This window comes from Moraxella sp. CTOTU48717 (assembly GCF_032057165.1).
GTDB lineage: Bacteria > Pseudomonadota > Gammaproteobacteria > Pseudomonadales > Moraxellaceae > Faucicola > Faucicola tetraodonis.
In genome coordinates this window covers 57,672-173,014 of the sequence record NZ_DAMBBC010000002.1, presented here as the reverse complement: position 1 = coordinate 173,014, position 115,343 = coordinate 57,672, and the positions used below count along the sequence as shown (strand labels likewise).

The following is a 115,343-nucleotide window of genomic DNA, read 5'->3' as shown; positions in this document are numbered from 1 at the left end:
TTATCTAATTCTTCAGAAGCCACGCCCGCGCAATGCGGATTGCTGCTCAAAGCGTCTAGCAACAAATCATTGGCAATGACATCGAGCTTTTTTTGCTCTTCGCCCTGCACATTTTGGTTACCCGCTTCGCCCAAAATATCTGCGAGAGCGCCGCGTTTGAGCAAATCGCTAATTTGAATACCGACTTTGGTAATGGTGGTAATGATGTCGGCAATGGCAGGTTGGGCGTTTTGCGCGGCAAGATAAGTTTCAAGATTTGACATAAGTAGACCTTATTATAAAATTATAAATTAACACCCTAAGCCAATCACATACGATTAAGCAGTGTGAATTTAGACCTGATGAATTAAAAAAAATATAGACAATTTGCCGCAAATTGTAGCACTTTTTGACCCGTCTTATCAGCGATAATCGCAAAATATTGGCGTATTTATTCCAGCCGATTTACGGTAAAATAGGCAAAATTTATACAAATAACAACAAATCTAGGTGGCTGATGAATATTTTAAACACCCAAACCCTATCCAACGAAGCGCTACAGAGCAAGCTTGATCAAGCGATGGCAAAGCCAGAACTGACCGCAGCAGGCGATTTGCGGCATTTTATCGGTGTAGAAGGGTTATCCAAAGCCCAGCTGATGGCCATCATCGAAAAAGCCAATGGTTACTTAACCGACAATGCCGGTCGCCCCAATAGCATCCGTAACAGTGATGAGCTTGAAGGCTGTACGGTGATGAATTTGTTCTTTGAGAATTCTACCCGTACTCGCACCACCTTTGATGTGGCTGCCAAACGTCTTGGCGCCAGTGTCATCAGTATCGATATTGCCAAATCCAGTACCCAAAAAGGCGAAAGCTTACGCGATACGCTGTGGAATCTTGAAGCCATGACAGCGGATATCTTTGTGGTGCGTCATTCATCGAGTGGGGCTGCGCATTTTATGGCAACCGAAGTCACCCCAAATATTGCCATCATCAACGGTGGTGACGGCTGGCACGCGCATCCGACCCAAGCCATGCTCGATATGCTCACGATTTATCGTGAAGCGCCAAGACCGTTTAAGGAATTAACGGTAGCGATTATCGGCGATATCAAGCATAGCCGCGTTGCCCGTTCGGACATTGCAGCGCTCAAAACCTTGGGGGTTAAAGAAATTCGCGTCGTGGCGCCAAAGACATTATTACCAAAAGGCATTGAACGTTATGGTGTCAGTGTCTATAACGATTTGGATGCGGCGGTGGTTGACTGTGATGTCATCATTGGTCTACGTATTCAAAATGAGCGTATTGGCTCGCCGCTGTTGCCATCGACATCCGAGTATTTTAAAGCGTATGGCATTACCACCGAACGCCTTGCCCTTGCCAAACCTGACGCGCTTGTCATGCACCCAGGACCGATGAATCGCGGCGTTGAAATCTCATCAGCTGTTGCCGATGGCGAGCAATCGGTGATTTTAAAACAAGTCAATAACGGCATTGCGGTACGTATGGCGGTGTTGGCACTGGCTATGCAAGGGCAACGTGCCGCGCGCAGCGCATCTTAAATTTAGCGAAAAAAATGACAAAGTAGGCAAAACCAAAGTAGGCAAAACCATGACGCTTCAAAATCTTTTACCTGCCAACTGGCAATTTGATACCACGCAGCTTAACCCTATCGACAGCGATGGCAAATGGCTATTACCGCCGCTAGTGGATTTATGTGCGCGCCTGCGTGAACCTGGACACCAGTCGCATGGTACATTAAAATCAGAAGGCGCCGCGGCTCGAAAAAACGGTTTTTTGCATGTCGTTATACCACCCGATACCAACCCAGTACTTGAGAACGGCTCGTTACTGACAGGCTTGCGAGAGCGGGCTTATCAAGATGGTGGTATTCATCTGCATATATTGGGCGCGATGACCGCAGGCCTTGAAGGTGAAAAACCCGCCAATATGCTTGGGCTGAAGCAAGGTGGTATCATCGGGGTCAGCAATGCTCGCCGCAAATTCGCCAATGATGACGTACTACTGCAAGCCCTTGATTATGCGGCGACTTATGACATCAAAGTATTTTTTTACCCTGATGAACCCAGTTTATCCAAAAACGGTGTCGCCCATGATGGCTATATTGCATCTTATCACGGCTTGGCAGGGATTCCTTGGATTGCTGAAACGGTGGCGTTATCCAAGCAGCTGTTGATTGTCGAAGAAACAGGCGTATCGGCACATTTTGGTCAGCTAACCACCAAATCATCGATTGATTTGATTCGCTGGGCAAAACAAAGGGGCTTGCCGGTGACCTGTGATGTGGCGATGCACCAGTTACATTTAACCGATGATGCCTTGATTGGTTTTAATGCCTTGGCGTATGTGTTGCCGCCGCTGCGTTCCAATACAGACAAAAAAGCGCTGCAAGAAGGCTTGCAAGATGGCACTATCGATGCGATTTGTAGCCACCATGAGCCCTTGGCAAAAACCGCTAAACAAGCGCCATTTGCGGAGTGTAAACCCGGCATTAGCAACTTTGATACTTTTATGGGGCTCGCTTGTCAATTGGTCAAAGAAGGTATTTTAACCCCAGAGCAGCTAGTAGAAAAAATCGCACTCAACCCTGCCAAAATCGCTGGCATTGAAGCAAGCTACCATCAAACGGGCGGGGCGGTGCTGGTTGACCCCAGTCTGACTTGGACGGTGACTAAAGAATCGATGGTGTCGCAAGGCAAAAATACGCCATTTATCAATAGTGAGCTGATAGGGAAAGTCGAGCAAGTCTTTTTTTAGGCTTGTTTAAAGCTTGTTTTAAGTTTGTTTCAAGATTGGATACGGTAATTAATCATGCCAAAGGCGTTTAAGCAGTTACCCCCGACAGTGCCTAATAGCCATCATGCCAAGAACGCCATCATTATGGTCGCTATCTATGAGCTGGTAAAAGGATTGGTAGCGGTGGGGGTGGCGGCTATTATTTTTGTAGGGCATGATAAATTGCAATGGATTGCGCGGGTGGTTTCACAGGCGCTGCATCGTATCATGGGTATGGCACTGCACCACCAAATAGAGGCATTGAATCACTATGCTTGGGTCGCCAACCAAAATTGGCAAAAAGCCTTTTGGATAGTCATGGGCTATGCGCTGCTGCGTTTTGTGGAAAGCTACGGTCTTTATCGAGATAAGATATGGGCGTATTGGTATAGTGTATTGGGCTATGGCGTGTTTTTGCCGCTTGAGGTTTATGAGTTATTTAGCCATCGGTTTAATTGGCTTAACTTTTTGATACTGCTAGTGAATATAATCATTGTTGTGGTGGTTTATCGCAATATGCGCGCCAAAGGGTTATTGGGTAAAAAGATGACACAAGCTTAAGCTATCGATAAAAAAAGCGAGTAAAGAAGGGCAGAATCTGCCCTTCTTTACTCACCAAACTAGCTGTCTGTTCTAGCTATCTGGTTTATCTTTTTCCGTAATAATACGCGGGGATTTTTTACTCGTATTGGCTGCAATTTTTGATTTGATAAAATTGAAAGGATTGTACGGGCTATCGAGTACACTAGCCGGCACAATCTGACGAATTTTTGCCATTACCGCTGTATTATCACCTTTTGGTTTGTCATCATCCGCTAGGATTTTTGATTGGACTGTTTGGGTAGTAGTGATTTCATTGCTAAAACTCGTGTCATCTAAATTACTGATATCCCAACGCATATTGTCAAAATTATTGGCATTCAAATAATTGTCAATCGCAAATTTATGCTCGTCTTGGACATTGCCATTTTGTGTGGATGACGGATTGGCTTTGTTTTCGCTATGACTGTCGTATTCACTGTTACTTTCTTCAAGCGTTTTTAGCGGATGTTTGTCATCTAACCCCTTATCATTTGACAAGCGTGTCTGATTATCATGAGCTTGCTTATCCACTGAGGATTCATGTGATAATTCATCCGATAACTCATCGTTATTTAAGGCATTAAAATCACGCGGTTGACTCGACAAGCTACCCTGACCTTTAAAGTCAAGCGTACCATCAAAACCAGTCGCTTGCTCAGCGTCAGTTTCTTTGATGCGTTTATCTTCATTGACCACGTCACTGACTTGACCGCCTGATAGACCTGAGCCTTCACGTTGACCGGCTAGTTTGTTGCCTTTACCTTTATCTTTTTTTCCCTTATCTGGCTCGATGTCTTCGGCATTTGGAGCCTGACGCGGTGCGATACTGTCAAAAATACTTGCCATCGATATATCAAAATTATATTTGAGCATGGCTTCACCACGGGCTAAGGTATTAATCCATTGCACAGTCCAAGGCGCGTTATTTTTAAGTTTTCGCAAATCCTTTTCATGCGGCAAAGGATAGGGCATATTTTGATAAAAATCCCAAAAACTATAATCATCGAGCGAGCGTTTAAGGACATATTCATCTTTGTCACTGGTTGTGATGAGATTGTTATCTTGTAAAAAGCTAATATAAGTGTACCAATTTGGCATCTCTTGGCGACCTAGCACATCACGCAGACCGGCTTCGGTGACGACATTGCCTTTTTTATGCTCACGGTACAACACGTTTAGCATATCCATCAAACTAAACAAAGCATGACGTGGGAAAATTTCTTTGGTCTCAAAAATGGTCAAACAGTAGCTGATTTGTACGCCAAGCAGGATAATATTCCAAGAAATATAAATCCAAAGTAAGAACAACGGCAAAATTGCAAATGCCCCATACACCGCTTTATAACTGGTAAAGTTATCAACAATTGCACCAAAGGTGAGTTTTAAGATTTCAAAGATAATTCCAACCACAACACCGGCAACCAGCGCATGTTTAAAACGCACTTGGCAGCGCGGGATAAACCAATACATGGTCACCAACCCCATCAGCACAATCGCAATCGAGCCGATTTGTACCCAAATCGCCCAGTCAATCCCATAACCGCCAATTTTTTGATTTAAAAAGCTCAAACTTTGCACGGTACTTGAGATAATCATGACGATGGCAAGCACAATAGGTAACAGGGTAATAATCACCCAGTAACGCACAAGATTGAGCCAGCTAGTCTCTTTTTTTTCAACACGCCAAATTTGGTTAAACGCGGTTTCAATCGTCATTAAAGTGGAAATGGTGGTAAAAAACAGAATACCCACACCGATAATGGTTAGATTCGATGAATTACTGGTAAATTGGTTGAGATACTTGGTGACCTGTAATCCGGTACTGGGCAAAATATTGCTAAATATCAAGTTTTGAATCTGCTCACGCGCTTCTGCTAACTGCGGGATGGTGGAGAGAATCACCACCAACAAGGTTAAAATCGGCACAATAGACAGCAGCGTGGTATAAGTCAATAACGCAGCTTTTTGGCTACAATTATCATCGATAAAATTTTTGATAAGATACATCAAAAACTGCACCCATTTATGTTTAAAAATGGATAATTTTTTTAGTTTGGCAATGAGTTCATTCATAATAGTTCTTATTGATAAAAAATTTCAAAGTTTGACCATCAAATCGGCGAAAAAGGCAGTGATTGTATGGCAGTATGGTATCATATTCAAAAAAATTGTTTATTGAATTACTGTGAACAGTTTTGGTGTTTTGCAATTGGCAATCTGGCTAGTAGATTGCCTTGACCCTGCCATCAAAATTCATCCATCAAAATTTATTCACCCAAACTAGCTTGACGTAACAATTATCAAAATTGATGTGAGAAAAACCATGAGTCAACCTTATATTTTAGTCTTGTACTACAGCCAAAATGGCTCGACCAAAGATTTGGCGTATCTGGTCGCACAAGGTATTGAAGATAGTGGCACAGGCATAGCCGCTCGGATTCGCACGGTACCCAAGGTCAGTAGCGAGACTGAAAAAGTTGCGCCAAGTATTCCTGATGAGGGTGACCTGTATGCCACCATGGATGACTTAAAAAACTGTGTGGGGCTGGCACTCGGCAGCCCAACCCATTTTGGCAATATGGCAGCATCGATGAAGTATTTTTGGGATAATAGCGTCACAATTTGGCTCGCGGGGGATTTGCAAAACAAACCGGCATCTGTATTTACCAGTACGGGCACCATGCACGGTGGGCAGGAGACGACTTTGACTAGCATGATGACGCCGCTACTGCATCATGGCATGGTGATTGTGGGAATTCCCTATAGTGAGCCTGCGCTCAATACCACGAGCCAAGGTGGAAGCCCGTATGGTGCAAGCCATGTCAGCGGCGCAAAGCATGACCACATCATGACCGCGGACGAAAAAACGTTAGCCATCGCCCAAGGTCAACGTCTAGCAAAAATTGCCAAGGCATTACAAGCGTTATGAGAAAACAAGCGTTATGAGAAAAAAAGACCCGCACTCACTATCTGCCCCCAAACCCATTTATCCCATCCACCGACGCTTAACCATAGTATGGTGGGTTTGGCTGGGGTTTCGATTGCTGGCAGTACCGCTATTGACGCATTGGTTGGCAAGTGTAAAGCCTGATATTGTCGGCGGGATTGCTTGGCAAGCTCTGTGGTTGATACCCGCGCTCTTATCAACGCCTTATATCGTCAAAGGCAAAAGCCCATACGCGCTATTGCTGCTAAGTATGCTCACTTTTGTATATTTGGGGGGCAGTGGTATGGTCGCCCTCAAATACGGCTATCAAATGCATTGGGGGTTGATGACTGTGTGGTTGGTGGATTTTGTTTTGCTAGGATGGGTCAATTACTGGCTATTTATTTTGTTAAAACGACTGCCAAAGATGAATGGCTAATTGCTAAAAGAGCGCAGCATGTCACGTACGCTCTTTTTATGCTAAAAATTATGCTAAAACACCGTTAGGCCAACACATCATTTAGCCATTTACCGATAATTTTGAGTTGCGGCATACATACTTGGTGCGCCATCGGATAGCTGTAAAACTGCGGCTGATAACCTTTTGACTCAAGCCATGCTTTGGCTTCTTGCCCAAGCTGTACTGGGACGACAGGGTCTTGTGTGCCATGATGAATAGCGATGTTTAGATTTTTATTGGCATCACTTAAAACTAGGCTATCTTTGGTCGCTAAATAAGTCGATAGGGTTAACAGTCCGGCTAATGGTTTGTCATAGGTTAACGCGGTTTGATAGGCGACCGCACCGCCTTGTGAAAATCCAGCAATCACGATATGCTCAGGCGATACACCGCGCTCGGCTTCACGCGCGATTAATTCTCCAATCGAGCGGGCGGATTGTTCAATCTGTGCGGTGTCGATTTTGCGCTCAAGCGACATTTCCAAAATATCATACCAAGCTGGCATCACATAACCTTGGTTGATGGTTACAGGAATGGCGGGGGCGTGAGGAAATACAAACCGTATGCCATGGTTACCATCGAGTCCCAAGTCAGGGACGACTGGCTCAAAGTCATGACCATTTGCGCCCAGTCCATGTAGCCAAATCACCGCTCTGTCAATCGGCAATTTATTAGGGTTGTGAATGACTTCAACCATTTTTAATAAACTCATAAATTCTCCTTTCATATGAAATACAAATGTCATAAAAATAATTATTGGATAGCTTAAAAATAGAGATAACGCTTGATTTTAGCTTATTCATACCACATTATCTAGGCAATGTTTACCATAAGAATAGCCTAAGTGAATGAAAGAACTTATATCGACTGCTGTACCATTAAATGATCCTCAACTAGACAAGCCTCAAAATGTGAAATTACCTGTCATGGCAAAAGACAGCTATTATCTGTCACGCCTTGCCCAACAGTTAAAACAAATCAAAGACAAAGAAAGCGAAGACTATACGTCAAGATTTGACCGCTACCAAAAACAACTCAAACACTCGCAAGAAAGAGTGCAAAGCCGTATCGCCAGTCTGCCAACGATACATCTTAATGAAGATTTGCCCGTCAGCCAACAAGACGATAGACTCATCAAAGCCATCCAAGACCACCAAGTCATTATCGTGGCAGGGGAGACAGGCTCAGGCAAAACCACCCAATTACCTAAGATTGCCATGCTCGCAGGGCGAGGGGTAACAGGGCAAATCGGACATACCCAACCAAGACGATTAGCGGCGCGTAGTGTGGCAAATCGCATTGCTGAAGAATTAGGGGAAACGCTCGGACAGACAGTGAGCTTTAAAGTGCGTTTTACTGAGCAAGGCTCATCCGATTCCATTGTCAAACTGATGACCGACGGTATTTTGCTTGCCGAAATGGCGCATGACAAGTTTTTGAGCCGCTATGATACCATTATCATTGATGAAGCCCACGAGCGCAGTCTTAACATTGACTTTATCATGGGTTATCTCAAGCGTCTATTGCCAAAACGTCCCGATTTAAAGGTGATTATCACCTCGGCAACGCTCGACACAGCAAGGTTTAGCCAGTATTTTTCTAGCGTTGATGGTAAAACCAAAAAAGCGACGCCCGCGCCTGTGTTTGTGGTTGAAGGTCGCAGTTATCCCGTAGAAGTGCGCTACCGCCCGTTGACGGATGAGATTGTCACAGGTTCGGATGATGACAGCTTTGATGATGTCGAAGATAACTTGCCGCGAGCGATTACCGCAGCGGTGGAAGAGTGCTACCAAGACGCTGCCAGCAAAGGACATGCTGACCAAGCGGATATTTTGATTTTTGCCGCCACCGAAGCGCAAATTCATGATTTGGCAGATATTTTAAACCAATATGCCCCCCGTCATACTCAGATTTTGCCGTTATTTGCCCGTCAAAGTTTTGCCGAGCAGCAGCAGATTTTTCACCCGACAGGCGGACGACGCATTATCATCGCCACCAACGTTGCCGAAACCGCCTTAACCGTGCCCAATATCCGCTACGTCATTGATTTGGGGTTTGCTCGGATGTCACGCTATGACTATCGCTCGCGGGTACAACGACTGCCGATTGAAGCGATTAGCCAAGCTGCCGCCAATCAACGAAAAGGTCGCTGTGGACGTATCGCCGCGGGCGTGTGTATCCGTTTATATTCAGAAGAAGACTTTACCAGCCGTCCCGAATTCACCGAGCCTGAAATTTTGCGTACCAACTTGGCGTCGGTGATTTTGCAAATGGCAAACTTGGGTCTGGGGGAAGTAGAAAATTTTGACTTTATCCAGCCACCCGACAATCGACTGGTCAATGATGGGCGTAAACTATTAGAAGAATTGGGTGCGATTGCCACTAAAAAACCTGAAAATAGCCTAAGCACATCTAATAACAATAGCAAAGGTCAATCCAAACGCCTTCCAAATCAACTTACCAAAGTCGGTCAAATGATGGCAAAAATGCCCATTGATCCTCGTTTGGCACGTATGCTGATTGCAGGTGAGCAATATGGTTGTCTCAAAGAGCTATTGGTGATTGTATCGGGCTTGTCAGTGCAAGACCCTCGAGAACGCCCGAGCGATAAGCAAACCCAAGCCGACCAAAAACACGCATTATTTCGCCAAGCCGACAGCGATTTTTTATTTTATCTTAGTCTTTGGCAGGCAATTCATGGGGCCTTATTTCAAAGCAGTGGATTTAAAAGCGGTGGTATTGACCGTCAAAAAAATGAAACACTAGACGATGAAGCCGCGCCAATCGCGCAAAGCCCGTATGAAAACGACAAACTAACCAACAGCCAACGTAAAAGCTTTGCCAAAAAACATTTTTTAAGCTCACCGCGCTTACGTGAATGGCAACAAACCCATAGCCAGTTGCTGCAAATGGTGGATGGCTTAAAATTAACAATCAACCAAGAGCCCGCCAGTTATGTGCCTATTCACCGAGCATTGCTCACGGGTCTACTGTCGTTTATTGCCCAAAAAGTTAATGATGTCGATAAAAGCGGCAAGCTAATCAAAGCCAAACGCGGCGAGTATGTCACTGCGCGTCAGCACAAAGCCAAGATTTTTCCAGCCAGTACTTTATTCAAACAAAATCCGCTATGGGTGATGGCGTTTGAGGTGGTTGAGACCTCGCAGGTGTTTATGCGTACCGCTGCCAAAATCGAGCCAGAGTGGATATTGGCGATGGCAGGGGATTTGCTCAAATACCATTATTTTGAGCCGCATTGGTCAGCCAAAACGGGGCATGTCAAGGCATACGCCCAAATCAGCCTGTTTGGTCTGATTGTGGTACACAAACAACTGATGAATTATGAGCGAGTCAATCTTACTGAGTCTCGAGAAATCTTTTTGCGAGATGCCTTGGTGTTGGGCAATCTGAATGCCCCGTCCACAGGCGATGGTAAAAAGGGCAAATTGCCGCCATTTTTGCAGCATAATATAGATAAAGTCGCTGATGTCTCCTTGATTGAAGATAAGCTGCGACGTCGAGACTTGCTGGTTGATGAAGAGCAATTATACGACTTTTATGCCAAGCGAGTGCCTGAGCATATCGCTAGCCGTAAAGTATTTGAAGATTGGCGAAAAGAAGTAGAAAAAACGGACCCACAGTTTTTATTTTTTAGTGATAAAGATGTACTCAACGAACAAGCACCCGCTACCCAAGCTTTCCCAGAAACGTGGCAACTGGGTAATCTGAAACTACCCCTGTCGTATATTTTTGACCCGACTAGCGACGATGATGGTGTGACCATTAAAGTCCCACTCGTTGCCTTACCACAGGTTGATGCGGTTGAATTATTATGGGGTATTGCAGGGTGGCGCTATGAGCTGGTTTTGCAGCTATTAAAGACGTTGCCAAAAGATATTCGCCGTCAAATCGTACCCGTGCCTGATACCGCCAAACAAATTTTTGACACGCTTGAAAAAAACCATCATGGCGGACTGCTAAGGCAACTGTGCCAAGCCTTAAACCAGCGCGGCGTGCGTGGCGCAAACAACCAATTTGTAGAGCCAAAAGACTTTAACCCAAGCGAGGTTGAAACCTATTTGCAGCCACAAATTGCGTTGGTCGATGACAAAAACCGCCTGATTGAAAAAGGGCGAGATATTGACGCATTAAAACTGCGTCATCAAGTCACCACAAGTCAAGCTGTCGCCAGTGGTAAAGGCGTACATAGCGAGTTTCCCGAGCATTTTAACTTTATGCAAAACCGCCACAGTGCAGGCGTGATGATCAAGCAGTTTTCGGCGCTGGTTGCTGATGGGCAGCCAAGCTATAGCGATAAAAAGGCTGTGTCTATTCAGCAGTTTACCGATGTCAGTGTGGCACTCAACAAACACCGTCAAGGCTTGCTTGCTTTAATCGGCAATGAGCTCGGAGCAAAAGCCAGACAGCTTACCAGCCAAATTGATAAAAACTTTAAACTTGCCTTTGCGCCGCTTGGTGAGCTTGATAGACTCAAAGATTTGCTGATTCATGCCACGCTTGATGCCACTTTTGAAAAATTTGTTGCAGCGTTTGACCATGAAAAATTCACGGCAGGGATTCATGATAAAGAGTTGGTGATTGCCATCAATCAGTTGCCTTTGACCTTGGATGAATTTAACCAAGCCAAAGCCGTGGTGCTGGCCAATTTCTTGAGCGTTGGGCAAAGCGTACTAGTGCAGCTAAAATCGGTGTATGAGCAGTGGCAGCAAGTTCGCCAAAAACTGCTGTTACTTGATCGTGATATTTTTGAAGAAAGTATCGAGGATATCGAAGACCAGCTCGATGATTTGAGTTTATCGGACTTTGTGTACCGCATGAGTTATCAAGATTGGCAGCAATATCCGCGTTATTTGCAGGCGTTGTTGGTGCGTCTTGATAGGCTTGAGCACAATTTAGATGCCGATCTTGATGCCGTGTATCAGCTTGATAAACACATGGAAAGGCTATCTGTTAAGGGTAATGATGAGACAATTATGCCGTATCGTTGGTTGGTTGAGGAGTTTCGGATTCAGCTGTTTGCCCAGCCGATGAAAACCCGTGTGCCAGTCTCAGATAAACGCCTAGAAAAATTGTGGGATGAGTTGAATATTTAAAACAAAAAATCCGTCAAACTTTGGCGGATTTTTTATAAAGTATTGATTGAGTATAATTTTGCAAGCATTTACTTAAAGTAAAACCATGACGGCGAGCGTTTTTGCAGGGTATGGCTCATATTGAGTAGTCATGATTGGGAGTGCTACAGTTGATAGGGGTTTTACGAACAATAGGTTATGAACAATAGATTAATTTTTTTAGCATTTGAAATTTTTACCTATACAGTTAATTTGAGTCGATGAAAAATTAAAAAGTTGATTTGGTAAAAACAGCAAAACTTAGTAAAATAGTCAGATTAAATTTTTTAAAAGTGAAAATCATGCCAAGCCAACCGCAAGTTTTTAATCCCCAGTCTACCAATAAACCTGCCACCCACCATCAAGCCAATCATAACGAAAACCGTACTGTAGGTCAAAGCGCCAGCCAAACGGCGCACCAACTGGCTCAAGATATAGTAACGACAAAAGCGCCTAAGATTGGTTTTGTATCGCTTGGCTGCCCCAAAGCCTTGGTGGATAGCGAGCGCATTATCACCGAGCTTAGCCGTGATGGCTACCAAGTCGCCAGTGACTATGATGGCGCAGATTTGGTGGTGGTCAATACTTGTGGCTTTATCGAATCTGCGGTGCAAGAATCGCTTGACGCCATTGGTGAGGCGATTACCAAAAACGGCAAGGTGATTGTCACCGGTTGCCTTGGCAAAGATGCCGAAAAAATCAAAACCATGCACCCAGCCGTGCTTGCGGTGACGGGCGCACATGCCTATGAAGAAGTCGTCAATGCCGTGTCGCATTATGTGCCAAAACCTGCACCATCAAAAACTTACGACCCAAAAATCGACCTAATCAATGATGCGGGCATTAAGCTTACGCCAAAACATTATGCTTATGTCAAAATATCCGAAGGCTGTAACCACCGTTGTACATTTTGTATTATCCCAAGCTTTCGTGGTGACCTCGTTAGTCGCCCGATTGACAGTATCATGACTGAAGCGGCTGCGCTCAAAAATGCCGGCGTCAAAGAGCTATTAATCATCTCACAAGATACCTCAGCCTATGGCGTAGATCTTAAATATAAAACCAGTTTTTGGAATGGCATGCCCATCAAATCTAAATTTTACGATATGTGCGAGGCACTGAATCGTCTGGGCATTTGGGTGCGTTTGCATTACATCTATCCTTACCCACATGTTGATGCTGTGGTCAAACTGATGAGTGAGGACAAGCTACTGCCATACCTTGATATCCCGTTCCAACATGCCAGCCCCAATGTGCTCAAAGCCATGAAACGCCCCGCGCATAGCGAAAACGTACTGGAGCGCATCAAAACTTGGCGCTCGATTTGCCCCGATATTGTCATTCGCTCTACCTTCGTGGTGGGTTTCCCTGGGGAGACAGAAGAAGATTTTGAATATTTGCTTGACTGGCTCAAAGAGGCGCGATTAGACAGAGTAGGGGCGTTTACCTATTCAGAAATAGAAGGCGCGGTGGCAAACGATTTGCCGAACCCTGTGCCAGAAGCTATCAAACAACAACGCTATGAACGACTGATGGCGCTACAGCAACAAATCAGTGCCGAAAAACTGGCTGAGAAAGTCGGTAAAACCTTAAAAGTGCTGGTAGATGAGATTGATGAAGAAGAAAATATCGCCATTTGCCGTAGCTATGCCGATGCGCCAGAAATTGACGGTCACGTGTATGTAGATAATATTGATGCATCGGTTAAAGTCGGTGAATTTTTGACCGTCACCATTGATGAAGCCAATGAGTATGACCTTTTTGCCAGTTTTACAGGTGAATTGTTATAAAGATAAGGATTGTCATGTCTCAATCAATGTTAGCGTATGGTCTTTTAGGGATTGCGATTGTCAGTGAGGTTACTGGTTCAACTTTTTTGGCGAAATCAGAGGGATTTAGCAAACCCTTGCCCACTATCACCACCGTGATTTGTTTTGGCATTGCTTTTTATCTTCTTTCACAAGTCATCAAAATCATACCACTGGGGATTGCTTATGCCATTTGGTCAGGGGTAGGTATTGTGTTGACCGCTATCATTGGTTATTTTATTTTGGGTAACAAACTGGATTTACCTGCTATCGTGGGTATGAGCCTAATTGTATTGGGTGTGATTGTGATTAATCTGTTTTCTCATTCAGCCACGCATTAATAATCTACACATTAATATAGCGACTTGATAGTTTGATGACTAAAGCCGATTGAATTTTCAAGGTGAGAGCAGGGTAAAAATTAAAATGACTGTTGAAATTATCTTTACACTATCTAAAAACCGTTAATTTTGTTAAAATTTCGCCATTTGCATTATTTGTTATCCAACAGCCAACAAGAGGTCAACCATGTCTGATAAAGCTCCCCGTTACCAACGTATTTTGCTCAAACTCTCTGGCGAGGCCCTGGCAGGCAAAAATGATATGGGGATTGATTCAGGCGTATTAGACAACATGAGTCTTGCGATTGCCCACTTGGTAGGATTGGGTGTGCAAGTGGGTATCGTGGTCGGTGGTGGCAATTTGTATCGTGGCGCTGCGCTACAAAAACAAGGCTTGGTGGGCCGTGTCACAGGCGACCAAATGGGTATGCTTGCGACCGTGATGAATGGCTTGGCGATGCGTGACGCCCTAGAGCGCCGTAATATCAAATGCCGTTTGATGTCAGCCTTGCCAATTGGTGAAGTGACTGAAAACTACAGCAGCCGCAATGCCATTCGCTATTTAAAAAACAATGAAGTGTGTGTGTTTGTCGCAGGTACCGGCAATCCATTTTTTACCACGGATACCGCAGCATGTTTACGTGGCATCGAGATTGAAGCCAATTTAATCCTAAAAGCCACCAAAGTCGATGGCGTGTATAACAAAGACCCAAATACCCATGACGATGCCGTCAAATACGACGAACTCACCTTTGACCAAGTGCTAGATCAAAAATTGGGGGTGATGGATTTGACTGCGATTGCGTTGCTGCGTGAGCATAACGTACCGCTGCAAGTATTTGATATGGCAAAACCCAACGCGCTGCTTCATGTGGTGATGGGCGAGGCAGAAGGCACCAAAGTTATCAATTACTAATTTCTAAATTTGACATACAGAGTTTTAAAAGGATGCAACATGATTAACGATATTAAAAAACAAGGTGAAGACAAAATGAAAAAGGCGATTGAAGCCTTGGAAAATGCCTTTAGTAAATTACGCACGGGCCGTGCCCATCCTGGTATTTTACAGGGTGTGATGGTGTCTTACTATGGCTCTGAGATGCCACTTAATCAAGTGGCGAGCATCAACGTTGAAGACTCGCGTACCCTGTTAGTGCAGCCTTTTGACCGTAGCATGGTGCAGGCAGTGGACAAAGCAATCCGTGAATCAGATTTGGGTCTCAACCCAATGAGCGCAGAAGTGATTCGGGTACCACTACCCGCATTGACAGAAGAAACCCGTAAAGATATGCAAAAATTGGCACGTCATGAAGCCGAAGAGCGCCGTGTTTCCGTGCGTAATGCCCGCCGTGATGCCAACAATGCCTTAAAAGCCTTGGTAAAAGACAAGCAAATCTCAGAAGACGATGAACGCCGCGCCAATGACGACATCCAAAAAATGACTGATAAATACATTGATAGCATTGATAAAATGCTCTCTAGCAAAGAAGCAGAGTTAATGGCCGTTTAATCGTTATTTATCCAATAAAAGAACCAATTCATAAGAAGTAGGTCATGGTTGAGTCAAAGGTAGCAATGCCACAACATATTGCCATCATTATGGATGGCAATAACCGCTATGCAAAAGCACATGGGCTACCAAGCGGTGGCGGGCATATTGCCGGCAAAGATAATTTAGACCCTTTGGTTGAGCATTGCATGGATATTGGTATTCGTGCGTTGACGGTATTTGCTTTTTCTAGCGAAAATTGGCAGCGCCCAGCCAATGAAGTGGTGTTATTGATGAAGCTGCTTGAGCAAACCGTCCATGACCAATTACCACGGATGTTGCGGCATCAAATTTCTTTGCGCTTTATCGGCGATAGGGATGCCTTGACGCCGCATTTACGCGCGATTATGCAAGATGCAGAAGATCAAACTGCCCATTTTACTAAAATGAGTTTGGTGATTGCTATCAGCTACGGCGGTCAATGGGACATCGTCAATGCCTGCCGCCAAGTTGCCAAGCAAGTGGCACAAGGCGCGCTTACTGCCGATGCCATTACCCAAGACGATTTTGCACGCCACCTGTCGCTATCGGATTTACCAGCGGTTGATATGTTAATCCGTACCGGGGGTGATTACCGCATTTCTAATTTTCTACTTTGGCAATGTGCGTATGCTGAGTTATTTTTTACCGAAACGCTTTGGCCAGATTTCAAGGCGGCTGAATTAGACCAAATGATTGATATTTTTATGGGTCGTGAACGTCGATTTGGTAAGACCAGCGAGCAAGTATTAGGTTTGGGCTTTTAATTAATCAATAGGAATTGTCATGTGGGAACGCATTAGAACCGCCATTATTTTATTAGTGATTGTTGGCGTTGCGATGTTTGCTACCCGCGAGCCTATTTTGATGTTGCCGCTATTGTTAGTGGGTGCAGGTTTTGGGGCTTTTGAGTGGTCAAAGCTCATGCCATCATTTCACCAAAATCCCGACAATTATATTCCGCCTACCACCCAAATCCCGACCAAACCTGCCAAACCAATCGATTATATATATAGCCTTATGGTGTTAGCGATTGTCAGTTTGTTATTGGTGATGGCAAAGCTAACTGGCAGCATAACCGCTTGGGTGTTTTTTTGGCTGGTTGCCGCGCTGATTTGGTTGCTAGCGATTGGCTGGATTCGCCATTATCCCAACAATACGCAAGCTTGGTATGGTAAGCATTTGTACATCATCGGTATGATTATACTGTCATCCGCCATTACTGCGATGTATTATCTGTGGTCACTTTCAGCTTGGTGGCTGCTATATGTGTTTGTATTGGTGTGGTGCGCGGATAGCGGTGCTTATTTTGTCGGACGAAAACTTGGTAGACGCAAAATGTCCCCGCACGTCTCACCCAATAAAAGTGTGGAAGGCTTACTTGGTGGACTTGCCACGGGTACGCTTGTGGTGATTGGCGTATCGTTTGGGTTGTTAAACGATTGGTCGATGACGGCTATTGGATTGTTTTTGCTGTTATCGTTGCTCACTATCATCATGTCCGTGTTCGGTGATTTATTTGAAAGTATGCTAAAGCGCCATGCAGGCGTCAAAGATGCCGGGGCATTATTACCAGGGCATGGGGGCATTCTTGATCGTATTGATTCGCAGCTTTCAGCCGTGCCAATTTTTGCGTTGGGATTTTGGGCGATGAAATTTTACGGCTTAATTTAATGCTACATTGGGTTTAGCTTTCAAAAATTTTCACATCTGCTTAATATTAATCTGTTCAATACCAATCTAGCCAATATCAATTTGTTTAATTCACTAATCAATGCAAGCTTGTGTTTCATTCAATCTTTTTTTGCGCAACTGCTTGTTGATTGATGCTTAAAAATCTTCTCGCGTGTTAATATGCTTATCACAGTGGCAATTTGCCGCTGTAAACGTAAAATGTTAGGTTTAACCGCCGTCTGCCCCAACTTACTAGGTCATTGTAATGCTATCTTCAACTCACACTATACCGCAAAAAAACATTGCTATTATGGGCACAACTGGCTCTATCGGCGATAGTACACTATCGGTCGTCAGTCAGCATCCTGATTTGTATAACGTGGTCGGGGTGACAGGGTTTTCGCGGCTCGATAAACTGTTGAGTATTTGTCAGCAATTTAAGCCAACTTATGTTTGTGTTGCCAAAGAAAAGGAAGCAACATTTGCGCAGATGCTCAGCGACGCTCATCTAAACTGCAAGATTTTGATTGGTGAGCAAGGTTTAGTTGAGCTTGCCACACTAGCAGAAGTGGACATGGTGGTTGCGGCTATCGTCGGTGCTGCAGGCTTGCCATCAACGCTGGCAGCGGCGAACGCGGGTAAAACGATTTTGCTTGCCAATAAAGAAGCATTAGTGATGGCAGGTGAACTGATGATTAAAGCCGTCAAACAGTCAAATGCCAAATTGCTCCCAATTGATAGTGAGCACAATGCCATTTTTCAATGTTTGCCTACCGCGGTGCAACAACAGCGCAATGCCATTCATGATGATAACCATGGTATTAAAAAGCTTTGGTTAACTGCCTCAGGTGGACCATTTTTACACAAAACACTCGATGATATGAAACGCGCCAGCGTTGCAGAGGCTGTCAAGCACCCGAACTGGTCCATGGGGCAAAAAATATCAGTAGATAGTGCTACCATGATGAATAAAGGCTTGGAGCTGATTGAAGCAAGTTTTTTATTTGATATGCCAGTCTCTGAGATTGAAGTGGTCATTCATCCGCAAAGCATCGTGCACTCTATGGTTGAATACAACGATGGTAGTTTTTTAGCCCAGCTTGGCAGTCCTGATATGCGTACCCCCATTGCCCATGCTATGGCATACCCTGATCGTATCAGCAGTGGGGTGGAACGATTAGATATTTTTAAGTTAAGTGGCTTAAATTTTGTCCGACCTGATTTAGAAAAGTTTAAATGCCTTGGGTTGGCTTATCAAGCCATGCAACAAGGAAGCTATGCGTGTATCGCCTTGAATGCCAGTAATGAGATAGCCGTTCAAGCGTTTTTAAATGGTGACATCTGTTTAACCGATATTGCCGATATCAATGAAAAAGTGCTATTGCAAGCTGAAAAACAGCCGATTGGGTCATTGCAAGCGATTTTGGCGGTCGATAAACTAAGCCGCGAACAAGCACACCAATGTATTGCCGATTTAAATGTTTAAACAGTGCTTAAAAAAGCTTAAAAATAGTTGGCAACACTGGTTGATAATCGTTAAAAATGACTTCATAACTTATTAACATAACGATAGTTAAATTATTTTTAGCCTGTGATTTTGTCAAAAGGATAGCCATGAATTTCATCTTGACCGTTTTAGCTGCAATTGTGGTACTAGGACCTTTGGTGGCACTACATGAGTGGGGGCATTACATTGTCGCTCGGCTATGCGGTGTCAAGGTATTGACCTATTCAATTGGCTTTGGTCCAAAGCTGCTAAGCTGGACAAGTAAAAAAACTGGGATTAATTATGCGGTTTCTGCGATTCCGCTTGGCGGCTATGTCAAAATGCTCGATGAGCGAGAAGGCACAGTCAATCCAGCTGAACGTCATTTAGCCTTTAATACCCAACAACCTTGGAAAAAAATCGCCATCGTCGCAGCAGGTCCGGTGATGAACTTACTAATTGCGATTTTTTTGTATTGGCTGCTATTTATCACACCAACCCAAGTATTGGCGACCAAAGTCGGCAGTATTTTGCCCAATTCACCTGTCAGTCAAACCAGTCTCACAGTTGGTGACGAAATTGTTGCGGTCGATAATAAACCCATCCAAAGTTGGCAGGATATTAACTATGCGTTAGCCGATCGCATGGGCGAGTCGGGACAAGTTAATTTAACGGTGAATGGCGCGCAAGGTCAAACCAATGTTGCCGTGCCGATACAGCGCTTTATGAAAGTAGAAGCGGGTAAAGCAACCAACCCCATTGATAGTTTAGGCGCGATTCCGTGGCAACCAAAAATTCCGGCGGTGGTCGGTGAAATTGTCCCAAATAGCGCTGCCGCGCGTCAAGGTCTGCAAGTCGGTGATACCATCACCCGTGTCAATGGTCAACCAGTGAGCGATTGGCTGGCGTTTTCACAAGTTGTCAAATCTAGCCCCGAGCAGTTATTAACGCTTGAAGTACAGCGCCAGGGCAAAATCATCCCCTTAAAAGTCATGCCACAAGCAAAAAAAGATACGATGGGCAATCGATTTGGACAAATTGGCGCAGCGGCCGCAGCATCTAAGGTTGCACCGCCACCTGAGTATATAAAAACCATTCAATATACCCCCATCCAAGCGGTCGAAAAATCCGTGCATCAAACTGTCAATTTAAGTGCCATGACCCTCAAATCCATGGGTAAAATGTTGACCGGCACCATTGGGGTAGAGAACCTATCAGGTCCCATTACCATTGCCAAAGTCGCCAATCAAAGCTTTAGCATCGGTTGGGAAGCGGTATTGTCGTTTATGGCGATTATCAGTTTAAGCCTTGCTGTGCTCAATTTATTACCCGTACCTGTGCTTGATGGCGGTCATATTGTCATGTATGCCTATGAGGCTATTTTTGGTAAATCCATGCCGGAGAAAATACAAATGATGGGAATGAATATTGGTTTAGTTTTGCTTGCAGGTTTCATGCTGTTGGCGATTGGTAACGATATCTCACGCTTGTTTTAACCGACCCAAATTTGGCTAAAATATTGATTTGTAGTTTTGTTTTTTCGCTAGACTTTACGCAAAATTTAGCTTACCTTATGCCAGTAAAATTTATTTACGGATCTCTTGTACTTTGATAATACAAGCTACACATCAAAGACAAACTATTACTAGAAGTTTAATCAAGTCACCCTTTTTGATAGCATTTGTTATTTTTAGCGGACTAAACTTAGATTACCAAATTTAGATTATCAAACCTAGATAATGATCTTTGGATAACTAATTTTAGATAGTTAAAGATGGCAGGTTTCATGCATTATCTTTGGGCAGTCGTCAATTCGGAAACAAGTTATATGCGAAATTCAGCGTTATTTTTGGTTGCACCGTTAGCACTCGTTACCTCGTATGCACAAGCGGCAAATTTTACCGTGAGTGATATTCAATTTAATGGATTGACACGGGTATCCGCTGATAACCTCTATCCAGTGCTTGCTGTCAATACCGGTGAAGTAGCAAACGATGCCAATATCGCAGCTAGTATCAAAGCCCTCTATGAAACTGGCAATTTCTCAGACGTTAAAGCCTCCCAATCAGGCAATAAGTTGGTATTTGACGTGGTAGAGCGCCCAATTATCGCAAATGTCACTTATGACGGTAATAAACTCATTCCAAAAGAAGCATTGACCGAAGGCCTAAAACGTATTGGCATCGTAGAAGGCAATGTGCTAAAACAGGCGACAGTTGAGCAAGTGCAAAATGAGCTAAAACAGCAATATAATCAGCAAGGTTATTATAATAGCGAAGTTAATGTGACCCAAACGCCCTTAGACAATAACCGCGTTGCGCTTAAATTTAATTTTGTTGAAGGTAAAGCGGCGCGTGTTGTCGATATCAAGGTAATTGGTAACAAACATTTTAGCGACAAAGAAATCAGACAGGCGATGAGCATCAAAGAAAGCTCATGGATCAATGTGATTAGCAAATCTGACCGCTATGCCAAAGAAAAGCTTGCGGCAAGTTTAGAAAATGTCACCGCCATGTACCAAAACGCGGGCTTCGTCAAATTCACCATCAATGATGCCACCATTAATTTAAGTCCAGAAAAAGACAAAGTGTTTATTGAGCTCAATCTTACTGAAGGTGAGCAATATAAATTTGGTAATGTCAACTTTATGGGTACGCCCAACTACGATACCGACAAGCTTCGTAAGCAAGTAGCATTTAAGCCAGGTGAGCGTTATTCACAACGTCAAATGACGACAACTTTACAAAATCTTGGCACACTGTATGGTAACGATGGCTACTATTTTGCCCAAATCCGCCCAGTGCCCCGTATCAATGAGGACACTCGCACGGTAGATGTCGATTTCTTTATTGATCCTGTGCGTCCTGTGTATGTGCGCCGTATCAATTTTACCGGCAATAATAAAACCGCAGATGAAGTATTGCGCCGAGAAATGCGCCAAATGGAAGGCGCATTGGCCGCCAATGAAAAAATCGATTTGTCGCGCACGCGTTTGATGCGTACAGGCTTCTTCAAAACTGTCAACATGGATGTCAAACCTGTCCCCAACACCCCCGATCAGGTAGATATCAATGTTGCAGTAGAGGAGCAACCATCAGGTACTAGTACCATTGCGGCTGGTTATTCACAAAGTGGTGGTATCACTTTCCAAGCAGGTTTAAGTCAATCTAACTTTTTGGGTACAGGTAATCAGGTCAATATTTCGTTATCGCGTTCTCAGACGTTAGATAGTTATAATTTGGGCTATACCAACCCGTACTTTACCCCAGATGGGATATCGCAAAGTGCCAGTATCTATACACGCAAAACCAAATATGACAGAAAAAACATTTCAAACTATGTAACAGACTCGTATGGTGGCACCTTAGGTTTTAGCTACCCGATTGATGAAAATAAGAGTTTAAGTGCTGGTCTCACACTTGATAGTACCAAAATCAAAGCAGGCGCTTTGTTAGCGGTATCAAACTATCAGTACTTAAAAGACGAGGGTAATCTGCAAGTAGGTTCAGACTCTGATGGCAATGAATCATTCGAATCAGACCCATTTAATACGGCTAGCCTAAATTTAGGCTGGAATATGAACACGCTTGACCGTGGACGTTTTCCAACCAAAGGTATGTCACATAACGTCAATTTGGAACTGGCTTTTGGTGATGCCACTTACCAAAAACTGGTCTATCAAGGCAACTACTATCGACCATTCCTAAAAAATACCGTACTACGCGGTTATACCAAGTTAGGATATGGTAACGATTTACCTTTCTGGAAAAACTTCTTTGCAGGGGGTTATGGCTCAGTGCGTGGTTATGAGAATGCCACTTTAGGCCCTACCAGTAAGCGTTATTACCCAGTGAAGAATTATAATGGGGTCGATAATTACCCAGAAGAGATTGGCGGTAATGCACTCGCGCAAGTGGGTACTGAATTAATCTTGCCGATGCCGTTTAAAGGCGATTGGGCAGACCAAATCCGTCCCGTGTTATTTGTTGAAGGGGCACAAGTGTTTGACACCACCAATAAATATGACCAAAAAGTCACAGTGAATGGCAATACCGTATCGCTATTAAATGAAAAAGACAATAACATGCGTTTTAGCGCGGGTGCAGGCTTCACTTGGATTACCCCAATTGGTCCAATCTCATTAAGCTATGCCGTTCCGCTCAATGATAAAGATAAAGATAAAGTCGACAATGTACAGTTCGAAATTGGACGTACATTCTAAAAGGTCTATGTATATGAAAATAATCACTCAGTTAGCCACAGCAAGTATTTTAAGTGTATTGGCAATGCCAGTGTTTGCCAATACCGTTGCGGTTTGGAATTCCCAAGTTGCCATTAACAATACTAACATCGCCAAAACCAAAATTGGCGTGGTGCAAGCGGCGGTCAAACCAAAGCAGCAGCAGCTTGATAGCTACAAAGCCACCATTGAGCGTTTGCAAAAACAATACGCCACGCAAAATGCTCAGATGACCCAAGCACAAAAGGATGATTTGCGTAAGCAAATTCAAACCAACCTACAAAACTATGAACAGGTTGCCAGTCAAATCCAGTCCATCATTGATGCCAATGAGTCAGAAGTGATGCAGCGAATTGCCCCCAAAATCCAAGCCATTAAAGAAACTATTGTGCGTCAAAAAAATATTGATGTGCTGATTGATAATCGTGATAGAACGGTTAGTTATGTCAAACCTGAATGGGACGTAACGGCAGATTTTACCAAAGCGATTAACGATCAAGTAAAATAATATTTTTTAAGCTTAGAGGTTTTAGCAAAAACGCAATATTCGACTATTGCGTTTTTTATTTTCTGTGTAAAATTAAGGCAAATTTTAAGCAAACGATTGGAGTAATTAAATGGCGTTCACCCTCACACAAATTTTGGATTTTTTAGGTAGTGACGTCATTGACCAAGGGGATGCGCAAACCGACCAAGATTTGCAGAAACAAATTTCCAAAATCGCCTCTCTTGAGGATGCCACCGACAGCGATATCACGTTTATCGCCAATCCTCTATTTGAATCAAAATTGCAAACCACGGGTGCTGGCGCTGTGCTAGTCCCCGCATCCTTACAGGAAAAAAGCCCAAGCCATAGCGTTGCCATCGTGGTCAAATCACCTTATGCCGCGTATGCCAAACTGACAGCATTGTTTGAACCGACGCAAGCGTATCATCAGACAGTCAACCCTAATTTATCACATTGTTTGATTCATCCGACTGCCATTTTGGGTAACAATCTGCAATTGGGCGACAACGTGCGTATTGGGGCGTATAGCCAAATCGGTGATAACTGCGTCATTGGTGATGACGTCAAGATTGAGGCCCAAGTCAATATTCAGCCCAATGTCGTGATTGGCGAAGGTAGCTTAATTGCGCCGCATGTGTACATCGGGCATGATTGTGTACTGGGTAAACATGTCAGCTTGCATAGTCATGCCAGCATTGGCAATGACGGGTTTGGCTTTGCTCCTAAAGGCAGTACAGATGAAGCAGGGTGGCAAAAAATTCACCAATTGGGGCGAGTGATACTGGGCGATCATGTCAGCGTAGGCAGCCATACCTGTATCGATCGCGGCGCGCTGAATGATACGGTTATCGGTAATCATGTCATTATCGATAATTTGGTGCAAATTGCCCACAATGTGCGCATTGGTGCTGGCACGGCGATTGCAGCATGCGTGGGGATTGCTGGCAGTACAGAAATTGGTAAACGCTGTATGATTGGTGGCGCATCAGGTTTTGCAGGTCATATCAAAATTTGTGATGATGTCACGATTACTGGCATGACGATGGTGACCAAATCGATTCACCAACCGGGTGTATATTCTTCAGGCATGCCAGTGATGCCCAATAGCTTATGGAAAAGAGCCTATATTAATTTTAAGCAACTTGGCAAACCAAAAAGTTAATCGTTACCTTTATCCATCAAATAATTTGAGAAAACAACTGTAAACTCAATCTTAAAACCGTTACAATGGTTGTTTTTCACAAGTCTATTTTTTTGATAAAGATGATTTAAAAGTATAAAGGATATATCCATGGATTTTGATAAGTTGATTGATGAAGACATCGCTAGCCTTGCACAGCTTGGGGTGACATTACCTCTCAATGCCGTTGTGTTACGTGATTATCTGCCTCACCGTTATCCTTTTATGCTATTAGACAGAGTCACTGCGGTAAAACCCAATGAGTGGATTACCGGTGTTAAAAACATCACCATCAACGAGCCTTTCTTTAATGGTCACTTTCCTGAAGAGCCTATCATGCCAGGTGTCTTAATGATTGAAGCGATGGCGCAGGTAGCGGGTGTACTGGGTTTTATCAGCAAAAATGTCAAACCAAGAGATGGCTATATTTATCTCTTCGCTGGGGTCGATAAAGTGCGTTTTAAACGTCAAGTCATCCCCGGTGATCAGCTCATTTTACGTGCCGAAAAAACCATGGAGCGTCACAGTATCTATAAATTTAGTTGTACAGCGTGCGTGGGCGATGAATTGGCAGCCAGTGCAGAAATCACCATTGCAGAGCAGCGTACCCAATATCACCAGTCATGACTTTAACGTCATTTTTACATGGCTTGAATAAGGCGCGTTTGAGTAAGCTATAACGATAAAATCTGTTTAAGTTAAGCAAAATCCTTGATAAAAATGGCATACTTTAGTAAAAATGCTATAATGTCGTTTTTATTTTAACCTGCTGTTCATAGTTAGCTTTGCCTATGGTTTCAGCTAAATCTATATATTTAGTTATTTTTGATGTATTTAGTTCTTCTTGAATAGTAGGCTCGTATAAGGATTTTTCATGACGATTCACCCAACGGCGATTATTGATGCCACTGCAACGATACACCCGTCGGTCAAGATAGGGCCGTATTGCATTATTGGTGAACATGTCACAATTGGGGCACAGACCGTGCTTCACCCCCATGTCGTCATTAGCAAGTTTACCCGTATCGGTGAGCGTAACCAGATTTTTCAATTCGCTAGCATTGGCGAAGACTGCCAAGATCTCAAATACCAAGGCGAGGAGACGTGGCTAGAAATTGGCGATGACAATCGCATTCGCGAAGCCTGTAGTATTCATCGCGGCACGGTACAAGATAAAGGCATCACACGCGTTGGTAGCCGTAATCTGTTTATGGTCAATACCCATATTGCGCATGATTGCGTAATTGGCAACGACAACATTGTGGCTAATAATGTGGGGATTGCAGGGCATGTCCGCATCGGTAACCATGTGATTGTCGGTGGTAATTCAGGTATTCACCAATTTTGTAGTATTGATGATTATAGTTTGATTGGTGGTGCAAGCTTGATTTTAAAAGATGTTGCGGCTTTTAATATGGTATCGGGCAACCCTGCCAAAAGCCATGGTCTTAATATCGAAGGCATGCGCCGCAAAGGTTGGTCAAAGCAGACTATTGATTATCTACGCCAGGCTTATCGGGTGATTTTCCGTTCAGGACTGACCAAGGAAGAAGCCATTGTCGCGGTGAGCGAGCAGCTATTACCCCAAGAACCTTTGGTACAATTGCTATTGGATTCCCTGATTCATAGTGAACGTGGCTTAGTCAGATAACGTGGTAAGATAAGGTAGTAAGGAAGGATAGCGTTGCTATTTAGCGTATCCACAGCAGCTTATAAAAAGTAAAAAAGAGCCAAATCGGCTCTTTTTTTATGTGTTTTTAGGTGGTTTTTATGTCAAATGCAAATCAGGTTTTGGTAAGTTTTGCTGCTGATAAAAAGTATCGACAAACGCATCAAACTTATCATCTTCAATGGACTGACGGATATCTGCCATCAAGCGCTGATAGTAACGCAAATTGTGTATGGTGCCCAACTGTGCCGATAGCATTTCATTGCACTTGAACAAATGATGCAAATAGGCGCGGCTAAAATTCTGACAAGTATAACAATCACATTCGCTATCAAGCGGACTTTGATCAAAACGGTGCACCGCATTTTTAATTTTAACCGCGCCAAAAGTGGTGAAATAATGACCATTTCGTGCATTACGTGTTGGCATCACGCAATCAAACATATCAACACCGCGGCGTACCGCTTCCACGATATCTTCAGGTTTACCCACACCCATCAAGTATCTGGGCTTGTCGGCTGGCATATCATCGGGTAAGTAATCAAGCACCGCCATCATTTCTTCTTTTGGCTCACCGACTGACAGCCCGCCAATGGCATAGCCATCAAACCCAATATTTAATAGACCTTCTAAGGATTTTTCACGAAGGTTGCGATACATACTGCCTTGGATAATACCAAACAAAGCATTCTTATTACCCAGTTTTTCATGCTCATTTTTACAGCGCTCGCCCCAACGCAGCGATAATTCAAGCGATGTATCCGCTTCGCTAGGCGTTGCAGGATAGGGCGTGCATTCATCAAACTGCATGACGATGTCTGAGTTCAGTGAGTATTGAATTTGCATTGATATTTCGGGGGATAAAAATACTTTTGCGCCATCAATCGGCGAGCGAAAATGCACACCTTCCTCTTTGATTTTACGCATTGCGCCCAGACTAAAAACTTGAAAACCACCCGAATCGGTTAAAATCGGCTTGTTCCAACCGATAAAGTCATGTAACCCGCCAAATTTGTCAATGACATCGGTCGTTGGGCGCAGCCACAAATGAAAGGTATTGCCCAAGATGATTTCGGCACCGATTTCGTGGATATCCCGCGGCAGCATGCCTTTGACGGTGCCGTAAGTGCCGACAGGCATAAAGGCAGGGGTTTGCACATCGCCATGAGCGAGATGAACCGTACCACGGCGAGCACGGCTCTCGCCTGTAGCGTTTTTATGTAAGGTGAATTGCATATTTTGCTTTAGTAAGTTTTGCTAAAAGGCGGTATTATACCATTAACTTACGTGGCTGAAAATGCTATTAATTTTTAGTTTTTCTAATATCAATAGTAATAAAAAATAACAGGTAAGACAAAACACAAAACGTGCTAACCGCATAAATAATCACCACCCAAAGCGATTGCTTTTTTCTGTGTTCAATATGCTTGACTGCATCGGCATAATCATAAATTACTTTGCCATCGATTGAAAGTTCGTATAAAAGACGTGTGGCATCGACTTGCGATGTTTTTTGTAATGATGCCCAATCAAGGCTAACTGTTTGATTTTCTAAAGGTAAATAGTTATGCAAACAATCTTGAATATAAGGTGTGAATGGACATTGATAAAATCGTAAAGTATTTTCTGATACCACCGCCATATTTGGCAAATAGATAAGTTTGCTGTTGATTTGTTGATAAGGGGTGAATTTAGCCGTACCTTGCGAGTGAAAAAGTTCAGTTTTAGCAGGAATTGGATAGTTTAAAATCATAACTGCAGATTTAAGCGTACTAAAAAAAGCAATGCTAACTGCTAACCACAAACCAACGATTAGGTATAAAGACAATGCAGTCATTTTATTAACAAGCTGAGAAATTACTAACATCATTCTACTTTATCTAACAACATGGCATCACCGTAACTAAAGAAACGGTATTGTTGCTCGATGGCGTGCTGATAAGCCTGTTTGATGGGCTCACTGCCTGCAAACGCTGACACCAGCATCAATAGCGTGGATTTTGGCAAATGAAAATTGGTGATGAGCTTATCAATCACCCCAAACCTAAATGACGGATAAATAAAAATATCGGTGTCACCTGACCAAGCCGATAGCATCGGGTTTTCAAAACTGGCGGTTTTTTGAAACGCCGTTTCTAATACCCGTGTCACCGTGGTACCGACTGCAATCACTTGCCCGCCACGGGCTTTGGTTTGGTTAATCAAATCGGCAGTCGCTTGGGGCAACTCAGCATATTCTGAGTGCATTTTATGGCGCAAAATATCCTCTGTCTTGACAGGGGCAAATGTGCCTGCACCGACATGCAACGTGACAAAGGCGGTATTGATGCCCTTGGACTTGAGTGCAGCCAATACATTGTCATCAAAATGCAAGCTTGCGGTCGGTGCGGCTACGCTGGCAAGTTTGGTTGGGTCATGAAATACCGTTTGATAACGGGTTTCGTCATTGTCATCGGCATGGCGCTCAAAATAGGGCGGAATCGGCAGTTCACCATAGTGCTCAAGCACAGGCAATATCGGTTGGTCAAACGCTAGCAAAAATAAATTGTCTTCACGCCCCATTACCGTGGCATGGATGTTACCATCGGCAAGGCTCAGCGTTTGCCCCTCTTTTGGGCTGCGGCTGGCGCGTACATGACACAAAGCGGTGTGCTTTTGGCTCATAGTAACATCATCGTGCAAAATACGTTCGACCAATACTTCGACCGCGCCGCCACTGGCTTTTTGCCCAAACAGCCTTGCTTTCATGACCTTGGTGTCATTAAACACCACCAAGTCACCACTATTTAACAACTCTGGCAAATCCACAAATTGTTGGTCTTTGGGTTGACCATGGGCAGGCAAATACAGCAGTCGAGAGGCGGAGCGCACCGCTAACGGATAGCGGGCAATAAGTTCATCGGGCAGTTGATAATCAAAATCATCTAAAGTTAAAGGCATTTATGGGTTACTCGGTGATAGCAGAATCTTTGGTAAGGTGGACATTGGCTTTAGGAAATGGGCGGATTTTATCGGCGTCCGACCAAGCTTTGACCCAGTCATCAGGTGGCATATTGATATCTTGATAATCCAATGCGCTGAGCACTTGCTCAGTCGGCAAAACCTTGCCAGTCACGATGTTGGTGATACCAGTGCGCAGCAGCGCAGAGCAAGTCGGCTGACCTTTGACCCACATGCTTTGCTCGATATAAAACCAGCGCTCATCAACAGCTATCAATCGGGTTTTGATGGTGACCTTATCAAATAAACGAACACGCTTACGATATTGGATGGTACTACCAGCGACCACCAGCCCCCAGCGATGCTTGAATAATTTTTTGGCAAGCCCAGAGCGAATGGCAAGATCGTTTCGCCCCAAATCAAACAGCGTAAAAATACGCCCGTTGTTCATTTCAAAAAAATTGTCAATATCGTTGATATTAGCAGTCAAGGTGATTTCGCTGGTATCGGTTAATTGAAGCGAATGACCTTGCTTTTGTTTAATCGCGCTTTTGATGGCATGGGTGCCCAGTCGTAAAAAAGGATACATGGTTGTTCTCAATCTAAATTTGTGCCACATTATAGGTAAATCGCGCTTGTTTAGCAAAATTTGTCACTATCATTACCCGACAAGTCACTATAATTACCCTACAAAAGGAAAGCAAATGACCAATCAATCACAGGTAGCAGCGCAACCCTTATCAGCGGACGCTAAAAAGGTATTAGATTTTTGGTTGCAGCAAAATACCAAGCCATTTTGGTTTGCCAAAGATGAGGATTTTGATAAAACCGTAACGGCTAAATTTTTAGCCACACTTGAGCAAGCCAAACGAGGCGAGTTAGGGGATTGGCGAGCCAGTACAAAAGGGCGACTGGCAGAAATCATTGTATTGGACCAGTTTTCGCGCAATATTTTTCGAGATTCTCCACAGGCTTTTGCCCAAGATGGCATGGCGTTAGTATTGGCACAAGAAATCGTCAAACAGCCAGATTTTGACAAGTTGAATCAAGACGAACGCAATTTTGCTTTAATGCCTTTTATGCATGCAGAATCGGCAACCATTCATCAGCAGGCGTTGCCACTGTTTAAAAAATACGCCAGTGCCGATACGTTAGCGTTTGAATATAAGCATCAAGCCATTATTGAGAGATTTGGGCGTTATCCGCACCGCAATGCGATTTTGGGTAGACAATCGAGTGACGAGGAAATCGCCTTTTTACAACAACCCAACTCGTCATTTTAACTTTTATTAAGTTGTTGCTGGGTCGCCCAATCAATATGTTCTTGTGTGTTCTCGCTTAGCATGGGGCGTTTTTGTTGCAATTTGTCAATAATTGCTTGGCTAAACGGCGCATTACCCAAGGCTACCGCCACATTGCGCATAAAATTGTCGTAGCCAGTGCGGCGAATCGGCGAGCCTTCAGTTTTTGTCAAAAAATCCTGTGCATCCCACGCCCATAACTCAAGCAATGACACCTCATCTAAACGGTGACGGGGATTAAAATCCTCAATCGTCGCTAATCTGGCAAATTTATTCCAAGGACAAATCAACTGACAATCATCACAGCCAAAAATGCGATTGCCAATTTTGGGACGAAGTTCTACAGGGATTTTGCCATCTAATTCAATGGTTAAATACGAAATACACAGCCGTGCATCGACATCATAATGTCCGGTGGGTGTTTTGCGGATGGCATGGGTAGGGCACACATGAATACAAGCACGGCAACTGCCACAATGCGATAATGTGGTTTCGATTTGCTTTTTATCCTCTGCCAAAGGCAAGCTGGTGAATAATTCCCCCAACACAAAAAATGACCCCGCTTGTGGGTGAATCAGCAAGGTGTGTTTGCCTGTCCAGCCCAAACCTGCTTGCTCAGCCAACGCGCGCTCAAATATAGGCGCGGAGTCACTAAAGGGACGAAATACAAAGTCGTTGGCATATTGCGGATAATCGGTGGTTAGTTTGTCTTGAATCAGTCTGGCTAGGGTTTTTAATAAGCCTCGCATGGTTTTATGATAATCACGCCCACGAGCATAGCGGGCAATAATCGCTGAGTTGGGGCGCTCGTTGTCTGGCACACTGCGTTTGGGCGGCGGCGTGACCAAATAATCTAAACGCACGCTAATGATACTTTGCGTCCTGTCAACTAACAGGGCAGGGTTAGCACGTTTATCATGATTGTCTTCAAAAAACAGCATATCGCCATGTTTACCTTGTGCTAGCCAAGTTTGCAAGGCATCAAGCTGTTTGCTAAATATGGGATTGGCGGGATGGACAAAGCCACAATCAGCAAACCCCAACGCCTTGGCTTGCGCCTTTATCCAGCCCTTGAGTGCATTAAGTTCGTTTGTAGTGTCCAACATGCCAACAACCAGATAAAATTAAAATGCTATTATAGCAAAATAAACATTTACCACATCATTGGATCATCTTATGCAAAGTAATGCACAGACGGATAAAAATACGGTGATGCAAAACGCCATTGCCTTATATACCCCCAAACAAATTTATGACATTGAAAAAAACTGGTTTAGCAAAAATGACAGTTTTGCCTTAATGCAACAAGCTGCATGGCAACTTGCACACATCATCAAGCAGGAAAGTAGCAATCAAAAAAGCAGTCACCCTCAAAAAAGCAATCACCTTCAAAAAAGCAGTCACCCTCAAAAATCGGTATTGGTAGTGGCAGGCGCGGGTAATAATGGCGGCGATGCTTGGTTGGTGGCGCATTATGTCAATCAGCTTTGCCCAAATTGGTCAGTTACTGTAGTACAAGTCGCAGCGCCTACTACCCTCGACAGCCAAACAGCAAAGCACCTGTACCAGTCAAACTGTGCAAATGCGGCAAAATATCTGACGTTGACAGCATTTTTACAGCCATTCTATGAGCTTGGTTTAAGCTATCAGTATGATGTGGTGATTGATGGGTTGTTGGGGATTGGACTCGATGGCAAGCCTAGCGATGATTATCAGACAATCATCAATTGGATTAATCAATACCGCAAGCAAGTTCACGCTTGTCAAGTCATCAGCATCGATGTACCCAGCGGACTTAATGCCGCTACGGGCGAAGTGTACGATGACATTGCGATTAAAGCAGACAAGACACTTTGTTTAATCGGGCGAAAAGTCGGACTGCATATCGGGGATAGTAAAGATTATGTTGGCACCGTTATCGATGTGCCTTTGCTCCCTGTTGAGCAATCAAGCATCTTGTTACATTGCACGCTACCTAACTTGCCACAACGTCAGCAGGTGAGTCATAAAGGTACGTATGGTCATGTACTCATCATCGGTGGCAATCGGCTACAGGATGGGCATGGCATGGCAGGGGCGGCGATATTGGCCGCCAGTGCGGCATTGAGCAGTGGTGCAGGCAAAGTCACCGTTGCCTGTCATCGTGATTTTCATTCAGCCATTGTCACCGCTTTGCCCAATGCCATGACCGCGGATTTACACAATATCGCTAGCGTCATCGAGCTGATTAACGCGGTGGATGTGGTTGCCATCGGCATGGGTTTGGGTAGAGATAAAGTAACGTTAGAGTTATTTAACCAGTATCTTACGGCGATCAAACAATCAGAGAAACTATGTGTCATTGACGCCGATGGTTTATACCATTTGGCAGATTGGGCAGGCACGAGTGACGGTTTAAATGCGCCAATTCAACCACGATTGGGGCAGTCAAACCAACGGTTTTATCTAACACCGCATTCAGCGGAAGCAGGACGTTTGCTCAATCAACCCTATGCCGACATCGATCGAAACAAAATCAGCGCAATTCAGGCATTGGCTCACCACTATGGGGGCAATTGGCTTATCAAAGGGGCACAAACGATTGTGCTTGAACGAGACTGTCTTGAACGAGACAGTATTGATATTTGCGGCTTGGGTAATGCCGGTATGGCAACGGCTGGCATGGGCGACTGCTTGGCAGGTCTGATGGCGGGCTTATTGGGGCAAGCGATTGCCGCACCCATGCTAACCTCCGTGCTCATACATGCCAAAGCAGGTGATACGTTAGCAGAAAAAATGGGGGAATATGCGCTGCAAGCTAATCACATGGCATCGGCAATCGGTGACATCATCCATCAAATCACGGACCATTAAAATCACGGCAGGTTAAGAAGGTTCAATAAAAAAAAGGTGAGAATTCACTCACCTTTAACCTTTACACAACTTTAATTTTCATTGAATGCTAAAGTCATATAGCATTCAAAGTTATTTACAGTATTGGCTCACTGTTTGCGCGACTTGCTGACGGCGTAGCTCAATTTCACGACCATCTAAATATTTACGTTCACCTTTATTATCCATCTCATAGACGCGCCCGCCTTGATTCAGGTTGGCAAGGGTACTTTGTAAGGCTTTACAGCGCTCCGCATCTTGCTGTTTTTTGAGTTGCTGATTTTGTGCTTCAAGTTCAGCAGCGCGTTTTTGATCGGCGGTCAGCGTTGGTGATACACCTGATGCAGCACCTGTGCTATTGCCAGCTGTCGCAGGTGCACGACTACTAGGTCCAAGTTCACGGGTATTAACTACTTGCACTTGTCGCAGATTAACACCATTGGTCGGCGCATATTGGCTATAATGCGGTACACCATTTTTGTCAGTCCACTTGTAATAAGTTGCTGCATTTGAACTCGCCATAACGAATGGTGATAACATGAGTGATAACAAAAACAGTGGCTTTAACATTGTTTTTCCTATGCAAGAAACGAGAAAATTATGCGATAGCCTATCACAGCTTGATAGCTTTTAGCAGTAAATTTCGACAAGATAATCGTTTAATTTCCTAAAGGTAATTTTCTAAAAATGACTGGCTCAATCAGTCTGAGATTTTAAAGTTTATCAATCCTTAAAACCAAGCCTTAAAATCAAGCTTCAGACAATTCATTTATCTATAACTAAAAGTTATAAATCCTAGTAGCTTTTTTTTATTGACAAGTGTTAAAAAAACTCACATCATAAGTCCTCTACTGGTCGTTAGTAACAATTATCGTTGGTTACTAATTGGTAAAATCTAAGCTAATTGGCGCTATCCGCTGATTAGGCTCTACAATTGGATGAGAGCATTTTTTACCGTTGTTGTTGTTTATGAATCTAAACAAAAGAATCTAACAACCCTGACTTATCGGTCAACAAAGACAAAAAGTAGCCATCAATTTATACATTACGTAATTTTTGTGATGCTTTCTTTTTTGGTTATCATGCTTTTTGCCCTCGTCTGATTTGTTCACTGTTACCTTATGGCAGTGTTGAAGATTCTTGCTAATCATTTAGCAATTTTTATCTAAAACAACTTCCCAGTATCATTTTTGAAGACGACCATAAAAGGTGATGACAGTGACTCAAACTACCCAAGCTCCCAATATGACGGGAGAAAACCAAACGGCTCACGCTGCACCCAATTTTGACAAAAAAACCGCCAAAGCCTCAGCAGGTGAACCTGTGATGATGTCTGGTGCAGAAATGCTGGTGCAAGCGCTAATTGACGAAGGTGTCGAATACATTTTTGGCTATCCAGGCGGCGCCGTGTTGCATATTTATGATGCTTTGTTCAAACAAGATAGCATTGAGCACATCCTCGTGCGTCACGAACAAGCAGCGGGTCATATGGCAGATGCTTATTCCCGTGTCACAGGTCAAACAGGGGTGGTATTAGCGACATCAGGTCCAGGCGCCACCAATACGGTTACTGCCATCGCAACCGCGTTTATGGATTCCATTCCGATGGTTATCATCTCAGGTCAGGTGCCTTCAAGCCTCATCGGTGATGATGCGTTCCAAGAAACTGATATGATTGGTGTGTCACGTCCTGTCGTCAAACACAGTTTTCAAGTACGTCATGCCAGCGAAATCCCAGAAATCGTTCGCAAAGCATTTTATATTGCAAGCTCTGGTCGCCCAGGTCCTGTGGTGATTGATGTACCTAAAGATAAAACTGCGCCTAACGAAAAATTCCCTTATCATTTCCCTGAGTCGGTCAGTATGCGTTCTTACCAACCATCGGTTCGCGGTCATTCAGGACAAATTCGTAAAGCCATCGAAACCTTAATTGCAGCCAAACGCCCTGTTTTATATTCAGGTGGTGGCGTGATTGCGTCAAACGCAAGTGCAGAATTAACCGCATTGGCCCGTTTACTTAATTTGCCTGTGACTAATACTTTGATGGGATTGGGCGCTTATCCAGGGTCGGATAAACAGTTTTTAGGTATGCTTGGGATGCATGGTACGTATGAAGCCAATATGACCATGCACAATTCAGATGTGATTTTGGCAGTGGGTGCGCGTTTTGATGACCGTGTGACCAACAATACGCAAAAATTCTGTCCAAACGCTAAAATTATCCATATTGATATCGACCCTGCATCAATCTCAAAAACCATCAACGCACATATCCCGATTGTCGGTGATGTAAAAAATGTGCTAAGCGATATGCTCGCCGTATTAACAGAAAATAACGGACAGCTTGACCAAGCCGCGCTAAATGATTGGTGGGCGCAAATCAATGAATGGCGTAAACGTCATGGTCTACGCTATGACAAAGACGACAGCCATGGCATGAAACCACAGCACGTTGTTGAGCGCTTATATGAGCTAACCCATGGTAAAGCTATCATCACCTCTGATGTGGGTCAGCACCAAATGTTTGCCGCCCTATACTATAAATACGATGAGCCGCGTCAATGGTTAAACTCAGGTGGTTTAGGCACCATGGGGGTAGGGTTGCCTTACGCAATGGCAGCCAAACTTGCTAATCCAGAGCGTGATGTGGTCTGTATCACCGGTGAAGGCTCAATTCAGATGAATATCCAAGAGCTATCAACTTGCTTACAATATAACTTACCAGTAAAGATTTTAAATCTTAACAACGCCCAGTTGGGTATGGTCAAACAATGGCAAGACATGATTTATGAAGGTCGCCATTCGCACTCTTATATGGATTCATTGCCAGATTTTGTCAAACTTGCAGAAGCTTACGGTCATGTTGGTATCCAAATCACTGACCCAGCCAAACTTGATGAACAACTTGCTTATGCCTTATCCCTCAAAGATCGATTAGTATTTATCGATGTACTCGTCGATAAAAACGAGCATGTTTATCCAATGCAATTAGCAGGTCAGTCAATGCGTGATATGTGGTTAGCCAAAGGGGAGCGTACCTAATGAAACATTTAATTTCTGTCTTAATGGAAAATGAATCAGGGTCACTGTCTCGTGTGGTTGGCTTATTTTCACAACGTGGCTACAACATCGAGACATTGAACGTCGCGCCAACCGATGACCCGACTTTATCGCGTTTGACCTTGACCACAGATACCGATCAAAATAAGATTGAGCAAGTGACCAAACAGTTGCACAAGCTGATTGAAATCGTTAAAGTAACCACGCTGACCGATAGTGTACATATTGAGCGCGAACTCATGCTGATCAAAGTGCGTGCCACGGGTAGCAACCGTGAAGAAGTGAAGCGCTGTGCGGATATCTTCCGTGCAAGTATTGTTGATATCACGTCCAATGTCTATACCATTCAAATTGTCGGTGACACCGCAAAATTGGACGGCTTTATCGAATTGATGGGACGTGAACGCATTTTAGAGGTAGTACGTTCTGGTGTTATTGGTATCGCTCGGGGTGAAAAAATCCTCAGCGTCTAAATTTACCAACCTTTTAATAGTAGTTGTTTTTTACACAAGGAAATAGTTATGAACATTTTTTATGATAAAGATTGTGATCTATCAATCATCCAAGGCAAAAAAGTTGCGATTATCGGCTATGGCTCACAAGGTCACGCGCACGCATTAAACCTAAAAGACAGCGGTGTTGATGTCACCGTAGGTCTTCGTAAAGATTCATCATCTTGGAAAAAAGCAGAAAATGCCGGTCTAAAAGTGGCTGAAGTAGAAGAAGCAGTCAAGCAAGCCGACCTAGTCATGATTTTGACCCCTGACGAATTCCAAAAACAATTATACAATGACGTGATTGAGCCAAACATCAAACAAGGTGCCACGCTTGCATTTGCCCATGGTTTCTCAATCCATTACAACCAAGTGGTACCACGCAAAGACCTAGACGTCATCATGATTGCGCCAAAAGCACCGGGTCATACCGTGCGTAACGAATTTGCCACAGGCGGCGGTATTCCTGACTTAATCGCCGTTTACCAAGATGCCTCTGGTCAAGCCAAACAAGTGGCGTTATCTTACGCGATGGGCGTCGGCGGTGGTCGTTCAGGCATCATCGAAACAACGTTCAAAGACGAAACTGAAACGGACCTATTTGGTGAGCAAGCGGTACTTTGTGGTGGTGCGGTTGAACTGGTCAAAATGGGCTTTGAAACCTTGGTTGAAGCAGGTTATGCCCCAGAAATGGCGTACTTTGAATGTCTACACGAATTAAAATTGATTGTAGACTTGATGTACCAAGGCGGTATTGCTGATATGAACTATTCAATTAGTAACAACGCAGAATACGGTGAATACGTGACAGGTTTAGAAGTTATTAACGATCAATCACGTGAAGCGATGCGTAATGCCCTAAAACGTATCCAATCAGGCGAATATGCAAAAATGTTTATCGCTGAAGGTATGTCAGGTTATCCATCAATGACAGCGCGCCGTCGTCAAACCGCTGAGCATGAAATCGAAAAAACAGGTGCCAAACTTCGCGGTATGATGCCTTGGATCACCTCAAGTAAGATCATCGACAAAGAGAAAAACTAGTTTTGCACCCAGTTAGTTTTACCAATGGCATCATACCCAATTGGTAAAAACAATAAAGTCAAAATAACCCTGCGCTGTGTAAAGTTACATAGACAGGGTTTTTTAGTATAAAATAATGGGTATCGATATAAAGTTTATGAGATATGTTTTGAATATAGCGTCTGTTTGGCAGTTATCCACTGCAACTTTGTTAAACACTTTTAGCGGCATGAGTGCTTTGCCTGCATTGGCAAATCCTTTGAATTACCTCATCGGGGATAGCTATACAATAAATTGGCAAGCAATTTATCTGGTGGGTACGTTAATTGTCGCCCTACTGATTGCGTATGAATCCGTAGTTTTGAAGAAAAACTTAGGAAAACTGCCGCAATCGACGTTATTTAGTGTGAGCTCCATATTAGAAACTGTGTGGCTTATGGTATCCGTGGTCGCCGTATATTATGGCGAATTTATTAGCATTGCCAAAGTTGTGCCATTTGCCTATATTTTGTATAGCATATTTGGTTGGATTTATGGATTTTATCTACTTAAAGATCAGGCGGGCGATATTAAAGATGTCGATGACATGAGTATGCCCATCAAATATATGGACTATAGCCTATCATTTTCCTTGGTGATTATGGTGACTAGTATTGCGATATTTATCAATATGTTGATGAACGGCGTAATCGCTTTTAATCTAGCTTAATAAAGTCAATTTAAATCCCTTTTTAATTGTAACTTTGTGGTAAAAAAATCAAAAAATAGTAGGTGAAACGCTAAAACTAGGCTATACTGTGATTATTCGCTAAAATACACTTAACAAACTTTTGGCGATGACAATTTATAACATCCTGTATTTACCTAAGTAATTGCAAGCGTTATAGATAACATAGTTAATTTTTAATGTAGGATTTTTTATGTCAGATAAAGCTACTGGTACTGTAAAATGGTTCAATGAAAGCAAAGGTTTCGGCTTCATCGCTCAAGACAATGGCGGTCAAGACGTTTTTGCTCATTACAGTGCAATCCAAGGTTCAGGTTTTAAAACACTTAAAGAAGGTCAACGTGTGAGCTTCGTATTGAGCCAAGGTCAAAAAGGCCCACAAGCCGAACAAATCGAAGCACAATAATAATAACTACAAGCTTAATTGTTTGTTTATTAACTGCTTATCTTAATTAGCTTGCAATAAAGAAAAACAACCAGACGATAGGTTGTTTTTTTTTGCGCGTTTGTTTTGTGTTCAATGTTTATATCAAGCACAAGACATTGTATGTTGAATATTTAGTTAAAAAATTTCCCTAATTATTTTAGTTATGATATATTCGAAAAATTCAAGAATTTTTGATGTTTTCCAACCATTTTTTTATGACTTAAAATTCATAGGATTTTCTTGATTTGTTGGGTAAGTTATCGCAACATATATTATTAACGAAGATAATGGGTATTGTGAGTATTCACAGTATAACTATTCTTTTTAGCTTGCTAAATTAGCTCACCAAGCTAGTTTAAGTTAACAAGAATAGGATGTTCATTTTATCATGACTGGGGATACTTGGATTTATCCTCCTTTTTTAATTCATATAACAAACGAGGAACGTATGAAAGCATTAGTTGCTGTTAAACGTGTAGTTGACTATAACGTAAAAGTTCGTGTAAAAGCGGACAACACTGGTGTTGACTTAACCAATGTTAAAATGTCTGTAAACCCATTTGACGAGATTGCTGTTGAAGAAGCTGTACGCCTACAAGAAGCGGGCGTCGTCTCTGAAATTGTTGTTGTATCTATCGGACCAAAAGAAGCACAAGAACAAATCCGTGGTGCAATGGCACTGGGTGCAGATCGTGGTATTTTAGTTGAAACTACCGACACTGTGCGTCCACTACAAGTGGCAAAAATTCTGAAAGCGATTGCACAAGCTGAAGCTGCCGATATCATTTTACTAGGCAAACAAGCGATTGATGATGACAACAACCAAACAGGTCAAATGCTAGCGGCATTACTAGACGTGGGTCAAGCAACCTTTGCATCACAAGTAAAAGTTGAAGGTGGTAGCGTCAACGTAACACGTGAAATCGATGGGGGCTTACAAACTGTTCAGTTATCTTTACCTGCGGTTATCACCACTGATTTACGTTTAAATGAACCACGTTATGCCAAACTGCCTAACATCATGAAAGCGAAGAAAAAACCATTAGAAGAGAAAAAACCAGAAGATTATGGTGTTTCTACCGCTAGTAACATTCAAATCGTAAAAGTAACGCCACCTGCAGAGCGTAAAGCGGGTGTTAAAGTTAAATCGGTTGACGAGTTAGTCGATAAATTAAGAAACGAAGCTAAAGTTATCTAATTATTAGTTATCTAATCATTTAACTACCTTCAATTTAATTCGTCATTTAACGATAGCGATTATCAAATATTAAGGAAAATCTCATGGCAATTTTAGTATATGCAGAACATGACAATAAAGAGCTGAAAAAAGCAACACTCAACACCGTAACGGCAGCAAGCAAAATCGGTGGCGATATTGTTGTATTAGTTGCAGGTCTTGGCTGTGAAGCCGTGGCAGAACAAGCTGCTAAAGTAGCAGGTGTATCAAAGGTGCTTTGCGCAAGTAATGCTGCTTTTGAACATCAACTGGCTGAAAATGTTGCTAAACTCGTGGTATCGCTTGCAGGTGATTATAGCCATATCGTGGTACCAGCGACAACAACAGGTAAAAACTTCTTACCACGCGTTGCCGCTTTGTTAGACGTAAATATGCTAACTGATGTAACCGCTGTGATTGATGCAGAGACATTTGAGCGTCCAATCTACGCAGGCAATGCCATTGCAACGGTTAAAGATACTGAAAGCAAAAAAGTCATCACCGTTCGTACCACTGCATTTGATGCAGCGGCAGCAGAAGGCGGCGCAGCCAGCATAGAACAAGTAAGCGCAGGCGAAGATGCGGGCAAATCAAAATTTGTCGGTGAAGAGTTAGCAAAATCTGATCGTCCAGAATTAACGGCTGCAGAAATTGTTGTTTCAGGTGGTCGTGCATTAGCCAGCGGTGAAAACTTCACCAAATATATTGAGCCACTCGCTGATAAGCTAGGTGCTGCGATGGGTGCATCACGTGCGGCAGTTGACGCAGGTTATGTGCCAAACGACCTACAAGTGGGTCAAACGGGTAAAATTGTTGCGCCAAACCTATATATCGCCGCAGGTATCTCAGGTGCTATTCAGCATTTGGCAGGTATGAAAGATTCAAAAGTTATCGTTGCCATCAACAATGACCCAGAAGCGCCTATCTCTCAAGTGGCTGATTATTTCCTAGAAGGTGATATTTTTACAGTCTTGCCAGAATTAACTAGCAAATTGTAATTGCCGCTATCATCAGCTACTAAGCGATAAATATATAGGCGATAAATATAAAAAAACCTCATGCTTTTTGAGGTTTTTTTATTTGCTATTTACTCATTAAGCAGTGACTTAATTATCGCTAAAAGTATATTGATTGTTGTATAGCGACTAGGTAATATAATAAAAATTATGGGATTTTATTGGTAGTAAATTTTTTGGGAATAAATTGTGAAAATGGATTTAAAAAAATTCCGTATAGAGATGCAGCAGCGGCTTAGCGAGCAGCAACTAGACAATGTGAAAGTGCGTCCCTTCATCTGTTCAGGGTCGCCCCTTGATTGCAAAATCATGATGGTCGGCTACAATCCTGCGCGCGAAGTTAATTTAGACGTGTTTGATGCCGATATTTGGCATGATGACATAGGGTTTGATCGTGAATCGTTTGCTGAACATTATGACATCGCTAGCTACAATGATGATTTGCAGTGGAATCGCAACCATATATTTCAGCAAAATTTGATTGATGAAATCTCAAATCATCCTGTGATTGAAACTTATCTTTATAGTGTTATCACCCCCAAAAAGACTTTATTAAGTCCTCAGCATAAACACACACATATATTTGATTGGCTATATAGTATTCTCAAACCTGTTTTAGTCATTACCCAAAATATTGATGTAATTAAATATTTTGAGCGAGAAGCCAATAAAATTCTGGTGAGAAATACTTTTAATGCCATTACTTATCGCGATTTACACTGTGTAATTTTGCCCATCAGCCATTTATCCAAAAAATGGAATGACACTGAAATGTACCATTTGAAAGAAGAAATTGATGAGCTGTTTAACTTAATTGATGTGTAGACAATTATTTGTCATTGATAAATGAATAGCGCAATAAAAAAAGCTTAACAGCATTATCTATTAAGTTTTTATGGTTAAAGTCTATCGGTAAAGTTACAACCAACCTGCCTTTTTAAATCGATAGTAAAGCGTGAAACAAATGGTCAAAATAAATGCCAACAAAATATAGTAGGCATAATGCATTTTTAGTTCAGGCATATTTTCAAAGTTCATCCCATAAATCCCTGCGACGGCAGTCGGAACCGCGAGTATACCTGCCCAAGCGGCAAGTTTTCGTACCACCTCATTCTGACCCATATTGACCACTGCCATGTAAGTATCCATGGCAACACTGAGCATTTCGTTAAGTCCATTGACCGCATCGAGCGCACGCAGTAGATGGTCATTGACGTCGCGAAAATACGGTTTGGCTTGGCTAGGAAAACTTGGAATTAAATCAGTCTTTTTATGATTGATAAAAAAATTACAGATATCTTGTACGGGTAAGATGACAGCACGCATATGTACGAGCTGTGATTTTAATTCATACAAATTCCGCAGCGTATGTTTGTTAAAGTTTTCAGAGAAAATTTCCCGTTCTTGCTCGCGCAAATAACGTCCTAATTTTTCAGTGACAGGTAAGTAGTTATCGACGATAAAGTCTAAGATGGCGTGCAGCACAAAGATGGGTCCAAGGCGTAATTTTTCTGGTCGGCGATGGCAAAAATCTCGCACACTTTGGTAGCTATGAGAGGCACCTTGACGAATAGTGATGATATATTGCTTGCCCATAAAGATAGCCGTAGTGCCATAACGAATGGTGTTTTCGGTCAATTTGGCGGTTCGTACCACCACGAACACGCTATCATTACCATAGCTTTCAACTTTGGCGCGTTGATGCTCAGCGAAAGCATCTTCAATGGCAAGTTCGTGTAAGTCGAATGCCTCTTGGACTTCTCGAATGGTTTCGATACTTGGGTCATGCAGTCCTACCCAAACAAATACGTTGTTGTTGGATAATTCGCGGCGCACATCATCAAGTTCAATCTCGCCGATTTTTTCCCCAGATTTACGAGAGTAGGCAAAGCAGTTGGCAATCTCATTTTTCCCTTTAAAGCGATCTTCGGTGATTTCAGCTTCAGGGTTGTACTCAGGGGGTGGTACATCGGTCGGTGCATAGACTTCGACAGTGCCATCATCATCATAATCTTCGCCATAGATATAACTATCATCACCGTGCAAATCGAGTTCTTCATCAGTGATTTCATCATACATGAAATCCGCATTGGCAAGGGTAAAAGCATCTGCAGACATATCATGTGGCGGATTAAGCGCTGAGGCTAAAGGCGGCGTTACGCGCTGGGTCGTCTGAGTGGGGTGCTCTAATAAATCGTCGCTGCGTTCAGATAAATTTTTGTTTTGGTGGGGTGGCGTCATAACCAAAAACCTCGCTATCACGATTTGAAAGAGTTATATCAGATCGAATAAATGTGTCCAGTCGTTATCAAAGTACTAAAAGGTAGCAACCACAAAACAGCAAGTAAACATCAAAGTAGGCAAATGCGCCTGTGTGTTCTTGCTATTTTGTAATTCTCAGTGATTTTTAAACGAATAAAAAAGAAGTCATGCATTGACAATGCAATCATACGGCTAAAATTAGATGGATAATGATAACAGTGAAAAATGACAATCTCAAGATAATTATACGTGACAGACCGCTAAAACCTAGATTAATCTCGTTAACCATAGGCTTAGCAACGGTCATTTTTTCACTATCGGCTTAAATAGCATACTGCTGCAGTGTCTCTATATCCACTAACTCTAATAGACTCTCATGACATGCGGCAAGCTTTAGTGGCGGCGCAACCCCCGCATCCAATGCTTCCACCCAGCGCAGGGCACACACGCACCAAAAATCATTGGGCTGCAGCCCTGGAAAACCAAATTCGGGTAAAGGCGTCACCAAATCATTGCCTTTGGCAACAGAAAATTCCAAGAATTCCCGGGTCATTTTGGCGCAAACCGTGTGTAAGCCGACGTCACCAGCGCCAGTATGACAAAAACCATTTCGATAATAACCTGTTAACGGGTCAAAACAGCAACTCGCTAGTGCGGTACCCAGTACATTGGTTTGGTTTAATTCAGCTTTTGGATGATAGGACATAGTGAGCTCTTTTTACGTTTTGATTGGGCTAGATGGATGATTGGCTAAAGTTGAGAGATAGATGTTGGTAGTTTTTCTAAAGCAGTACTCTGAGTTTTTTGCATAAAATCTCGCTGATAAAATTGCTCCAGTGCCGCTTTGTTTGCCTCAGTGACTGCCTTGTCAAACACCTCAGCCAAACGTAATTTTAAATACCCTAAGGCAATGCCAAAAAAGATTTGGCCGAGCGCATCGCTTTGTGCATCGAGCTGTGGTGCATTGGGGAGTAAATTCGACAATAGACTAGTTGAGCGCTCAATAAATGGATGTGGGGCAGCACTTGCTGGCTGAAAGCGCTCGGTGGCAAAGGCGCGAACAGCTTGATTGATAATGCCAAGGCTCAGGCTTGTTAAAGCGGCAGATTTTTCATCAGCGAAAATTTGCGGCATCAGATGCGCCAAAATCACACTGCTTTCGGTGATGAGTAATTGATTATCGGTGAGCAGGGCAGGTACTTGGCTAAAAGGGTTGACCGCTAATAATTCTTGTGGGTTTTCCCAAGGCATGACAAATATAAGCTCGGCATCGATTTGCTGGCGTAAACAGGCGACCATCACGAGACGGGCGAAAGGGGAAGTAGTTGAGACAAAGAGTTTCATGGGTGAATTGGATTTCCCTATACTGGTTGCATGGCTGTAAGTTTTAATAAATAAGTTTCAAAAAATTTTATAGGAGTTTAGCATAAAAAATTGGGCAATAAAAAAATGCCTAACCCCAGTGAAGCTATGATACAATGAAAAGGAAAAGTGCCCTTATTTTATTCTTTGCTTATTTTATTTTTGTAAGTGCCCTTCTCATCGATTATTCTATGATTTTACATGGTAATTCATGGTCTATGTTTTCATATGGCCGCTTGTTGTCATGTCTAGTGATATATCATTTAATCATCCTTAGGATTTATTGTGTCAAATTTAGCATCAAATTCCACAAATGTGGCAAATCAGTCTGCTTTTTATCTTAATACAAAAAATACTTGGCTATTACCCGATGGGGTTGTCGACTTACTATCAACCGAAGCGGTAAAGCAAGAAACCCTGCGTTATCAATTGACCCGTATTTTAATCAGCCATGGCTATGAATTTATTAGCCCGCCTATGATTGAATATACCGAAAGCTTGCTCGGCTATGCGTCTGAAGATGTTAAATTACAAACTTTTAAAATCATTGATCAGCTAACCGGTCGGCTCATGGGGGTACGCGCAGATATCACCCCACAAATTGCGCGGATTGATGCGCGTCTACACAATAATCAAGACACTAGTAACCCATCAAAATCAATTTCCCGCTATTGTTATGCAGGGCATGTAATCTATACCATGCCAAAGGGCTTATTTGGTTCGCGCACCCCGCTACAGTTGGGGGCTGAGATTTTTGGTACCGACTCACTAGCCAGTGAAGTGGAGCTATTAGATGTGCTATTTACCTTGTTAGATAGCACGGATGTGATTGCACGCTCGCATATTGATATTGGTCATGTGGCGATTTTTCAGCAGCTTTGCCAGCTTGCCAGTGTACCTACGTATCTGCAAGAAAAACTCATTGAGCTCTATGCCAATAAAGCGTTACCTGAGCTGAAACTTTTGACCAGCAAAATGAGCCAGTTTGGCGAACTTGCCAACGATTTTTATGTGCTAGGCGAGGCAGGTAATGACTTGCAAAAACTGAGCGAACGGCTCTCAAGTCAAGCCAAACACGATGCTATCATTGCCAAAGCCTTGTCTGATTTGACTTATTTGGTGAGCTATCTTGAAGACCACTGGGATGCCAACGTCAGTGTCGATGTCACAGGATTGGGATATCACTATCATACAGGCGTTGTCTTTAATGTGTACGTGGCAGATGAGTCATTGCCGCTGATTCGTGGTGGTCGTTTTAGCAACCATTTTCATCATGAAGTTGATAATACCGATGCCGTGCGTTCCGGCGTTGGCTTTAGCTGCGAGCTAAACCGTTGGCAAAATCATATCCAGGTACATGAGCAGCCTTTTACCGTGGTACCTTATAGCCATGTACAAACTATTTTACATGTACCCAATCATCCTGATGCGCCAGCGCTCAAACAAGCGATTGACTCACTACGCCAAGAAGGGCATCGGGTGATGATTGCGCTGGATGAAACCGATGAACCTGAGCAAACCACCCATCGTTTGCAAGTAGCGAATGGGGTTTGGTACTTAGAGCATTTGGCAGAAAATTAATTTTTAAGCTGTTGTAAACTTGTTTTTAGCAATTACTTTGATAAAAGGTGACTTATCATGAAACATACGGGAAAAAACGTCGTTGTCCTTGGTAGCCAGTGGGGCGATGAGGGTAAAGGCAAAATCGTTGACTTATTGACTGAAAAAGCCAGTGCGGTGGCGCGCTATCAAGGCGGTCATAATGCTGGTCACACTTTAGTCGTTGGCGGTAAAAAAACCGTATTACATTTGATTCCATCGGGTATTCTACGTGAAGGTGTCACTTGCTACATCGGTAATGGCGTGGTGCTAGCCCCAGATGCGCTATTAAAAGAAATGCAATCACTGGTTGAAGCAGGCGTGCCTGTGCGTGAGCGACTTCGTATTTCGCCCAACTGCCCACTGATCATGCCACAGCATGTAGCGCTTGACCAAGCCCGTGAAATCAAACGCGGCAACAACAAAATTGGCACGACCGGTCGTGGTATCGGCCCTGCGTACGAAGATAAAGTAGCGCGCCGTGCATTGCGTTTTGCTGATTTGTTGCGAGCTGACTTTGCCGATAAACTAAAAACTAACCTTGAGTTCCATAACTTTGCCTTGACCCAATACTATGGGGTGGACGCAGTCGATTTTGAGGCGACCTTAAAGCTGGCAGAAGAATGGCGTGATGCGCTAAAAGACTTGGTGGCTGATGTGACGGGCGAGCTTGACAAGCTATGCAAAGAAGGCAAAAACTTAATGTTTGAAGGCGCGCAAGGTACGTTGCTTGACGTTGACCACGGCACTTATCCCTTCGTTACCAGCTCAAATACCACAGCTGGCGGCGTGGCGACGGGCACCGGTCTTGGACCCTTGTACTTTGACTACGTATTGGGTATCACCAAAGCTTACACCACACGCGTGGGGGCGGGTCCCTTCCCAACTGAGCTATTTGATGATATCGGTGAGCACATCGGTACTGTGGGTCAAGAATTTGGTGCTACCACGGGCCGCGCCCGTCGTTGTGGTTGGTTTGATGCAGCGATTCTACGCCGTGCTGTGGTACTAAACTCCCTATCTGGTATCTGCTTGACCAAGCTTGATGTGTTAGATGACCTTGAACAGCTCAATATCTGCACAGGTTATGAGTTGCCAAGTGGGGAAGTTTGCGGCTCTAGCGATGCGGAGTTTTACGAGAACGTGAAACCTATCTATGAAACTTTGCCAGGCTGGAAAACGAGCACCGTGGGCGTGACAGAGTATGACAAGCTACCTGAAAATGCCAAAGCTTATATCAAGCGCATTGAGCAGCTTATCGAGTGTCCCGTTGACATTATCTCAACAGGTCCTGACCGTGCCGAAACCATCGTGCTACGCGACCCGTACGATGCCTAACCCTTATTCATCAAAAAACCCGATGTGATGTCGGGTTTTTTATTTTAGGGTAAAAAATGCTGAATGATAGCTTACTCGCCTTAGCCAATTTATTAACCTCTGCTCTAACCGCTATCACAGGCGTGGGCGGCGGCATGATACTCATTGGACTGATGCCATTTTTTGTGCCTGCAGCAGCGATTGTGCCAGTGCATGGCGTGACCCAGCTTGTCAGTAATGCCACGCGCGCTTGGTTTGGTCGGGATGCCCTAGACTTTACCTATTTTTGGCAATTTTTGGCGGGCTCATTGACGGGACTGTTGGTATTTGGCGTGTTAGTTCGCTTTATCCATTTAGAGCTTATTCCGTTATTTATCGGCATTTATATCTTACTAATAACTTGGTCAAGCACTTTTAACCGAGTGATTCGCCGTTTTGAAAGTTTCTTTTTAGTAGGATTTGCACAAACGGGCTTGGGCGTGTTTGTTGGCACACCGGGTCCGCTCAATATCGCCATGCTCAATAAGTACTATGATGATAACAATGTCGTCGTTACTACGGGCGCCTTGATGATGACGGTGGTGCATACCGCTAAATTGATAGTTTATGTGGCGATGGGATTTGTGTTTGCCGATTATTGGCAATTGCTAGTGATGATGGTCATCATGGCAACTGTAGGCTCATGGCTTGGTACCCGACTGCGCCATAAAATCCGTTTAGACTGGCTAGAAAAAATCCTGCCGTATCTACTCACCCTCATAGCGCTCAAATTGATTGTCGATATCGCCCGTCACTATTTTTTTTGAACCTAATGCCAAAAAATCTCAGTAATAAGCGCGATGGCGATGATAATAAATATCAAGCCACATAAGCGATTAAGCCACATCAAGCGATTGCCAAATTGCAGCCAATCCGACAGTTTTTTGCCACTCATGGTATAAACCAGTTGCCAAGTTATCTCAATCATAAAAAAACCCACCGTGAGCATGAGGTATTGCGGCAGTAGAGGCGCGGAAAAGTTGATAAATTTGGGGAAAAATGCGGCAAAAAACAAAATCGCCTTGGGGTTGGACAACGACACCCAAATCCCTGTTTTAAACAGTTGCGCGGGGGTCGGTATCACCTGTAACTGGTCACTGTGCAATTCGCTGTCAGCTTGGCGCCAAGATTTTATCCCAAGATAGGCTAAATACAGCGCGCCCACGACTTTGATAATGGTCAGTAAAACAGGCGCGTTGGTACTGATAAGCCCTAGCCCTAACAGTGACGTTGTCAATAAAATAAATAAACCCATGCTCAGCCCTGCCAACGTCCACAGGGTTTTTTTGATGCCATAATTGACACCAAATTGGAACGCTAATAGCATATTAGAGCCAGGCGCTGCCGAGATAAGGCAAGTACTGATTAAAAAAAATAAGAAATTTTGCAGGGTCATTAGAATTTTTAGTAAATAAATGAAAGATAGCCAATTAACGGTTAATGAGAAGTGTTAGCAGTGGGTGGAATGACAAACTGCCACTCCGGGTTAAAAAACCGTCGAAAAATCAGCAAAGTCGCTATTGTACACCCTAATGTACTGCTGGTGGCAATTAAAAACAGGGTAATAATTTGATAAAGCACGGCTTGGTGCGGGTCTGCGCCTGCCAAAATTTGTCCTGTCATCATACCCGGCAAGCTCACTAACCCCACCACCATCATGCTGTTAATCGTCGGTGTGATACCATTTTGAATGGCAGCAATGACATAGGGTTTTGCGGTTTCCCAAGGCGTGGCGGACAATGCCAAATAGGTATTAATCATACTTTGTTCGCGATGAAAACTGCTGACAAGTTGGTTCATAGAGAGTGAGACAGCGGTCAATGAATTACCTAAAATCAGCCCCAATAACGGTATCATGACTTGCGGACGAAACCATGTAGCTGCGTTGTCTGACAGCACCCACCCACCACCAAATATAGCTACCACCCAACTACTGACAAACACCGCCAACGCCGTATCCCAAAATAAACCTTGATAAGGCTTTTTAACCCGATTTTTGGCAGCGATACTAGCGATAATCGACATAAAAGTCAAAATTGCCAACACTTCATACCATTGCTCTCTGGCAAAAATCCACGCAAGTACCAGTCCAATTAAGCTTAGTTGAACCACCGTGCGAAAACTTGCAATGAGCAGGGATTTGACGATACCCAGTTTCAACCAAACACTGATTGCCATCACCAGTAATAATGCCAGGCTTGCCAGCGCTACTTGTAGGTAGGAGATAGCGGGCATGGTGATGGCTAACATCATCATGGCTGATTGCCTTGTGATACGGATGCGAGTGCTTTGCTATCCACCGTTAACTTGTGATTGCTTAATTGACCATCAGCCATCGTCCAGTGGCTAGTGCCAATCGCCAATAAGCGCTGAATTTGGGTCGGCTCATGGCTGATCCACACGACGGTGGCATTGGGGGTGGACTGATACCAGTGGTTAATCAATGTTTCGACTTGCTGGGTGGTGGTGGCATCAAGGGAGGCGGTAGGCTCATCGAGTAATAAAATGGTCGGGTGCAATTGTAGCGTGCGTAATAAATTGACGAGCTGTTTTTCGCCACCCGATAAGCTGCGGCTATCTTGCTGTAAAAACTGCGGTGATTTGCCAAGGTTAACTAGCTGCTGCTCGTGCCAAGATACATCGATTTTTTTGTCTTTATAAAGTGCAAAGCTAAAGGGCAGGCTCAAGTTGTCTAAGACGCTGCCCTCAATCATCTCACTTAGTTGCGCAATATAGGCAACCTGTGAGCGCCAAATAGCCGGCGTCAAATCGGTCAAATTTTTGCCGTTTAAGGTAATGTGACCTGCTGACTTAGGTAATAGGCTTGCTAATAGCTTTAGCAGTAACGATTTGCCACTGCCAGACTGTCCTGTGATGACAATAAAGTCATGGTCATGGATTTCACCTGAAACATGATTGACGAGTGTTCGATGGTCGATTTGGTAGGACAGTTGGTCAAATTGCAGCATGGCTTTTTAAGTATGGTGTTTTTAACGGATAGCGTTTTTAAAGTATCGTGATAGAGTTATGACAGGGTGGCTTTATCCCAAAGCACTTCTTGACCGTCATCCAACCGAGCAACGACGCGCGCCAATACAAACAGCCAATCGGATAGACGATTGATAAACTGCAGACTAATTGGTGAGACATTATCATCCCGCGAATTTAATGCCACGAGTAGGCGCTCAGCGTCTCGGCAATAGCAGCGAGCGATATGCACTTGGCTAGTCACAATGGTGCCTGCAGGCAAAATAAAATCTTTGAGGGGTGGTAAATGGGTGTTCCACTCATCAATTTGATTTTCCAGCTCTGTCGCATACTCTGCCAAAATCCCGCGGTATTCGGGCATAGCAAGTTCACCCCCTAGATTGAAAAGCTGGTGCTGCAAGCGGCTTAGCTTAGCATCAAATTGGGAATGGTTAGGTTGGTTTTGGCTATTTTGAGTATGGTTATCTTGACTAAGATAGCCCCGCAATAAACCGATTTGGGAGTTTAATAAGTCAATTTTGCCCATGGCGTCAAAGCGTAAGTCTGCCTTAGACACCCGTGAACCATTCGCCATGCCAGTGGTGCCGTCATCGCCCGTTCGGGTGTAAATCTTTGATAATCGATTGCCCATTATAGAGACCTTAAAGTGTGAAATATGCCAAATCATAGCACTTTTAACAAAATTTCGGTATGATAACCGATTGTCTTTTTTATCCAACTTGCACAGGTGACTATCCCATGACCCAGCTGACACAGCCCATGCCGATTACCATATATGACTCGATGAGTGGACAAAAACGCCCATTCACGCCCTTAGAAGCAGGCAAAGTTGGCATGTATGTATGTGGGATGACGGTGTATGATTATTGCCACATTGGTCATGCACGGGTCATGGTCGGCTTTGACGTGGTTGTGCGCTGGCTGCGTCATATTGGCTATGATGTCAACTATGTGCGTAATATTACCGATATTGATGACAAAATTATTAACCGTGCTAAGGACAATGGCGAAAGTATCTATCAGTTGACAGACCGCTTTATCAAAGCCATGCATGAAGATGCTGATAATCTGGGCTGTGAGCGTCCTAACAGTGAGCCAAAAGCCACGGATTTTATCCCACAGATGCAACATCTAATCCAAACGCTGGAAAGCAAAAAGTTAGCCTATCAAGGCGCAACGGGCGATGTCTATTATGCGGTCGAAAATTTTGCTGAGTATGGCAAACTCTCAAAACGTCGCCTATCCGATATGCAAGCGGGTGCCAGTGAGCGGGTGAATGTTGAGACAGACAAAAAAAATCCGTTTGACTTTGTATTGTGGAAATCTGCCAAACAAACAGAGCCATCTGAGACCAAATGGCAATCGCCTTGGGGTATGGGTCGCCCAGGTTGGCATATCGAATGCTCGGCGATGAGTACCTGCTGCTTGGGCGATACCTTCGATATCCACGGCGGCGGGCATGATTTGCAATTTCCGCACCACGAGAACGAAATTGCCCAATCTGAAGGCGCAACCGGTAAAACCTATGCCAACAACTGGATGCACGTGGGCTTTATCAATGTTGACGGTGAGAAAATGTCAAAATCACTGGGTAATTTCTTTACCATTCGCGATGTGATGGGGCAGTTTCACCCAGAGACCATTCGCTTCTTTATTTTATCGAGTCATTATCGCAGTCCAGTGAATTTCTCGGATAGCGCGCTTAAAGAAGCCCAAACTAGCCTCACGCGTCTGTATCAAGTCTTAAAATCTGTAGAAAACCTGACCCAACCAGCGGGTGAGATTGATAAAACCCCATTTGAAACCCCTTTTAATCAAGCCATGTGCGATGATTTTAACAGTGCAGGGGCGGTGAGCGTATTATTTAGTCTAGCGCGTGAAATCAACAAAGCGGTCAATCTCGAAACCGCTGAAGGCAATGCCCAGGCGCTAGCATTGGCAACATTGCTAAAAGATTTGGCACAACCGCTCAATATCTTGCAGCTTAATCCAACCGATTTTTTACAAGCGAAAGTGGGCGAAACGGCCGGGTTAAGTGATAGCGAGATTGAAGCATTCATCGAAGCGCGCAAGCAAGCCAAAGCGGACAAAGACTTTGCCAAAGCCGACCAAATCCGCAGTGACCTAAAAGCACAAGGCATTGAACTAGAAGACGGTAAAAATGGCACGACTTGGCGCCGCGTGTAATTGGCTTATTGGTTCCTATGGTTAGCCGCCTTTGGCTCGGCAACCCTATTGCCCATGCAATCTGAGGCGGTGCTTGTCACCTTATTGGCCAAGGGACACTATAAGGCTTGGCTGCTATTGGTGGTGGCAAGCGTTGGTAATGTATTGGGTTCGTGTGTCAATTTTTGGCTTGGGCGTCAGATCGACCGCTTTTATGACAAGCCTTGGTTTCCGGTATCGGCTGTCAAGCTTGCCAAAGCCAAGCGTGTCTATCAAAAATATGGGTTTTGGTCATTGCTTGCTAGCTGGGCACCCATGATCGGTGATCCGATTACGTTGTTTGCCGGTGTGTTCGGTGAACGGTTTTGGCGCTTTTTGCTGTTGGTGACGATTGCCAAGACCGCCCGCTATGTAAGCTTATATGCGCTTTATCTCGGTGTAATTTAGAAAAATGATTGCAATAGACATGTTTTTTATCTAAAATAGGCGGTTAATTTAAAACTTAAATAAAAGATGGTGTCAATTGCGATTTAAGCTGACAACAGACTAAACCACAAGGCTGGGCAGGGAACTGTTCAGCCTTTTGCGGTTTTTTGGCTGTCAAATTTTTCACCACGACAAAATTTTAATTACTATTTAACTACGCTTAACTACTCCGAGGTCTTTATGTTACGAATCGTTGATGAAGCACTTACCTTTGATGATGTGCTGCTACTACCTGCTTATTCTGAAGTCTTGCCTAAGATGGTAGATTTAAAAACCCGTTTGACACGCGGTATTGAGCTAAACTTACCCATCGTATCTGCTGCGATGGATACTGTGACTGAATCGCAAATGGCGATTACCATTGCTCAGCTTGGCGGTATGGGTATTTTGCACAAAAACATGGACATTGATTTACAAGCCATGCAAGTACGCCGGGTGAAAAAATTTGAAGCCGGTACGGTTGTTGATCCTATCAGTGTATCACCCGATACCAGTGTGGGAGAACTGCTCCGTATCACCAAAGAAAACAAAATCAGCGGTGTGCCTGTGGTAGAAGGTAACCAAGTGGTCGGTATCGTCACTCACCGTGATATCCGTTTTGAAAACAACCTAAGCCAGCCTGTTCGCAATATCATGACCCCAAAAGAAAAATTGGTGACAGTCAAAGAAGGCGAGCCTACAGAGAATATCAAACGTTTGCTACACGAACACCGCATCGAAAAAGTGATTGTTGTGGACGACAATTTTCAATTAAAAGGCTTGATTACTGTCAATGATTTCACCAAAGCTGAAAACAACCCAAATGCTTGCCGCGATAGCAAAGGTCGCTTACGTGTTGGCGCGGCAGTAGGTACGGGGGCGGACACAGAAGCCCGCGTTGAAGCGCTCATCGCTGCCGATGTCGACGTGATTGTCGTAGATACCGCACATGGTCATTCAAAAGGCGTCATTGATCGCGTGGCTTGGGTGAAAAAGAACTATCCAAACATCCAAGTGATTGGCGGTAATATCGCCACTGCTGATGCGGCACTCGTGTTGCGTGATGCGGGTGCCGATGCGGTCAAAGTGGGTATCGGTCCGGGCTCTATCTGTACCACGCGTATCATCGCAGGTATCGGCGTGCCGCAAATTTCAGCGATTAGCAACGTGGCTGATGCGCTAAAAAATGATATTCCACTGATAGCCGATGGTGGTATCCGTTTTTCAGGCGATATGGCAAAAGCGTTAGCAGCGGGTGCCTCTTGTATCATGGTGGGTTCTTTACTTGCAGGTACCGAAGAAGCGCCAGGGGAAGTGGAGCTATTCCAAGGTCGCTACTACAAAGCCTACCGTGGTATGGGTTCGCTAGGTGCGATGTCAGGACAAAATGGTTCATCTGATCGTTATTTCCAAGACGCCAAAGAAGGGGTAGAAAAATTGGTACCTGAAGGTATCGAAGGTCGCGTCCCTTACAAAGGTCCAATGAATGGTATCATCAACCAATTAGCCGGTGGCTTACGTTCGTCAATGGGTTACACAGGCTGTGCCAATATTGAAGAAATGCGTAGCAAACCACAATTTGTGCGTGTGACTTCGGCCGGCATGAAAGAATCTCACGTACATGACGTACAAATCACCAAAGAAGCCCCTAATTACCGTGTAAACTAAGTGATAGGTTGATTGCGCTAAAACTGGGTTAACTACCCAGTTTTTTTATAGCCCAATTTATTGCCCAAAGTTTTTATAGCCTAAAGTAACGTGTTGCGCCATCACCCATAAAAACAAACAGATGTCGCAACATGCGTGAAATTTTGCTATGCTAAAATTTTATATTGTGATAACAACAATGGGCGATAAAGGAGAATTAAATGAGTTATTTTGGTACTGATGGTATTCGTGGTAAGTTTGGGGAATTTCCGATACATCCGCAGTTTTTAATCAAATTAGGCTATGCCACGGGTAAAGTGCTGCTAGCCAACCAAGCAGCCCCGAATGAAAATCATCGTCCCAATGTCGTCATTGGTAAAGATACACGGCTTTCTGGCTATGTTATTGAAGCCTGTCTGCAAGCAGGGTTTAACGCCGCAGGCGTAGATGTACATATGCTAGGCACTATTCCAACTCCTGCCATCGCGCATTTGACCCGAAGTTTTCACGCTGATGCGGGCGTAGTGATATCCGCATCCCACAATCCGTTTTATGACAACGGTATCAAATTTTTCTCCAATGAAGGCAAAAAGCTGTCAGATGAAATTCAGCAAGCCATCAATGAAAAAATTGATGAAATCAAAGATATCAATGTCGTCATTGACACTCCAGAAGCGCTAGGCAAAAGTTATCGTGTGGAGGATGCCAAAGGTCGCTATATCGAGTTTTGTAAGGGCACTTTCCCCTACAACCTAAATTTAAATGCCCTAAAAATTGTCGTTGACTGTGCCAATGGCGCAGGATACAGCGTCGCACCCCGTGTATTACGTGAGTTAGGTGCTAGCGTAATTGCCATTGGCGATAAACCCGATGGCATTAATATCAACGACAATGTCGGCTCTACCCATCCGGCAAACTTGCAACAAGCGGTGCTTGACCATGATGCCCAAGTGGGTATTGCTTTAGATGGCGATGGCGACCGTATCATCATGGTCAACGAAAAAGGCGAGTTGGTTGATGGTGACGGCATCTTATATATTTTAGCCACCCAAGCAGAGCAACAAGTCGATGGCGTGGTAGGTACCTTGATGACCAACATGGGTCTGCAATTAGCGTTTGATAAAGCGGGCATTGCCTTTGAGCGCGCCAAAGTTGGCGACCGCTATGTCATGCAAGGGCTTGAGAAAAATCGCTGGGTACTGGGCGGTGAGTCATCGGGTCATATTTTAACGCTAGATAAAGCCAGTACGGGCGATGCCATTGTGGCAGGTCTACAAGTGCTTGCGGTGATGGCGCAGAGCAAACAATCATTATCAGAGCTGATGAAGGGTTATACCCAGCTCCCACAAAAATTGGTCAATGTCAGATTGGCGCAAAAACAAGATCCCTATACCTTCCCAGAATTGGCAAATGCGTTTAAAGCTGCCGAAGAAAAATTGACAGGACGGGGTCGTTTACTGATTCGTCAATCAGGTACAGAGCCATTAATTCGGGTGATGGTCGAAAGCGATGATGAGATTGAGTGCGATATGCTAGCCAATGAACTTGCTGAAAAAGTACGCCAAGTGATGGCGTAAAGTTGACATTTCATAAGGATAAAAAATGAGTATTGATTTTACCAGTCAACGATTATCGTATGAACAAGGCGAGCTTATCGAATCACACTTGCCGGAGCAGCCGTTTGGCTTGCTACAAACTTGGGTGCAGCAAGCGATTGATAGCAAGCAAGGAGAAGCGTATGCGTTTTCACTGGCGACTTGTGGACGTGATAGGCAGCCAAGTGTGCGCACTTTACTGATGCGTGAAATTATCCAATTGGATAACACGGGCATTGGCCTCGTGTTTTATACCAATTACGACAGTGCCAAAGGCTGTGATTTGGCGACCAACCCCAATGCTGAAGCATTATTTTTTTGGCCAAGCTTAGAAAGACAAATCCGTCTTACCGGCGCTGTACAAAAGGTTAGCCGTGAACAATCCGCTCAGTATTTTCATAGCCGTCCCCGTGATAGCCAACTAGCTGCTTGGGTCAGCGAGCCACAAAGCAGCGTGGTTGCCAGCCGCGAGGTAATGGAAGACAAATTTGCCCAATTAACTGTGCAGTATGAGGGCAACCCAATCCCTTTACCAGAATTTTGGGGTGGCTATCTGCTGACGGTAGAGAAAATCGAATTTTGGCAGGGTAGAGCCAATCGTATGCACGACCGCATCGTCTATTCGCTAGATGGCGACCAATGGGTGATGGAACGACTACTACCTTAAACTGCAAGCCATAAAAAAACACGGTATTTTAAACCGTGTTTTTTTATTTGATAAAAATTAGTTTTGCAGTGAACGTAGTAAACGTACAAATTCAATATACATCCATACCAGTGTTGATAAGATACCAACGCTTAGTACCCATTCATAGCTTTCATCCACCCCTGCGGCATAAGCTCGCTCAACACTGTCAAAATCTAATAACAGGCTCAGTGATGCAATCACAATCACCAGCAAGCTAAAACCAATAGCCACCACGCCACCGCTAAACAAATACGGCAGTGAGCTACCAAAGAGGCTAAACCCGATTTGTACCAGATACACCAGCATGATAGCAATCACAGCCGACATCATCACAGAACGAAATTTTTCGGTCACTTTAATCACGCCACTGCGATAAAGCGCTAGCATTACGGCAGCGGTTACAAAAGTTGCGACTAGAGCAGTCGGGGCAACTGTGGGAAACTTAATACTCGCAAACAGGGAAATCGCGCCAATCACGATGCCCTCTAAAATTGCATAGGGAATTGCCAATGTTTTAGCTATGTGGGGTTTTGAGATAATCACCATACTCAATACAAAAGCCACCAAGATACTGGCTAAAGCTGCTACACTAACAAAACCTGAAGTGACGCCACTAGCTAGGCAATAGCCAAAAAAACCAACACCCGATAAGGTCGTCAAACCTAACAGAAAAGAGGTTTTTCGGATAACCCCTTTGACCGTCATCGGTGTCGTGCTAACCGCAAGTTCAGCGCGAGATATAATCGGATTTGCCATAAAAATTTGCTCCCAAGCGTTAAAAAATTTCAAAATTTAGCTATATGTTAATTACCTTAAATTAGCAAATAGCAATGAGTTTGTATACATTAACTGCACAACGAAGGTTAGCAATTTTGTAATATAAAATACTGATTGGGCATAACGTGAGCCAGTAAGCTGTGATAAAATAGTTCAATCTTTATCAGTTAATTTTCTGCTATGACGTCCACACTTATTCCCAATCCTGCCTTTGGGCGTATCGGCATTATGGGTCGTGCCAACAAGCCAAGTGTCATTCAAAGTATCTACCAAATTTGTGACTTTTTTCATGAGCAAGGGTTGCCTTTATTAATTGACCATCAAACGGCACGGTTGCCGGCATTAGATTTTGCACGCCTAGGCGAGATTGCTACGATTGAGCGTAGTTTGCTCGGCGGTGCTTGTGATTTGGTCATTGTGGTCGGTGGTGATGGCTCGCTGCTACATGCGGCGCAAGTACTCGTCAAACACAAAGTGCCAGTAGTGGGGGTGAACCGCGGACGTTTAGGGTTTTTAACTGACATTTATCCTGATGATTTAAACGTAAAATTGACCAGTATTTTACAAGGTCATTATCAGCTTGAAGATCGATTCTTGCTAAAGATGGAAATCCGTCAAGGTGCACATGTGATTTATGAAGATATGGCGCTAAATGACATTGTGCTGCATGCAGGCAAGTCAGTGCATATGCTAGATTTTCATTTAAAAATTGATGGGCTTAATGTCTATCGTCAGCACAGTGATGGTCTGATTGCCTCCACACCGACGGGTTCCACCGCTTATGCGCTATCAGGTGGCGGGCCGATTATTCATCCTAGTATGGATGCCATTTGTCTGGTGCCTATGCATCCACATACCTTATCAAGCCGCCCGATTGTGGTCAGCGGCAACAGCGAAATCAAAATCCGCATCCATAAAGATAACCGCACCCAGCCGATGGTGAGTGCAGATGGGAAACCATCGGTGCCGCTTAACCAAAACCAGCGTTTAGTGATTCACAAGCATCCGAACAAACTCACGTTATTACACCCACCTGGGGTGGATTTTTTTGAAGCTTGCCGTACCAAACTTGGTTGGAATAGCTACGCTGAAGAATTTAGTATGGATAATTAAATAAAAAAGCCACCTGAATCATTCGGTGGCTTTTTTATGAATAAATGCATTAATTAATCAGCCCGCTTGCCGAGCGTTTTGAGATAAATCCATCTGGGATTTGGTTGTGGTCGGCTTGCCAGCGCTGAAATGCTAATTTGGTATTGGTGCCTACGACGCCATCTGACCCTTTAGTATCATAGCCCATTGCCGTCAAACGCTGTTGAAGTTGGCGTACTTCATAAGTAGCAAGTGGCTGCTCATAGCGCGGCCAAGATTGCTGTAAACCTGGCTGCCCGATAATGGCTTTGGCAAGTAAGCTTACCCCCATGGCGTAATTGGAGGAATTATTGTATACCTTAATGGCATCAAAATTTTTGGTTAATAAAATCGCAGGACCCTCTTTACCTGCAGGGAGCCACAATTCTGCCAGCGCATCCATGGGCGCATTTGGGGTGATAAATTGAACACCTAAATTTTGCCAGTCTGCCATGGTTTTTTTGGTACTGACCTGGCGATAATCGAAACCATTTGGTAATCGTACCTCATAGTACGAGCCCATACCACGCTGCCAGCCGGCATTTTTAAGATAGCTTGCGGTAGAAGCTAACGCATCAGCTGTATGCCAAGGGTTACGATGACCATCACCATTGCCATCTACTGCTTCATCTAACCAAGTTTTGGGAATAAATTGGGTATGTCCCATGCCACCTGCCCAAGAGCCGCGCAGTTGCGACCAATCAATATCACCACGCTCAAGCAGCGACAACAGCGCTAGTAGCTGATCCTCTGCAAAACTGCGGCGGCGACCATCATATGCCAGGGTCGCCAAACTATTGACCAGTGATGAGTTGCCTGTGCCTTGACCGTAAGAAGATTCCATGCCCCAAATGGCAGTCACAATAGAGGCCGGCACACCATACTGATTTTCAATGCGATCAAGTAGCGCGCTTTGGCTGGCAAAATTGCGCTGACCCCCACTGACACGACCACTCGACGCGGCACCATCGATATATTCCCAAGGCATTTTGGCAAATTCGGGCTGTCCTTTATCCAGTGACACCACTTGCTCGCTATAGTTGGCACTAGACAGCAAGCGTTCAACATCAGCACGGGGGTAACCTTTTTGCACAGCGCGTTCAATAAAATCCGATTTCCACTGATAGAAGCTGCTGTATTGATTGGTTGGAACAGTCACAGGTGGCACAGGCGTGACCTTCGGGGGTACTGTAATGACCACAGGGGCAGTCGGCAACGTACCTGGTAATTTTTGGGGTTGGGTTTGAATAGGTGCTGATGAACAAGCTGCCAACAATGCCGCTAAACTGACAGGTAATGCCAGTTTTTGACCAGCAAAACGATGCGACAAACAGAGCGATAAAGCAACGATAGACGACGAATATTTAACATACATAGAGCAATAACCTCAATTAATACAAGCCAAATGCGTACAAACATAACAACTGTGGTAAAAAAATTGAATATAGCACAAAAATAGGAAATTTTAATTGTTAAGGAATAATTGATATAAAAATACTACAAAAATTGCGGTAAAAGTATTTGCCAGATTTTGGCAGTTTTGCCAGCATTTTTTGGAAAATAGGATTGATAATTGGTCAAAAAAGTTTATGATAATCGGTTTATAGTAGCTAATTTTGAGGAGTAACTATGCTAAAAGTCAATCAATATTTTGATGGCAATGTGGCATCAATCGGTTTTCAAACAGCCACCCTACCTGCGACCGTGGGTGTGATGAAAGTAGGCGAATACGAATTTGGCACAAGTCAATTTGAAACCATGACCGTCATTAGCGGGGCTATCTCAGCACTATTGCCAAACCAAACTGACTGGCAAACTTTTAAAGCCAATGAAACCTTTACTGTCGATGCCAACCAAAAATTCAAAGTCAAAATTGACGAAGAAACGGCTTATCTTTGCACCTACCAAGATAAATAATCAAGATAAATAAGTAATAAAAAAGCGATATCAAATCCATGATATCGCTTTTTTTAACCGAAAAATTTATTGAATACCGCCAAATTTTCCTGCATTAAAATCTAAGATGGCTTGACGGATTTCGGCTTGGCTATTCATCACAAAGGGTCCGTAACCCACCACCGGCTCATTAATCGGTTCACCACTCATCAGCAAGATTTTCGCTCCCGCTTTGCCCGCCGTTAAGCGTACAAAATCGTCGCCCGTCTCGCCACTTTCAATCTCAAAAGTGATTAATTGATTGGCGTGTGCTTGCTGGTCGTGATCGGCGTTGATGATAACATCGCCTTGCATCGACAATAACAACAAATTGTGAGTGCGAGAAATCGCGACTTCTATGGAGCGATTGGGTTCAATACTGATATCCCACAAGTTAATAGGGGTAAAAGTCGTGCCAATGCCGCGTGCCTTATTGTCACCCTGCTGAGGAGCTTGGGTATTGACAGTAGGGGTAAACTCCCCAGCAATTACCTTAATTTGTCCTGCATGCAGTCCTTCATCATCATGTAGACTGACCACAGGCATGTCATCATTGGCAAGATGTTGGTATTTGGCAGGCGTGGCTTTATCTTTGGCAGGTAGATTGACCCAAAGCTGTACCATACTAAAATCACCGCCTGCTTGGCTAAATTCAGGGGAGTGAAATTCCTCATGAATCACGCCATTGCCTGCCGTCATCCATTGCACGTCACCTGTCTTAATAGTACCGCCACCGCCACTAGAATCACGGTGAGAGACTTCACCTGCATAGGCGATAGTTACCGTTTCAAACCCTTTGTGTGGATGTTGTCCGACACCGCGAGGGGCTTGAGCATTGGGTTCAAAATATTGTTTTGCTGCATAGTCGAGCATTAAAAAAGGGTCGGTGCGTTTATCACCCACCATGTGATTGAACATCGGGTTGACATGAAAACCATCACCCACCCAATGGGGGCGTGGGGCGGCATGAATTTTGTCGACTTGTCGGTAAGTTTTATTGCTATTTTGCTTGCTATTTTGCATGGCCATGATTTTTCTCCTTATTGATAACTATAATTATAGGAGCAAAAAGGCTATTTTCAAGTATAAATTACATTATATTGGTTATTGTAAATATTAACTAATATAAAAGATAAAAAAAGCAAGGTTAATTGATAACCTTGCCCTCATAGATTATTTAATGATTTTAATCATCAAGTTCTGACCAACGTGCCATTTTTTCAAGTAGCAAATCATCAATCTCGTTGAGACGTTCACTGGCTTGGGTAGCGGCTGCCATATCGCTCACAAACCAGCTGCCATCGGCTAATTTGTCTTGAAGTTCAGCTTGTTCTTGCTCGAGTAGCGCGATTTCATTGGGTAAACTGTCTAATTCACGCTGTTCTTTGTAGCTCAGTTTTTTCTTCACCGTATCAGTTTTTGGTGCATCAGCGTTAATGGCTTCTTTGGGCTTTGCTGTTGTTCTTTCTGATTTGTCTGCTTTGGGTTTAATCGCTTGTTCACGAGATTTTTGCGTCAAATAGTCTTGATAGCCGCCCACATATTCTTTGACAATACCATTGCCATCGCTATCTTCATCAAAAACCCAAGTTGATGTTACGACATTGTCCATAAAGGTACGGTCATGGCTAATCAGTAAGATGGTGCCATTAAAGCTATCGACGGCTTCTTCTAACAGCTCTAGGGTTGCCATATCTAAGTCGTTGGTCGGCTCATCAAGTACCAAGATATTTGCAGGTTTTAGTAGCTGTTTGGCTAGCAAAACGCGGTTACGCTCGCCGCCTGACAAGGCTTTGACCGGCGTTCTGGCGCGTTCTGGGGCAAATAAGAAATCTTGCAAATAGCCGATGATATGTTTCTTTTTACCCGCCACTTCTACAAAATCAGAACCTTCCGCGACGTTTTGTACCACAGTTGCTTCTAGATCAAGTTGGTCACGCAGTTGGTCAAGAAAGGCGATTTGTAGATTGGTGCCTAATTTGACTGAGCCAGATTTGGTGATATCAGGCTGCGGAATATCCAAAATCGCATGAATGAGCGTGGATTTACCGACACCATTTTTACCGATAATACCAATACGGTCACCACGCATGATGCTGGTGTTAAAATCTTTTACCAAGGTCTTATCACCATAACCTAGATTGAGATGTTTGACATTGGCAACCAATTTGCCGCTATTGTCGCCATCGTTCATGCTGATGTTAACTTGTCCGACTTGCTCACGGCGGGATTTACGTTCTTCACGCAGCGCCTTTAACGCGCGCACGCGACCTTCATTGCGGGTACGGCGCGCTTTGATACCTTGACGAATCCACACTTCCTCTTCAGCCAGTTTTTTATCAAAATTGGCATTGGCTTTTTCTTCGGCGTTGAGTTGTTGTTCTTTAAGTTCTTGGTAGCGGGCATAGCCTTTATTGACATTGCCTGCTTGCTTGGTGACGTCATAACTGCGTAGAATACCGCGGTCAAGTTCGACAATGCGGGTGGCGATTTTGTCAATAAACGAGCGGTCATGCGAGATAAACAGCAGGGTCAATCCTTGCGCGTTTAATAAAAATTGCTCAAGCCATTCAATACTTTCGACATCCAAATGGTTGGTCGGCTCGTCAAGTAGTAGCACATCAGGTTTGGTAATCAGCGCACGCGCAAGCAGTACACGGCGTTTGCGACCGCCCGATAATTCACTAATATCGGCATCGCCGTCCAAATTCATCATGGACAGCATGGTCTGTACTTCACGGGTCAAGTCCCACCCATGGGCATCATCAATTTTATGCTGCAAATCTGACATTAATTCACAGGCTTTCATGTCACCACTGGCACATTTATCACTGGCTTGCTCGTAGGCTGTCAGCCATGTTGCCACATCGCCTGCACCTGCCATAACGATGTCGCTGACTTTGCCCGATGTTTCTGGAATATCTTGCTCAAGCATGGCAATTTTCAGATTGCCACTGATTTGGAATTCGCCACTGTCCGCTTTGACTTGACCGCTAATCACCTTAAACAAAGTTGATTTACCTTCACCATTGCGCCCAATTAAACACACGCGTTCGCCTTGTTCGATATTAAAATCAATACCGTCCAAAATCGGTGCAATACCAAATGCCAAATGAATATCTCGTAAATGAATCAGTGCCATAACTTTCTCAAAGTTTAGTAAAAATGTTTGTATAATAGGAAAATGCGGCTATTGTAGCAGACTTTATGGCAAAAAATTGTGGGGAAACTTATGAGGCATTCTAAATGAGCGAAAAAGATCACCAAAAACAGGCAAGCGATGAAAATGGGTGGGTTACCATGGTGGAAAAATTAACCCAAGCGTTGATTGATTTACAAACGCAAGTGCTGTTTATGGAAGATACAGTGGATAAACTTGATAATATCGTCACCGAGCAAAGCCAGCTGATTGCTGACCAACAACGGCAATTACAGCTACTTTATCAAAAATTGGAAACTCAAACGCAAGGCTCGCAAATTCAGCCGTTTGATTTGTTAAGCGATAAACCGCCGCATTATTGATTTTGAATCAAATTATGTCGATATTCAAAATATAAAATATCAGCAAATTTTTCGCTCATGTTTAGACCCTAATTTCATCAACAAAAAAACCGCTACAAATTCATTATAGCGGTTAATTAAATTTATTCAAATGCTAAAAGCTTAATCATTCAACTCGCGAGTGGGTAATACATCTTTCACCGCATCTCGCAAATCATGCATCGCTTTGACCGTGGTATCCCAATCGATACAGCCATCGGTAATAGACTTGCCATATTCAAGCTGGCTCAAATCCGCGGTCAAATCTTGACGACCGCCTTTAAGATGACTTTCAACCATCATCCCAATAATCGAGCGATTACCGTGTTTGATTTGCTCAGCGATATTTTGAATGACCATCGGTTGCAGGTAAGGGTCTTTATTTGAATTGGCATGGCTTGAGTCAATCATGATTTTGCCTGAGACTTTACCTTTAGCAAGTTCATTTTCTGCTTGGGCAACGGCAGTGGCATCATAGTTGGGTTTGCCATTACCGCCGCGAAGCACCACATGACCGTATGGATTACCTTTTGATTGAATGATAGACACCAGACCATCGGCAGATAAACCTAAAAAGCTATGACCAGATTTCACCGCTTGCATGGCATTGACTGCCACTGTCATACCGCCATCTGTACCGTTCTTAAAGCCGACTGGACAAGACAGACCTGAAGACATTTCGCGGTGAGTCTGACTCTCAGTAGTACGTGCGCCAATCGCTGACCAACTAATTAAATCTTGGATATACTGCGGTGTATTGGGGTCAAGCGCTTCGGTTGCACAAGGTAAGCCTTTTTCATTCAAATCAAGCAGCAGTTTGCGCGCAACACGCAAGCCCTTATTGATATCAAAGCTATCATTCATGTCTGGGTCATTGATTAAGCCTTTCCAGCCCACTGTGGTACGAGGCTTTTCAAAGTACACACGCATCACCACATAAATACTGTCTTCAATTTCTTTGGATAAAGCCAACAGTTTATCGGCGTATTCATGGGCAGCGTTGACGTCATGAATCGAGCAGGGACCAATCACCATCAATAAACGTTTGTCTTTACCGTCTAAAATATTACGCACGGTTTCACGACCTTTGGTCACCGTCTCGATAGCTTTGGGGCTCAATGGTAGTTCGTTTTTTAATTCCGCAGGCGTCACTAGCGGTAAAATTGCTTCAATATTCACATTATCTACATCAGCGATATCAGTTTTGGCAAAAGTTGTCATAATTCTCACAGGCTGTTGGCAAAAATTTAAAAAATCACTATAAACCAAAAAATTTATAATGTCATTACTTGAGTCAGTAGGAAAGCCTACTTTTAGTTTGGCAGTTGATAAAATATTTTGTCAATGTTCAAAATCTGTTTGGTCAAAGTTTTTTTGGATGTTTGGGTAAGCTGCATATCCTATAGCAATAGTATAACAATTATTGTATCAGTATACTAGTACAAAATAACAAATAACTGTCATTTAAATTTTTTGATGATTTTACTTTTCATCTGTTTACCCCTAAAATATTTTTTCAAAATTATAACCAAACAAGGCTGTTTAATCTCATGTACGCTAACGCCCCTGCACAAACCATTTCAGACCTTGCTGCAAACGCCGCACTCGCAACCGATATTGCTAACCCAAGCACAGCCAGCTTTTCTAACCTCAGCGAAGCGAGCTTTTCTAACCTAAATGAACAGAATTTGCCGCAAAACGTTGCAAAAACTAAGTTTCAGCCGATTGTCATTGGTATCGTAGCAGGCGAGGTCTCAGGCGATGCGCTGGGTGCAGACTTTATGTGCCAGATGAATAATTTGCGTGATGACATTGTATGGGTGGGCGTGGGTGGCGCACAGATGCAGGCACAAGGGCTTAACTCAGTGATTGACATGTCTCGTTTGTCAGTGATGGGCTTGGTGGAAGTGGTCAAGCATTTGCCAGATTTGTTTAAAGCACGTGATGAAATTTTGGCAGCCTTTAAACAAAACGCCATCGATATTTTTGTCGGCATTGATGCGCCTGATTTTAATTTGCGATTGGGGGAGCGGTTAAAATCAGCCGGTATTTATTGTGTGCAATATGTCAGCCCATCGATATGGGCATGGCGGGAAGGGCGAATTGAGAAAATCAAACGCGCGACCAATTTGGTGCTGTGTTTGTTTCCGTTTGAGTTGTCTGTGTACCAAAAACATGATCATCCCGCCGTGTGTGTCGGGCATTCACTCCTCAAGACCATTGATGACAATTTACTTACAACGCCCATGGATGAGCTGCGCCGTGAATTGATTTGGGATAATCCCACCTATCATCAGTTTTTTGTCAAAATGGGCGAGCTTGAGATGAGTCATCTCATTGCAGTGATGCCAGGCTCAAGACGCAGTGAAATCGATGCGATTTTTCCAAAAATGCTTAAAGCGATTCATCAACTGTTGATTATGGATGATAAGCTATGCTTTATCGTGCCAACGGTCAACCAACACCTACTGACTATCGTAGAGCAATATCTAGAAGCCCAATCAGCGCAGGTGCGCCATCATGTCACAGTGAGCTGTGATGAAACACAAGCGGATTTTAGCCAACGGGTGATGGCGGCGTCAGACTTGGTGCTGCTCGCATCGGGCACCGCCACGCTTGAAGCCATGCTACTGGGTAAACCGATGGTGGTGGTGTATTCACTCAATAAAATGACCTTTTGGCTGGCAAAACGGCTGGTCAAAGTGCCGTATGTGGCATTGCCTAATATCCTGGCAGGTCGAGAAATCGTACCAGAATTGCTACAAGAAGACGCCAACCCAGACAATATTTGCCGTGTGGTACAGCAATCATTAAAGGTTAAAAATTATAACGAGCAGCTGCGAGATTTGCGGCAAACGTCAGAATGGCTGCGTGAGCAAAGCAACATCAATCCCGCCAATGCGGTGATTGACAATTGGCTGACGTGGAAACAGCAGTAAAAATCTCAGGCAAAATTTGACACTTTATCAAGTTGGGCACGGTGATATTGATGGTAAACTTACACCTAATCTTCTGATGTGAAGGTTGCTATCAAATCATGGGCTTTGGTTCTGGCATCAAGCACCGTCATAAAGGTATAAGCGCCAATGAATTTACGGCTAATAAACATCAGCTCTTTAGGCGGCACGCTAAAGGATTTTGAGGTCGCTGATTGGCTGGCAAGCTTAATGACACGGTTATGTAAATCACTTTGCGCCCAAATATAATTGCCATGTACATCCAGTGCATGGGGTGGAATTGTCGGATTACGACTTGGCAAACTAAAGGGTTCACTGGCAAGTAAACATAGCTCTACCATATCATTTTTCACCGAATCGCTAAGATTAGCAAAGAATTCAAAATGCTCGCCTGCTTGATCAATCGCTTGGCGCATTTTGCCACGGTCGTGGAAAACCCCTGCCAACAGCAAATTACGGGCGATGAGTAGCAGATTATCATCAAACTGACGAATCGCGCCAAAGTCCAATAACACCAATTGGTCAAGCTGTGTATCAGGCTGCTGTGTATTAGGCTTTTGTGCAAGGCGAATCAGATAGTTGCCAAAATTGGGGTCGGTCTGCATATCCCCCCATTCAAAAATCTCACGTAGCATAATTTCAATCGACGCCTGCCCAATCGCATTCCGTCTTTCTTGGGGTAGCGCAAATACTTGCTCATCCAAAATCGACACGCCATCTTCATAGGTCATACATAGCAGCCGATCGGTGCTATAAGCTTTGAGGATGCGCGGCACCACATAGCGACTATCCCCAACAAAACGCTGAAAAAATAACTCAGTGGTGTCTGCTTCTAGGAGGTAGTTGACTTCATGATGCAGCAGGTCACGAATTTCTTCAAACCAATCATCGAGTTGGCGCGTTTGCGGGACAACATTGGTGACTTTAAGCAGTTGGCGAAACAAATCCAAATCACTGTCTACGGCATCGGCGATATTGGGATATTGCACCTTAAACACCACTTGCTCGCCTGTGGCTTTATGAACTGCTCTATGTACTTGCGAAAGTGAGGCGGTGCCAATTGGAGTATGGTCGATATCAAACTCATGGATGGTATCACCCAATTCGGTTCGTAGCGCTGATTCGATAATTGACCATGAAAAAGCAGTCGTCTGACTGTTCAATGTCTGTAAGGCTTCTGTGATTTCGGGGGGCAAAAAATGCTCCCCGTACAGGGCTAACATTTGACCGATTTTGACCACCGAGCCTTTGAGTTTACCCAGCTCATCCACCAAATATTGGGCTTGCTCACGCATAAAAGCTTGTTTTTGTACCGCTTTTTCTTCTTTTGACTTAAATAATCCAAAGGCGCTATTGGTCGCCCATCGTCTGCCGATATTGAGCGATGCTTTGGCAATCGATAACCGACGGTCAAGCGCCGAGGTTTTGAGCTGTTCAAGCGGTTGGTTATCGTAATTTTGCGGATTTGCCATACAGGGTGCCTAATGTTTTTGAAAGAAAAAGCCAAATAAAAAGCAAATCATTTTAACACATGATTTGCTTTGATTGTTGTTACCGATTTTTAATAAAGCGGATTAACACTTAGCGTAACCACTTGGCGTAACCACTTGATTTAACACAGCGGCTAGAGGTCTAAATGTCATCCTATTGATTACTGGTTATTCGGCGCTAGATTGAATAGCGCGCCAACCGATATCACGGCGATATTGCATACCATCAAAGCTAATAGCGCCACAAACTGCTAAGGCTTTGGTTTGCGCATCCAAAATATCGTCACCGAGCGCCGTCACGCAAAGTACGCGTCCGCCATTGGTGATAATTTCACCATTATCAAACGCTTTGGTGCCTGCGTGGAAAACTTTGACATCCATATCCGTTTGCCCATACTGAGACTCAAGTGATGGTAACCCATGGATGACATCGCCGATGCTCGCGCTTTCTGGATAGCCTTTGCTAGCCAGTACCACACCCAAGGCAGGACGCTCATCCCACTCGGTTTGTTTGGGAAGATTGCCATCCAACCCTAATGCTATCAAGTCAACCATTGAGCCTTTTAGGCGCATCATAATGGGCTGTGTTTCTGGGTCGCCAAAACGGCAATTAAACTCAATCACATAGGGGTCATTGTGGTCATCAATCATCAAGCCTGCGTACAAAAATCCCGTATAAGGTGTGCCATTTTCGTTCATGGCATCGACCACTGGCTGAATCACACGGTCAATCACCTTGTCATGTACTTGCTGCGTCACCACAGGGGCAGGTGAGTAAGCACCCATACCGCCTGTATTAAGACCGGTATCACCTTCGCCAATACGTTTGTGATCTTGGCTGGTTGCCATTGGCAAGATATGGTTGCCATCTATCATACAGATGAAGCTGGCTTCTTCGCCTTGCAAGAACTGCTCAATCACCACACGGCTGCCCGCATCACCAAATTTGTTGCCCGATAACATATCATTGATAGCGTCAATGGCTTCTTGTTCGCTCATCGCCACAATCACGCCTTTACCTGCGGCTAAACCATCGGCTTTGATGACAATCGGCGCGCCTTCGGCTTTCACATAAGCAATCGCTTGTTCTGCATCGCTAAAAGTTTGGTATTTGGCGGTAGGGATATGGTGTTTGATCATAAAATCTTTGGCAAAGGCTTTTGATCCTTCAAGCTGTGCGCAATACGCCGTGGGTCCCCAAGCTTTGATACCTGCTTTTGTTAAGTCATCGACCATACCTGCCACAAGTGGCGCTTCAGGACCAACCAATACAAAGGCAATGTCATTGTCTTGGCAAAATTGAATCACCGCCGCATGGTCTTTGACGTTTAAATCGACATTTTGTAGTTTATGTTCAAGCGCTGTGCCCGCATTGCCGTTGGCAACAAAAACCGTGCTCACTTTGCTATCTTTGGCGCATTGCCATGCCAATGCGTGCTCACGTCCGCCTGTGCCGATGACTAAAATATTCATATTGTTTCCTTAAAAATGTAAAATAGCCGTATGGTAGGCATTGTAACAAATTTTGGGAACTAAATTAAATGACAAAGCATTTTATTATTGGCGTGGATGAGGTCGGGCGAGGGCCGTTATTGGGCGATGTGGTGGTTTGTGCGCTCATCTTCGATAAGGCAATTTTATCTATCAAAGAAGATAGCCTAAGCACTGATTTACCCACCGCTGATAGCGTGAGTATTAGCCACAATCATCCGCTAAGCGCGCTAACTGACTCCAAAAAACTGTCAGAAAAAAAACGAGAAGCGTTATTTTCCTTGATTGAACAAACCGCAAGCGCGCATCAGGTTGTCAAAATTTCTGCCAGCTTAATAGACCAGATCAACATCTTACAAGCGACATTACTAGGGATGAAGCAAGCGGTGGCAGGCGTGATGGCGCAAATGTTAGCGCAATACCCAACAGCGACTTTTAGCGTCATGGTGGATGGCAATAAACTGCCCGTGTTGTTTGACTTGCCCAATTATCAGCAAATTACGCATGAGCAAGCGATAGTCAAAGGGGACGGCAAACATGCGTGTATCAGTGGCGCCAGTGTCATTGCCAAAGTGACGCGTGACCGAGATATGGTGGCGTTGTCAAAGTTGTATCCTGATTATGGCATTGAGCAGCATAAAGGCTATCCCACCGCCGCCCATATCCAAGCGATAGAGCATTTAGGTATTTTGCCCATGCACCGCAAAAGTTTTGCCCCCATCAAACAGAGGATTTTAGACCAAAAAGGTGAACATACAGTCAATATCCGGTAGTAATGAGTGCAGGTCTAAAGTCGCCTTGTGAGCGAGTTTAATTAGTAAGCTGTGCTGAGCATGACAAGTAAAAGGATGGTCTTGCTCGCAGACCTGCAAGCTGTGCCCGATTTGTTTTCAACCTCTCGGTGGACAGCGCGCCAAACAAGGTCTGATAGTCGCCCTGTATGTTCAAATCCATCATAGCAAATTGTAGGGTTTTTTCAAACTAGCTTATACTAAATCAATCTGCCAATTAGCGGCTTGCAATTGGATATTTAAGTTTCTAAGTTTGACCGCTATGTCATCTGCTTGTTTTTGCAGTCTGACGGGTTCAATTACTTTTTGCCATTTGATTTCCCGATAGCTATAGCGATCGCCTTCCGTCTTAGCATTATCAATCGCGGTTTGCAGCAGGCGATGGCGTTCGGCAAGTTCATCACGCTTGACTAAAGTGCTGAGCATGGTTGAACCATCGGGCATGACAGCGATAGCATTGGTGCGATGGATATGGTCGATTAACGCATACAGCTCGCTCATGATTTGATTGGCTTGTAGCAGCAGTTCATTCGGGTTTTCACTTGGGGTATCGCCGTCTTGGACTTTGACGTTTTCAGCAATGCGCGATTTCAAGCTGGCGAGCTTTTTTTGCATATCAGCACGTCGTAACAAAGCTTCTGCAAGTTTCATGGTTATCTCCTGATTGGTCAATTTAGTGGGTCAATTTAAACGTTAAAATCATATAATTGGGTTAAAAATTGGGTAGGATAATCTGTAATCACACAATCCACGCCCATCTCAATCAAGCGCTTTGCCACATCAACCTCATTTACCGTCCAAGCAGTGACTGTTAAGCCATAAATTTTGGCAATTTCCAACAGGGCTGGGGTAATAAGCGCATAATAAATGCCCACTTGGCTACAGCCTAACGCACAAGCACGATTAAAGGTTTGTAATATTAAATTTTTACCCGCTGCATCAGGCGTCGGCAAAAAAGCAATTTGGCTTGCCATCATGGTTTCGGGTTCAAGTATTTTAGGCTCAAGTGTTTTGGGTTCAAGTAATAAGCCTGTCGGAAAGTGAAAGTTTAAAAATTGCTGTTGGCTTTGAATTTGGTACAAAATATCGGTATCAAAACTGGTCAAAGTGATGGGTAAAGCTTGCCATATTTCTTGTGATAATAGCCTAAGCAGATTTTTAACCAACAAGGCTGGATGAGTTTTGGCATGGGTTTTGATTTCCAGTTCAATATGGCAAAAGTGTTGCAGATAGGGTGGTAAATCGTCTAGCAACAATAGGTGATGTTTTAAAAACCCTAGTTCAAAACATTGGGAAAAACGCTCATAGTCCGATTGCACAATGGCGCCTAATTCCGCCCATGTTTTATCAGCAATCCACGATTGTTGTCTTGCCAGCCGATTTAAGGTTTCATCATGTACCACCACAAATTTGCCATCGGCGGTCATTTGGATATCAAATTCAACCCCATCAAGCTGCTTACCCTGTTTTTGCAATTGCTGCACGTAGGCAAATCCGTCTTGACAGTTCTCTAGCCGTTCAGCCCGAGCAGCACGATGACCGAGTAAATAATAGGTTTGATTTGGATGGCGCATACGATGGCTCGCAATAGACAATAAAATTTTATGACTACTAAAAATTATTACAACTAAATTTTATTATAAATAATAGTGAACAACTAGCCAATTTGCAAAACTTTGCTTTATAATGGCATGGTAATAAATTCTGCGTGAAGGTGCCTTATGTCTATGATTTTCCCACAAAATACGTTGTCAAAAAAAATGCGTACGCCGTTATTGTTGGCGTGTTTTGCCTTAGCCGTCGTGGGATGTAGTCGCAATGAGCAAAAAGACGAGCAAACTGGCAGTGCTGCAAGCAGTGAGCAAAAGTCAATTGAAACGTCTGATATTGCCTGTAACAATGAGAAGGCAACCAGTGCCATTCACAGTTATCTGGTCAATCGCATCGACCAGCAAGCCAAAAAACAGTCTGACATCATTCAGCAGCAAGCAGGTACGGTGGTTGATATGACTATCTTGCAAAATGGCTTGTCGCAAGTGGCAATCAACCTAGAGAGCGTGAATGGTAGCAATGGTAAATGCCAAGCGACGGTGTCGTTTAATATGCCTCAAGCGCAGCTCGATAACGCCGATAAAATTTATACCCGTCTAAAAATGCCAGTCGCCGCCGAGCAAATCGCGTCGCGTGGTTATCAACTGCAAAATAGCACATTGGTGGCAAACAATGTTGGCTTTGGGTTATCAGCCAGTGGCGCCAATTACCAAGTCAATAGCACCACAGGCGACGATGTGATTGGGCTAGTCGGTGAGATTATGGCAAATTCGGCATTAGCGCAAACGCTGACCCAGCCATCTAATACGCCCTTAGCCGGTTCTTCGGCAGGCGCCATACCCGTTGTACCAACAGTGACTAGCAAACCCAGTGTCGCTGCCAACAACAGCCAAAATTCAACCACCAAACCTGTCAAGAAACAAACCACAGAAGAACCAAAAACAGACAGTGAAAAAAACGACAGCGAAAAAACCAAGACTGACGTGACCACCACATCAGACAAGAAAAACACAGCATCAGATAGCGCAGATAAAATATCGGATAAAAAATCTGAGTCAACCACCGCAAATGCTGATACCAAATCAACCGCTACTAAGTCAGCGGCTAGCACAAGTACAGACAAATCGACCAAGTCAGTATCGCATGAAAAAGTCCCAACCGACACCAATGTCAAATTAACCATTGAAGAAAAAAACGAGCAATACTAACGTAAACCACTGTTAGATGATGTGTTTAACGTATGTCACCCAGTCATCAATTTGTTTTAGCATGTTTTGATGTAGTAATGTGACTAAACATAAAACAAATTGATGCGTCAATTCTCTGCCTGCCACCATAAGGATATGAACATGGCTCATTTTGCCCCACAAATCGCTGTTAAAGCTACCTATATGCGCGGTGGTACGTCAAAAGGTACTTTTTTCAAGCTTGATGACTTACCTGAACGCTGCCAAACCCCAGGGCAAGCCCGAGATAGTTTTTTACTGCGGGTGGTGGGTAGTCCAGATCCGTATGGTAAGCAAATTGACGGTTTGGGAAATGGCTCATCATCAACCTCCAAAGTGGTAATTTTGTCAAAAACAGACGTTGCCGATCATGATGTGAATTATTTATTCGGTCAGGTCGCCATTGACAAAGCGATGATTGATTGGTCAGGTAACTGTGGAAACTTAACCGCTGCGGTCGGTTCATTTGCGATTGCCAATGGGTTGGTGGATGCCAGTAAAGTGCCCCAAAATGGCATTTGTGAAGTGCGTATTTGGCAGCAGAATATTAGCAAAACCATCATCGCGCATGTACCCATGACTGATGGTCAGGTGCAAGAAACAGGCGATTTTGAGCTAGATGGTGTGACTTTCCCAGCAGCCGAAGTCAAAATTGAATTTATCGACCCTGTGGACAGCGATGGCGATATGTTCCCGACGGGCAACTTGATTGACAAACTTAATGTACCTGAAATCGGTGAATTTGACGTCACGATGATCAATGCAGGTATCCCAACAATTTTTTTAAATGCCAAAGACTTAGGTTTTACGGGCGCTGAGCTGCAAAAAGACATCAACAGTAACCAAGAAATTTTGGCTAAGCTTGAAAAAATCCGTGCTCATGGCGCAGTTAAAATGGGACTGATTGCAGAGTTAACAGAAGCTCAAACCCGTCAGCATACCCCAAAAATTGCTTGGGTTGCACCGCCAGCCGATTATACCGCCTCTAGTGGCAAAGCAGTCAAGGCAGGCGATATTGATTTGCTTGCCCGCGCGATGAGCATGGGTCAACTGCACCATGCCATGATGGGTACAGCTTCGGTTGCGATTGGCACCGCAGCGACTATTAAAGGTACGCTGGTCAACCAAGCAGCCGGTGGCAAAGCGTTGTCTGAAGTACGCTTTGGTCACCCATCAGGCACGCTACTGGTCGGGGGTGAGTCCTCGCAAGTGGATGGCAAATGGCAAGCCAAAAAAGTGTCTATGAGCCGTTCAGCGCGACGTCTGATGGTGGGTGAGGTGTATGTGCCTGGCGATGCGTTTTAATCGACAAATCATTCACAAGGCAACTTATAGCCCAATACCTAAGAGCCTAATACCTAAGTCCCCAATACCTAAGAGCCCAATAATGACAGATAAGCAATCACACTGGATTGAACTGACGAAAGCGCCAAGCCAAGGGGTAACCGTGGTTCAAACCCTATCTGGCTGTGAGTTTATGCCAAGCATTTCAAGCAATTTAAGCAATTTAAGCAATGATGCAGTGGGGCAGTCTAGTTTGAATGCTGTGTATGGTCAATTTAATCTAGGCTTGCATGTAGGGGATGATAGCATGCAGGTGCATCAAAATCGTGCGCATTTGCTGCAATCCTTGCAACACTATCATCCCGCATTAAACAGCATTCATTGGCTTAATCAAATCCATGGTAACGACGTTTATCAGGTTACCGATAAAATTGGCGCAGCAGCGATATCGGCTGATGCGCATATTACTCGTTTACCAAACGTTGCCTTAGCGATTATGACGGCAGATTGTGTACCCGTCATGATAGCCACCGATGCAGCAGATGATAACAAGCTGATTGCGGCGATTCACGCTGGCTGGCAAGGTCTTAATAAAAATATCATTGCAAAGACCGTACAAAAAATGGTACACCAGTTTGATTTTGCAGCGGGGGATAACGCGACTGCCGAAATGCAGAAGGTCACTCGTGGCTGGCACGCCTGGATAGGCGCTAGCATCGCACAATCGAGCTATGAAGTGGACAGTCGTGTCAAAGATGCCGTGTTATCAGTGTTAAATGTATCTGAGGCTGTCGCTACCCAGTTGTTTCAGCCAAATGCTGATAAGCTCGGTCATTATTTTGCCGATTTGCCTGCAATAGCAGAATTACAGCTCAAGGCTTATGGTATTCATCAGGTGTATAAAAGTGGTTTAGATAGTCATAGTGATGCACGATTTTATTCGTATCGTCGGCAAACTCAGCATCAATTGCCTGCAACAGGTAGAATGGCAACGCTGATTTTTATGGATTAATTGAATCATAAAAAAAGGCAGTATGTTAATCATACTGCCTTTTTTATGCAAGCTAAATTATTGCATGATTTTAACGTAAGCTTGGGCTCTTAATTCCTGCATCCAATCGTCTAGCGCTTGCGGTGCCATACGTTGGTATAGGATTTCACGTGCCATGTTTTTACGATAGACATCGCTCACATCTTTTTGGCGTTTTTCATCGACTTTAAGAATATGCCAGCCAAATTGCGTTTGGAATGGCACAGAATAGTCATTTACCGACGTTTGTTTCATCATTGATTCAAAGCTTGGTACCATATCACCTTCACTGACCCAGCCTAAATCGCCGCCGTTGCTGGCGCTTCCTGGGTCTTTTGAGTAGGTGCTTGCTAAGGTAGCGAAGTCCTCACCTTGACGCAGTTTTTCATAGATAGTATCGATCTGCTGCTTTGCCATGTCAGCGGGTAGGGCAGTTGATGGGCTGATTAAAATATGGCGGGTATGCCATTGATCGATGATTTTTTGTTGACCGCCGCGTTTATCGACGAGTTTAATCACGTTATAACCTTCTGCCGTGGCAATGGGATTGGTAACTTGCCCGACTTCAAGGGCGGTGATGTTTTTTGACAGTTCTGTCGGCAACTCTGCCGCGACGTGGTAGCCCATATCGCCCCCTTGAATTTGCGCGTTATAGTTGGCTTGCGCGTCAGTCATGATTTGCTCAATATTGGCATTCTCAGCTTGCAAATTTTTGGCAATTTGGGTGGCTACGGTCAGCGCTTGTTTTTTTTGTTTGTCGCTGGTTTTACCTGCGGCATCGGCTATAAAAGGCACGCGAATATGTAAGGTGCGATATTGTGATTTTTCTAAAGCGTTGCTCTCTGGTGATTTGAGGAAGTTATCGACATCTTGATCGGAGATTTTGATGCGGCTGCTAAGTTGTTGCTGCTGCAAAGTTTGTATCGCCAAGTCTTCACTGACTTTTTGACGCAATGCTTGGTAACTACCTACGCGCTGGGCGTCAAGTTTTTGCTGGAATTCGGCAAGGCTTGCGACCCCATTTTGTTGTGCCAAATTGGTTAACGCAGCATTCACTGCGCTCTCTTCAGCTTGCAGTCCTTGGCGTTTGATGATATCAAGCTGGATTTGCTTAGTAATTAGCTGATCCAATACTTGCGGATAAAGTTGCTGTGCGGGTGGTACAGCTTTATTTTGCGCTTGAAGCTGGGCAGAAGCTTGAGCAACCGCGCGCTCTAACTGGCTGCGCAAAATAGGGGTGTCGTTGACAATAGCAATCACGCCATCAATAACTTGATCTTGCGAGCTGCTAGCGACGACAGGCGCTGGCTTGGCTGATGAGTTGGCGACCTCTGATGTTACGGGCGCAGTTTGAGAGACAGCTTGTGCTGTTTGAGTGGTAGGTTTTGAGCCGCTGGCTTTGGTGTCAGCTTTGACTGATTTGGCAGCGTTGGTGGTTTTGTTTGCTGTCACAGCTTTGGTTGATTTACTTGTGGTTTGCGCTGCAGGTTTGGTACTAGATTTTTTACTAGATTCCACCGTCGTTTTGCTGCTGGTTGTGTTAGTTTTAGCTGTTGCAGCCGCTCCTGCAGTCACGGCTTGCGCGCTCAATGTTGGCATAACCAATAGAGTGCCATATATCAAAGCGCTAGTGAGAGCAGATAGGGCGTTACGGTGAAAATTGGGTAAATTATGCATGACAGCATGGTTCATGGCATGTATCCTTAAAAAAAATAAAAACCAAAAAATAAAAAAGTAAATTTGATCACTCAAAAATCGTGGCAAAACCATTTAGCTTAAATGACGGGTCTTTGACCAAGTTTCTTAGGTTTAGATATTGCTAAGTGATGTTATAAAGTTTGGGACATTTTATACAATAATATTTGCTGGCGTATGTCTGTATCATAATAAATCCTAAAAAACCTCAAGTTTTAGGCGGTTTTTTGTGTAAAAGGCGTTTAGTATCTAGGGTCATAACCCAATACCCGATTACGCATCAAGCTAGCCAGTCGACCATCACCTTTATTGGATAGCCCATTTAAGCTAATTTCTGCCATGATGGCGTGGTCAGCACTGTCTTTATCACTTAATTCATCATAATAACGGCGAGCATAAATCGATAAGCCATAACAACAGCTATCATAAGTAAAGCCCGCTAACACATCACTAAAACGATTCTTCTCATTGTCGTATTGCACAGCCCCTAAAAACTGCCAGTTATCACTAATAGGTAAAACAGCAGAGCCGGTGAAAGCAGAGAGGGCTTTTTGTCCAAATCTACTTTCATTGCGTTTGATATAACCTAAGTTATAAAGGCTATTGAAAGTTGGCGCATAACGAAATTGGGTATTGATATAGTTTAAATCAGCGTTGTCATCAACCGAGCCATCTAAATCTACCCAAAAATCTTGACGCGGTTGGGTACTTACCTGAAAGACGGTACCGGTATTGTCAATTTTTAACCCATCATCGGTATCATCAAGATGTACCCGAATATCACTCAAATAAATTTGTTTACCCACGCTGGCATCCAAGCGAGTCAAACCATTGCCATCAATATAGCGATAATTTAATGAAGGAGTTAGATGATTATTGTCGGGCAGACGATCATATCCCAAAAACCATGAATCTTCATACAATTGTGAAAAATTGAGCGATGCCAAACGGGTATTAAAGTTGGGTACGTCAGTCTGGTCTTTATAGGGCGAGTACACATATTTTAGGCGTGGGCTTAATAACTGATAGCCGCCCAAGGATTCATCAAATTTACCAAATGGGGTACCTGTTTTAAAGAAATTTAAGCCACTGTCAATACTAAACTGCGGTACAAAAATAGATTGGCTTTTGCTATTTTTATCCAGTCCATTGGCGTCGGCTGATTCTTGGTCAAATTGGGTATAAAGGTGCTGTAAACTCACTGACGGCGTCACGTATCCCCAAGTTCGCATCATTGGATAGGCGGCAGTGAGTTTGTTATACAGTCTGCCACCGCTTTGCTCAGGCGCAGAGCCATCATTAATTGGGCGTTTAAAATAGGCAAAATCGCTGATACCCGTCAAATCAAATTGGGTCAACCAAGGTACCCGATATTTGACCGATAACTGCGGCAGACGGTCATACGGTTTGTCTTTGTCCAAGATTTTTTCTGAATTGGTTAAATTACGATCCAGTGTTTGAAAGGTTTCAATCTTGGCAACGGCAGTCAAATAGTCATTGTAATAATTGGCTTGAATGCGGCGCGGTAAATTTAATTGAACGGTTTCGTCACCCAAGGTCTCAAAATCGTTTAAGAATTTAGGGTCTGAGACATACTGATATAGCGCGTCAATGGATAGGTTAGGGATATCTTTTGACTGCCAATGATGATTATAATAAAAGCGGGTACGGTCTTCATCATCATATTGTTTGTCGTTTGGCAGATAAGAGCCTGTCAAACTACCATAACCAAATTTTTCTGTCAGATAGCGAAATTCACCTGTCAACATCGGATTGCGGTCAGTAAAAATGGTTGGCGTGACAGTGGCATCGTAATTTGGCGCTAGATTAAAGTAGTAAGGTAACTGTACATTAAAACTCCCTTCCGTACTAAAGCCACCGCGTGGCAACAAAAAACCACTGGTGCGGCGATCGTCAATCGGAAAGTTAAAATACGGCAGGTACAATACTGGGGTATTTTTGACTTTTAACGTGGCATTATAGGCTTCACCGCGACCCGTGTCGGTATTGATATCGATGTTTTTGGCATTGATTTGCCAAGTCGGATTGTCAGGCGCGCAGGTGGTAAACATGACATCGTCAATTTCAACGCGGCTTTCATCGACCTTATTAAGCCGTTTGGCATACCCATACGCTTGTAGGGGGACGCTGGCAAACGCCACATCTTTGGCGGTTGCTTTGCTGCTATCCGTTTGGTACGCCAGTTCGTCGGCAACGGTAATCAGCCCCCCTTTTGGGCTATCTTTAAGGCTTACACGTGGGTTACCGTCTGTCGATTGGATGCTTTGCGCGGCATCGACCAACAAAACATTACCTTGAGCGGCCGCAATGCCATCTTGCACGTTAACGACCACTTTATCGGCAGAGATTTGCTGACGACCTTGGTTGATTTGCACATCGCCTGACAATTCAGCGTAATTTTCATTGTCATAATACCCATAGTCAGACGACGCATAAATTGGGAAGCTGCTATTGGGCTTATCGGTAGCGGCTGCCGCTAATGCCTGTTGTTGATAAATGGTCGAGGTGGGATATACCCAGTTGCCATGACACATGGCGTCTTTTTTTCGGCTACCTGTTTTTGATTGAGCACCTGACTGTTGACTATCAGGCGCGAGCGGGTTCAGTAAGTTTGGATTAGAAGTTGGATTAGCAACCGTGGCGTTAGTATCGTCCGTGGTTTGCGGGGTTTTGGGTTGATAAAAGGTTTTGAGCTTTTCTAGACTGGCTTGCTGCTGTTGATTTGGGGTAAAGTTGGGACGAGTACGCGCAGAGTTTGGTTTGATGTCAGGCGCGCTAATCGGTGTGATGCCTTGATTGGTGGTTACATCGACAGCAGTAGCGTTGTCTGCTGTGGTGGCAATGCTACTATCGGTATCGGGCTTTGCAGCTGAGGTATCGAGGTTTTGTTTTTTAATAATTTGTGATTCAGTGCCCTGTGTCTCGATACTCTGTGACTCAATGTTTTGAGCTGCTGTGCTTTGTGCTGTCGCTGCATCAGTCGATTCCGTAACGGCGGCTGTCGGCAACACCGCAAGCGCTGAGGTTGAATACAAAGTAGTAAACATCGCTCCAAGTGTCATCGCTAAAACGTTGGTATGTCGATAAATTTGGTGTAATGATTGATGCAGGCGTGTGGGCTGGGTTGGCAAAGACGAATGTGAAGTTAAACGATTAGAAGTTGACGAAATAGGCGACAATTTCACAGATTTTTTCATTAGACATTTACCAAAGACGCAATATAAAAACCTTCACATCATATCACTAGCGTCATCAATATACTATTGCAAAAGATGTTTAAAATTGCAAACATGATAGACGCCACTTGAGAGATACGCAGATTTTCGGTAGCATAACTTATTTTTATTGAGTAAGCCCACGTTATGAACCATCCTGCCGCACAACTTGCCAACCAAGACCCTTGCGATAGCCCAGTTTCGCCATCAAATACCGAGCCATGTGAACAACAATCACTTAAGCAACAGCCACTTAAACAACAGCCACGTGAACAACAGCTGCACACTTGGTTGACCGAAGTTTTTCAAAATCGGTCATTGCAGCATGAAAAAATACCTGGTGATGCCAGCTTTCGCAGCTATCATCGCTTAACCGTCGACAATCAACACTATATCGTGATGGATGCGCCGCCAGAAAAAGAATCGGTAAAAGAATTTATCGCCGTGGACAATTTAATGGCAGGTCATGTGCATGTGCCAAAAATGATTGCCACGGATGAACAGCAAGGTTTTATCGTCCTTGAGGATTTGGGAAACACGGATTTTGCCGATGTCATTGCCAAGGATTTAACGGATGCAGGCGAGCTGGCAAAAACTGCGCGCTATTATCAGCAGGCAATGCAGGAAATTTTGGCGATTCAAAAGATTGACATCAATGACGCCAAACCCGTTATCCCAAGTTACGACGATGCCTTGCTGCGCCGAGAAATGGGCTTGTTTAGCGAGTGGTTTTTACCCTATATCGGCGTGACGATGCCCCCAGACTTAGAGACGCTGTGGCAAGATTTGCAGTCTGATATTATCCAGCAAGTCATCGCGCAGCCTCAAGTGGTGGTGCACCGTGATTTTCACAGCCGTAATTTGATGGTATTAAATCACAGCGATGAGTTGGGCGTGATTGATTTTCAAGATGCTGTCATCGGTGCCTACACCTATGATTTGGCGTCTTTATTGCGAGATGCCTATATCAATTATGATGAAAACTGGGTGAACACGCATCTGGCTCATTATTATCAATTGGCGCAAATTGACAAAAGCTTGGCAGAGTTTACCGTGGATTTTAATATCATGAGTATGCAGCGTCATCTCAAGGTATTAGGTATTTTTGTACGTTTGTTTGAGCGAGATGGCAAAGACCGTTATTTGGTAAACCTTCCCAAAGTTTTCAATGATTTATTAACTTGTTTAAAAGCTATCAGCCAATGGGATGAGCGTCCTACTTTTGATAAGTTTGCTGATTGGATGACCGCCGTCGTTGAACCTGCTTTTCATCAAAAAATCCAAGGATAAAACCCCATGTCAACCACCATCACCCAAGCCATGATTTTATCTGCAGGTAAAGGCACTCGGCTGCGCCCTTTAACCTTGACCACGCCAAAGCCGCTTGTCGAAGTCGGCGGGCAACCGCTTATCGTGTGGCATATCAAAGCACTCAAACAAGCAGGTATCACCGATATCACCATCAATGTGTCATGGCTTGCTGACAAACTGCTCAATGCAATCGGGGATGGCAGTCAATACGGTGTCACCATTCATTGGTCGATTGAACCAGAAGAACCGCTTGAGACAGCAGGCGGTATTAAGATGGCTTTGGCTACTGGTAAATTAAAAGACCAGCCATTTATCTTGGTCAATGGGGATGTATGGACGCCTTTTGATTTTGCTCAACTAAGCCATCTTAAGCTAAACGATTCGCAGGCTTATTTGCTACTCACCGACCAAGCGACGCATAACCCAACTGGCGATTTTGCCTTAGAAAATGGCAAGGTCAATGTAGAGGGCACGCCAAAATATACCTTTGCAGGGATTAGTGTTATGTCACCAAGATTATTGGATACGGTCAAGGTAGGGGAGACTGCGCCGCTTGCGCCACTACTCAAACAAGCCATGCAGGCGGGTTTGGTAATGGGGGATTTGCTGAGCGATGCGTGGGTCGATGTAGGCACACTTGAGCGTTTAGAAAATTTGAACCAAAAATTGTCGGCTAACAAGTGATTTGGCAGAAAATTGCCTCTTTTGCCATTTTGGTTTTATCTGAAAGCCAAGCAAACTAAACGGTTAAAGCTAAAAAAATGACCCAAAACTGTGATAAAATTTGTCACAGTTTTATTTTTAGCATGTTACATACGACAAAATTTAATTCTGTAATTAATTCTGTAACTAATTCTGTAATATAGGAAAGCCAATGACAACCCCAATTTCTGAACGTCGTCTTGCCAACGCCATCCGTACCCTAGCTTTTGAAGCGGTGCAAAAAGCCAATTCTGGACATCCAGGCGCGCCGATGGGCATGGCAGATATCGCTGAAGTGTTATGGCGTAAGTTTTTAAAGCACAATCCAACCGACCCACATTGGCTAAATCGCGACCGTTTTGTGCTATCAAATGGTCATGGCTCAATGCTGCAGTACGCTTTGCTGCACTTGACAGGGTATGACGTTAGCATTGAGGATATCAAAAATTTCCGCCAATTGCACTCTAAAACCCCCGGTCACCCTGAATATGGCTACACCGCAGGTGTGGAAACTACCACAGGTCCGTTGGGTCAAGGGATTGCCAACGCCGTAGGTTTTGCGATTGCAGAAAAAACCCTAGCCGCGCAATTTAACCGAGACGGTCACCAAGTCATCGACCACCAAACCTATTGCTTTTTAGGTGATGGCTGTTTGATGGAAGGTATTTCGCACGAAGTTTGCTCATTAGCCGGTACGCTGCAACTGGGCAAGTTGGTTGTCTACTATGATGACAATGGTATTTCGATTGATGGTGACGTTGAAGGCTGGTTTTCAGATGACACCCAAAAACGTTTTGAAGCTTATGGCTGGCAAGTGCAAAAAGTTGACGGTCACGATACCGATGCCATCACCCAAGCGACCCAAAATGCTATAGCTGAAAAAAATAAACCCTCACTCATCATCTGTAAAACCGTGATTGGCGCAGGTTCACCCAACAAGCAAGGCTTGGAGGCCTCACATGGCGCACCCCTTGGTGCGGATGAAATTTTGCTCACCCGTCAAGCCCTCAAGTGGGATCACGAAGCGTTTGAACTTCCAGACGATATTTATGAAGGGTGGGATTGCACAGTTAAAGGTCAAGCGCTACAACAATCATGGGAAAGTGAATTCGATGCTTATAAAGACGCTTACCCAGAGCTTGCCAGTGAATTGCTTCGCCGTGTGAATGGTGACTTGCCAGCAAATTTTGAGACACAAGCCCAGGAATTTATCAAGGCGTGTCAAAATAACCCAGAAAACATTGCAACGCGTAAAGCCAGCCAAAATTCAATCAATGCCTTACAGCCATTATTGCCAGAGCTGCTGGGCGGTTCTGCTGATTTGGCAGGGTCAAATCTGACTTGGTTTAAAAATGCCAAGGCGCTCGAAGATGATGCGGCAGGTAACTATATTCACTACGGTGTGCGTGAATTTGGTATGACGGCGATTGCCAATGGTATAGCCTTATATGGCGGGTTTATTCCGTATGTGGCAACGTTCTTGATGTTTATGGAATATGCGCGCAATGCGGTGCGTATGTCAGCCTTGATGAAACAACGCGTCATTAACGTCTATACTCACGACTCAATCGGTCTGGGTGAAGATGGACCTACTCACCAACCTGTAGAGCAGTTGTCAAGTCTGCGTGCCACCCCAAACCTGCATACTTGGCGCCCGTGTGATACGGTCGAGTCAGCCGTGGCATGGGTAGAAGCCTTGAAGGCAAAATCAACCCCATCCGCGCTGATTTTTAGCCGTCAAAACCTACCGCACCAAGCGCGAGATATCGAGCAAGTAGCCAATATTGCCAAAGGTGGCTATGTACTAGCCAAAGAACAAGGCGAGCTACGTGCCGTCATCATCGCCACAGGTTCAGAGATTGAGCTTGCAATGAATGCTTATACTGAGTTGACTGCCGAAGGTTTGGGCGTGCGTGTTGTATCAATGCCGTGTGCTGAAGTGTTTGCCAAACAAGAAATCAACTACCGTGACAGCGTGTTACCACCCCAAGTGCGTGCGCGTGTGGCGGTTGAAGCCAGCCATATCGATTATTGGTACAAGTTTGTAGGGCTTGATGGTAAAGTCGTGGGTATGACCACCTTTGGTGAGTCTGCCCCTGCCAAAGACTTGTTCCCATACTTTAACATCACCACTGATGCGGTCATTCAAGCGGTAAAAGCGGTAGTTTAAGTTAAATTGTTCACTTACTAAAAGGTGGGCAATGCTCGCCTTTTTTATTTCTCAATTAAACGGGTTTTTTGGCATTCTTTATAGGATGAATACTTGGTGCCAATCCAATAGGCTAAAAACACTATTGAAAAAATTATACTCAAAAAATAATAGCTGATTTGGCTCGACACACCTTGCTGAAGTTGTGTTTTTGATAGTTTAATATTTGGGTTGCTAGGTAAATAATAGATGGTAATGCTATCACCTAAAGATTGCTTATCGCAAATATCTAAGCTAGGGTCTTCAGGTACAGTGTCTATAAAATATTGTTTTTGATTAACTACATAACGATATAAACGCGTGGCTGATAGTCCGCGTCCTTTATTGCAACGAGTCTTTATAGAATAGGCTGAGGTTCTAATGCCTTGCTGCTTGATAGTTTGATAAGTGTGAGCCGTTTTGTGATAATTAAAATTGCCAATAAAAGAAAAAATTACTGTAACTATGATTGAAACCACCGCAACAAATAATAGTAAATTCTTTGATAACATTTTAACGATTAACGGTATAGAAAAATTCGACCAAGTTTAGCTGCCCCGACATTGTAACGCCAATGACAGCATTAACACTGTTGTCATTCAATCGCCAATCACCGAGCACAAGTCTTTTTTTATGGCCAATTTGATGAACAGCAGGGCGGTGAGTATGCCCATGAATCAGTATATCGGCTTTTTGCAAGGCTTGTTTGACGGCTTGTTCATTGACATCCATGATTTGCAAGGATTTTTTGGCATTATCAGTTTTGCTTTTTTGGCGTAAATCTTGCGCGATTTGTTGGCGTTTTTTGATGGGTAGCGCGAGCAAAATTTTTTTAGTGATAGGATGTTGGATGATTTTGCGAAAGCGTTGGTAACCTTTATCATCGGTGCACAGCGCATCGCCATGTTCTAGGCGGATTTTTTTGCCATTTAACGTCAAATAAAACGGCTCAAAAATCAATTGCCCGCCAAACTTGTCGCAAAATTGCTGCCCAAGCAGAAAATCCCGATTACCATGCATGACAAAAATTTGGCAGTTTTTATCGGATAATGTTTTGAGCTTTGCTATAATCGGTTGCAGCGCATCTATTAGGGTATCTGTATCGGCAACATCATCCCCTAGCCAAGCTTCAAACCAATCACCGAGAATAAAAAACTGTTTTAGATTGGGCAATAAAGCCAATTTATCTAAAAAATCTAAAAAAGCCTGCCCTAAAGGATTAGTGGCAGGCTCATTCATGCTCAAATGTAAGTCACTGATAATAACCTGCGTAATGGCGGAGGGATTATCGGTGACCAAATCTGCAAAACTTTGCATACAAAAAAATTATTTCTCAATTACTTTTGCATGGGTAATCACCACAGGCGTGGTTGGCACATCAGCGTGGAAACCGTATTTACCAGTTGGTACACCTTTGATTTTATTGACAATGTCCATGCCTTCAGTCACTTTACCAAATACCGCATAACCCCAGCCTTGTGGGTTTTTGCCAGAGAAGTTTAGGAAGCTATTGTCTTTTACATTGATAAAAAATTGCGCAGTCGCTGAATGTGGGTCAGAAGTACGTGCCATTGCAATCGTGCCGACTTCATTTTTTAAGCCATTATCTGCTTCGTTTTGGATTGGGGCATTGGTAGATTTTTCTTTCATGTTGGCGTCCATACCACCACCTTGAATCATAAAACCGTCAATGACGCGGTGAAAAATCGTGCCATCATAATGACCTGATTTAACGTATTCTAAAAAGTTTGCCACGGTATGGGGGGCTTTTTCTTGATTGAGTTCGATAACGATGTTACCCATGGTGGTTTCTAATTCTACATATGGCATATCCATTGTGTGCTCCTAATGGTTTTTATGGTTAAAAAAACGTATCTTGCAATTGTTGTGGCTATCCTAGCGATTTTCAATCAAAAAGTCAGTATTTAGTTTGCAAAGTTGGCAAAATTAAATGTTTCAATTAAATTCATTTAAGTTTTTTCGATGTCAAAAAACTGCTAGAATGGCAGATTAGTTCACCATTTTTGTAATAGGTAAGGGGCAACCAAATGACGGCGACGACCGACAAAAATACAAAAACCAACGATACAGCAGCCAATAGTGAAAAAAATGACTTTATCCGTGCGATCGTACGCGATGACCTTGCTTCGCAAAAATACAGCCAGATTGTGACCCGTTTTCCACCTGAGCCCAATGGCTATTTACATTTGGGTCATGTCAAATCTATTTGTCTCAACTTTGGGCTTGCTAAAGAGTTTGCAGGGCTGTGTAACCTACGGTTTGACGACACCAATCCTGATGCGGAAGATCAGGAGTTTGTCGATAATATCAAAGATGATGTCAAATGGCTTGGTTTTGACTGGACAGGCGAGGCGCGCTATGCGTCCAGTTATTTTGGTCAGTTATATGATTGGGCGGTGAAATTAATCAAACAAGGCGATGCCTATGTTGATTTGCAAAGTCCTGAGGATATTCGTGAAAACCGCGGCAATTTTGGTCAAGCAGGTAAAAATTCACCTTACCGTGATGCCAGTGTTGAAGAGAATTTGCAACGGTTTGACGATATGAAATCAGGCAAATATGGCAATGGTGAAGCGGTGCTTCGTGCCAAAATCGACATGGCAAGCCCCAATATGAATATGCGCGATCCGATTTTGTACCGTGTCATGCACCAAGCGCATCACCAAACAGGCGATGATTGGTGTATTTATCCCATGTACGATTATGCTCACCCGTTGTCAGATGCAATCGAAGGTATTACGCATTCGATTTGTACCCTAGAATTTGAAGACCACCGTCCGTTTTATGATTGGGTGGTAGATAAAGTGGGCTTTGACAAAGAACCACACCAATATGAATTTGCACGCCTAAACGTAAACCACATTTTGACCAGTAAACGCAAACTCAAAAAACTGGTTGAAGATGACTTGGTGAGCGGTTGGGACGATCCGCGTATGCCGACGATTGCCGGTATGCGCCGCCGTGGTTATACCCCTGAAGGCTTACGGGATTTTTGTGACCGTGTAGGCGTCAGCAAGTCAGACGGTGTGGTCGATTTTGGCTTACTCGAGTTTAGTATCCGTAACTCATTAGAGCATGTGAATCGTTCCATGGCGGTGCTAAGCCCACTAAAAGTGACCATTACCAATTTTGATGAAGCGGTTGCCAATGTTGAAGCACTTAAAAAAGACAGTGTAAAAACTAAACTCGACAATGGGGTTTTATGGTTGACCCAGCCTAAAAATAGCCATGATGACAGCCAAGGTATGCGTGACATTCCTTTTACCAAAGAAATTTATATTGATAAAGGGGATTTTGAAATCACGCCGCCTGAAGGCTATAAACGTTTGTCACCGCAAAACCCAGAAATTCGCTTACGCAATAGCTATGTGTTAAAGATTGAGGATCACATCACCGATGACAAAGGTGAAGTAGTGGGGTTAACAGCGACTATTGACCCAAAAACGTTGGGCAACAATCCAGAAGGTCGTAAGGTTAAAGGTGTGATACATTGGGTGTCGGCAAGCTTGGGCAAACCTGCCAAAGTCCGTCTGTATGAGCAGCTGTTTAACCAAGAAGACCCCGCCAAAATTGACATCAATAATTTAGCCGCAGAGATTAATCCCAATTCACTACGTGAAGTAGATGCCATTGTCGAGCCTTCTTTATCACAAGTCAATGCAGGCGAGCGTTTTCAATTTGAACGCGAAGGGTTTTTTGTGGCAGATAGTAAAGATTATTCACCAGAGCATTTGGTGTTTAACCGTATTGTGACCTTAAAAGACAGTTTCAAACCATAAATCATCGTTAAATTATAAATTAGCTGGCATAGTAATATGTCAGCTTTTTTATTAAAAGATATCTTAACCTATTGTTACTTATGGTTTTATTATTGTATTAGCTAAACGCTTTTTTTACTTTTTTACATGCGTAACATTTGTACTGTGCTAAACTACTCATCGTAAATTTAAATCAGTCTTGCGTAATCAATCCGTTATTCTTGTTAGATTTTGTAACTTTTAACAGCTTGATTTTAATGGCTATTAGGCTTAAGGTATCGTTGTTCATCTGTTTTTCGTAAATATATTGGTAGTTTTGGTAACTGTATGCTTTATCCAACAGCAAGTTAACCATGATTTGATTGAGAGTGTTGAAATGAAAACATTGTTAAAGAAAACGTTGTTAGGTGCTGTCATTGCACTGGTTGGCGTACAAAGTAATGCTGAATTAAATATGCAGACAGGTAGCCAAGCTAAAGTTAGTTGGGGTGGGCAGGGTAGTTTAGACAAAGCCCGTGCCATCATGTATAACAGCACGCCACAGACGACAAGTTTTAATAGCGGTAATTATAATAGCTATAACAATGCATACAGTGAGGATGATAGCTATAATCCTGCATGGTCTCAAGATAGCACGCGGGCTTCGGGCAGCTATTTTGCCAATTCTAAAGGTGCTTTGGTAGTGGATGCGTTAACGGGCAATACCATTTATGAAAAAAATGCTGATATCGCCCGTCCGATTGCGTCAATTAGTAAATTGATGACGGCTGTGGTGGTGGCAGAATCAGGCGCTAACATGAGCGAAACATTGACGATTAGTTCATTAGATTTTAAAACCCCAAAGCAATCGGGTAGTGACCGTCTAAAAGTTGGCGATCAGCTTAATCGTGCTGAAATGCTACTGATGATGATGATGAAATCAGAAAATCCCGCGGCTAAAGCATTAGCACGTACTGACCCTATGGGCTATGACAATTTCATCAGCCGTATGAACCAAAAAGCGCGTGAATTGGGGATGACGCAAACCCATTTTTATGACCCATCAGGTCTAGACTCTCGTAATGTGGCATCACCGCGTGATTTGGCAATTCTTGCCCGTTATGCACAAAAGATGAACTTAGTCACCCAGTTTAGTACTACGCCTAGCCGTCAGTTCGGTGTATATAATATCAATTCGGGGTTTCGAACCGTAGCCGCTCGCAGTACCAATTACATGGTGCGTGATGGGTTATATAATATTGGTTTGTCAAAAACAGGGTATATTCGTGAAGCAGGCAACTGTGTTTTATTTGAAACCAATGTCGGTAATCGTCCAGCCATTGTCGTATTACTCGGTGCAAGTGATTCAAAAACCCGCTGGAACGATGCAGAAAACATAATTGCTAACTTAAGCATGCGCCGATTCACCTAAACAAGTCGCAATTAATTGACTGATTTTTTGAAAAAAAAGCAAGGATAACTTTCCTTGCTTTTTTATGGGTGAAAGACTACCAAAATCAGCTATTTGGTATGTTTTGTAAGCTATTTAGCGTGTTTCATACAGGTGGTCGCAAAGGGTACTGCTTCTAGACGCTCAGGTTCGATTTCTTCACCACTCACAGCGCAAATACCGTAAGTACCATTTTCGATACGAAGTAAGGCATTATTCACCAATTCAAGGTTTTGCTTGGCTTCGACTAGCAAGTTTTTACGTACATCGTTTTGCTCATTAATCACCGCTTGGTCATCCCAATCTTGGGTCATATCCGTATCAGGATTTTGCATATCATGTTGGATTTTATACACGCGAGTTTGGTATTCTTGTTTTAGGTCAAGTAATCGTTGTTTTGCTTTGTCAAGGTCAACCATACGGCCTCCAATTTGATAATAAAATATTGAACGCAGTGCTGCATTCATGTTTTTGTTCTTATAAGCTTATCATCAAGACCCTTCTTAATAAAGTAGTAATATAGTAGTAATACCGTGTTATCACCTTGCGTGGCGTTAGTTGATAGCACCAATAATGTTAAAAATACTCAAAATATGCTAATCTACGCTTATTTTTTCATTCAATTTTTGTTGTCATGTGACAACGTTTTATCAACCCCTACGGGTCACCATCCTGTTATTAACTTAGAGGTTAATCCATGCAATTTGCTCGTTTAAACGATATTGATGTTTCTGACAAAACAGTTTTGATTCGCGAAGATTTAAATGTACCGTTAAAAGATGGCAAAATTGCCAATGATGCCCGCTTAAAAGCAAGCTTACCCACTATTCAGTTGGCTTTAGATAAAGGTGCAGCGGTTATCGTGTGTTCGCATCTAGGTCGCCCAGATCCCTCAAACCCTGAAGCCAAATATTCGTTGCAGCCCGTCGCAGATTATTTGGGCGATGCTTTGGGAAAACCTGTCAAATTAGTGACGGATTATGCCCAAAATAATGTGACAGTAGCCCCAGGTGAAGTTGTGCTACTGGAAAATGTACGTTTTAATGCGGGTGAGAAGAAAAACGATGCCGCTTTATCTGAACGCTACGCCGCTTTATGTGATGTATTTGTGATGGATGCTTTTGGTACGGCTCACCGTGCCGAAGCGTCAACAGAAGGCGTTATCGCCAAAGCAAAGACTGCTTGTGCAGGTCCATTGTTAGCGGCAGAACTTGATGCATTAGCCAAAGCTTTAGATAACCCAGCCAAGCCAATGCTTGCGATTGTTGGTGGCTCGAAAGTTTCTACCAAATTGGATGTGCTTAAATCATTGGCAAAAATCTGTGACCAAATCATTGTAGGTGGTGGTATTGCCAATACATTCTTGGCAGCCAAAGGTGCCAATGTTGGTGCATCCCTATATGAAGCCGACATGGTGGAAACTGCCAAAAGCATTATGCAAGAGACCCATGTATTACTACCTGACGAAGTGGTCGTCGCCAAAAAATCACAGATTGATTTTGATGATTTTTTGGGCTCGCTAGAATCTGCCGATGCGGTAACCAAATCGGTCGATACCATTGCTGATGATGAAATGATTTTAGACATTAGTGCAAACAGTGCGGCGAAACTTGCCGATGCGATTAAAAATGCCAAAACTATTTTATGGAATGGTCCCGTAGGCGTATTTGAAGTCGATAAATTTGGTGAAGGTACCAAAATCGTTAGTGAAGCAGTCGCAGCAAGTGAAGGCTTTAGCATTGCAGGTGGTGGTGATACGCTCGCTGCGATTGATAAATACAAGGTCGCCGATAAAGTAAGCTACACATCAACAGGGGGCGGGGCGTTCTTAGAATTTGTGGAAGGCAAAACCTTACCTGCCGTACATGCCCTGAGCCAACGTGCCTAAATGCTAATAATCATTATCATTAATTCAGCGATTTAAATTTATCATCGCTGAATTAATGTAATGTTAAGTTAATATTTGTATGGTAAACATTGTAATTAATTGCACCAAAAATATATTGTCGATAAGATATTATGCAAGTATGTATACCCATATGTTTGGTGTTTAAGGAATGAATATGTTAAAACGTAATTTAGTATTGGCCACTTTATTAGCCACTTTATCAATTACTGCATGCAGTAAAAAAACCGAAGAAGCTGCCGCTAACGGTCAACCTGAAGCCGCAGCAAGCGCAGCGGGTCAAGATATTAAAGACGCGACTGCAAGTGCCGCTAGTGCAACAGCGAATGCAGGTGACGCCGTAGCAAGTGCTGCTACCGCGGTTGCTCAAGGTGCAGCTATCAACGCGACTGAAGCTGTAGCCAATGGCGCCGCGCAAGCCACCGCAAACGTAGCATCTGCAGTAGCGACTGGCGCAGCTAATGTAGCACAAGGTGCAGAAGCGGTTAAAAACGATGCAGCAAATAGCAATACTGATATTCAAACAACCGTGCCAGAAAAACAAAAATACTAAATTTAGCATTCAGCCTAAAAAAGCCCCAAAATCATTTTGGGGCTTTTTATTTTATTGAGTTAACTATTTTTTCATAATATCAATCATTTCAAAGTTATTTTTTTGAATTTAAATTGTAGTGCACTTCTGTTATACTCAAGCCTTGTCCAACATGGCAAAACCCAATTTTTCTAAAATTTTCAATTGATTATTAACTTTACTAAGAGAAAGTAATATGGCTTTGATTTCTTTGCGTCAGCTTTTAGACCATGCAGCAGAAAACAACTATGGTGTTCCTGCATTTAACGTCAATAACTTAGAGCAAATGCGTGCCATTATGATGGCAGCCGATGAAACCAACTCACCTGTGATTGTGCAAGCATCGGCAGGCGCACGCAAATACGCAGGTGCCCCATTTTTACGCCATCTTATTTTGTCTGCCATTGAAGAGTGGCCACATATTCCAGTCGTTATGCACCAAGACCATGGAACTAGCCCAGAGGTTTGCCAGCGTTCAATCCAATTGGGTTTTTCATCAGTGATGATGGATGGCTCATTAAAGAGTGATGGTAAAACCCCTGCAGACTATGATTATAATGTGGCAGTGACGCGTGAAGTGGTAAAACTCTCTCATGCTTGTGGTGTATCAGTAGAAGGTGAAATTGGCGTTTTGGGTAGTCTTGAAACGGGTATGGCTGGTGAAGAAGATGGCGTAGGGGCAGAAGGTAAACTTGACCATTCACAGCTGTTAACCAGTGCTGATGAAGCTGAGCAATTTGTTAATGACACCCATGTCGATGCCCTAGCAATTGCAGTCGGCACTAGCCACGGGGCGTATAAATTTACCCGACCACCTACCGATGATATCTTATCGATTGCACGTATCAAAGAAATTCATGCGCGTATTCCTAATACTCACCTCGTGATGCACGGCTCTTCAAGTGTGCCACAAGAATGGCTCAAAGTGATTAACGAAAATGGCGGCAATATCGGTGAGACTTATGGTGTGCCAGTTGAGCAAATCGTAGAAGCCATCAAACATGGTGTACGTAAAGTCAATATCGACACCGATTTACGTTTAGCCTCAACCGGTGCGATTCGCAAATTCCTCGCTGAAAACCCGGCAGAATTTGACCCACGCAAATATTTTGCCAAGACTATCGATGCGATGAAAGCGGTTTGTATCGATCGCTATACCGCATTTGGTACGGCGGGTAATGCGGATAAAATTCGCCCAATTAGTCTAGAAAAAATGGTTAATTTCTATAACTAAATACTAGAACTAAGTTTTAGCAAATGACTAAAAAGCATGAAATTCAAGTGGGTTGACTGAGGTTGCCCACTTTTTTATTGGATTAAATTATTTGTAGTGAGTCATCAATGATAGGATTAATTCAAGGGCAAGTGCATCATCTAATGGCACCTACGGTAGTGGTAATGACCACAGCGGGCGTTGGGTATGAAATTGAGATGCCGCTCAATGCATTTTGTCAAGTACAATTAAATCAGTCCGTCACCTTATGGACACATTTTTTGGTGCGCGAGGATGCTCAGTTGTTATTTGGGTTTTTAAGCCATAGCGATCGGGAAGTGTTTAGACTGTTGCTTAAAGTCAATGGGGTGGGGGCAAAGATGGCCTTGGCGATGATGTCAACTGTAACGGTGCAGGAATTGCACCAGTTTGTGATGAACAATGATGAGCTGGCATTGACGCGTATCCCAGGGGTTGGCAAAAAAACCGCCCAGCGATTGATTGTTGAGTTAAAAGACAAAATCAAACACTTAGGTGATACATCAGGTTTTGCCCCTTCATTGCCACTAGCGACCGATAGCGGTAATGAAGGCATTATTATTGCCGAAGTCGAAGCGGGGTTGATTGCATTAGGTTATCGCGATAAAGAAGCGCAAGCTGCGATAAAACTGGCAAAATCTGCCATTGATTCACCGTTAACCATCCAAAATCTGCTGAAAGCGTCTCTTAAAAATTTGGCGATGAATTAAAATTGCATAAAAAAAAGAGGCTCAAATGACCCTCTTTTTTTTACCATTAACCTTATTCTGTTTCGGTTTTTGCCGTCTCTGGCTGGGATAATAAGTTTTTTTCGAGATAATGAATGTTTTGCGCTTGTGTACAAAATGCCTTGTCTTGCAAAATCACATCGCGATGCAATGGCACATTGGTTTTGATGCCGGTGATAATCAGCTCGTCAAGGGCATGGCGAAGCTTGGCAATCGCTTGTTCACGAGTTTGACCATGACAGATTAATTTGCCAATCAATGAGTCGTAAAAGGTAGGGATGGCATAGTTGGGATAAAGGTGCGAGTCAAAACGTACACCGCTACCATTTGGCATAAAGAAGTGGGTCACCGTGCCGGGTGACGGCATGAAAGTCACAGGGTCTTCGGCATTGATACGGCACTCGATGGCATGACCGCGAATTTCGATTTCGTTTTGACGATACGATAACCCATAGCCAGATGCGATTTTGAGTTGTTCAACCACTACATCAATGCCGGTAATCATCTCAGTGACAGGGTGCTCAACCTGTACGCGGGTATTCATCTCAATAAAGAAAAATTGCTCATCTTCATATAAAAATTCAAACGTCCCTGCACCGCGATAGTTAATTTGCTCACAAGCACGGACGCAAGCTTGCAAAATGGGTTCTTTAATGTCATCAGGAATCTCTGGGGCAGGGGCTTCTTCAAGCACTTTTTGGTGACGACGTTGTAGCGAGCAATCACGATCAAATAAATGAATGGCATTGCCTTCGCCGTCACCTAAAACTTGCACTTCGACATGGCGTGGGTTTTTTAAAAAGCGCTCCATATAAACGCTATCATCGCCAAACCACAATTCGGCTTCTTGTTTGGCGGCTTGAACTTGAGATAGTAACTGCTCAAGGCGTTCAACCACGCGCATACCACGACCACCACCACCAGCTGCCGCTTTGATCAACAGAGGAAAACCAATGGCTCTAGCTTGTTCTTCAGCATTAGCCAGGGTGACGCTACCCACTGAGCCAGGGACAGTAGGCACACCGGCTTTTTTCATGGCGTTGATAGCGGATATCTTGTTACCCATTAAGCGAATGTGCTCAGGCGCAGGACCTACAAAGGTTAGCCCTGCCTCTTCCACGCGTTCGGCAAATTCGGCATTTTCAGATAAAAACCCATAACCTGGGTGAATGGCATCAGCGCCAGAGATTTCTGCGGCTGTTAAGATAGTATCGATATTGAGATAGCTTTGACTGGCATTGGGCTTGCCAATACAGATGGATTCATCAACGAATCGAAGGTGCATTAAGTTGTCATCTGCAGTTGAGTAGACGCCCACCGTTTGGATGCCAAGCTGCTTACAAGCGCGAACAATGCGAAGCGCAATTTCACCACGATTGGCGATCAGTAATTTTTTTATCATTGCTATCCCTAATTTTTATCGATAATCAAACTTCAAATATACAAAAAAGTTAAAAATTAAGACTCGTAACGGACAATCGGTTGACCAAATTGCACCACATCGCCGTTTTGTACCAAGATTTCTGCAATGATACCGCTCTGGGTGGCTTCAAGCGGGTTCATGATTTTCATGGCTTCAATAATGCCTAAACTATCGCCTGCTTGTACTTGTTGACCGACCTTGATAAATGGCGCGTCATTAGGACTCGGTGCAACATAATACACCCCAACCATCGGTGATGTTTCTACCATGCCAGATTTTACAGGGGCAGCATTAGCGGTTGTCGTGGTGGTTGTATTTGCTGTGACGGGTTGAACATTCGCTTGGGGTAAATGGCGGGAAATAGAGACCTTTTTATCGCCATCTTGTACGGTTAATTCTGCTAACGTTCGCTCTTCCATTAAGTCAATAAGTTGTTTGATTTTACTTATATCCATATCCTAACTACCTTAAAATTATACGCTTTATAGACTACTAATTCATAGATTGCCGTATTGTAACAAGATTTTTCTAAAATAAATAGATATAGCAGGGTATATTTGTGTACGTTTGTACACTTAAAATTTGCTGCCATGTTGCTATTGATTTTAGGCTAAATTGTATTGCTACTGATATTTTTGAACCAGATAATTAAACGCTGCAGTATAGCCAAAAGCGCCCATACCACAGATGACGGCTTCAGCTTTGTCACTAAAATAAGAATGCTGTCGAAATGGCTCACGGGTGTGAATATTGGAAAGATGAACTTCTATAAAAGGTTTATTTACGGCGAGTAGGGCATCGCGAATTGCTACCGATGTGTGAGTAAAGGCAGCGGGATTGATGATAATCGCGTCAATCTGCTCGTCAGGATTTGTGGTCAATAAACCGTGATGATGGATTTTATCAATGAGGGCAGATTCTTGATTTGTTTGAAAACAGGTGAGTTTAACTTGATGATTGCTGGCTAATTGTCTTATATCATCTTCAATGTGTTGTAGGGTTTGAAATCCGTAGATTTCTGGTTCTCGCTTGCCAAGCAAATTGAGATTGGGACCATTTAATACTAACACATGGGTTAGTTGGGTCTTTGCTATTGCTGTCGTTGTCATCATGATGATGCTTCCTTTATCGTGGGTGATTTAAAATTTCCTCAAGTTTTTGCAACCTTAACCTATCAATGGCTTCACCGATCTGTTTGCCCGTCAGCTCGCTTGCCACATCTTTGGCAGAAATTTGCGTTAATTGTGTTTTGATGGTGGCTAACAGCGCGGTTTGTTTGGCCAGTTGATAAAGATGAACGATTCGTAAGGCTTGCTCTAAAAGTGAGGTATCTTTAAGACTATTAGTTAATCTTAACAGTTCAAATAATGGGTGTGCATTTAAGTGATCGAAATTTTTTAATTTATCAAAATGCTCAACAATAAATAACCCCAAGCGCTCAGCATTTTTTGGTACCTTTAAACCTTGGCAAAATTCTAAATACTCGCTGGTTCGGCTGTTATGTTGCTGATCAGACTTAAAGCAGGTTGCCACCAAAGCAAACTTCATGACGTTGTCCGCTTGTTGCTCTCCCGCCATTCGCAGGCTAGATAACATCAATTGCCATTGCTTAGGATTATCAATCGATGCTTGATGCAGTTTTGGCATAATGACATCGAGGACATTGAGCTGAAAAAGCGTGTCAAAATAAATATCCGACCAAGCCTGCGTTAACGCTTTTGACGTCTCTGACCATACCCGCTCAGCGACAAGATGACTCAGTTCACCTGCGGCTTTCATTTGGCTGGTAAGTTTAGCGGTTGATTCATCAACCGTAAATCCAAGTGGCGCATAACGACTGGCAAAACGGGCAAGGCGCAATACGCGTACCGGATCTTCTGCAAAAGCGGCAGACACATGGCGTAATTTTTTTTGCTGAATATCTGCTAAGCCACCATACGGGTCGATGATATCGCGCGCATCAAATTTGCCCCGTTTAAAACCACTGTCAAACAAGCCGTTGACTTCTATGGCCATGGCATTGATGGTGAGATCGCGCCTGATTAAATCCTCTTCTAAGGTGACAGTGGTGTCAGCGTGTACGTTAAAACCAAGATAGCCGTTACCACTTTTGCGTTCCGTGCGAGCCAGTGCATATTCGTCATGGGTCTTTGGATGTAAAAAAACCGGAAAATCGGCACCTACTTGCGAAAATCCCAGCTCCAGCATCTGCTCAGGCGTTGCGCCGACCACCACATAATCGTGTTCAGTGACCTCGCGCGCTAATACATAATCGCGTACCGCACCACCGACCAAATAAACTTGCATGACCACCCCGATGTTTTAACTAAATTAAACCCATAAAAAAACCAGTTTAGAGCACTAAACTGGTTTTATCAATCAACACAAAATTATTTTGCCAATTCTTGCGCTTGCGTCACCGCTACAGCAGTCATATTGACGATACGACGTGCTGTGGCAGAAGATGTCAAGATATGCACAGGTCGTTGCGCGCCCAATAACAATGGACCGACAGTAACACTATTGGTCGCGGTTTTTAGCAAGTTAAATGCGATGTTAGCCGCATCTAAGTCTGGCATGATGAGTAGGTTGGCTGAACCAGTCAATTTGCTAAATGGGAATGAGGCATGGCGGATACGGTCATCAAGCGCGGTATCACCATGCATTTCGCCGTCAAACTCAAAATCAACATTCATATCAGTCAGTAAATCATAGACTTGACGCATTTTTTTGGCGCTTTCAAAGTCAGATGAACCAAAGTTTGAATGTGATAACAATGCTACACGCGGTTCAAGACCAAAGCGGCGGACTTCTTGCGCTGCTAATACCGTCATTTCTGCTAGTTGTTCAGCGGTTGGGTCTTCATGCACATAAGTGTCAGCGATGAACAAGTTACGACCTTGAATTAATAAGGCATTTAACGCATAAAAATCTTTAGCATCTGCTTGTTTTTTGATCACGTTTTGCACGTAGTTTAAGTGCAAGTGGTATGAACCAAACGTACCACAAATCATACCGTCAGCATCGCCCCGTTCAACCATTAGCGCGCCAATCAAAGAAGTTTTACGGCGAACATCACGACGTGCCAACTCAACTGTCACACCATTGCGTTTGTTCATCTCATAATAAAACTGCCAGTAGTCTTTATAACGTGGGTCGCTTTCGATGTTGACTAGTTCATAATTTTCACCTGCCACCATACGTAAGCCCAACCGCTGGATTTGGTTGGCAATAATGGTTGGACGACCGACCAAGATAGGTTTTGCCAGGCCTTCATCCACCACCACTTGCACTGCCCGTAATACGTTTTCATCCTCACCTTCACAGTAAACAATACGTTTTGGTTCTTGTTTGGCACGGGTGAAAATAGGTTTCATCAAGAACGCAGAGTTATAAACAAACTCTGAGAGTTTATCGCGATAAGCACGCATGTTTTCGATGGGTAGCGTGGCAACGCCAGAATCCATCGCCGCTTTGGCAACCGCTGGTGCAATCTCCAAAATCAAATTTGGTTCTAGCGGTCCCGGAATTAAGTATTCACGACCAAAACGTTGGGTTTCATCCACCGTTTTTTGACCTTTTTGTGGGGTGGCTTCCACATGTGCCATGGCAGCAATGGCTCGCACGCAGGCAATTTTCATTTCTTCGTTGACGGTCGTGGCACCGACGTCAAGCGCGCCACGGAAGATATACGGGAAACACAGTGCGTTGTTTACTTGGTTTGGATAGTCAGAGCGACCTGTGGCGATAATCGCATCGGGACGCACCGCTTTGGCATCTTCGGGTAAGATTTCTGGGTTTGGATTGGCTAGGGCAAAGATAATGGGATCTTGCGCCATGCGTTTTACCATATCTTGGGTCAGCATGCCAGCGGCAGATAGACCTAAGAACATGTCTGCGCCTTCAATCACATCCGATAAGGTTTTGGCTTCGGTATCGCGGGCATAACGCTGTTTTGACTCATCTAGGTTTGCGCGGTTGCTAGTGATAATACCTTTTGAGTCAGCGACAAAGATGTGTTCTTTTTTTGCGCCCAACGCACAAATCAAATCTAAGCAAGAAATCGCTGCAGCACCTGCACCAGAGACCACAATTTTGATGTCTTCGATTTTTTTACCGGTAATTCCTAGCGCGTTTAATAACGCCGCAGACGCAATAATCGCGGTGCCATGTTGGTCATCATGGAACACAGGGATATTCATGCGTTTACGCAGTTCTTTTTCGATATAAAAACACTCAGGGGCTTTGATATCTTCAAGATTGATACCACCAAAGGTAGGCTCTAAAGAGGCGATTGCTTCGATGAATTTATCCGGATCGTTTTGTGCCACTTCAATGTCAAATACATCAATGCCGGCAAACTTTTTGAACAGGACACCTTTACCTTCCATCACAGGTTTTGACGCCAAAGGACCGATATTGCCCAATCCTAAAACAGCGGTACCATTGGTCACCACCCCGACTAAGTTGCTACGCGCTGTATAAAGCGCGGCTTTTTTGGGGTCTTTTTCAATTTCTAGACAAGGTACGGCAACGCCAGGCGAATAGGCAAGTGCCAAATCCCGTTGGTTGGCAAGTGCCTTGATGGGGGTAACAGAAATTTTACCTGGGCGTGGATTGGCATGATAATGCAAGGCGGCTTGTTCAAATAATTCTTTGTCTGATAAGCCATTGTTGGTCGGCGATAATTTATCCATAATATCCTTCGTTGCGACAGTCGTTTTCGAATCGTAGTGTTCGCTATTCTAGCACTATTGACAGATTGATGACTAGTTGAGTACCGGCAAAAAATAAAACTAGTTAGGTAAAAATCGCGCTACCGACCTTGGCTATCATCTCAAGATGAGCAGCTAACGCATATTTCAGGCGCATCTGCCAACGGTGGCTCGGTGTCACTCGGCTTGGCTAATGCGCTAACTTGGTAAGGATTAGCCAATAGCTGATACAGTCTATCCACCTCGCTCATGTCATTTTGTTCAGCCAATTCAATGGCTTGCTGTGCCATGCTGTTTCTTAATACATACACGGGATTGTGGCTCATTACCAACGGCAAAGAATCCTGCTGTAATTTGGTATGGTAGGTAGCAATCCAATCCGCTAAGGTGGCATTGGCTTGACCGTTACCGCTGCTAATTGAAATTTCCAACTGATTAAGTAAATTAAATTCATGTAATAGGTTTAATTTATCATTGGGCTTGGCGTCAGCAACGATTGCTACTAGCGCGCGCAAGCTGTTGGTAAAGTCGAGTTTGTTTTGCTGCATGATCTCCAAGTACTGCAAAGCAAAGTCACAGTTTTCTTCACTGATGGGTAAGCCAAATTTTTGGCAGAGACCTTGCTGATAATACTGATAAAAAATCTCACCAAAACTGTCTAAAATGTCGGTTAATTGCTCGCGCGACAAAGTTTCTAGCGGATGATTGGCGGTCAGTTTTTCGCCATTAAGGCGTAAAAATAAGGTAATCAGACGTGACAAATTCCAAAGTCCAATGGATGGCTGGTTTTGATAAACATAACGCCCGTTGTAATCAGAATGGTTGTTGATCCAAATCGGATTAAAGCGCTCCATAAAACCGTAAGGACCAAAATCGATGGTCGCACCTGTGATAGATAAATTGTCGGTATTCATGACCCCATGGGCAAAACCAATCAGCTGCCAATCCGCCAGGGTTTTGGCAGTTTTATCAACGACTTGCCGCAAAAAATCTTGAATGGGCGTATCACTGTCAAAACAGTCGGCGAAATAGGTTTTGATGACATAACGGGTAAAATACAGCAATAAATCAGGCGCATAATTTGCCACCCATTCAAAATGCCCAAAGCGAATATGACAATCTGCGGTACGTAGTAGCGCAGCGCCGCGTTCACGTGTCTCACGGTTGACAGGGGTATCTGAAACCACAAAGCCCAGCGCGTTGCTAGACCGAATACCCAAGCAATTAAGCGCATGACCTGCCAAATACTCTCGCACGACGCTTCGAATCACCGCACGACCATCCCCCATGCGCGAGTAGGGGGTTAATCCTGCCCCTTTCAGATGTAAATCGGTCAATTGTCCGTCTTTATCGATTACCTGAGCGAGTAATAGACCACGACCATCACCTAATTGCCCTGCCCATTGCCCAAATTGGTGTCCAGCATACGCCATGGCTAATGGTTCAAAGCCGTCGGGAACGATGTCGCCGCCCAAGATTTCGACCCAATGCTGCCTTAAAAATTCATCATCAGCCCAGCCAATTTGGTGGGCGACTTGCGGGTTGAAATGCCCTGCTTGCGGGTTGGTGAGCGGTTTGGGGGGTTGTTTATGATAAAGCCTTGGGTCAAGCGTGGCATACGAGTTTTCGATTTTCATAATTTTTCCATTTTTATAGGCATGACTAATCTGGCGGTTGAATGTCCCCTGTTTTGGGGCATTTTAAGTCATTAATTGCGCTATAATAGCGCGTTAACAGCCGGCTTAAAATTTGATTAAGCTTGCTGACGTTTTTTAAAATTTATATTGCTTACTATACCTTTATCCGACGATAGGGTCTGTGCAATAACTGTGCATGAATCATTACCGCTGTAAAACTCACTTTTTGCTGTCATTAAGTGTTACTTGTTAGAAGATCCGCTTAAAAAAAGCAGTTAAAAAACTATCTAAAAATCCACATACTTAAAGGAAGGTTATGCCTGCGTTAGATCTGAACAATCCCAACAATGTCTATTTGGTTCAGTCGGGGTTTAATGTCCAAGATATCGAAAAATCGCCTACCTTGGTCAATTTGCTCAATCGATTTCAAGGTAACTTACTCATTGATGAGCAAGATACCACCGTCGGTGTCGGCGCAAAAGCCTACGGCAATACCATTCATATTGCTAAAAGTTATAAAAATTTTTTGAACATCGCCCATGAGCTAGGGCACGCAACAGGTCAATACCAACAAATTAATCGTGATAAAAACAATTTGTATCAATTTGATACGCCACAAGCCTATGGCATGGCACGCGCCAAAGCGGAGGGTGAGGCAACTTATTATGAGTTTTTGGTAGCAAAAGAATTGGGGTATCAACGGTTTATCAAACCCTTGTGGCTCGATAACGCGGCAAAACCGCAAGATAAAGATGTGTTTAATGAAGTTGATGAAATCATGCGCCAAGCTATCAGTGAAAACGACAAAATAACCCAATTGGCAGTCCTTAATCAAAGCATGTTGCCCAGTGGGCAGTTTCATGCACCACTTTATACGTATGATGAATACAATACCTTGGTGTTCTTGAATAACCGTTTTGCTATTTCGCGTATATCGCAAGATTATCAGCAAGCATTTGGCAAGCCACTGGATTGGAACAGTTATGAAGCCAAATCCCTTGCTAATAAAGCTAACCAGCATTTTGGCACCTTAGCTAATGACGTCCTCATCAATCACCATATTGATGGTTCTGTACTTGGACAGCAGGGTCTCGGGGATTTATTATGGGGTAGTCAGGGGGACGATGTGCTAGTGGGTAATAGCGGTCAAGATAGGCTGCTAGGCGGTGCTGATGATGATGTGCTCATCGGCAATGCCGGTGATGATGTGCTAGTGGGTGGCACAGGCAATGATTTATATTATTTCACCAAAGGATTTGGTCATGATACCATCATCAATGCAGGCGGTGGCAAAGATACGCTTTATCTTGCGGATAGAGGCTATGACGAGTTGAGCTTGGTCACTCAAGAAAAGCAGGACTTAACGCTGGATTTTGCAACTAGTTCGCCCAATAACAATGAGAAAACCCATACGCCGACTGACGATCAACTTACCATCAAAGATTTTTATTTGGGCGGCGATAACGCCAGTTTAGCCATCGGTTTTGCAAAAACCGGCAACGCCAACCCTGCGACGCTAATGCCAATCAGTCAATTAACCGGTCAATTAACAAATTTTGGCTCAGTCGGGCAGCGTGATATGACTGATTATCAGTCAATACTGCAAAAATCTCTTTTACAGCTGGGCAAAGTCAATGTTACTGCTACAAACGACAAATAAGCGGTTTGTCACATAAACGCAAAAAGCTACTGCAAGGAAATGCGATGTTACCATTAGAAATTAAATATTTGCAAAACGCTCAATATGAACCCACCCATGCGGCAATGCTGGCGCGCGTGTTATCGCGTATTGAGCAAAAAAAATCTACCAGCAGCGAGCAGGCGCAGCTTAGCGCTGATGAGTTATGGATTGTGGATCACGAAAATGTGTTTACACTGGGTCAAGCGGGCAAACCTGAACATATTTTGCAAAGAGATAATACCCCCATCATCCACACCGATCGTGGCGGTCAAGTCACTTGGCACGGTCATGGGCAGTTGGTGGTGTATTTTTTATTTGATTTAAATGCGTTGGGGTGGGGCGTGCGCGATTTGGTCAGTAAAGCTGAAAACATCATCATTGATGTCATCACGCCTTATTTGCCGCCAGATTTTTATGCCAAAGCGCGTGCGGATGCGCCAGGGGTGTATGTGTATAATCAAGACGATTTAGAACTTGGTAAAATTGCGTCATTGGGATTTAAGATAAAACACGGCTTTAGTTATCATGGCATCGCCATCAATGTACAAAATGATTTGACCCCGTTTCAAATGATCAACCCTTGTGGCTATGCCGGCATGACCATGTTGCGTCTAGCAGATTTTGCGGACGTGGATTATCAAGCATTTACCCAACAATTTATCAGCCGTGTCAACCAAGAACGTCAATTTAGCCTAAGCAAATAAAATTTTACTAGAGGCTTAAATATAAGAGTCTTTAATATAACTGTGTTTAATTCAACGATTGGTTAGAGTAGGTAATGCCCTTAGCTTCATACACTTGGTAAGTCGCCTGCAGTAAATCATCAATATACGGATTGGATTGGTGTGCCAACACATTCATAAAAATTGGGGTCGTCGCATCTTCGTGACGTAGACGATGATAATGAATTTGCTCGGTACGGACGGTTTTTAAACTATCAGGCACTAAGGTGATACCTTCACCTGCCGCCACCAAGCCCAAAGCGATTTGGATATCGCGCACTTTGGTGGTCAAATGAGGTGACAATTGGTGGCGGGCAAACAAATACATGAGTTGATCAGTTTCGCCATTGAATAGCGGATTTTGCAGGATTGGCAAGGGCGTGCGATGATACAAAATAAGCGTATCTTCTAGCAACTCTTTAAATGCGATGCCGATATCATCCGGGCGTGATGCCAAGGGGTGCGCCATTGGCAGTGCCACCACAAAGCGTTCATGACGTAAAAATATCTGTTGCACAAAGTTGTCACTGTGCCGAAATCTTCCAAATCCCACATCGATGTCCCCCGACTTTAGCGCTGACATTTGCTGCTCCGAATTGATTTCGACCAGCTTGATATCCAAATTGGGATGTCGCTGTTTGACTGTAGAAATAATTTCAGGCAACAAACCGTACAGCACTGAGGCGACAAATCCAATCGTCAAATGATTGTTTCGATGCGGCTGGGCAAAGCGCTGAGTCAACTCACTGGCTTGCTCAAGTTGCAACAATATTGGCTCAATCTGTGCTAAAAGAAAATGTCCCGCCGCTGTTAAAGTCATTGGGCGGTGATAGCGATCCAGCAGCTCGACACCCAGCTCGCTTTCAAGTTGCTGGACATGGCGGCTTAGCGATGGCTGTGATATAGCCAAGGTTTTGGCAGCTTGGCTAAAACTACCTGCTTTTGCCACTACCACAAAATAAGTGAGTTGTGAAATATCCATATCAATACTCAATGATAATTACAGCGTTGTGTTATCGGGGTTAAAAGCTATTTATTGATTTATTAAGTTTGCTATCACGCCAAAAAATTCAATGAATGTTACAAAAAATGTCAAATTTATGTGCCCATTTCAAGATATTCTAACCAATATATTATAAAATTTGGGTAATACTACGTTAAAAATATTGCGCTAAAAACCTTAAGCTAAAAAAAAGTTTAAACCTATAGATTAAGTTGCTCATTATGGCCATCCGTCTACCCAAGCCAAAAAAAGCCCAGTCTTTACCCCCCATTGAACCCAGCTTCGATAATGTGCATCAAGTTGACAAAATGCAAGTTGATGAAATAGTTGAAGCTGAAGTTGGTACGTCTTTTGTCACGTTAACCGAGCTGCATGAAGGCTTTAATAATCGTCGGTTTTTTGATTGGCACGGTCGGGTTAGCCGTATGCAATTTTTAGCGTATTCCACCTTCAATGCGTTGATAGCATTAATGCTGGTCGCTTTGCTATTTGTGATGATTGGTGGCTTTCAAGGCATGGTAAATGCCAGTAGTGAGCAGTTGCCGATGAGTTTGCTTGGTGCAAGTAGTGTGGGTGTGGCGGTTTTGTTTTATCTACAGCTTGCCGTTAGCAAACGGCGCTTTAATGACCTTAACATAACGGGGTGGCTTGCGCTATTGATGCTAGTGCCTGGGGTAAATGTCTTAGTTTACCTTTACTTGCTAGCAGTCGAAGGGACCGCAGGCGCCAATTATTATGGCTTACCTGCTAGACCTGCTACCCAGTTAAAAACGGTACTGATGGTATTGATTCCGCTTTTAGTTATGTCACTCATCGGTTTGTTAACCCAAGTTGTCGTGCCCAGTTATCAGAGTTATCACAGTTATCAAGCGATGAAAAATAATAGAGACACTCAAAACAATGTCATTCTAACGGCAACAAACCCTAGCCAATCGGCGCAGACATTGCCTGCAACTGCTTCCGCTGTTGCCGCCTCGACCACTCAACCAGAGAATTTAAGAACAGAAGCGGTAATAATTACCGGTGAGCAATTAGGAAACGGCGTGGCTTCCACCCCACAACCCACCGCGCCAGCGAATGTCAATCCCACTATAACTACCAATCAAGTGTCAGACACGCTCGCCAATACGCCAAGTAGGACTAATCAGATGCCTGAGGCGCCAACTGACGCCGCTAATTCTAATAGCTCAAATCCCGATAGCTCAAATCCCAATAACCTAAATCAAGGTTCAGATGAGCGCGCGCAGACGGGCAGCAGTAATTCCACAACAAATGCCCCTAATAGTCAAGGGGTGGTTTCTTATGAAGATTTTGTCAAAGCCTCTGAACAACAAATATTCATCGATAGAAGATAATTTTTTTAAATCTACAGGTTAAATAAAAATTTTCCATCCTAGTACAAATCATGGGTGCCAAAAATTATAAATTAAGAGGGCGCAAGTTTAACTATTAGCGGTTTACAAACGGTTTCAAATCTGCACATTTGCTAATACAAGTTAGCTGAGTATAACAAAACCACAATCAAACCTATGATTAAATAACGCCGCGATATCCCTATAATGTTACTTATCAAGAAGGGGTATTTAACATGAAGATTAACAAAACATATGACAATATAAGGAGTGGCTTAGCATCTCAAAGTTTGGCGTCTCAATTAGTTTTTGGTGACGTGGGTGAGAGTGATTATAGTCAGGCAACTATTAAATCCCTATTACCGCGCTACGATAGTCAGCAAACATATTTGGCAGATTGCCCGTCTAATTTCTTTACTATGCAAGATGAGGACAATCAATTAACCAAAGACTTGCGGATTAAACATAGCGTTAAAAAGTCTGCAAAGCTACCAAAAAAGCTACCAAAAAAATCAGCCAAAGATGATTTAGTGGATGATTGGGCAACCGATAATAAAATCGATGATGAGTCTTGGCGCTATCATCGTAAATGGCTTAGTACCGTCTTTATGATTTGGTTCTTTTTAGCGGTCGCCTTATTGCTAAACGCTGCTTATTATTAACTGTAACTTTTAACTACCACAGTTTTTTTGAGTAATCATTACATTTCACCATGTAATGATTTTTTTTGGCTCAAATAAATGAAAAAAGTTTTATAATAAAGCTATTATGATGAAAAAAATCATTTAGATAAACAAACCATTTAGATAGACAAATCATTTAAAAGGAAATCCCTTGCCAGTCACTCAAACGGATGTTAATACACAAACTATAGCCAAGAGTACAAACAATAACACAATCATAGATTTGCTTGCGCTTATCACTGATACCATGCCGCAGTGGAAAGTGCATCGGTGTCAAGTGACGGACGTGCTTATCTCACAGCACCGGCCTATGAAGTTTATTTACCATTATGAGTATTTATCCGACCTACTCAAACTGCAACATCCGCTAAATGGTCAATTGCTAGCAAGCTTTGATCGATTGCTGACGCGAGAGCAATTTGCGCAAATGCTTGGCATTCATCTCCACCAAGTTGTTAATCCTTGGCAAATAAAGTTTGCTGGCAAATTGGTGGTGTTTTATCAACACCCTGACATTGCATTACGCTTGCATTGGGTGAATACTAGCAAAGCATTTGAGCCCATCTATCTACAATCAAAATTATCTCAAGCAGAATCGTTGCCCTATGCGATTGATAATGCTTTTACCAATTGGCAGATTACGGGGGTGGAAATTATTCAAAAAAATCCACAGGTTGAGCTTGTGTATGACAGCGATGACACCAATGGCAATGGCGTCCAATCCATTTTGCCTTCCACCCAATTTGTGCCTGTGCCTAAGCCGTTAGCCAATTGGATGATGGCATATTTTCAGTCGCATCCCGTCATTGCCAATGAATGGTTGGCGCTAATTAAATCAGAAGCGCAATCTTATGCCCAAACACAGCATTTTATTGCCGACCCGTGAATAGCCACCAAAAATCTAGACGCATTTAGCCATCTGCTGCAGTATTAGCGCTTGATTGAGTGATTTTTTAATCGTTGTGAGTCTAAAGTGTTAACTTTTTTGATTGTATATCTTCTCTGCTGACTTCGATAAGTTCAGTCTGATAAAAAGCTGTCACGCACCACAGCCAACTAACCACAAAGCAGATTTACTCTGTTTGGTAATCTGAGGCGTGGATAGGGGTGTTTGGCTAATATTGTGGGTAAGCTCGCCTACATTAAGACCGCAGCTGGTCAAAAGCGCGGATAATAATTGATATTTGACGGCATAATTCATGTTTTGGGTATTGGCAATGGTGTGGGTAACCATACCGACCACTTCGCCTGTGGGAAGCAGGAGCGGACTGCCACTTGAGCCAGGCTGAATTGGCGCAGTAAACTGCATAAAACGAATATCATTGCCAATGCCTTGTAGCCCTGCGATATTGCCTTGGGTGACTTGTAATTGGCTACCAAGACCTGTTAGCGGAAAACCAAGCGTGGTAATCTGCTCACCCAGCAAGTCATAGCCACGTTCTCGCACGGGCAGATAACTTGGTAAAGGCTGATTGACTTTAAGTAACGCTGTATCACTACCTTCATCTGTCAGAACCACTTGGCATTCCATATCGGGATATCCTTGTTGACGCAGTGCGATTTGCGTTGTCCCGTCCACCACATGCTCACAAGTGAGTAAATGATAGGGGTCAATCGCAAAAGCTGTCCCAGTCCAAGTGTCACCTGGCTGAGGGCGAGGACGTCTGTTGTCTGGTAGGGCGTGCAAAACGTTGCCTGTCGTCATGTTATTAGGGTAACGGGCGTCAAGGCTGATTTGTAAACGTTCGGCAAAATTGGCTAGACTTTGACTAGATGTTTCCGCGAGTGCTCGGCATTTATATTGCCCATTACGCTGGTAGATCTCCAGTACAATACTGGCTTTGATATGGCGCTCTGGGGTATGAAACGCATAGTCAATATCACTACCGACTTTGATACCCAGATCATTGACTTCCACGGCTGGGGCAATCACACTCGCGTCTTGGTAAGCATACACGATCAGTTGCAGATACTGGGTTTGATTTTGGGAAAACACATGGGCTAAGTCTAATATCCAAACATGGATTTTATCACTCTCGACTGTTACCGTTGCCCAATCTTTGCTTTCATGCAGATAAGCAGGGCTGGTAGTTGCTCGGCGACTTGCATCCATCGCTATCCAAACGCAGCCCATCTCAACCCCAAAACGACTGGCATTTTGGCTAGTTACTGTCACTTGGCAAGGCGTTTGGGGGATAGGCGTATTTGCCCCAGGTACCAAAGTTGGCATCGTGTTTCCTTATTATTTTTTTTATTATCCGAATAAAAAAATACCCTATTGACTGCAAATAGAGTCAAATAGGGTATTGTTATCTACAATTAGACGTTAGGCATGTGGTGTAATGGCAGGCATCAAATCATGAAAGGTACGACCACTGGCAATTTCACCAATGGCATGCATTTTCCATTCACCATTGTGGCGATAAATCTTTGCTAAAATCAGCGCGGTATGACTGCCTTGGGCTGATAAGTTATAGCGAGCCACTTCGCTATTATTGCCGGCATTAACGATACGACAAAACGCATTGGCAACTTTCTCAAATGTTTGACCCGTAAAGCTATTCACAGTAAATACCAGTGACTGTACATGAGCAGGGACACGAGATAAATCGACATTGATGACTTCATCATCGCCATCCCCTGCGCCTGTGCGGTTATCGCCTGTATGAACGATACTACCATCCTTTGACTGCAGTTGACCAAACCAAATTGCATCGATGGGCTGTTTGCTCGCGTCAAACATAATGCAAGATGCATCCAAATCGATACTATCATTACTACCGCCGCCACCGAATAGACTGCCCAAAAAGCCACCGGATTTTGGGGTGGATGCAACATCCCACCCTAGACCCATTTTGATATGAGTCAGTGCCGTGCCTGCTTCTTTATCGAGTGAAATTTTTTGTCCTTTTTGTAGACTAACCGCCATCTTCATATCCTTTATTTAATCAGTTTTTATCATTATTTTAATGGTAAATTGCTGCTTGAAATCCGATTTAGCCGATATTTACGCCATATTGTTGGCACATAGCAGCTAAGCCACCTGCATAGCCTTGACCCACCGCACGAAATTTCCATTCGCCATTGTGTTTGTAGACTTCGCCAAACACCATCGCAGTTTCGATGGAATAGTCTTCTGCTAAGTCAAACCGTACTACCTCTGCCCCTGTTTCTTCATTGACCACACGGATAAAGGCATTGGATACTTGACCAAAGTTTTGATTACGAGCTTGGGCATCGTGGATTGTCACAGTGACAGCAATTTTTTCAATATCGGCGGGTACTTGGGAAAGATTGACTTTGATTACTTCGTCATCACCGTCACCTGCCCCTGAGCGGTTGTCCCCGGTGTGTTCAACTGCACCGTTGTCAGATTTTAGTTGGTTATAAAAAATAAAGTCATGGTCGCCGCGTACTTTGCCTGTATTATTAAGCAAAAATACGCTGGCATCTAAGTCAAATTCTGCCCCTGATGTGGCACGCTCATCCCAACCTAGACCAATTAATAACCGTGTTAAGCTTGGATCTGTTTTTGACAGGGATAAGTTACCGCCTTTATTAAGTGAAATAGCCATTTGTATCTCCTATATTATAATATTGAATTAGCTAAAATTTTTCTGAGGGTGTTTTCCTCCCTTAAATTAAACAATTATCTGTATAAAGTCAAAGCTCTATTCTTTAGCTTAATGCTTTATACAAAAAATATTTTAAAATTTTTGAGGTATGCTTAAAAAAACGGAAGAAAAATATTTGCTAAACTTGCATCCTAAACCAGAGTTTACCATGAGTAAGAAAAGAGTAGAACACAGCGACACCTATAAGGCTGAAGCCCGCGCCAAAATCAACTGATGGCAGCCTTGTCACCTGCGGGAATTTCTAATACTTTGACCGTCAAGCTGCTTGATAAAATCTACCAAAAGTTTTTATACGATTAGCAGATGTTATTGGTTACAATATGCTTATGTAAATTCTAGTGCTCGACCTTATAATTGCACTAGTTTTTGGTTTTCATCGGGTATGGCTAGCAGGCTGTTAACAAGCTGGCATCAAAATATTTAGTAATTTATATTTAGTGACTTATATTTAGTATTTTATATTTAGTGATTTAGATGGTTGGGGAAGCATAACTTTATGGAAGGCTCGATTGATCTCGTTAGTTTGGTAACGCACGCCAGTATTTTCGTCAAAATTATCATGGGTATTTTATTATTTGCTTCTTTATTGTGTTGGGTCACTATTTTTCGTTTAAGTAGTCGCTTGGCAATTGCCACGCGCGCCGATAATTATTTTGAGAAAACCTTTTGGTCAGGGGTTGAATTGCCAACCCTATACAAAGGCGTTCAAGGTAATCCTGATAGAAGTGGACTTGAGCAAATCTTTTTTATTGGCTTTAGTGAGTTTTTAAAACTGCTCAAAAACACCCAAGCCCGTAGCGACGTCATTGAAGGCGTCGAGCGCAAACTTCGCGTTGGCTTGGGGCGTCAGCAACTCGAGCTTGAGCAAGGATTGCCGTTGCTAGCCAGTATTGCCTCGGTCTCGCCTTATATCGGTCTGCTTGGTACGGTCTGGGGGATTATGACGGCTTTTATGGGTTTATCGACTTCTGCGCAAGCCACACTGGCTGCGGTTGCCCCTGGTATTGCCGAAGCCTTGATTGCCACGGCGCTCGGGTTGTTTGCTGCGATTCCAGCGGCACTGGCTTTCAACCACTTTACCGCAAAAAACGATAAAGTTTATCAAAGTCGTAGCCTGTTCTGTGATGAGATGACAGGCATGTTGTTGCGACAAACTGTGGATACGACTACCAACTTACCGACAGGGCTGAATTCACCTGCCATGATGCCACCGCTCGCTCGCTAGATAAACGCTAAATGCTAAATGAATGTTAGATAAATTTTATTGAACAACTTGACACTATGAAAGCAAACCCTTACAGCCGTAACCGTCCTCAAAAACTCAATGCAGGTATGAATGTGGTGCCTTATATTGACGTAATGTTGGTGCTGCTCGTCATATTTATGGTGACCGCGCCCATGCTAACGACGGGAGTAGATATTGATTTGCCAAAAGCGCAAACCAAATCACTACAGCAAGGCACGCAGTTACCGGTGATTGTGTCACTAAAATCTGATGGACAGCTATATTTAAGTACCCAAGACAAAACCGATGAGCCAATGAGCGAAGAAGCACTAATCGCCACTTTGAATAATTTACAATCTCAGCCTCAATACCAGTTCGATGGTAAACCCAATGTCAATGTGATGATTAATGCCGATCAAAATAACCAATATGGGGATATTATCCAATTGATGGCAAACTTGCAGCAAGCGGGCATCCAAAAGGTTGGCTTGTTAACGGCACCGCCAAAACCAGCCAGCAAATAGCCTTTTAATCAAATGGCTTTTTAATGAAGTAGCTTTTTAATCAAGCAGCCTTCTAATACGATGACCTTTTAATTTTTGATTGAATATTTTTGGTAGAATAAGGAAATACTGAGACGATGTATGCTGAAGTGACCTCAGTCTATGTACCCGTCAAAACACCCGATTACCCGGTATGGGCGATTGTGCTCAGTGCCATTGCTCATGCATTGGTGGTTGGGTTATTGTTTTTCTTTTATCATAACACCCCGCCAGCGCCCATGGAAACCTCGTTGATTACCCCTGAGCAGTTGTCGGTAATGGAAGGGCAAATCAAAGCCAACCAACAAAATGAGCTTGCGCAAAACCAAGCCACGGCTGGCGAGATGGCTGGTGCGCCCACACCGTCCTTAAATTCCCAAACCCTATCAACTGTGCCAATGAACACGCCCCATTCGACATCAACCAATCAAATTGAAACGGTTAAAAATACGTTAGCCGCCAAGCAGGCGCAATGGGAAAAAGAGCAGGCGCTGTTTGCTGAAAAGCTAGACCGGGAAGTAGCAGCTGAAAGACAAAGCGTGATTGATGAATTAAACCAGCGCAATGAAACCCAGCAGCGAAATCTGCAAGATTATAAAATTGCCGAAAGCAATATTGATGAGGTAAAAAACGAAATACGCGCGAACAATGCCGCCTACAATAAAAATCTCAATGCCAATAGCGAGCGGCAAAGTGACAATAATATAAAATCACTGGATTTGGGTAAAGATGGTCAATCTACAGGTGCAGCGCAATCGCAATCATCTAGCGGTCAAGGTTCTAGCAGACGTGGTGGTGCATCGGGAGGGAGTTCGGCAGGCTATGTCAGCCAAGTCATGGCGATGATTGATGCAAACTGGAATGTACCAACCAATAGTAATGGCAATTCATTAACGGCGTCATTTAGCATTGCTGCGGATGGGACAATTAGTAATATCACTATTCGCGGCAGTAGTGATGCCGCTTTTAAAGCAAGCTTACAACAAGCAATCAACCAATCAAGTCCGCTGCCGCCCCCGCCAAATGGGGCAAGAACCATGACGGGCAATTTTAAAGCCAAATAGTAAAGTCAAATAGTAAAGCTAAACAGTGTTGTAGCGCCTAGCCTTGCCCAATCTTTTTTGGCGATTAAAACAATGCTATTATTTTAAAACCACTTTTTTAATAATTATAAATATTGCAGGCTAATTATGAACCATACTCTTTTGAAA

At 43.6% G+C, this 115,343-nt stretch carries 104 protein-coding genes (2 of these 104 cut by a window edge); 63 read left to right on the top strand and 41 right to left on the bottom strand.

The features are described from left to right. On the bottom strand, positions 1–263 hold the beginning of the coding sequence (locus tag RT084_RS02365) for a class 1 fructose-bisphosphatase (protein WP_313097484.1). 715 nt of this gene lie to the left of the window's left edge; the window shows 263 of its 978 coding nt (coding positions 1–263); the start codon lies at positions 261–263; the stop codon falls past the left edge of the window. A gap of 296 nt (positions 264–559) precedes the next feature. Between RT084_RS02365 and RT084_RS02360 the strand changes: the two genes are divergently transcribed. Genes RT084_RS02360 through RT084_RS02350 form a run of 3 tightly spaced genes read left to right on the top strand, consistent with a single transcriptional unit; the run spans position 560 to position 3,338 of the window. Next, entirely contained in the window at positions 560–1,543 is a 984-nt protein-coding gene (locus RT084_RS02360) for an aspartate carbamoyltransferase catalytic subunit (protein WP_409418399.1), read from the top strand. A gap of 49 nt (positions 1,544–1,592) precedes the next feature. Beyond that, positions 1,593–2,759, top strand: a complete 1,167-nt coding sequence (locus RT084_RS02355; protein WP_312383390.1) for a dihydroorotase — start codon at positions 1,593–1,595, stop codon at positions 2,757–2,759. A 54-nt stretch (positions 2,760–2,813) separates the two neighbouring features. Continuing rightward, entirely contained in the window at positions 2,814–3,338 is a 525-nt protein-coding gene (locus RT084_RS02350) for a DUF2127 domain-containing protein (RefSeq protein WP_313097481.1), read from the top strand. Positions 3,339–3,410: 72 nt separating this feature from the next. Here the strand turns inward: RT084_RS02350 and RT084_RS02345 are convergent, their stop codons facing one another. Next, positions 3,411–5,432 carry a YihY/virulence factor BrkB family protein gene (locus tag RT084_RS02345; protein ID WP_312383394.1) on the bottom strand — a complete coding sequence of 674 codons (2,022 nt, stop codon included), beginning with the start codon at positions 5,430–5,432 and terminating at the stop codon, positions 3,411–3,413. A gap of 250 nt (positions 5,433–5,682) precedes the next feature. Between RT084_RS02345 and wrbA the strand changes: the two genes are divergently transcribed. Then, on the top strand, positions 5,683–6,288 hold the full coding sequence (gene wrbA / locus RT084_RS02340; RefSeq protein ID WP_099833861.1) for an NAD(P)H:quinone oxidoreductase: 606 nt from the start codon (positions 5,683–5,685) through the stop codon (positions 6,286–6,288). Positions 6,289–6,301: 13 nt separating this feature from the next. Next, positions 6,302–6,724, top strand: coding sequence for a hypothetical protein (locus RT084_RS02335; RefSeq protein ID WP_312383398.1), 423 nt, complete (start codon positions 6,302–6,304; stop codon positions 6,722–6,724). A gap of 64 nt (positions 6,725–6,788) precedes the next feature. Here the strand turns inward: RT084_RS02335 and RT084_RS02330 are convergent, their stop codons facing one another. Further along, positions 6,789–7,457: an alpha/beta hydrolase gene (locus RT084_RS02330; RefSeq protein ID WP_312383400.1), complete on the bottom strand. Its 669-nt coding sequence runs from the start codon at positions 7,455–7,457 to the stop codon at positions 6,789–6,791. A gap of 214 nt (positions 7,458–7,671) precedes the next feature. Here RT084_RS02330 and hrpA point away from each other — a divergent pair, with 214 nt between their 5' ends. The 14 genes from hrpA to lpxA all read left to right on the top strand — a co-directional run bounded on the left by hrpA (position 7,672) and on the right by lpxA (position 26,293). Beyond that, on the top strand, positions 7,672–11,859 hold the full coding sequence (gene hrpA, locus RT084_RS02325) for an ATP-dependent RNA helicase HrpA (RefSeq protein ID WP_312383637.1): 4,188 nt from the start codon (positions 7,672–7,674) through the stop codon (positions 11,857–11,859). 320 nt (positions 11,860–12,179) lie between these two features. After that, a complete protein-coding gene (rimO, locus tag RT084_RS02320) occupies positions 12,180–13,667 on the top strand; it encodes a 30S ribosomal protein S12 methylthiotransferase RimO (RefSeq protein ID WP_312383402.1) in 1,488 nt (495 codons plus the stop codon). Positions 13,668–13,681: 14 nt separating this feature from the next. Further along, positions 13,682–14,026, top strand: coding sequence for an SMR family transporter (locus tag RT084_RS02315; RefSeq protein ID WP_312383404.1), 345 nt, complete (start codon positions 13,682–13,684; stop codon positions 14,024–14,026). Between the two features lie 187 nt (positions 14,027–14,213). Beyond that, positions 14,214–14,942 carry a UMP kinase gene (gene pyrH / locus RT084_RS02310; protein WP_312383405.1) on the top strand — a complete coding sequence of 243 codons (729 nt, stop codon included), beginning with the start codon at positions 14,214–14,216 and terminating at the stop codon, positions 14,940–14,942. 39 nt (positions 14,943–14,981) lie between these two features. Then, positions 14,982–15,536: a ribosome recycling factor gene (gene frr / locus RT084_RS02305; protein WP_007116803.1), complete on the top strand. Its 555-nt coding sequence runs from the start codon at positions 14,982–14,984 to the stop codon at positions 15,534–15,536. 44 nt (positions 15,537–15,580) lie between these two features. Further along, positions 15,581–16,321, top strand: a complete 741-nt coding sequence (gene uppS, locus RT084_RS02300) for a polyprenyl diphosphate synthase (RefSeq protein ID WP_312383407.1) — start codon at positions 15,581–15,583, stop codon at positions 16,319–16,321. A 19-nt stretch (positions 16,322–16,340) separates the two neighbouring features. After that, positions 16,341–17,228: a phosphatidate cytidylyltransferase gene (locus tag RT084_RS02295; protein ID WP_312383409.1), complete on the top strand. Its 888-nt coding sequence runs from the start codon at positions 16,341–16,343 to the stop codon at positions 17,226–17,228. 265 nt (positions 17,229–17,493) lie between these two features. Further along, positions 17,494–18,714 (top strand): 1-deoxy-D-xylulose-5-phosphate reductoisomerase, encoded by a 1,221-nt coding sequence (gene ispC / locus RT084_RS02290; protein WP_312383411.1) that lies wholly within the window; start codon positions 17,494–17,496, stop codon positions 18,712–18,714. Positions 18,715–18,842: 128 nt separating this feature from the next. Next, positions 18,843–20,210, top strand: coding sequence for an RIP metalloprotease RseP (rseP, locus tag RT084_RS02285; protein ID WP_312383413.1), 1,368 nt, complete (start codon positions 18,843–18,845; stop codon positions 20,208–20,210). 332 nt (positions 20,211–20,542) lie between these two features. Continuing rightward, entirely contained in the window at positions 20,543–22,936 is a 2,394-nt protein-coding gene (gene bamA / locus RT084_RS02280) for an outer membrane protein assembly factor BamA (protein WP_312383641.1), read from the top strand. Between the two features lie 13 nt (positions 22,937–22,949). Then, entirely contained in the window at positions 22,950–23,462 is a 513-nt protein-coding gene (locus RT084_RS02275; protein WP_201664275.1) for an OmpH/Skp family outer membrane protein, read from the top strand. Positions 23,463–23,571: 109 nt separating this feature from the next. Further along, positions 23,572–24,624: a UDP-3-O-(3-hydroxymyristoyl)glucosamine N-acyltransferase gene (gene lpxD, locus RT084_RS02270; protein WP_312383416.1), complete on the top strand. Its 1,053-nt coding sequence runs from the start codon at positions 23,572–23,574 to the stop codon at positions 24,622–24,624. A 129-nt stretch (positions 24,625–24,753) separates the two neighbouring features. Then, positions 24,754–25,269: a 3-hydroxyacyl-ACP dehydratase FabZ gene (fabZ, locus tag RT084_RS02265; RefSeq protein ID WP_312383419.1), complete on the top strand. Its 516-nt coding sequence runs from the start codon at positions 24,754–24,756 to the stop codon at positions 25,267–25,269. Positions 25,270–25,516: 247 nt separating this feature from the next. Next, the gene (gene lpxA / locus RT084_RS02260) at positions 25,517–26,293 is read left to right on the top strand and encodes an acyl-ACP--UDP-N-acetylglucosamine O-acyltransferase (RefSeq protein WP_036598919.1); all 777 of its coding nucleotides are present in this window, start codon (positions 25,517–25,519) and stop codon (positions 26,291–26,293) included. Between the two features lie 117 nt (positions 26,294–26,410). Here the strand turns inward: lpxA and tgt are convergent, their stop codons facing one another. From tgt to RT084_RS02240, 4 genes are all read right to left on the bottom strand, one after another. After that, the gene (tgt, locus tag RT084_RS02255) at positions 26,411–27,547 is read right to left on the bottom strand and encodes a tRNA guanosine(34) transglycosylase Tgt (RefSeq protein WP_076776002.1); all 1,137 of its coding nucleotides are present in this window, start codon (positions 27,545–27,547) and stop codon (positions 26,411–26,413) included. Between the two features lie 67 nt (positions 27,548–27,614). After that, entirely contained in the window at positions 27,615–28,178 is a 564-nt protein-coding gene (locus RT084_RS02250) for a hypothetical protein (protein WP_095355527.1), read from the bottom strand. After that, positions 28,178–29,251 carry a tRNA preQ1(34) S-adenosylmethionine ribosyltransferase-isomerase QueA gene (gene queA, locus RT084_RS02245; RefSeq protein WP_312383428.1) on the bottom strand — a complete coding sequence of 358 codons (1,074 nt, stop codon included), beginning with the start codon at positions 29,249–29,251 and terminating at the stop codon, positions 28,178–28,180. Before queA ends, RT084_RS02250 begins: the two co-directional genes overlap by 1 nt. A gap of 7 nt (positions 29,252–29,258) precedes the next feature. Further along, positions 29,259–29,840, bottom strand: coding sequence for an acyl-CoA thioesterase (locus tag RT084_RS02240; protein ID WP_312383431.1), 582 nt, complete (start codon positions 29,838–29,840; stop codon positions 29,259–29,261). A gap of 115 nt (positions 29,841–29,955) precedes the next feature. On the opposite strand from RT084_RS02240, the gene RT084_RS02235 reads away from it, so the two are divergent. After that, positions 29,956–30,534, top strand: coding sequence for a DUF924 family protein (locus tag RT084_RS02235; protein WP_138018919.1), 579 nt, complete (start codon positions 29,956–29,958; stop codon positions 30,532–30,534). On the opposite strand, the gene queG is transcribed toward RT084_RS02235, so the two are convergent. Continuing rightward, complete coding sequence (queG, locus tag RT084_RS02230; protein ID WP_312383433.1) at positions 30,531–31,658, bottom strand: tRNA epoxyqueuosine(34) reductase QueG; 1,128 nt, start codon at positions 31,656–31,658, stop codon at positions 30,531–30,533. The two genes, RT084_RS02235 and queG, sit on opposite strands and share 4 nt — an antisense overlap. Positions 31,659–31,728: 70 nt before the next feature. Between queG and RT084_RS02225 the strand changes: the two genes are divergently transcribed. Then, a complete protein-coding gene (locus RT084_RS02225) occupies positions 31,729–33,405 on the top strand; it encodes an NAD(P)H-hydrate dehydratase (RefSeq protein WP_312383434.1) in 1,677 nt (558 codons plus the stop codon). A 111-nt stretch (positions 33,406–33,516) separates the two neighbouring features. Here the strand turns inward: RT084_RS02225 and RT084_RS02220 are convergent, their stop codons facing one another. Then, entirely contained in the window at positions 33,517–33,993 is a 477-nt protein-coding gene (locus RT084_RS02220) for a DUF4124 domain-containing protein (protein ID WP_160001937.1), read from the bottom strand. A 756-nt stretch (positions 33,994–34,749) separates the two neighbouring features. Here RT084_RS02220 and RT084_RS02215 point away from each other — a divergent pair. From RT084_RS02215 to RT084_RS02180, 8 genes are all read left to right on the top strand, one after another. Beyond that, the gene (locus RT084_RS02215) at positions 34,750–36,465 is read left to right on the top strand and encodes an acetolactate synthase 3 large subunit (protein ID WP_257619637.1); all 1,716 of its coding nucleotides are present in this window, start codon (positions 34,750–34,752) and stop codon (positions 36,463–36,465) included. Continuing rightward, positions 36,465–36,956, top strand: a complete 492-nt coding sequence (ilvN, locus tag RT084_RS02210) for an acetolactate synthase small subunit (protein ID WP_203171804.1) — start codon at positions 36,465–36,467, stop codon at positions 36,954–36,956. The genes RT084_RS02215 and ilvN overlap by 1 nt, the downstream gene beginning before the upstream one ends. 48 nt (positions 36,957–37,004) lie before the next feature. Beyond that, positions 37,005–38,021 (top strand): ketol-acid reductoisomerase, encoded by a 1,017-nt coding sequence (gene ilvC, locus RT084_RS02205; RefSeq protein WP_007116783.1) that lies wholly within the window; start codon positions 37,005–37,007, stop codon positions 38,019–38,021. 148 nt (positions 38,022–38,169) lie between these two features. Beyond that, entirely contained in the window at positions 38,170–38,709 is a 540-nt protein-coding gene (locus tag RT084_RS02200; protein WP_313097466.1) for a hypothetical protein, read from the top strand. Positions 38,710–38,920: 211 nt separating this feature from the next. Beyond that, complete coding sequence (locus RT084_RS02195; protein WP_007116781.1) at positions 38,921–39,133, top strand: cold-shock protein; 213 nt, start codon at positions 38,921–38,923, stop codon at positions 39,131–39,133. Between the two features lie 469 nt (positions 39,134–39,602). Beyond that, entirely contained in the window at positions 39,603–40,352 is a 750-nt protein-coding gene (locus RT084_RS02190) for an electron transfer flavoprotein subunit beta/FixA family protein (RefSeq protein ID WP_219331180.1), read from the top strand. 83 nt (positions 40,353–40,435) lie between these two features. Next, positions 40,436–41,368, top strand: coding sequence for an electron transfer flavoprotein subunit alpha/FixB family protein (locus RT084_RS02185; RefSeq protein WP_050324358.1), 933 nt, complete (start codon positions 40,436–40,438; stop codon positions 41,366–41,368). A 207-nt stretch (positions 41,369–41,575) separates the two neighbouring features. Continuing rightward, positions 41,576–42,211, top strand: coding sequence for a hypothetical protein (locus RT084_RS02180; protein WP_312383437.1), 636 nt, complete (start codon positions 41,576–41,578; stop codon positions 42,209–42,211). 93 nt (positions 42,212–42,304) lie between these two features. Here the strand turns inward: RT084_RS02180 and corA are convergent, their stop codons facing one another. The 3 genes from corA to RT084_RS02165 all read right to left on the bottom strand — a co-directional run bounded on the left by corA (position 42,305) and on the right by RT084_RS02165 (position 44,992). After that, a complete protein-coding gene (corA, locus tag RT084_RS02175) occupies positions 42,305–43,465 on the bottom strand; it encodes a magnesium/cobalt transporter CorA (RefSeq protein ID WP_312383646.1) in 1,161 nt (386 codons plus the stop codon). 505 nt (positions 43,466–43,970) lie between these two features. Next, positions 43,971–44,354, bottom strand: coding sequence for a DUF2237 family protein (locus RT084_RS02170; protein ID WP_065252584.1), 384 nt, complete (start codon positions 44,352–44,354; stop codon positions 43,971–43,973). Between the two features lie 44 nt (positions 44,355–44,398). Then, positions 44,399–44,992 carry a glutathione S-transferase N-terminal domain-containing protein gene (locus tag RT084_RS02165; protein WP_159374606.1) on the bottom strand — a complete coding sequence of 198 codons (594 nt, stop codon included), beginning with the start codon at positions 44,990–44,992 and terminating at the stop codon, positions 44,399–44,401. Positions 44,993–45,295: 303 nt separating this feature from the next. Between RT084_RS02165 and RT084_RS02160 the strand changes: the two genes are divergently transcribed. Genes RT084_RS02160 through RT084_RS02150 form a run of 3 tightly spaced genes read left to right on the top strand, consistent with a single transcriptional unit; the run spans position 45,296 to position 48,732 of the window. Continuing rightward, on the top strand, positions 45,296–46,591 hold the full coding sequence (locus RT084_RS02160) for an ATP phosphoribosyltransferase regulatory subunit (protein ID WP_312383440.1): 1,296 nt from the start codon (positions 45,296–45,298) through the stop codon (positions 46,589–46,591). Between the two features lie 57 nt (positions 46,592–46,648). Further along, positions 46,649–47,947 carry an adenylosuccinate synthase gene (locus RT084_RS02155; RefSeq protein ID WP_007116772.1) on the top strand — a complete coding sequence of 433 codons (1,299 nt, stop codon included), beginning with the start codon at positions 46,649–46,651 and terminating at the stop codon, positions 47,945–47,947. A 56-nt stretch (positions 47,948–48,003) separates the two neighbouring features. Then, positions 48,004–48,732 (top strand): sulfite exporter TauE/SafE family protein, encoded by a 729-nt coding sequence (locus tag RT084_RS02150; RefSeq protein ID WP_007116771.1) that lies wholly within the window; start codon positions 48,004–48,006, stop codon positions 48,730–48,732. 2 nt (positions 48,733–48,734) lie between these two features. Here RT084_RS02150 and RT084_RS02145 read toward each other — a convergent pair whose 3' ends face one another. Genes RT084_RS02145 through RT084_RS02130 form a run of 4 tightly spaced genes read right to left on the bottom strand, consistent with a single transcriptional unit; the run spans position 48,735 to position 51,584 of the window. Continuing rightward, positions 48,735–49,361 carry a LysE family translocator gene (locus RT084_RS02145; RefSeq protein WP_007116770.1) on the bottom strand — a complete coding sequence of 209 codons (627 nt, stop codon included), beginning with the start codon at positions 49,359–49,361 and terminating at the stop codon, positions 48,735–48,737. Positions 49,362–49,402: 41 nt separating this feature from the next. Beyond that, positions 49,403–50,221, bottom strand: coding sequence for an ABC transporter permease (locus tag RT084_RS02140; RefSeq protein WP_312383443.1), 819 nt, complete (start codon positions 50,219–50,221; stop codon positions 49,403–49,405). Next, positions 50,218–50,934 (bottom strand): ABC transporter ATP-binding protein, encoded by a 717-nt coding sequence (locus RT084_RS02135; protein ID WP_312383445.1) that lies wholly within the window; start codon positions 50,932–50,934, stop codon positions 50,218–50,220. The genes RT084_RS02140 and RT084_RS02135 overlap by 4 nt, the downstream gene beginning before the upstream one ends. Before the next feature lie 56 nt (positions 50,935–50,990). Continuing rightward, entirely contained in the window at positions 50,991–51,584 is a 594-nt protein-coding gene (locus RT084_RS02130) for a cob(I)yrinic acid a,c-diamide adenosyltransferase (RefSeq protein WP_007116767.1), read from the bottom strand. 107 nt (positions 51,585–51,691) lie between these two features. Here RT084_RS02130 and cysS point away from each other — a divergent pair, with 107 nt between their 5' ends. The 5 genes from cysS (at position 51,692) to pdxH (ending at position 57,493) form a co-directional block, all read left to right on the top strand. Next, entirely contained in the window at positions 51,692–53,140 is a 1,449-nt protein-coding gene (cysS, locus tag RT084_RS02125; protein ID WP_312383447.1) for a cysteine--tRNA ligase, read from the top strand. Next, positions 53,141–53,566, top strand: coding sequence for a YqaA family protein (locus RT084_RS02120; RefSeq protein WP_007116765.1), 426 nt, complete (start codon positions 53,141–53,143; stop codon positions 53,564–53,566). It abuts the gene before it with no gap. A gap of 219 nt (positions 53,567–53,785) precedes the next feature. Next, positions 53,786–55,252, top strand: a complete 1,467-nt coding sequence (guaB, locus tag RT084_RS02115; protein ID WP_282840998.1) for an IMP dehydrogenase — start codon at positions 53,786–53,788, stop codon at positions 55,250–55,252. A 200-nt stretch (positions 55,253–55,452) separates the two neighbouring features. Beyond that, positions 55,453–56,808, top strand: a complete 1,356-nt coding sequence (gene glmM / locus RT084_RS02110; RefSeq protein ID WP_239742166.1) for a phosphoglucosamine mutase — start codon at positions 55,453–55,455, stop codon at positions 56,806–56,808. A 25-nt stretch (positions 56,809–56,833) separates the two neighbouring features. After that, entirely contained in the window at positions 56,834–57,493 is a 660-nt protein-coding gene (pdxH, locus tag RT084_RS02105) for a pyridoxamine 5'-phosphate oxidase (RefSeq protein WP_312524047.1), read from the top strand. Positions 57,494–57,550: 57 nt separating this feature from the next. Here the strand turns inward: pdxH and RT084_RS02100 are convergent, their stop codons facing one another. Further along, positions 57,551–58,270, bottom strand: a complete 720-nt coding sequence (locus RT084_RS02100; RefSeq protein ID WP_313097461.1) for a Bax inhibitor-1/YccA family protein — start codon at positions 58,268–58,270, stop codon at positions 57,551–57,553. 201 nt (positions 58,271–58,471) lie between these two features. Between RT084_RS02100 and RT084_RS02095 the strand changes: the two genes are divergently transcribed. Next, the gene (locus RT084_RS02095) at positions 58,472–59,404 is read left to right on the top strand and encodes an NAD(+) kinase (protein WP_050324375.1); all 933 of its coding nucleotides are present in this window, start codon (positions 58,472–58,474) and stop codon (positions 59,402–59,404) included. Positions 59,405–59,453: 49 nt separating this feature from the next. On the opposite strand, the gene RT084_RS02090 is transcribed toward RT084_RS02095, so the two are convergent. After that, positions 59,454–60,797 carry a lytic murein transglycosylase gene (locus RT084_RS02090; protein ID WP_312383454.1) on the bottom strand — a complete coding sequence of 448 codons (1,344 nt, stop codon included), beginning with the start codon at positions 60,795–60,797 and terminating at the stop codon, positions 59,454–59,456. A gap of 254 nt (positions 60,798–61,051) precedes the next feature. Here RT084_RS02090 and ppnP point away from each other — a divergent pair, with 254 nt between their 5' ends. Continuing rightward, a complete protein-coding gene (ppnP, locus tag RT084_RS02085; protein ID WP_036597446.1) occupies positions 61,052–61,339 on the top strand; it encodes a pyrimidine/purine nucleoside phosphorylase in 288 nt (95 codons plus the stop codon). Positions 61,340–61,405: 66 nt separating this feature from the next. On the opposite strand, the gene RT084_RS02080 is transcribed toward ppnP, so the two are convergent. Next, entirely contained in the window at positions 61,406–62,386 is a 981-nt protein-coding gene (locus RT084_RS02080; protein ID WP_096488839.1) for a pirin family protein, read from the bottom strand. A 157-nt stretch (positions 62,387–62,543) separates the two neighbouring features. After that, positions 62,544–64,499 carry an ATP-binding cassette domain-containing protein gene (locus tag RT084_RS02075; protein WP_312383457.1) on the bottom strand — a complete coding sequence of 652 codons (1,956 nt, stop codon included), beginning with the start codon at positions 64,497–64,499 and terminating at the stop codon, positions 62,544–62,546. 104 nt (positions 64,500–64,603) lie between these two features. On the opposite strand from RT084_RS02075, the gene RT084_RS02070 reads away from it, so the two are divergent. Beyond that, positions 64,604–64,879: a SlyX family protein gene (locus RT084_RS02070; protein WP_313097459.1), complete on the top strand. Its 276-nt coding sequence runs from the start codon at positions 64,604–64,606 to the stop codon at positions 64,877–64,879. A gap of 141 nt (positions 64,880–65,020) precedes the next feature. On the opposite strand, the gene RT084_RS02065 is transcribed toward RT084_RS02070, so the two are convergent. Further along, positions 65,021–66,118 (bottom strand): 3-deoxy-7-phosphoheptulonate synthase, encoded by a 1,098-nt coding sequence (locus RT084_RS02065; protein ID WP_313097457.1) that lies wholly within the window; start codon positions 66,116–66,118, stop codon positions 65,021–65,023. Positions 66,119–66,447: 329 nt separating this feature from the next. Here RT084_RS02065 and lpxB point away from each other — a divergent pair, with 329 nt between their 5' ends. Next, positions 66,448–67,836, top strand: coding sequence for a lipid-A-disaccharide synthase (gene lpxB / locus RT084_RS02060; protein ID WP_313097455.1), 1,389 nt, complete (start codon positions 66,448–66,450; stop codon positions 67,834–67,836). 65 nt (positions 67,837–67,901) lie between these two features. On the opposite strand, the gene RT084_RS02055 is transcribed toward lpxB, so the two are convergent. Then, positions 67,902–69,326 (bottom strand): ABC1 kinase family protein, encoded by a 1,425-nt coding sequence (locus RT084_RS02055; protein ID WP_313097452.1) that lies wholly within the window; start codon positions 69,324–69,326, stop codon positions 67,902–67,904. A 186-nt stretch (positions 69,327–69,512) separates the two neighbouring features. Beyond that, entirely contained in the window at positions 69,513–70,817 is a 1,305-nt protein-coding gene (gene purD / locus RT084_RS02050; RefSeq protein ID WP_313097451.1) for a phosphoribosylamine--glycine ligase, read from the bottom strand. A 68-nt stretch (positions 70,818–70,885) separates the two neighbouring features. Here purD and RT084_RS02045 point away from each other — a divergent pair, with 68 nt between their 5' ends. Further along, positions 70,886–71,608 (top strand): ribonuclease HII, encoded by a 723-nt coding sequence (locus tag RT084_RS02045; RefSeq protein WP_313097450.1) that lies wholly within the window; start codon positions 70,886–70,888, stop codon positions 71,606–71,608. A gap of 213 nt (positions 71,609–71,821) precedes the next feature. Here RT084_RS02045 and RT084_RS02040 read toward each other — a convergent pair whose 3' ends face one another. Together RT084_RS02040 and RT084_RS02035 are read right to left on the bottom strand one after the other, a co-directional pair. Next, positions 71,822–72,277 carry a DIP1984 family protein gene (locus RT084_RS02040; RefSeq protein WP_313097448.1) on the bottom strand — a complete coding sequence of 152 codons (456 nt, stop codon included), beginning with the start codon at positions 72,275–72,277 and terminating at the stop codon, positions 71,822–71,824. Positions 72,278–72,312: 35 nt separating this feature from the next. Next, a complete protein-coding gene (locus tag RT084_RS02035) occupies positions 72,313–73,200 on the bottom strand; it encodes a glycerophosphodiester phosphodiesterase (protein WP_312383471.1) in 888 nt (295 codons plus the stop codon). A 147-nt stretch (positions 73,201–73,347) separates the two neighbouring features. On the opposite strand from RT084_RS02035, the gene RT084_RS02030 reads away from it, so the two are divergent. The 3 genes from RT084_RS02030 (at position 73,348) to pgeF (ending at position 76,699) form a co-directional block, all read left to right on the top strand. After that, the gene (locus RT084_RS02030) at positions 73,348–74,385 is read left to right on the top strand and encodes a hypothetical protein (RefSeq protein WP_312383473.1); all 1,038 of its coding nucleotides are present in this window, start codon (positions 73,348–73,350) and stop codon (positions 74,383–74,385) included. A gap of 141 nt (positions 74,386–74,526) precedes the next feature. After that, positions 74,527–75,708 carry a 2-methylaconitate cis-trans isomerase PrpF gene (prpF, locus tag RT084_RS02025; protein WP_312383475.1) on the top strand — a complete coding sequence of 394 codons (1,182 nt, stop codon included), beginning with the start codon at positions 74,527–74,529 and terminating at the stop codon, positions 75,706–75,708. 82 nt (positions 75,709–75,790) lie between these two features. Then, on the top strand, positions 75,791–76,699 hold the full coding sequence (pgeF, locus tag RT084_RS02020; protein ID WP_312383477.1) for a peptidoglycan editing factor PgeF: 909 nt from the start codon (positions 75,791–75,793) through the stop codon (positions 76,697–76,699). A 57-nt stretch (positions 76,700–76,756) separates the two neighbouring features. Here pgeF and RT084_RS02015 read toward each other — a convergent pair whose 3' ends face one another. Then, positions 76,757–78,409, bottom strand: a complete 1,653-nt coding sequence (locus RT084_RS02015) for a peptidylprolyl isomerase (RefSeq protein ID WP_312383479.1) — start codon at positions 78,407–78,409, stop codon at positions 76,757–76,759. Positions 78,410–78,654: 245 nt separating this feature from the next. Then, positions 78,655–81,630: an LPS-assembly protein LptD gene (locus RT084_RS02010; protein ID WP_312383481.1), complete on the bottom strand. Its 2,976-nt coding sequence runs from the start codon at positions 81,628–81,630 to the stop codon at positions 78,655–78,657. Positions 81,631–81,795: 165 nt separating this feature from the next. On the opposite strand from RT084_RS02010, the gene RT084_RS02005 reads away from it, so the two are divergent. From RT084_RS02005 to tkt, 3 genes are all read left to right on the top strand, one after another. After that, a complete protein-coding gene (locus RT084_RS02005) occupies positions 81,796–82,938 on the top strand; it encodes an aminoglycoside phosphotransferase family protein (protein WP_312383482.1) in 1,143 nt (380 codons plus the stop codon). A gap of 6 nt (positions 82,939–82,944) precedes the next feature. Then, a complete protein-coding gene (gene murU / locus RT084_RS02000) occupies positions 82,945–83,643 on the top strand; it encodes an N-acetylmuramate alpha-1-phosphate uridylyltransferase MurU (protein ID WP_219331205.1) in 699 nt (232 codons plus the stop codon). Positions 83,644–83,833: 190 nt separating this feature from the next. Next, entirely contained in the window at positions 83,834–85,831 is a 1,998-nt protein-coding gene (tkt, locus tag RT084_RS01995; protein WP_312383487.1) for a transketolase, read from the top strand. 44 nt (positions 85,832–85,875) lie between these two features. On the opposite strand, the gene RT084_RS01990 is transcribed toward tkt, so the two are convergent. The 3 genes from RT084_RS01990 to RT084_RS01980 are packed head-to-tail and all read right to left on the bottom strand — an operon-like array spanning position 85,876 to position 87,685. Further along, a complete protein-coding gene (locus tag RT084_RS01990; protein WP_201664236.1) occupies positions 85,876–86,361 on the bottom strand; it encodes a hypothetical protein in 486 nt (161 codons plus the stop codon). Position 86,362: 1 nt separating this feature from the next. Further along, the gene (locus RT084_RS01985) at positions 86,363–87,166 is read right to left on the bottom strand and encodes a UDP-2,3-diacylglucosamine diphosphatase (protein WP_312383492.1); all 804 of its coding nucleotides are present in this window, start codon (positions 87,164–87,166) and stop codon (positions 86,363–86,365) included. Positions 87,167–87,175: 9 nt separating this feature from the next. Further along, positions 87,176–87,685 carry a peptidylprolyl isomerase gene (locus RT084_RS01980; protein WP_312383494.1) on the bottom strand — a complete coding sequence of 170 codons (510 nt, stop codon included), beginning with the start codon at positions 87,683–87,685 and terminating at the stop codon, positions 87,176–87,178. 212 nt (positions 87,686–87,897) lie between these two features. On the opposite strand from RT084_RS01980, the gene RT084_RS01975 reads away from it, so the two are divergent. Together RT084_RS01975 and RT084_RS01970 are read left to right on the top strand one after the other, a co-directional pair. Beyond that, the gene (locus RT084_RS01975; protein ID WP_312383496.1) at positions 87,898–89,649 is read left to right on the top strand and encodes a glutamine--tRNA ligase/YqeY domain fusion protein; all 1,752 of its coding nucleotides are present in this window, start codon (positions 87,898–87,900) and stop codon (positions 89,647–89,649) included. Positions 89,650–90,004: 355 nt separating this feature from the next. Further along, positions 90,005–91,039, top strand: coding sequence for a D-alanyl-D-alanine carboxypeptidase family protein (locus RT084_RS01970; protein WP_219331209.1), 1,035 nt, complete (start codon positions 90,005–90,007; stop codon positions 91,037–91,039). A 110-nt stretch (positions 91,040–91,149) separates the two neighbouring features. Here RT084_RS01970 and RT084_RS01965 read toward each other — a convergent pair whose 3' ends face one another. Further along, positions 91,150–91,476, bottom strand: coding sequence for a TraR/DksA family transcriptional regulator (locus RT084_RS01965; RefSeq protein ID WP_312114493.1), 327 nt, complete (start codon positions 91,474–91,476; stop codon positions 91,150–91,152). Positions 91,477–91,754: 278 nt separating this feature from the next. Between RT084_RS01965 and RT084_RS01960 the strand changes: the two genes are divergently transcribed. From RT084_RS01960 to ruvA, 4 genes are all read left to right on the top strand, one after another. Further along, entirely contained in the window at positions 91,755–92,945 is a 1,191-nt protein-coding gene (locus RT084_RS01960) for a phosphoglycerate kinase (RefSeq protein ID WP_312383497.1), read from the top strand. A gap of 175 nt (positions 92,946–93,120) precedes the next feature. After that, the gene (locus tag RT084_RS01955; protein ID WP_312383500.1) at positions 93,121–93,516 is read left to right on the top strand and encodes a hypothetical protein; all 396 of its coding nucleotides are present in this window, start codon (positions 93,121–93,123) and stop codon (positions 93,514–93,516) included. Positions 93,517–93,730: 214 nt separating this feature from the next. Continuing rightward, positions 93,731–94,768, top strand: a complete 1,038-nt coding sequence (gene fba, locus RT084_RS01950; protein WP_219332957.1) for a class II fructose-bisphosphate aldolase — start codon at positions 93,731–93,733, stop codon at positions 94,766–94,768. A 107-nt stretch (positions 94,769–94,875) separates the two neighbouring features. Further along, a complete protein-coding gene (gene ruvA, locus RT084_RS01945; protein WP_062330386.1) occupies positions 94,876–95,496 on the top strand; it encodes a Holliday junction branch migration protein RuvA in 621 nt (206 codons plus the stop codon). Positions 95,497–95,548: 52 nt separating this feature from the next. On the opposite strand, the gene accC is transcribed toward ruvA, so the two are convergent. The 6 genes from accC to RT084_RS01915 all read right to left on the bottom strand — a co-directional run bounded on the left by accC (position 95,549) and on the right by RT084_RS01915 (position 103,289). After that, a complete protein-coding gene (accC, locus tag RT084_RS01940; protein WP_312383505.1) occupies positions 95,549–96,916 on the bottom strand; it encodes an acetyl-CoA carboxylase biotin carboxylase subunit in 1,368 nt (455 codons plus the stop codon). Between the two features lie 56 nt (positions 96,917–96,972). Beyond that, complete coding sequence (gene accB, locus RT084_RS01935; protein WP_312383507.1) at positions 96,973–97,392, bottom strand: acetyl-CoA carboxylase biotin carboxyl carrier protein; 420 nt, start codon at positions 97,390–97,392, stop codon at positions 96,973–96,975. Positions 97,393–97,560: 168 nt separating this feature from the next. Further along, positions 97,561–98,049: a type II 3-dehydroquinate dehydratase gene (aroQ, locus tag RT084_RS01930; RefSeq protein ID WP_312383508.1), complete on the bottom strand. Its 489-nt coding sequence runs from the start codon at positions 98,047–98,049 to the stop codon at positions 97,561–97,563. A 13-nt stretch (positions 98,050–98,062) separates the two neighbouring features. Beyond that, positions 98,063–99,244 (bottom strand): tRNA nucleotidyltransferase/poly(A) polymerase-related protein, encoded by a 1,182-nt coding sequence (locus RT084_RS01925; RefSeq protein WP_312383509.1) that lies wholly within the window; start codon positions 99,242–99,244, stop codon positions 98,063–98,065. 83 nt (positions 99,245–99,327) lie between these two features. After that, complete coding sequence (locus RT084_RS01920) at positions 99,328–101,634, bottom strand: NADP-dependent malic enzyme (RefSeq protein ID WP_312383511.1); 2,307 nt, start codon at positions 101,632–101,634, stop codon at positions 99,328–99,330. Positions 101,635–101,774: 140 nt separating this feature from the next. Then, the gene (locus tag RT084_RS01915) at positions 101,775–103,289 is read right to left on the bottom strand and encodes a protein adenylyltransferase SelO (RefSeq protein WP_312383513.1); all 1,515 of its coding nucleotides are present in this window, start codon (positions 103,287–103,289) and stop codon (positions 101,775–101,777) included. Between the two features lie 316 nt (positions 103,290–103,605). Here RT084_RS01915 and RT084_RS01910 point away from each other — a divergent pair, with 316 nt between their 5' ends. Both RT084_RS01910 and lipB read left to right on the top strand, forming a co-directional pair. Continuing rightward, the gene (locus RT084_RS01910) at positions 103,606–104,949 is read left to right on the top strand and encodes a calcium-binding protein (protein ID WP_312383515.1); all 1,344 of its coding nucleotides are present in this window, start codon (positions 103,606–103,608) and stop codon (positions 104,947–104,949) included. 44 nt (positions 104,950–104,993) lie between these two features. Further along, a complete protein-coding gene (gene lipB / locus RT084_RS01905) occupies positions 104,994–105,674 on the top strand; it encodes a lipoyl(octanoyl) transferase LipB (protein WP_284033992.1) in 681 nt (226 codons plus the stop codon). Positions 105,675–105,720: 46 nt separating this feature from the next. Here lipB and RT084_RS01900 read toward each other — a convergent pair whose 3' ends face one another. After that, positions 105,721–106,674: a LysR family transcriptional regulator gene (locus RT084_RS01900; RefSeq protein ID WP_312383518.1), complete on the bottom strand. Its 954-nt coding sequence runs from the start codon at positions 106,672–106,674 to the stop codon at positions 105,721–105,723. A 242-nt stretch (positions 106,675–106,916) separates the two neighbouring features. Here RT084_RS01900 and RT084_RS01895 point away from each other — a divergent pair, with 242 nt between their 5' ends. The 3 genes from RT084_RS01895 to RT084_RS01885 all read left to right on the top strand — a co-directional run bounded on the left by RT084_RS01895 (position 106,917) and on the right by RT084_RS01885 (position 109,616). Further along, entirely contained in the window at positions 106,917–108,050 is a 1,134-nt protein-coding gene (locus tag RT084_RS01895; protein ID WP_312383520.1) for a DUF805 domain-containing protein, read from the top strand. Positions 108,051–108,337: 287 nt separating this feature from the next. Next, positions 108,338–108,709, top strand: coding sequence for a hypothetical protein (locus RT084_RS01890; protein ID WP_312383523.1), 372 nt, complete (start codon positions 108,338–108,340; stop codon positions 108,707–108,709). Positions 108,710–108,881: 172 nt separating this feature from the next. Beyond that, entirely contained in the window at positions 108,882–109,616 is a 735-nt protein-coding gene (locus RT084_RS01885; RefSeq protein ID WP_312383525.1) for a hypothetical protein, read from the top strand. A gap of 153 nt (positions 109,617–109,769) precedes the next feature. On the opposite strand, the gene RT084_RS01880 is transcribed toward RT084_RS01885, so the two are convergent. From RT084_RS01880 to RT084_RS01870, 3 genes are all read right to left on the bottom strand, one after another. After that, the gene (locus RT084_RS01880; RefSeq protein ID WP_313097432.1) at positions 109,770–110,960 is read right to left on the bottom strand and encodes a S1 family peptidase; all 1,191 of its coding nucleotides are present in this window, start codon (positions 110,958–110,960) and stop codon (positions 109,770–109,772) included. A gap of 96 nt (positions 110,961–111,056) precedes the next feature. After that, on the bottom strand, positions 111,057–111,659 hold the full coding sequence (locus RT084_RS01875) for a TerD family protein (RefSeq protein ID WP_282849443.1): 603 nt from the start codon (positions 111,657–111,659) through the stop codon (positions 111,057–111,059). Between the two features lie 67 nt (positions 111,660–111,726). Then, entirely contained in the window at positions 111,727–112,305 is a 579-nt protein-coding gene (locus tag RT084_RS01870; RefSeq protein ID WP_065252628.1) for a TerD family protein, read from the bottom strand. Between the two features lie 556 nt (positions 112,306–112,861). Here RT084_RS01870 and tolQ point away from each other — a divergent pair. The 4 genes from tolQ to RT084_RS01850 all read left to right on the top strand — a co-directional run. After that, positions 112,862–113,590 (top strand): protein TolQ, encoded by a 729-nt coding sequence (gene tolQ / locus RT084_RS01865; RefSeq protein ID WP_095355470.1) that lies wholly within the window; start codon positions 112,862–112,864, stop codon positions 113,588–113,590. Positions 113,591–113,646: 56 nt separating this feature from the next. Continuing rightward, positions 113,647–114,114, top strand: coding sequence for a protein TolR (gene tolR, locus RT084_RS01860; protein ID WP_007116707.1), 468 nt, complete (start codon positions 113,647–113,649; stop codon positions 114,112–114,114). A 116-nt stretch (positions 114,115–114,230) separates the two neighbouring features. After that, positions 114,231–115,196: a cell envelope integrity protein TolA gene (gene tolA, locus RT084_RS01855; protein WP_095355469.1), complete on the top strand. Its 966-nt coding sequence runs from the start codon at positions 114,231–114,233 to the stop codon at positions 115,194–115,196. Between the two features lie 126 nt (positions 115,197–115,322). Continuing rightward, positions 115,323–115,343, top strand: the start of a protein-coding gene (locus RT084_RS01850; RefSeq protein ID WP_312383532.1) for a TolB periplasmic receptor. Its footprint extends 1,290 nt past the window's final position; only the first 21 of its 1,311 coding nucleotides appear in the window; the start codon lies at positions 115,323–115,325; its stop codon lies off the right edge, out of view.

What these genes read in the sequence shown, in the direction of transcription:
- RT084_RS02360 (WP_409418399.1), top strand. Translation starts at nt 560, where the DNA reads ATGGCAAAGCCAGAACTGACCGCAGCAGGCGATTTGCGGCATTTTATC.
- RT084_RS02355 (WP_312383390.1), top strand. Translation starts at nt 1,593, where the DNA reads ATGACGCTTCAAAATCTTTTACCTGCCAACTGGCAATTTGATACCACG.
- RT084_RS02350 (WP_313097481.1), top strand. Translation starts at nt 2,814, where the DNA reads ATGCCAAAGGCGTTTAAGCAGTTACCCCCGACAGTGCCTAATAGCCAT.
- RT084_RS02345 (WP_312383394.1), bottom strand. Translation starts at nt 5,432, where the DNA reads ATGAATGAACTCATTGCCAAACTAAAAAAATTATCCATTTTTAAACAT.
- wrbA (WP_099833861.1), top strand. Translation starts at nt 5,683, where the DNA reads ATGAGTCAACCTTATATTTTAGTCTTGTACTACAGCCAAAATGGCTCG.
- RT084_RS02335 (WP_312383398.1), top strand. Translation starts at nt 6,302, where the DNA reads ATGAGAAAAAAAGACCCGCACTCACTATCTGCCCCCAAACCCATTTAT.
- RT084_RS02330 (WP_312383400.1), bottom strand. Translation starts at nt 7,457, where the DNA reads ATGAGTTTATTAAAAATGGTTGAAGTCATTCACAACCCTAATAAATTG.
- hrpA (WP_312383637.1), top strand. Translation starts at nt 7,672, where the DNA reads ATGGCAAAAGACAGCTATTATCTGTCACGCCTTGCCCAACAGTTAAAA.
- rimO (WP_312383402.1), top strand. Translation starts at nt 12,180, where the DNA reads ATGCCAAGCCAACCGCAAGTTTTTAATCCCCAGTCTACCAATAAACCT.
- RT084_RS02315 (WP_312383404.1), top strand. Translation starts at nt 13,682, where the DNA reads ATGTCTCAATCAATGTTAGCGTATGGTCTTTTAGGGATTGCGATTGTC.
- pyrH (WP_312383405.1), top strand. Translation starts at nt 14,214, where the DNA reads ATGTCTGATAAAGCTCCCCGTTACCAACGTATTTTGCTCAAACTCTCT.
- frr (WP_007116803.1), top strand. Translation starts at nt 14,982, where the DNA reads ATGATTAACGATATTAAAAAACAAGGTGAAGACAAAATGAAAAAGGCG.
- uppS (WP_312383407.1), top strand. Translation starts at nt 15,581, where the DNA reads ATGGTTGAGTCAAAGGTAGCAATGCCACAACATATTGCCATCATTATG.
- RT084_RS02295 (WP_312383409.1), top strand. Translation starts at nt 16,341, where the DNA reads ATGTGGGAACGCATTAGAACCGCCATTATTTTATTAGTGATTGTTGGC.
- ispC (WP_312383411.1), top strand. Translation starts at nt 17,494, where the DNA reads ATGCTATCTTCAACTCACACTATACCGCAAAAAAACATTGCTATTATG.
- rseP (WP_312383413.1), top strand. Translation starts at nt 18,843, where the DNA reads ATGAATTTCATCTTGACCGTTTTAGCTGCAATTGTGGTACTAGGACCT.
- bamA (WP_312383641.1), top strand. Translation starts at nt 20,543, where the DNA reads ATGCGAAATTCAGCGTTATTTTTGGTTGCACCGTTAGCACTCGTTACC.
- RT084_RS02275 (WP_201664275.1), top strand. Translation starts at nt 22,950, where the DNA reads ATGAAAATAATCACTCAGTTAGCCACAGCAAGTATTTTAAGTGTATTG.
- lpxD (WP_312383416.1), top strand. Translation starts at nt 23,572, where the DNA reads ATGGCGTTCACCCTCACACAAATTTTGGATTTTTTAGGTAGTGACGTC.
- fabZ (WP_312383419.1), top strand. Translation starts at nt 24,754, where the DNA reads ATGGATTTTGATAAGTTGATTGATGAAGACATCGCTAGCCTTGCACAG.
- lpxA (WP_036598919.1), top strand. Translation starts at nt 25,517, where the DNA reads ATGACGATTCACCCAACGGCGATTATTGATGCCACTGCAACGATACAC.
- tgt (WP_076776002.1), bottom strand. Translation starts at nt 27,547, where the DNA reads ATGCAATTCACCTTACATAAAAACGCTACAGGCGAGAGCCGTGCTCGC.
- RT084_RS02250 (WP_095355527.1), bottom strand. Translation starts at nt 28,178, where the DNA reads ATGTTAGTAATTTCTCAGCTTGTTAATAAAATGACTGCATTGTCTTTA.
- queA (WP_312383428.1), bottom strand. Translation starts at nt 29,251, where the DNA reads ATGCCTTTAACTTTAGATGATTTTGATTATCAACTGCCCGATGAACTT.
- RT084_RS02240 (WP_312383431.1), bottom strand. Translation starts at nt 29,840, where the DNA reads ATGTATCCTTTTTTACGACTGGGCACCCATGCCATCAAAAGCGCGATT.
- RT084_RS02235 (WP_138018919.1), top strand. Translation starts at nt 29,956, where the DNA reads ATGACCAATCAATCACAGGTAGCAGCGCAACCCTTATCAGCGGACGCT.
- queG (WP_312383433.1), bottom strand. Translation starts at nt 31,658, where the DNA reads ATGTTGGACACTACAAACGAACTTAATGCACTCAAGGGCTGGATAAAG.
- RT084_RS02225 (WP_312383434.1), top strand. Translation starts at nt 31,729, where the DNA reads ATGCAAAGTAATGCACAGACGGATAAAAATACGGTGATGCAAAACGCC.
- RT084_RS02220 (WP_160001937.1), bottom strand. Translation starts at nt 33,993, where the DNA reads ATGTTAAAGCCACTGTTTTTGTTATCACTCATGTTATCACCATTCGTT.
- RT084_RS02215 (WP_257619637.1), top strand. Translation starts at nt 34,750, where the DNA reads ATGATGTCTGGTGCAGAAATGCTGGTGCAAGCGCTAATTGACGAAGGT.
- ilvN (WP_203171804.1), top strand. Translation starts at nt 36,465, where the DNA reads ATGAAACATTTAATTTCTGTCTTAATGGAAAATGAATCAGGGTCACTG.
- ilvC (WP_007116783.1), top strand. Translation starts at nt 37,005, where the DNA reads ATGAACATTTTTTATGATAAAGATTGTGATCTATCAATCATCCAAGGC.
- RT084_RS02195 (WP_007116781.1), top strand. Translation starts at nt 38,921, where the DNA reads ATGTCAGATAAAGCTACTGGTACTGTAAAATGGTTCAATGAAAGCAAA.
- RT084_RS02190 (WP_219331180.1), top strand. Translation starts at nt 39,603, where the DNA reads ATGAAAGCATTAGTTGCTGTTAAACGTGTAGTTGACTATAACGTAAAA.
- RT084_RS02185 (WP_050324358.1), top strand. Translation starts at nt 40,436, where the DNA reads ATGGCAATTTTAGTATATGCAGAACATGACAATAAAGAGCTGAAAAAA.
- corA (WP_312383646.1), bottom strand. Translation starts at nt 43,465, where the DNA reads ATGTATGATGAAATCACTGATGAAGAACTCGATTTGCACGGTGATGAT.
- RT084_RS02170 (WP_065252584.1), bottom strand. Translation starts at nt 44,354, where the DNA reads ATGTCCTATCATCCAAAAGCTGAATTAAACCAAACCAATGTACTGGGT.
- RT084_RS02165 (WP_159374606.1), bottom strand. Translation starts at nt 44,992, where the DNA reads ATGAAACTCTTTGTCTCAACTACTTCCCCTTTCGCCCGTCTCGTGATG.
- RT084_RS02155 (WP_007116772.1), top strand. Translation starts at nt 46,649, where the DNA reads ATGAAACATACGGGAAAAAACGTCGTTGTCCTTGGTAGCCAGTGGGGC.
- RT084_RS02150 (WP_007116771.1), top strand. Translation starts at nt 48,004, where the DNA reads ATGCTGAATGATAGCTTACTCGCCTTAGCCAATTTATTAACCTCTGCT.
- RT084_RS02145 (WP_007116770.1), bottom strand. Translation starts at nt 49,361, where the DNA reads ATGACCCTGCAAAATTTCTTATTTTTTTTAATCAGTACTTGCCTTATC.
- RT084_RS02140 (WP_312383443.1), bottom strand. Translation starts at nt 50,221, where the DNA reads ATGATGATGTTAGCCATCACCATGCCCGCTATCTCCTACCTACAAGTA.
- RT084_RS02135 (WP_312383445.1), bottom strand. Translation starts at nt 50,934, where the DNA reads ATGCTGCAATTTGACCAACTGTCCTACCAAATCGACCATCGAACACTC.
- RT084_RS02130 (WP_007116767.1), bottom strand. Translation starts at nt 51,584, where the DNA reads ATGGGCAATCGATTATCAAAGATTTACACCCGAACGGGCGATGACGGC.
- cysS (WP_312383447.1), top strand. Translation starts at nt 51,692, where the DNA reads ATGACCCAGCTGACACAGCCCATGCCGATTACCATATATGACTCGATG.
- guaB (WP_282840998.1), top strand. Translation starts at nt 53,786, where the DNA reads ATGTTACGAATCGTTGATGAAGCACTTACCTTTGATGATGTGCTGCTA.
- glmM (WP_239742166.1), top strand. Translation starts at nt 55,453, where the DNA reads ATGAGTTATTTTGGTACTGATGGTATTCGTGGTAAGTTTGGGGAATTT.
- pdxH (WP_312524047.1), top strand. Translation starts at nt 56,834, where the DNA reads ATGAGTATTGATTTTACCAGTCAACGATTATCGTATGAACAAGGCGAG.
- RT084_RS02100 (WP_313097461.1), bottom strand. Translation starts at nt 58,270, where the DNA reads ATGGCAAATCCGATTATATCTCGCGCTGAACTTGCGGTTAGCACGACA.
- RT084_RS02095 (WP_050324375.1), top strand. Translation starts at nt 58,472, where the DNA reads ATGACGTCCACACTTATTCCCAATCCTGCCTTTGGGCGTATCGGCATT.
- RT084_RS02090 (WP_312383454.1), bottom strand. Translation starts at nt 60,797, where the DNA reads ATGTATGTTAAATATTCGTCGTCTATCGTTGCTTTATCGCTCTGTTTG.
- ppnP (WP_036597446.1), top strand. Translation starts at nt 61,052, where the DNA reads ATGCTAAAAGTCAATCAATATTTTGATGGCAATGTGGCATCAATCGGT.
- RT084_RS02080 (WP_096488839.1), bottom strand. Translation starts at nt 62,386, where the DNA reads ATGGCCATGCAAAATAGCAAGCAAAATAGCAATAAAACTTACCGACAA.
- RT084_RS02075 (WP_312383457.1), bottom strand. Translation starts at nt 64,499, where the DNA reads ATGGCACTGATTCATTTACGAGATATTCATTTGGCATTTGGTATTGCA.
- RT084_RS02070 (WP_313097459.1), top strand. Translation starts at nt 64,604, where the DNA reads ATGAGCGAAAAAGATCACCAAAAACAGGCAAGCGATGAAAATGGGTGG.
- RT084_RS02065 (WP_313097457.1), bottom strand. Translation starts at nt 66,118, where the DNA reads ATGACAACTTTTGCCAAAACTGATATCGCTGATGTAGATAATGTGAAT.
- lpxB (WP_313097455.1), top strand. Translation starts at nt 66,448, where the DNA reads ATGTACGCTAACGCCCCTGCACAAACCATTTCAGACCTTGCTGCAAAC.
- RT084_RS02055 (WP_313097452.1), bottom strand. Translation starts at nt 69,326, where the DNA reads ATGGCAAATCCGCAAAATTACGATAACCAACCGCTTGAACAGCTCAAA.
- purD (WP_313097451.1), bottom strand. Translation starts at nt 70,817, where the DNA reads ATGAATATTTTAGTCATCGGCACAGGCGGACGTGAGCACGCATTGGCA.
- RT084_RS02045 (WP_313097450.1), top strand. Translation starts at nt 70,886, where the DNA reads ATGACAAAGCATTTTATTATTGGCGTGGATGAGGTCGGGCGAGGGCCG.
- RT084_RS02040 (WP_313097448.1), bottom strand. Translation starts at nt 72,277, where the DNA reads ATGAAACTTGCAGAAGCTTTGTTACGACGTGCTGATATGCAAAAAAAG.
- RT084_RS02035 (WP_312383471.1), bottom strand. Translation starts at nt 73,200, where the DNA reads ATGCGCCATCCAAATCAAACCTATTATTTACTCGGTCATCGTGCTGCT.
- RT084_RS02030 (WP_312383473.1), top strand. Translation starts at nt 73,348, where the DNA reads ATGTCTATGATTTTCCCACAAAATACGTTGTCAAAAAAAATGCGTACG.
- prpF (WP_312383475.1), top strand. Translation starts at nt 74,527, where the DNA reads ATGGCTCATTTTGCCCCACAAATCGCTGTTAAAGCTACCTATATGCGC.
- pgeF (WP_312383477.1), top strand. Translation starts at nt 75,791, where the DNA reads ATGACAGATAAGCAATCACACTGGATTGAACTGACGAAAGCGCCAAGC.
- RT084_RS02015 (WP_312383479.1), bottom strand. Translation starts at nt 78,409, where the DNA reads ATGAACCATGCTGTCATGCATAATTTACCCAATTTTCACCGTAACGCC.
- RT084_RS02010 (WP_312383481.1), bottom strand. Translation starts at nt 81,630, where the DNA reads ATGAAAAAATCTGTGAAATTGTCGCCTATTTCGTCAACTTCTAATCGT.
- RT084_RS02005 (WP_312383482.1), top strand. Translation starts at nt 81,796, where the DNA reads ATGAACCATCCTGCCGCACAACTTGCCAACCAAGACCCTTGCGATAGC.
- murU (WP_219331205.1), top strand. Translation starts at nt 82,945, where the DNA reads ATGTCAACCACCATCACCCAAGCCATGATTTTATCTGCAGGTAAAGGC.
- tkt (WP_312383487.1), top strand. Translation starts at nt 83,834, where the DNA reads ATGACAACCCCAATTTCTGAACGTCGTCTTGCCAACGCCATCCGTACC.
- RT084_RS01990 (WP_201664236.1), bottom strand. Translation starts at nt 86,361, where the DNA reads ATGTTATCAAAGAATTTACTATTATTTGTTGCGGTGGTTTCAATCATA.
- RT084_RS01985 (WP_312383492.1), bottom strand. Translation starts at nt 87,166, where the DNA reads ATGCAAAGTTTTGCAGATTTGGTCACCGATAATCCCTCCGCCATTACG.
- RT084_RS01980 (WP_312383494.1), bottom strand. Translation starts at nt 87,685, where the DNA reads ATGGATATGCCATATGTAGAATTAGAAACCACCATGGGTAACATCGTT.
- RT084_RS01975 (WP_312383496.1), top strand. Translation starts at nt 87,898, where the DNA reads ATGACGGCGACGACCGACAAAAATACAAAAACCAACGATACAGCAGCC.
- RT084_RS01970 (WP_219331209.1), top strand. Translation starts at nt 90,005, where the DNA reads ATGAAAACATTGTTAAAGAAAACGTTGTTAGGTGCTGTCATTGCACTG.
- RT084_RS01965 (WP_312114493.1), bottom strand. Translation starts at nt 91,476, where the DNA reads ATGGTTGACCTTGACAAAGCAAAACAACGATTACTTGACCTAAAACAA.
- RT084_RS01960 (WP_312383497.1), top strand. Translation starts at nt 91,755, where the DNA reads ATGCAATTTGCTCGTTTAAACGATATTGATGTTTCTGACAAAACAGTT.
- RT084_RS01955 (WP_312383500.1), top strand. Translation starts at nt 93,121, where the DNA reads ATGTTAAAACGTAATTTAGTATTGGCCACTTTATTAGCCACTTTATCA.
- fba (WP_219332957.1), top strand. Translation starts at nt 93,731, where the DNA reads ATGGCTTTGATTTCTTTGCGTCAGCTTTTAGACCATGCAGCAGAAAAC.
- ruvA (WP_062330386.1), top strand. Translation starts at nt 94,876, where the DNA reads ATGATAGGATTAATTCAAGGGCAAGTGCATCATCTAATGGCACCTACG.
- accC (WP_312383505.1), bottom strand. Translation starts at nt 96,916, where the DNA reads ATGATAAAAAAATTACTGATCGCCAATCGTGGTGAAATTGCGCTTCGC.
- accB (WP_312383507.1), bottom strand. Translation starts at nt 97,392, where the DNA reads ATGGATATAAGTAAAATCAAACAACTTATTGACTTAATGGAAGAGCGA.
- aroQ (WP_312383508.1), bottom strand. Translation starts at nt 98,049, where the DNA reads ATGATGACAACGACAGCAATAGCAAAGACCCAACTAACCCATGTGTTA.
- RT084_RS01925 (WP_312383509.1), bottom strand. Translation starts at nt 99,244, where the DNA reads ATGCAAGTTTATTTGGTCGGTGGTGCGGTACGCGATTATGTATTAGCG.
- RT084_RS01920 (WP_312383511.1), bottom strand. Translation starts at nt 101,634, where the DNA reads ATGGATAAATTATCGCCGACCAACAATGGCTTATCAGACAAAGAATTA.
- RT084_RS01915 (WP_312383513.1), bottom strand. Translation starts at nt 103,289, where the DNA reads ATGAAAATCGAAAACTCGTATGCCACGCTTGACCCAAGGCTTTATCAT.
- RT084_RS01910 (WP_312383515.1), top strand. Translation starts at nt 103,606, where the DNA reads ATGCCTGCGTTAGATCTGAACAATCCCAACAATGTCTATTTGGTTCAG.
- lipB (WP_284033992.1), top strand. Translation starts at nt 104,994, where the DNA reads ATGTTACCATTAGAAATTAAATATTTGCAAAACGCTCAATATGAACCC.
- RT084_RS01900 (WP_312383518.1), bottom strand. Translation starts at nt 106,674, where the DNA reads ATGGATATTTCACAACTCACTTATTTTGTGGTAGTGGCAAAAGCAGGT.
- RT084_RS01895 (WP_312383520.1), top strand. Translation starts at nt 106,917, where the DNA reads ATGGCCATCCGTCTACCCAAGCCAAAAAAAGCCCAGTCTTTACCCCCC.
- RT084_RS01880 (WP_313097432.1), bottom strand. Translation starts at nt 110,960, where the DNA reads ATGCCAACTTTGGTACCTGGGGCAAATACGCCTATCCCCCAAACGCCT.
- RT084_RS01875 (WP_282849443.1), bottom strand. Translation starts at nt 111,659, where the DNA reads ATGGCGGTTAGTCTACAAAAAGGACAAAAAATTTCACTCGATAAAGAA.
- RT084_RS01870 (WP_065252628.1), bottom strand. Translation starts at nt 112,305, where the DNA reads ATGGCTATTTCACTTAATAAAGGCGGTAACTTATCCCTGTCAAAAACA.
- tolQ (WP_095355470.1), top strand. Translation starts at nt 112,862, where the DNA reads ATGGAAGGCTCGATTGATCTCGTTAGTTTGGTAACGCACGCCAGTATT.
- tolR (WP_007116707.1), top strand. Translation starts at nt 113,647, where the DNA reads ATGAAAGCAAACCCTTACAGCCGTAACCGTCCTCAAAAACTCAATGCA.
- tolA (WP_095355469.1), top strand. Translation starts at nt 114,231, where the DNA reads ATGTATGCTGAAGTGACCTCAGTCTATGTACCCGTCAAAACACCCGAT.